At 64.5% G+C, this 90,281-nt stretch carries 84 protein-coding genes, 1 pseudogene and 2 riboswitches (1 of these 87 cut by a window edge); of the genes and pseudogenes, 40 read left to right on the top strand and 45 right to left on the bottom strand.

Annotated elements, in window-relative coordinates:
- Together CDO35_RS13145 and znuA are read right to left on the bottom strand one after the other, a co-directional pair.
- Nucleotides 1-1,107 (bottom strand): MFS transporter (locus CDO35_RS13145; RefSeq protein WP_099525162.1); only part of this gene is annotated, 1,107 nt, incomplete at its 3' end.
- Between the two features lie 217 nt (nucleotides 1,108-1,324).
- On the bottom strand, nucleotides 1,325-2,269 hold the full coding sequence (gene znuA, locus CDO35_RS13140; RefSeq protein WP_099525161.1) for a zinc ABC transporter substrate-binding protein ZnuA: 945 nt from the start codon (nucleotides 2,267-2,269) through the stop codon (nucleotides 1,325-1,327).
- A 210-nt stretch (nucleotides 2,270-2,479) separates the two neighbouring features.
- Between znuA and zur the strand changes: the two genes are divergently transcribed.
- From zur to CDO35_RS13100, 7 genes are all read left to right on the top strand, one after another.
- A complete protein-coding gene (gene zur / locus CDO35_RS13130) occupies nucleotides 2,480-2,965 on the top strand; it encodes a zinc uptake transcriptional repressor Zur (RefSeq protein WP_099525160.1) in 486 nt (161 codons plus the stop codon).
- Nucleotides 2,962-3,750 carry a zinc ABC transporter ATP-binding protein ZnuC gene (znuC, locus tag CDO35_RS13125; protein WP_099525159.1) on the top strand — a complete coding sequence of 263 codons (789 nt, stop codon included), beginning with the start codon at nucleotides 2,962-2,964 and terminating at the stop codon, nucleotides 3,748-3,750. Before zur ends, znuC begins: the two co-directional genes overlap by 4 nt.
- Complete coding sequence (gene znuB / locus CDO35_RS13120) at nucleotides 3,750-4,538, top strand: zinc ABC transporter permease subunit ZnuB (RefSeq protein ID WP_099525158.1); 789 nt, start codon at nucleotides 3,750-3,752, stop codon at nucleotides 4,536-4,538. The genes znuC and znuB overlap by 1 nt, the downstream gene beginning before the upstream one ends.
- Before the next feature lie 89 nt (nucleotides 4,539-4,627).
- Nucleotides 4,628-5,473 carry a PA5502 family lipoprotein gene (locus CDO35_RS13115; protein ID WP_099525157.1) on the top strand — a complete coding sequence of 282 codons (846 nt, stop codon included), beginning with the start codon at nucleotides 4,628-4,630 and terminating at the stop codon, nucleotides 5,471-5,473.
- 186 nt (nucleotides 5,474-5,659) lie between these two features.
- Nucleotides 5,660-6,667 carry a methionine ABC transporter ATP-binding protein gene (locus tag CDO35_RS13110; RefSeq protein WP_099525172.1) on the top strand — a complete coding sequence of 336 codons (1,008 nt, stop codon included), beginning with the start codon at nucleotides 5,660-5,662 and terminating at the stop codon, nucleotides 6,665-6,667.
- Nucleotides 6,667-7,335, top strand: coding sequence for a methionine ABC transporter permease (locus CDO35_RS13105; RefSeq protein WP_099525156.1), 669 nt, complete (start codon nucleotides 6,667-6,669; stop codon nucleotides 7,333-7,335). Before CDO35_RS13110 ends, CDO35_RS13105 begins: the two co-directional genes overlap by 1 nt.
- A 64-nt stretch (nucleotides 7,336-7,399) precedes the next feature.
- Nucleotides 7,400-8,170, top strand: coding sequence for a MetQ/NlpA family ABC transporter substrate-binding protein (locus CDO35_RS13100; RefSeq protein ID WP_099525155.1), 771 nt, complete (start codon nucleotides 7,400-7,402; stop codon nucleotides 8,168-8,170).
- An 86-nt stretch (nucleotides 8,171-8,256) separates the two neighbouring features.
- Here the strand turns inward: CDO35_RS13100 and CDO35_RS13095 are convergent, their stop codons facing one another.
- Together CDO35_RS13095 and CDO35_RS13090 are read right to left on the bottom strand one after the other, a co-directional pair.
- Nucleotides 8,257-8,685, bottom strand: coding sequence for a GFA family protein (locus CDO35_RS13095; RefSeq protein WP_099525154.1), 429 nt, complete (start codon nucleotides 8,683-8,685; stop codon nucleotides 8,257-8,259).
- Nucleotides 8,686-8,688: 3 nt separating this feature from the next.
- Complete coding sequence (locus CDO35_RS13090) at nucleotides 8,689-9,579, bottom strand: LysR family transcriptional regulator (RefSeq protein WP_092378850.1); 891 nt, start codon at nucleotides 9,577-9,579, stop codon at nucleotides 8,689-8,691.
- A 112-nt stretch (nucleotides 9,580-9,691) separates the two neighbouring features.
- Between CDO35_RS13090 and CDO35_RS13085 the strand changes: the two genes are divergently transcribed.
- On the top strand, nucleotides 9,692-10,117 hold the full coding sequence (locus tag CDO35_RS13085; protein ID WP_099525153.1) for a VOC family protein: 426 nt from the start codon (nucleotides 9,692-9,694) through the stop codon (nucleotides 10,115-10,117).
- Nucleotides 10,118-10,150: 33 nt separating this feature from the next.
- On the opposite strand, the gene CDO35_RS13080 is transcribed toward CDO35_RS13085, so the two are convergent.
- A complete protein-coding gene (locus tag CDO35_RS13080) occupies nucleotides 10,151-13,033 on the bottom strand; it encodes an EAL domain-containing protein (protein ID WP_099525152.1) in 2,883 nt (960 codons plus the stop codon).
- Between the two features lie 291 nt (nucleotides 13,034-13,324).
- Between CDO35_RS13080 and uvrD the strand changes: the two genes are divergently transcribed.
- From uvrD to CDO35_RS13055, 5 genes are all read left to right on the top strand, one after another.
- Nucleotides 13,325-15,508 carry a DNA helicase II gene (gene uvrD / locus CDO35_RS13075; protein WP_099525151.1) on the top strand — a complete coding sequence of 728 codons (2,184 nt, stop codon included), beginning with the start codon at nucleotides 13,325-13,327 and terminating at the stop codon, nucleotides 15,506-15,508.
- A gap of 23 nt (nucleotides 15,509-15,531) precedes the next feature.
- On the top strand, nucleotides 15,532-16,626 hold the full coding sequence (locus CDO35_RS13070; RefSeq protein ID WP_099525150.1) for a TRAP transporter substrate-binding protein: 1,095 nt from the start codon (nucleotides 15,532-15,534) through the stop codon (nucleotides 16,624-16,626).
- Nucleotides 16,627-16,675: 49 nt separating this feature from the next.
- Nucleotides 16,676-17,758 (top strand): TRAP transporter substrate-binding protein, encoded by a 1,083-nt coding sequence (locus CDO35_RS13065; protein WP_099525149.1) that lies wholly within the window; start codon nucleotides 16,676-16,678, stop codon nucleotides 17,756-17,758.
- 102 nt (nucleotides 17,759-17,860) lie between these two features.
- On the top strand, nucleotides 17,861-18,442 hold the full coding sequence (locus CDO35_RS13060) for a TetR/AcrR family transcriptional regulator (protein WP_099525148.1): 582 nt from the start codon (nucleotides 17,861-17,863) through the stop codon (nucleotides 18,440-18,442).
- 156 nt (nucleotides 18,443-18,598) lie between these two features.
- Complete coding sequence (locus tag CDO35_RS13055; RefSeq protein WP_074855775.1) at nucleotides 18,599-19,453, top strand: Tim44 domain-containing protein; 855 nt, start codon at nucleotides 18,599-18,601, stop codon at nucleotides 19,451-19,453.
- 121 nt (nucleotides 19,454-19,574) lie between these two features.
- Here CDO35_RS13055 and CDO35_RS13050 read toward each other — a convergent pair.
- From CDO35_RS13050 to CDO35_RS13035, 4 genes and pseudogenes are all read right to left on the bottom strand, one after another.
- Nucleotides 19,575-20,042: pseudogene (locus tag CDO35_RS13050) on the bottom strand (GNAT family N-acetyltransferase).
- A gap of 17 nt (nucleotides 20,043-20,059) precedes the next feature.
- Complete coding sequence (locus CDO35_RS13045; RefSeq protein WP_099525147.1) at nucleotides 20,060-21,376, bottom strand: hypothetical protein; 1,317 nt, start codon at nucleotides 21,374-21,376, stop codon at nucleotides 20,060-20,062.
- Nucleotides 21,370-21,819: a hypothetical protein gene (locus CDO35_RS13040; protein WP_099525146.1), complete on the bottom strand. Its 450-nt coding sequence runs from the start codon at nucleotides 21,817-21,819 to the stop codon at nucleotides 21,370-21,372. The genes CDO35_RS13045 and CDO35_RS13040 overlap by 7 nt, the downstream gene beginning before the upstream one ends.
- 1 nt (nucleotide 21,820) lies before the next feature.
- A complete protein-coding gene (locus CDO35_RS13035; RefSeq protein WP_243699079.1) occupies nucleotides 21,821-23,572 on the bottom strand; it encodes a hypothetical protein in 1,752 nt (583 codons plus the stop codon).
- Nucleotides 23,573-23,684: 112 nt separating this feature from the next.
- Between CDO35_RS13035 and CDO35_RS13030 the strand changes: the two genes are divergently transcribed.
- Nucleotides 23,685-24,092: an SMI1/KNR4 family protein gene (locus tag CDO35_RS13030; RefSeq protein ID WP_037005543.1), complete on the top strand. Its 408-nt coding sequence runs from the start codon at nucleotides 23,685-23,687 to the stop codon at nucleotides 24,090-24,092.
- A 153-nt stretch (nucleotides 24,093-24,245) separates the two neighbouring features.
- On the opposite strand, the gene CDO35_RS13025 is transcribed toward CDO35_RS13030, so the two are convergent.
- Complete coding sequence (locus CDO35_RS13025; RefSeq protein ID WP_099525144.1) at nucleotides 24,246-24,899, bottom strand: GntR family transcriptional regulator; 654 nt, start codon at nucleotides 24,897-24,899, stop codon at nucleotides 24,246-24,248.
- Nucleotides 24,900-25,146: 247 nt separating this feature from the next.
- Between CDO35_RS13025 and CDO35_RS13020 the strand changes: the two genes are divergently transcribed.
- Both CDO35_RS13020 and CDO35_RS13015 read left to right on the top strand, forming a co-directional pair.
- Nucleotides 25,147-26,541, top strand: coding sequence for an aspartate aminotransferase family protein (locus tag CDO35_RS13020; RefSeq protein WP_099525143.1), 1,395 nt, complete (start codon nucleotides 25,147-25,149; stop codon nucleotides 26,539-26,541).
- Between the two features lie 91 nt (nucleotides 26,542-26,632).
- The gene (locus CDO35_RS13015) at nucleotides 26,633-28,000 is read left to right on the top strand and encodes a glutamine synthetase family protein (protein WP_099525142.1); all 1,368 of its coding nucleotides are present in this window, start codon (nucleotides 26,633-26,635) and stop codon (nucleotides 27,998-28,000) included.
- Between the two features lie 47 nt (nucleotides 28,001-28,047).
- Here the strand turns inward: CDO35_RS13015 and CDO35_RS13010 are convergent, their stop codons facing one another.
- Nucleotides 28,048-29,310, bottom strand: coding sequence for a hypothetical protein (locus tag CDO35_RS13010; RefSeq protein ID WP_099525141.1), 1,263 nt, complete (start codon nucleotides 29,308-29,310; stop codon nucleotides 28,048-28,050).
- A complete protein-coding gene (locus CDO35_RS13005; RefSeq protein ID WP_099525140.1) occupies nucleotides 29,307-30,014 on the bottom strand; it encodes a tetratricopeptide repeat protein in 708 nt (235 codons plus the stop codon). The genes CDO35_RS13010 and CDO35_RS13005 overlap by 4 nt, the downstream gene beginning before the upstream one ends.
- An 88-nt stretch (nucleotides 30,015-30,102) precedes the next feature.
- On the opposite strand from CDO35_RS13005, the gene CDO35_RS13000 reads away from it, so the two are divergent.
- The gene (locus CDO35_RS13000; RefSeq protein WP_092378887.1) at nucleotides 30,103-30,597 is read left to right on the top strand and encodes an acyl-CoA thioesterase; all 495 of its coding nucleotides are present in this window, start codon (nucleotides 30,103-30,105) and stop codon (nucleotides 30,595-30,597) included.
- Between the two features lie 36 nt (nucleotides 30,598-30,633).
- Here CDO35_RS13000 and CDO35_RS12995 read toward each other — a convergent pair whose 3' ends face one another.
- The gene (locus CDO35_RS12995; protein WP_099525139.1) at nucleotides 30,634-31,167 is read right to left on the bottom strand and encodes a TFIIB-type zinc ribbon-containing protein; all 534 of its coding nucleotides are present in this window, start codon (nucleotides 31,165-31,167) and stop codon (nucleotides 30,634-30,636) included.
- A 122-nt stretch (nucleotides 31,168-31,289) separates the two neighbouring features.
- Between CDO35_RS12995 and CDO35_RS12990 the strand changes: the two genes are divergently transcribed.
- Nucleotides 31,290-31,685, top strand: coding sequence for a DUF3301 domain-containing protein (locus CDO35_RS12990; protein ID WP_099525138.1), 396 nt, complete (start codon nucleotides 31,290-31,292; stop codon nucleotides 31,683-31,685).
- A 12-nt stretch (nucleotides 31,686-31,697) separates the two neighbouring features.
- On the opposite strand, the gene CDO35_RS12985 is transcribed toward CDO35_RS12990, so the two are convergent.
- Nucleotides 31,698-32,576 (bottom strand): alpha/beta fold hydrolase, encoded by an 879-nt coding sequence (locus CDO35_RS12985; protein ID WP_099525137.1) that lies wholly within the window; start codon nucleotides 32,574-32,576, stop codon nucleotides 31,698-31,700.
- A gap of 37 nt (nucleotides 32,577-32,613) precedes the next feature.
- Nucleotides 32,614-33,591 (bottom strand): CobW family GTP-binding protein, encoded by a 978-nt coding sequence (locus CDO35_RS12980; protein WP_099525136.1) that lies wholly within the window; start codon nucleotides 33,589-33,591, stop codon nucleotides 32,614-32,616.
- 95 nt (nucleotides 33,592-33,686) lie between these two features.
- Here CDO35_RS12980 and CDO35_RS12975 point away from each other — a divergent pair, with 95 nt between their 5' ends.
- Nucleotides 33,687-34,037 (top strand): NADH:ubiquinone oxidoreductase, encoded by a 351-nt coding sequence (locus CDO35_RS12975; protein WP_099525135.1) that lies wholly within the window; start codon nucleotides 33,687-33,689, stop codon nucleotides 34,035-34,037.
- Nucleotides 34,038-34,392: 355 nt separating this feature from the next.
- Here the strand turns inward: CDO35_RS12975 and CDO35_RS12970 are convergent, their stop codons facing one another.
- From CDO35_RS12970 to dksA, 3 genes are read right to left on the bottom strand one after another with little or no spacing between them, the layout of a single operon-like run.
- The gene (locus CDO35_RS12970; protein ID WP_099525134.1) at nucleotides 34,393-35,037 is read right to left on the bottom strand and encodes a DUF1826 domain-containing protein; all 645 of its coding nucleotides are present in this window, start codon (nucleotides 35,035-35,037) and stop codon (nucleotides 34,393-34,395) included.
- On the bottom strand, nucleotides 35,037-36,242 hold the full coding sequence (zigA, locus tag CDO35_RS12965; protein WP_099525133.1) for a zinc metallochaperone GTPase ZigA: 1,206 nt from the start codon (nucleotides 36,240-36,242) through the stop codon (nucleotides 35,037-35,039). Before zigA ends, CDO35_RS12970 begins: the two co-directional genes overlap by 1 nt.
- A 15-nt stretch (nucleotides 36,243-36,257) precedes the next feature.
- Complete coding sequence (gene dksA, locus CDO35_RS12960) at nucleotides 36,258-36,680, bottom strand: RNA polymerase-binding protein DksA (protein WP_099525132.1); 423 nt, start codon at nucleotides 36,678-36,680, stop codon at nucleotides 36,258-36,260.
- Between the two features lie 71 nt (nucleotides 36,681-36,751).
- On the opposite strand from dksA, the gene folE2 reads away from it, so the two are divergent.
- The 5 genes from folE2 to CDO35_RS12935 are packed head-to-tail and all read left to right on the top strand — an operon-like array spanning nucleotide 36,752 to nucleotide 40,186.
- Nucleotides 36,752-37,642, top strand: a complete 891-nt coding sequence (gene folE2, locus CDO35_RS12955) for a GTP cyclohydrolase FolE2 (RefSeq protein ID WP_099525131.1) — start codon at nucleotides 36,752-36,754, stop codon at nucleotides 37,640-37,642.
- A 3-nt stretch (nucleotides 37,643-37,645) separates the two neighbouring features.
- Nucleotides 37,646-38,065 (top strand): phosphoribosyl-AMP cyclohydrolase, encoded by a 420-nt coding sequence (gene hisI / locus CDO35_RS12950; protein WP_099525130.1) that lies wholly within the window; start codon nucleotides 37,646-37,648, stop codon nucleotides 38,063-38,065.
- Nucleotides 38,062-38,295, top strand: coding sequence for a membrane protein insertion efficiency factor YidD (gene yidD, locus CDO35_RS12945; protein ID WP_099525129.1), 234 nt, complete (start codon nucleotides 38,062-38,064; stop codon nucleotides 38,293-38,295). The genes hisI and yidD overlap by 4 nt, the downstream gene beginning before the upstream one ends.
- A complete protein-coding gene (locus CDO35_RS12940; protein ID WP_074938559.1) occupies nucleotides 38,292-38,852 on the top strand; it encodes a gamma carbonic anhydrase family protein in 561 nt (186 codons plus the stop codon). The genes yidD and CDO35_RS12940 overlap by 4 nt, the downstream gene beginning before the upstream one ends.
- A complete protein-coding gene (locus CDO35_RS12935; RefSeq protein ID WP_099525128.1) occupies nucleotides 38,849-40,186 on the top strand; it encodes a dihydroorotase in 1,338 nt (445 codons plus the stop codon). The genes CDO35_RS12940 and CDO35_RS12935 overlap by 4 nt, the downstream gene beginning before the upstream one ends.
- A gap of 7 nt (nucleotides 40,187-40,193) precedes the next feature.
- Here CDO35_RS12935 and CDO35_RS12930 read toward each other — a convergent pair whose 3' ends face one another.
- Together CDO35_RS12930 and CDO35_RS12925 are read right to left on the bottom strand one after the other, a co-directional pair.
- Complete coding sequence (locus CDO35_RS12930; protein WP_099525127.1) at nucleotides 40,194-42,122, bottom strand: DUF2207 domain-containing protein; 1,929 nt, start codon at nucleotides 42,120-42,122, stop codon at nucleotides 40,194-40,196.
- Between the two features lie 2 nt (nucleotides 42,123-42,124).
- Nucleotides 42,125-42,691, bottom strand: a complete 567-nt coding sequence (locus tag CDO35_RS12925; RefSeq protein WP_099525126.1) for a LemA family protein — start codon at nucleotides 42,689-42,691, stop codon at nucleotides 42,125-42,127.
- 91 nt (nucleotides 42,692-42,782) lie between these two features.
- Between CDO35_RS12925 and CDO35_RS12920 the strand changes: the two genes are divergently transcribed.
- Nucleotides 42,783-44,702, top strand: coding sequence for a DUF294 nucleotidyltransferase-like domain-containing protein (locus CDO35_RS12920; RefSeq protein WP_099525125.1), 1,920 nt, complete (start codon nucleotides 42,783-42,785; stop codon nucleotides 44,700-44,702).
- Nucleotides 44,699-45,406: a 3'-5' exonuclease gene (locus CDO35_RS12915; protein WP_099525124.1), complete on the top strand. Its 708-nt coding sequence runs from the start codon at nucleotides 44,699-44,701 to the stop codon at nucleotides 45,404-45,406. Before CDO35_RS12920 ends, CDO35_RS12915 begins: the two co-directional genes overlap by 4 nt.
- A 112-nt stretch (nucleotides 45,407-45,518) precedes the next feature.
- Here the strand turns inward: CDO35_RS12915 and CDO35_RS12910 are convergent, their stop codons facing one another.
- Nucleotides 45,519-46,763 (bottom strand): hypothetical protein, encoded by a 1,245-nt coding sequence (locus CDO35_RS12910; RefSeq protein WP_143507334.1) that lies wholly within the window; start codon nucleotides 46,761-46,763, stop codon nucleotides 45,519-45,521.
- Between the two features lie 293 nt (nucleotides 46,764-47,056).
- Between CDO35_RS12910 and CDO35_RS12905 the strand changes: the two genes are divergently transcribed.
- A complete protein-coding gene (locus CDO35_RS12905) occupies nucleotides 47,057-47,218 on the top strand; it encodes a DUF2986 domain-containing protein (RefSeq protein ID WP_099525122.1) in 162 nt (53 codons plus the stop codon).
- A gap of 78 nt (nucleotides 47,219-47,296) precedes the next feature.
- Here CDO35_RS12905 and CDO35_RS12900 read toward each other — a convergent pair whose 3' ends face one another.
- Nucleotides 47,297-48,199, bottom strand: coding sequence for a LysR family transcriptional regulator (locus tag CDO35_RS12900; protein WP_099525121.1), 903 nt, complete (start codon nucleotides 48,197-48,199; stop codon nucleotides 47,297-47,299).
- Between the two features lie 183 nt (nucleotides 48,200-48,382).
- Between CDO35_RS12900 and CDO35_RS12895 the strand changes: the two genes are divergently transcribed.
- The gene (locus tag CDO35_RS12895; protein ID WP_099525120.1) at nucleotides 48,383-49,771 is read left to right on the top strand and encodes an L-serine ammonia-lyase; all 1,389 of its coding nucleotides are present in this window, start codon (nucleotides 48,383-48,385) and stop codon (nucleotides 49,769-49,771) included.
- Nucleotides 49,772-49,879: 108 nt separating this feature from the next.
- Here CDO35_RS12895 and CDO35_RS12890 read toward each other — a convergent pair whose 3' ends face one another.
- Complete coding sequence (locus tag CDO35_RS12890; protein WP_099525119.1) at nucleotides 49,880-51,547, bottom strand: BCCT family transporter; 1,668 nt, start codon at nucleotides 51,545-51,547, stop codon at nucleotides 49,880-49,882.
- Nucleotides 51,548-51,829: 282 nt separating this feature from the next.
- Between CDO35_RS12890 and cls the strand changes: the two genes are divergently transcribed.
- Both cls and CDO35_RS12880 read left to right on the top strand, forming a co-directional pair.
- Nucleotides 51,830-53,275: a cardiolipin synthase gene (gene cls / locus CDO35_RS12885; RefSeq protein ID WP_099525118.1), complete on the top strand. Its 1,446-nt coding sequence runs from the start codon at nucleotides 51,830-51,832 to the stop codon at nucleotides 53,273-53,275.
- 50 nt (nucleotides 53,276-53,325) lie between these two features.
- A complete protein-coding gene (locus tag CDO35_RS12880; RefSeq protein WP_243699077.1) occupies nucleotides 53,326-54,060 on the top strand; it encodes a substrate-binding periplasmic protein in 735 nt (244 codons plus the stop codon).
- Here the strand turns inward: CDO35_RS12880 and CDO35_RS12875 are convergent.
- The 17 genes from CDO35_RS12875 to CDO35_RS12795 form a co-directional block, all read right to left on the bottom strand.
- Complete coding sequence (locus tag CDO35_RS12875) at nucleotides 54,043-55,254, bottom strand: PepSY-associated TM helix domain-containing protein (protein ID WP_099525116.1); 1,212 nt, start codon at nucleotides 55,252-55,254, stop codon at nucleotides 54,043-54,045. The genes CDO35_RS12880 and CDO35_RS12875 overlap by 18 nt on opposite strands.
- A gap of 50 nt (nucleotides 55,255-55,304) precedes the next feature.
- Nucleotides 55,305-57,440 (bottom strand): TonB-dependent siderophore receptor, encoded by a 2,136-nt coding sequence (locus tag CDO35_RS12870; protein WP_099525115.1) that lies wholly within the window; start codon nucleotides 57,438-57,440, stop codon nucleotides 55,305-55,307.
- A 162-nt stretch (nucleotides 57,441-57,602) separates the two neighbouring features.
- Nucleotides 57,603-58,121: a DUF3617 domain-containing protein gene (locus tag CDO35_RS12865; protein WP_013717921.1), complete on the bottom strand. Its 519-nt coding sequence runs from the start codon at nucleotides 58,119-58,121 to the stop codon at nucleotides 57,603-57,605.
- A 249-nt stretch (nucleotides 58,122-58,370) separates the two neighbouring features.
- Nucleotides 58,371-58,778 carry a DUF1850 domain-containing protein gene (locus CDO35_RS12860; RefSeq protein WP_017363488.1) on the bottom strand — a complete coding sequence of 136 codons (408 nt, stop codon included), beginning with the start codon at nucleotides 58,776-58,778 and terminating at the stop codon, nucleotides 58,371-58,373.
- Nucleotides 58,775-60,802, bottom strand: a complete 2,028-nt coding sequence (locus tag CDO35_RS12855; RefSeq protein WP_099525114.1) for a TRAP transporter permease — start codon at nucleotides 60,800-60,802, stop codon at nucleotides 58,775-58,777. The genes CDO35_RS12860 and CDO35_RS12855 overlap by 4 nt, the downstream gene beginning before the upstream one ends.
- A gap of 133 nt (nucleotides 60,803-60,935) precedes the next feature.
- Nucleotides 60,936-61,889 carry a TAXI family TRAP transporter solute-binding subunit gene (locus tag CDO35_RS12850; RefSeq protein WP_099525113.1) on the bottom strand — a complete coding sequence of 318 codons (954 nt, stop codon included), beginning with the start codon at nucleotides 61,887-61,889 and terminating at the stop codon, nucleotides 60,936-60,938.
- Between the two features lie 535 nt (nucleotides 61,890-62,424).
- Nucleotides 62,425-63,765 carry a sigma-54-dependent transcriptional regulator gene (locus CDO35_RS12845; protein WP_099525112.1) on the bottom strand — a complete coding sequence of 447 codons (1,341 nt, stop codon included), beginning with the start codon at nucleotides 63,763-63,765 and terminating at the stop codon, nucleotides 62,425-62,427.
- Nucleotides 63,766-63,912: 147 nt separating this feature from the next.
- Entirely contained in the window at nucleotides 63,913-65,670 is a 1,758-nt protein-coding gene (locus tag CDO35_RS12840; RefSeq protein ID WP_099525111.1) for a sensor histidine kinase, read from the bottom strand.
- 40 nt (nucleotides 65,671-65,710) lie between these two features.
- Nucleotides 65,711-66,895, bottom strand: coding sequence for a C17 cyclopropane fatty acid synthase CfaB (cfaB, locus tag CDO35_RS12835; protein WP_099525110.1), 1,185 nt, complete (start codon nucleotides 66,893-66,895; stop codon nucleotides 65,711-65,713).
- A gap of 147 nt (nucleotides 66,896-67,042) precedes the next feature.
- Nucleotides 67,043-67,837, bottom strand: coding sequence for an HvfC/BufC N-terminal domain-containing protein (locus CDO35_RS12830; protein WP_099525109.1), 795 nt, complete (start codon nucleotides 67,835-67,837; stop codon nucleotides 67,043-67,045).
- Nucleotides 67,828-68,673 (bottom strand): MNIO family bufferin maturase, encoded by an 846-nt coding sequence (gene bufB, locus CDO35_RS12825; RefSeq protein WP_099525108.1) that lies wholly within the window; start codon nucleotides 68,671-68,673, stop codon nucleotides 67,828-67,830. The genes CDO35_RS12830 and bufB overlap by 10 nt, the downstream gene beginning before the upstream one ends.
- A 56-nt stretch (nucleotides 68,674-68,729) precedes the next feature.
- Nucleotides 68,730-68,987: a BufA2 family periplasmic bufferin-type metallophore gene (bufA2, locus tag CDO35_RS12820; RefSeq protein WP_099525107.1), complete on the bottom strand. Its 258-nt coding sequence runs from the start codon at nucleotides 68,985-68,987 to the stop codon at nucleotides 68,730-68,732.
- Nucleotides 68,988-69,101: 114 nt separating this feature from the next.
- On the bottom strand, nucleotides 69,102-70,109 hold the full coding sequence (locus CDO35_RS12815; RefSeq protein ID WP_099525106.1) for a FecCD family ABC transporter permease: 1,008 nt from the start codon (nucleotides 70,107-70,109) through the stop codon (nucleotides 69,102-69,104).
- The gene (locus CDO35_RS12810; protein ID WP_099525105.1) at nucleotides 70,106-71,134 is read right to left on the bottom strand and encodes an ABC transporter substrate-binding protein; all 1,029 of its coding nucleotides are present in this window, start codon (nucleotides 71,132-71,134) and stop codon (nucleotides 70,106-70,108) included. The genes CDO35_RS12815 and CDO35_RS12810 overlap by 4 nt, the downstream gene beginning before the upstream one ends.
- Nucleotides 71,134-71,901 carry an ABC transporter ATP-binding protein gene (locus CDO35_RS12805; RefSeq protein ID WP_099525104.1) on the bottom strand — a complete coding sequence of 256 codons (768 nt, stop codon included), beginning with the start codon at nucleotides 71,899-71,901 and terminating at the stop codon, nucleotides 71,134-71,136. The genes CDO35_RS12810 and CDO35_RS12805 overlap by 1 nt, the downstream gene beginning before the upstream one ends.
- Nucleotides 71,901-73,973: a TonB-dependent receptor gene (locus tag CDO35_RS12800; RefSeq protein ID WP_425048540.1), complete on the bottom strand. Its 2,073-nt coding sequence runs from the start codon at nucleotides 73,971-73,973 to the stop codon at nucleotides 71,901-71,903. The genes CDO35_RS12805 and CDO35_RS12800 overlap by 1 nt, the downstream gene beginning before the upstream one ends.
- 370 nt (nucleotides 73,974-74,343) lie before the next feature.
- A riboswitch (cobalamin riboswitch) is annotated at nucleotides 74,344-74,537 on the bottom strand.
- Between the two features lie 116 nt (nucleotides 74,538-74,653).
- Nucleotides 74,654-75,346, bottom strand: coding sequence for a (2Fe-2S) ferredoxin domain-containing protein (locus tag CDO35_RS12795; RefSeq protein WP_099525102.1), 693 nt, complete (start codon nucleotides 75,344-75,346; stop codon nucleotides 74,654-74,656).
- Between the two features lie 395 nt (nucleotides 75,347-75,741).
- Here CDO35_RS12795 and CDO35_RS12790 point away from each other — a divergent pair, with 395 nt between their 5' ends.
- The 3 genes from CDO35_RS12790 (at nucleotide 75,742) to CDO35_RS12780 (ending at nucleotide 78,716) form a co-directional block, all read left to right on the top strand.
- Nucleotides 75,742-77,073, top strand: coding sequence for a C4-dicarboxylate transporter DctA (locus CDO35_RS12790; RefSeq protein WP_099525101.1), 1,332 nt, complete (start codon nucleotides 75,742-75,744; stop codon nucleotides 77,071-77,073).
- A 116-nt stretch (nucleotides 77,074-77,189) separates the two neighbouring features.
- Complete coding sequence (locus CDO35_RS12785) at nucleotides 77,190-77,879, top strand: FadR/GntR family transcriptional regulator (RefSeq protein WP_099525100.1); 690 nt, start codon at nucleotides 77,190-77,192, stop codon at nucleotides 77,877-77,879.
- Nucleotides 77,880-77,981: 102 nt separating this feature from the next.
- Nucleotides 77,982-78,716, top strand: a complete 735-nt coding sequence (locus tag CDO35_RS12780; protein ID WP_099525099.1) for a GntR family transcriptional regulator — start codon at nucleotides 77,982-77,984, stop codon at nucleotides 78,714-78,716.
- 103 nt (nucleotides 78,717-78,819) lie between these two features.
- Here CDO35_RS12780 and CDO35_RS12775 read toward each other — a convergent pair whose 3' ends face one another.
- Together CDO35_RS12775 and cbiE are read right to left on the bottom strand one after the other, a co-directional pair.
- Nucleotides 78,820-79,545 carry a cobalt-precorrin-6A reductase gene (locus tag CDO35_RS12775; RefSeq protein WP_099525098.1) on the bottom strand — a complete coding sequence of 242 codons (726 nt, stop codon included), beginning with the start codon at nucleotides 79,543-79,545 and terminating at the stop codon, nucleotides 78,820-78,822.
- Complete coding sequence (cbiE, locus tag CDO35_RS12770; protein ID WP_099525097.1) at nucleotides 79,542-80,744, bottom strand: precorrin-6y C5,15-methyltransferase (decarboxylating) subunit CbiE; 1,203 nt, start codon at nucleotides 80,742-80,744, stop codon at nucleotides 79,542-79,544. Before cbiE ends, CDO35_RS12775 begins: the two co-directional genes overlap by 4 nt.
- 56 nt (nucleotides 80,745-80,800) lie before the next feature.
- A riboswitch (cobalamin riboswitch) is annotated at nucleotides 80,801-81,007 on the top strand.
- A 93-nt stretch (nucleotides 81,008-81,100) separates the two neighbouring features.
- Here cbiE and cobG point away from each other — a divergent pair.
- The 6 genes from cobG (at nucleotide 81,101) to CDO35_RS12740 (ending at nucleotide 87,274) form a co-directional block, all read left to right on the top strand.
- Nucleotides 81,101-82,414, top strand: a complete 1,314-nt coding sequence (gene cobG, locus CDO35_RS12765) for a precorrin-3B synthase (protein WP_099525096.1) — start codon at nucleotides 81,101-81,103, stop codon at nucleotides 82,412-82,414.
- A complete protein-coding gene (locus CDO35_RS12760; RefSeq protein ID WP_099525095.1) occupies nucleotides 82,407-83,033 on the top strand; it encodes a precorrin-8X methylmutase in 627 nt (208 codons plus the stop codon). The genes cobG and CDO35_RS12760 overlap by 8 nt, the downstream gene beginning before the upstream one ends.
- Nucleotides 83,033-83,773, top strand: coding sequence for a precorrin-2 C(20)-methyltransferase (locus CDO35_RS12755; protein WP_099525094.1), 741 nt, complete (start codon nucleotides 83,033-83,035; stop codon nucleotides 83,771-83,773). The genes CDO35_RS12760 and CDO35_RS12755 overlap by 1 nt, the downstream gene beginning before the upstream one ends.
- A gap of 134 nt (nucleotides 83,774-83,907) precedes the next feature.
- Entirely contained in the window at nucleotides 83,908-85,563 is a 1,656-nt protein-coding gene (cobJ, locus tag CDO35_RS12750; protein WP_099525093.1) for a precorrin-3B C(17)-methyltransferase, read from the top strand.
- A 194-nt stretch (nucleotides 85,564-85,757) separates the two neighbouring features.
- Nucleotides 85,758-86,600 carry an AraC family transcriptional regulator gene (locus tag CDO35_RS12745; RefSeq protein WP_099525092.1) on the top strand — a complete coding sequence of 281 codons (843 nt, stop codon included), beginning with the start codon at nucleotides 85,758-85,760 and terminating at the stop codon, nucleotides 86,598-86,600.
- A 74-nt stretch (nucleotides 86,601-86,674) separates the two neighbouring features.
- Nucleotides 86,675-87,274, top strand: a complete 600-nt coding sequence (locus CDO35_RS12740; RefSeq protein ID WP_243699076.1) for a LysE family translocator — start codon at nucleotides 86,675-86,677, stop codon at nucleotides 87,272-87,274.
- An 81-nt stretch (nucleotides 87,275-87,355) separates the two neighbouring features.
- Here CDO35_RS12740 and CDO35_RS12735 read toward each other — a convergent pair whose 3' ends face one another.
- On the bottom strand, nucleotides 87,356-88,336 hold the full coding sequence (locus CDO35_RS12735) for a GlxA family transcriptional regulator (RefSeq protein ID WP_099525090.1): 981 nt from the start codon (nucleotides 88,334-88,336) through the stop codon (nucleotides 87,356-87,358).
- A 94-nt stretch (nucleotides 88,337-88,430) separates the two neighbouring features.
- Here CDO35_RS12735 and CDO35_RS12730 point away from each other — a divergent pair, with 94 nt between their 5' ends.
- On the top strand, nucleotides 88,431-89,042 hold the full coding sequence (locus CDO35_RS12730; protein ID WP_099525089.1) for a LysE family translocator: 612 nt from the start codon (nucleotides 88,431-88,433) through the stop codon (nucleotides 89,040-89,042).
- Nucleotides 89,043-89,054: 12 nt separating this feature from the next.
- On the opposite strand, the gene CDO35_RS12725 is transcribed toward CDO35_RS12730, so the two are convergent.
- Both CDO35_RS12725 and CDO35_RS12720 read right to left on the bottom strand, forming a co-directional pair.
- Nucleotides 89,055-89,624: a flavin reductase family protein gene (locus tag CDO35_RS12725; RefSeq protein ID WP_099525088.1), complete on the bottom strand. Its 570-nt coding sequence runs from the start codon at nucleotides 89,622-89,624 to the stop codon at nucleotides 89,055-89,057.
- A gap of 83 nt (nucleotides 89,625-89,707) precedes the next feature.
- A protein-coding gene (locus tag CDO35_RS12720; RefSeq protein WP_099525087.1) for an SDR family oxidoreductase crosses the window boundary here: on the bottom strand, nucleotides 89,708-90,281 show its 3' portion. Its footprint extends 170 nt past the window's final position; 574 of the gene's 744 nt are visible here — the last part of the coding sequence; its start codon lies off the right edge, out of view — the gene reads right to left on this strand; it ends in the stop codon at nucleotides 89,708-89,710.

Genomic DNA, 90,281 nt, shown 5'->3' with positions numbered 1-90,281 from the left:
CAGCAGCAACTGTGCCGAGGCCTGCAAGGTGAAGTCGGCGCCTTCGTGTTCGGGGCGACACATACGCATCATCGCGGCGAACAGGGCGACGGTGGACATGCCGTCGGCCACCTGCTCGAACAGGGTCACGGCATAGACCAACCCGGTATTGGCGCCCTGCCCCACCAGCAAGGCCAGGGCAGCGATGCCGATGGCTTGCAGGGCGCCGAACAGAATCAAGGCACGCAGCACGCCGATGCGCGCGTAGAGCAAGCCACCCAGCAAGGCGCCGCCGATCCCGGCCAGGCTGCTGATCAGGGTCAGTTGGCCTAGCGCTGCGGTGCTCCAACCTTGATCCACCAGCATCGGTTTGATCATCGGCGAGCCGAGCGAGTCGCTCAGTTTGAAGGTCAGTACCACCGCCAGCCACAGCAGCATGCCGGGTTGCGCCAACAGGCCACGGTAGTGGTCGAACAGCAGACGTGGGCCGAGAGCGTTCTCAGCAAGAGCAGGCTGGAACGGCAACACGCGACGCTCGGGAAACAGCCAGATCGGTACGGTCATCAGCAGGATCAGCCCGGCCACCACCCCCACAGCCAGATTCCAGCCCAACGGGTCGATCACCAGCAACAGGCCGCTGCCGCTGACGATCATGCCAACCTTGTAGCCGCCCACCTGCAGGCTGTTCCCCAAGCCGCGCCAGCGCTCGGGTAGCAAGCGCACGGTGAGCCCGTCGGTGGCGATATCCTGGGTCGAGGCCAGCAGGTTGATCAGTAGCAGCAAGCCGAGCAACAACCACAGGCCGGAGCCGAACAATGTCTGCGGGGCGAGTAGCGCCAATGCCGCGACACAGGCGATGACGCCGCTTTGCAGCGGCAGGATCCAGCCACGGTGATGGCCCAGTCGGGGCGAGGCCAGACGGTCGATCCAGGGTGCCCAGAACACCTTGAGCAGCCAGGGCAGCGCCAGCAGTTTGAGCAAGCCAATCAGCGCCAGGTCGACGCCATGCTGGCGCAGCAGCACCGGTAGCGAGTGGGCGATCAGCCCGGATGGCAAACCCTGAGCACAGTAGAGCGAGGCCAGCAGCACCAGCGTGGCGTTGGACGGGCGAAGTGCAGTGGGCGACATGACGGGCGCTCGCGGCAAAAGCGCAAGCCTAGTGGTTTGCGCATGCGGGCGGCAACGAGGCGGTGGTTACAGTTCGTAGCTCGACGGGGCGCGGCTGCAGCCCTTCCCACGGGGCAGGACGTTCGATTAGTTGTAGCCCGGATGCAATCAGGGGCCGTTGCTATCGCTCCCGGATTGCATCCGGGCTACGTGAAAAACCTTCACGAAGCCAAAGATCTTACAAGCTATTCAGGCACTCGCTCAGGCCGCCAGCCAGATTCTCCAGCAGTTGCTCGTAACCGCTGGCGTCGACCGGCAAGGCGCCGCCCAAGGCATCCAGTTCCGCCAGTTTCACCGGCAAGCCTGCGGTAAGGGTTTCAGCCAGACGCGGACGTAGCGGCGGTTCGCTGAACACGCAGCTCGGCCCCGTCTGCTGCAGGCGCTCGCGCATGGCAGCGACATGCCGCGCACCGGGCTGTACTTCGGTCAGCACGCTGAATACACCGTCGTGCTTGAGGCCGTAGGCAGCCTCGAAATAGTCGAAGGCCTCGTGGAAAACGAAGTACGGCTTGCCTTGCAAGGCGGCCAGTTGCGGGCGAATACGGCCATCGAGCGCATCCAGACGTGCTTCGAAAGCTTTCAGGTTGGCGGCGTAACGCGCTGCGTTGGCCACGTCGAGCTTGGTCAGGTCTGCCGCCATGCGGGCGGCGATGACCTTGGCGTTGCCCGCAGCCAGCCACAGATGCGCATCCAGACTGCCCGGACGATGATCGTGGTCATGGCCAAGCTGATCGCTGGCATGTTCGTGGCCATGATCATGTTCGTCTTGGTCATGATCGTGTTCGTCGTGGCTATCGCCGAAGTGGCGCAGGGTCATACCGGGCAGGTCCTGCACGGCCACCTGGGGCTTGTCACGGCTACCCAGCACGCGCGGCAGGAAGGCCTCCATGTCCGGTCCGATCCAGTACAGCAGGTCAGCATCACGCACTCGCCGTACGTCGGACGGGCGCAACGCATAGTGGTGCGGCGAAGCACCGGGCGGCAGCAACACCTCGGGTTCGCCAACGCCGTCCTGCACCGCTGCGGCGATCAGTTGCAGCGGTTTGATACTGGTCAGCACACGCACTTCGGCTTGGGCGCTGGCGACGAAAAACAGGGTAAAGAGACAGAAAAGGCGCAACACGGGGCATACTCGGATTGGATTGAAGGGCGCCTCTGAAAACGTAGGCGAGGCAGTCAGCGCAAGGCAAAAACAGGCGAAAAAGCGCAGTTTACGAGCTGTAAATGAGCATTTTGAGTCTGTTTTTAACGCTGCGATGGCAACGCAGGTAGTTTTTAGAGGCGCCCTGAACAGGTAACATAATAACGTCTCTTCTCAGCGCCGTCCTTGCCCATGACCGACACGCCCCTGGCTTCACGCCCTCATGACCATTCTCGCTGCGTCAGCCATGCCCTGGCCGAGGCCGAAACCATCTGCGCGCGCCAGGGCCTGCGCCTGACTGCCCTGCGCAAGCGCGTGCTGGAGCTGGTGTGGGCCAGCCACAAGCCGCTCGGCGCCTATGACATCCTCGGCGTATTGAGCGATGAAGACGGTCGCCGCGCGGCGCCGCCCACAGTGTACCGCGCACTGGATTTCCTGTTGGAAAACGGCCTGGTGCACCGCATCGCATCACTTAACGCCTTCGTCGGTTGCAGCCACCCTGAGCACGCGCATCAGGGCCAGTTCCTGATTTGCCGTAGCTGCCACGCGGCTACCGAGCTGGAGCAACCGGCCATCAGCCAGGCCATCGTCGACGGGGCGGCCGGCGTTGGCTTCGTCGTCGAAAGCCAGACCGTGGAAGTGGTCGGCCTCTGCGCAGGCTGCAAGGGCGCGGCATGAGCGATGCGCTGATCCGCCTCGACGGCGTCGCTGTCAGCTTCAACGGCCAGCCGGTTCTGGACGATGTGCAGCTCAGCGTACAGCCCGGCGAGATCGTCACCCTGATCGGCCCCAACGGCGCCGGCAAGACCACCCTGGTACGCGTGGTGCTCGGCCTGCTCCAACCCGACAGCGGCAACGTGCGCCGAGCGCCGCGCCTGCGCATCGGCTACATGCCGCAAAAACTCCACGTCGACGCGACCCTGCCGCTCTCGGTGCTGCGTTTCCTGCGCCTGGTGCCTGGGGTGGATCGCAAGCGCGCCCTGGCAGCACTGGCCGAGGTCGGTGCCGAGCAGGTGATCGACAGCCCGCTGCAGAGCATTTCCGGTGGCGAGATGCAGCGCGTACTGCTGGCCCGCGCCCTGCTGCGCGAGCCGCAACTGCTGGTGCTCGACGAGCCGGTACAAGGCGTCGACGTCGCCGGCCAGGCAGAGCTGTATCGGCTGATCTCGCGGCTGCGCGAACGCCATGGCTGCGGCGTACTGATGGTCTCGCACGACCTGCACCTGGTGATGAGCGCCACTGATCAGGTGGTCTGCCTCAACCGCCATGTGTGCTGTTCCGGTCACCCTGAGCAGGTCAGCGGTGACCCAGCCTTCATCGAACTGTTCGGCCAGGACGCCAAGAGCCTGGCCGTCTACCACCACCATCATGACCACGCTCACGACCTGCATGGCGGCGTGGTTCAGCCCGGCCTGACCATCCACGGCCCGGCTCACGTTCACGGCCCTGGTTGCAAACACTGATGCCCGATTTCCTTCTCAACGCCCTGCTCGCCGGCCTTACCCTGGCCCTGGTGGCCGGACCGCTCGGCTCCTTCGTGGTGTGGCGGCGCATGGCCTACTTCGGCGACACCCTGTCCCATGCGGCCCTGCTCGGCGTGGCGCTGGGCCTGATGCTTGACGTCAGTCCGACCCTGACGGTGACCGTAGGCTGCGTGCTGCTCGCCGTGCTGCTGGTGACCCTGCAGCAGCGCCAGCCGCTGGCCTCCGACACCCTGCTGGGTATCCTCGCCCACAGCACCCTGTCACTGGGCCTGGTGGCGCTGAGTTTCATGCATGACGTGCGCATCGACCTTATGAGCTACCTGTTCGGTGACCTGCTCGCCGTCAGCACCACCGATCTGGCCTGGATCATCGGCGGCAGCGCCCTGGTGCTGGCGCTGCTGGCGTGGTTGTGGCGACCGCTGCTGGCGATCACCGTGCACGAAGAACTGGCACGGGTCGAAGGCCTGCCGGTAGCAGCGATTCGCCTGGCGCTGATGCTGCTGATCGCTGTGGTGATCGCCGTGGCGATGAAGATCGTCGGCGTGCTGCTGATCACTTCCCTGCTGATCATCCCCGCCGCCGCCGCCCAGCGCCACGCACGCACGCCGGAACAGATGGCCGTGGGCGCCAGCCTGCTCGGCCTGATGGCGGTGTGCTGCGGTCTGGCGCTGTCCTGGTATCAGGACACACCGGCCGGGCCATCCATCGTGGTCAGCGCTGCTGCGTTATTCCTGGCCAGCTTTGCGCTGCCCAAGCGCAACAGCTGATGGCGCGCTCTGCGTAGCCGATCAAGATGAAATCAGCGGTACGAACCTGTATGATTGCGCGTTTTTTGCACAATTCGAGACGCGTAGTTATGAAGTCGTTCGCTTTTCGTGGTCTTCCGCTTTTTCTGGTTCTACTTCTGGCCGGTTGCCAGAGCAGCCAGCAGCACAGCCTCCCGCCGGTCGATGATCTGGTCATCGCCTTCCGCCAGCTCGACCTGAGCCTGGCCGAAGAGCGTCTCGACGATGCGCGTAGCCAGCTCAACACCCTGCAGCAGCGCGCCAGCCGCGACACGCGCCTGGAGCAGTACCAGCGCCAGTTGGCCGAGGCCTATATGGAACAGGGCCGCGAAGCACTGCAGCAGGGCGATCTGGATCGCGCCGCGCAGGCCTTGGGCCAGGCCCGCAGCCTGATGCCACAGGCGCCGGCTCTGAGTCACGACCTCAACCAGGCCATCGACAGCGCACGTACGGCCCGCCAGACGGCCGCCGAGCAGCAGGCGCGCGATGCCGCCGCCAAGCTCGATGCCGAGCGTCAGCAACAACTGCGTCAGCAGCGCCTGGCCAGTGAACGCCAGGCCGCGACCAAGGCAGCAACCACTCCGGCAGCTGCGAGCCAGCCGGCACCCGTGGCCGAGCGTACGCCCAAGGCACGCCTGATCGATCCGAGCGCCGCCACCAGCGTCGTGGCGTTGCCTATGCTGGACAGCCAGGACAACGAAAACCTGCGCCGACTGCTCGACGGCGTAGCCGCCGATGTCGTGACCTTTCGCTGCGCAGTGCGCATCGAAGTGCGCGAGGCCAAGGATTACCCCTGGGTCGCGGCGCTGCTCTCGGCGCGGATCAAGAAGCTTGACCCGAGCTTCCGTCCGCAGTTGAGCCAGAAGATCGCGCCACAACAGGTACCGCGCCTGCTGTTGAGCCCACAACGCAACTGAGGAAGGGCGCGCGCACTACCGCTGATCGGTAATGCAATTTTGTAATAACCATAGGCCTACAAAGATTTTCTCGGCCTAAACACTGCCGGGTAAACTAGCGCACTTTTGCGCCCTACCCGGCGCTCGATGCGCCGGCTCGACAACCCTCTGGAGCCGGCGACTGAACACACCCAAAAGGTCGTTCGCGTGATCCAGTTTCAATCCGTCCACAAGGCCTACCGCGTCGCAGGCCGCGAGATTCCGGCACTGCAGCCCACCACGCTGCAGGTCGGCAGCGGCCAGGTGTTCGGCATCATCGGCCATTCCGGCGCCGGCAAGAGCACCCTGCTGCGCCTGATCAACCGCCTGGAGGAACCCTCCGGCGGGCGCATCGAGATCGACGGCGTCGATGTCACCGCCCTCGATGCCAATGGCCTGCGTCGCTTCCGCCAGCAGGTCGGGATGATCTTCCAGCACTTCAATCTGCTGTCGTCGAAGACCGTCGCCGACAACATCGCCATGCCGCTGCGTCTGGCCGGCGAGCTGAGCCGCGCCGAGATCGATACCCGCGTCGCCGAATTGCTGGCGCGCGTCGGCCTGCAGGATCACGCCAACAAATACCCCGCGCAGCTCTCCGGTGGGCAGAAGCAGCGCGTCGGCATTGCCCGTGCGCTGAGCACGCGACCGAAGATCCTGCTGTGCGATGAGGCCACCAGCGCCCTCGACCCGCAGACCACCACCGCCGTGCTGCACCTGCTGGCCGAGATCAACCGCGAACTGGGCCTGACCATCGTGCTGATCACCCACGAGATGGACGTGATCCGCCGCGTCTGCGACCGCGTGGCGGTGATGGACGCTGGTGTCATCGTCGAGGAAGGCCCGGTGGCCGAGGTGTTCCTGCACCCGCAGCACCCGACCACCAAGCGTTTCGTGCAGGAGTCCGAGCATGTCGACGAAGCCGAACAGCGCGATGACTTCGCTCATGTCGAAGGCCGCATCCTGCGCCTGACCTTCCAGGGCGACGCCACCTACGCCCCGCTGCTGGGCACCGTGGCACGTGAGACCGGGGTGGACTACAGCATCCTCGCCGGGCGTATCGACCGCATCAAGGACACCCCCTACGGCCAGCTCACCCTGGCCCTGACCGGTGGCGACATCGACGCCGCGCTGGCGCGCTTCGAAGCCGCCGACGTGCATCTGGAGGTACTGCGCTGATGCTCGAACAACTGCTGCCCAACGTGTTCTGGCCGGAAATCTGGCAGGCCAGTCTCGACACCCTGAATATGCTGCTCGGCTCGATGCTGTTCACCGTGCTACTCGGCCTGCCGCTTGGCGTGCTGCTGTTTCTCAGCGGCCCGCGCCAGCTGTTCGAGCAGAAGGCCCTGTATGGCGCGCTGTCGCTGGTGGTGAACATCCTGCGCTCGGTGCCCTTCGTCATCCTGCTGATCCTGATGATTCCCTTCACCGAGCTGCTGGTCGGCACCTCGCTGGGCGTGGCCGGAGCCATCCCGCCATTGGTAGTAGGCGCCACGCCGTTCTTCGCGCGCCTGGTGGAAACCGCCCTGCGCGAAGTCGAGCGCGGCATCATCGAGGCGACCCAGGCGATGGGCGCCACTACCTGGCAGATCATCACCCGCGCGCTGCTGCCCGAGGCGTTGCCCGGCCTGCTCGCGGCCACCGCCGTCACCGCGATTACCCTGGTGTCCTACACCGCCATGAGCGGCCTGATCGGCGGCGGCGGCCTCGGCGACCTGGCCGTGCGCTACGGCTACCAGCGCTACCAACCGGACGTGATGGCGGTGACCGTGATCCTGCTGCTGATTCTGGTGCAGGTGCTGCAGATGGTCGGGGATCGCCTGGTCGTACATTTTTCTCGTAAGTGATTATGAAAAGCGGCGACTCGCTACCCGCGGGACCCGCACCAACCTTCCCAAAAGGAACCTTGAAATGAAGAAGCTGCTGACTGCCATCGCCGCCTGCGCGGCCTTCTCGGCCCAGGCCGAAACCCTCAACGTCGCCGCCACCCCGGTGCCGCACGCGGAGATCCTCGAGTTCGTCAAACCAGCCCTGGCCAAAGAAGGCGTGGAGCTGAAGGTGCGTGTGTTCACCGACTACGTGCAGCCCAACCTGCAGGTACAGCAGAAGAATCTCGACGCCAACTTCTTCCAGCACCAGCCGTACCTGGACGAATTCAATGCCAGCCGCAAGATCGACCTGGTCAACGTTGCCGGCGTACACGTCGAGCCCTTCGGCGCCTACTCCAGCAAGATCAAGGACCTGAACGAGCTGCCGCAAGGCGCCACCGTGGCCATCCCCAACGATGCCACCAACGGCGGCCGTGCCCTGCTGCTGCTGCAGAAGGCCGGAGTGATCAAACTCAAGCCAGAAGCCGGCATCCTCGCCACGCCGAAGGACATCGTCGAAAACCCGAAAGCGATCAAGGTGCGTGAACTGGAAGCAGCCACCCTGCCGCGCGTACTGAGCCAGGTCGACCTCGCCCTGATCAACACCAACTACGCCCTGGAAGCCAAGCTGAACCCGACCCAGGACGCCCTGGCCATCGAAGGCAGCGACTCGCCATACGTGAACATTCTGGTGACCCGCGCTGACAACAAGGACAGCGACGCCGTGCAGAAGCTGGTCAAGGCCCTGCACAGCGCCGAAGTGAAGCAGTTCATCGAAGAGAAGTACAAAGGTGCCGTCGTCCCGGCGTTCTGATCGCCGCTGACACCCTGAGCAGTACCCGATGCCGCGCCTCTGCAAAGCCGCGCGGCATTTTCATGTCTGCGCGATGAGCGGCGTGCTCACGACGGGATAAAGCGCAGCACGCCGGCTTGCCGCGGCCCGGCGCCGCTAGGGTCGTCACTGGGATGGGCGATGCCGTCGCTGACCGGCACCTCAGCGAAGTCGAACGGGCTGATGCCCTCCAGGCAGGCGACATTGACGCCGTACTGATGGGGATTGGAACGGCGTTGGTGGTGGGTGTAGATGCCACAGCGTGAACAGAAGAAGTGCGCGGCGCTCTGGGTGTTGAAACGATAGGTGGTAAGCAAGTCTTCACCCTGCAGAAGACGAAAGCCGGCCAGCTCGGCCGAGACCGCCACCGCCCCGCGCATGCGGCAGTAGGAGCAGTTGCAGCGCCGTGCGCTGTGCAGGCCATCGCTCAAGGTCACGTGAAAGCGCACACCGCCGCAATGGCAGGCGCCGTTGATTTCGCCGATATCCTTGTTCATCCGTCAGACCTCCGCTCGACAGGAAACCTCATCATAGGTTGGATCAGCCAGGCACTGCAGCAACCAGTCCAGCGCCGGCTGGCGCTGGGCGCGGCGCAGGGTCGCGACCAACTCGCGGTGGAAGGTGAGCTCACCCAGCTCCAGTACGCGTAGCGCCTGGGGTCGGTTACACCACAAGCCGGCACGGGGTATCAGCGATACACCCAGCCCACACTCGACCATACGCACGATGGCCTCCAGCTCGTCCAGCTCCAGCGCCTCGCGGGGCGTCAGCCGTTGTTCGCGGAGGAAACGCTCGACCTGGCGACCACCGAAGGAACGGCGGTCATAACGCACGAAGGGCTGCTCGCGCAGCAGTTGCAGCGGATCGTCCCCCGGCAGGCCAGGCGGTACGATCAGCACGAAGGGTTCGCGAGCCAGGGGGACCTGCATCAGTTCCTTGGGCAACTCGAAGGGCGGACGGATCAGTACCGCCAGATCCAGTTCACCGGCGTCCACCTGCCCCAGCAGATCGAGCGAGACACCCGGCACCAGCTTCAGCTCGACCCGTGCGGCCTGAGTACGAAAGCGCACCAGGGCCTCAGGCAACAGCCCTGTCTGGACACTGGCGATGGCACCAATTTTGAGTTCGCCCTGCCATTCGGCCAGCGCCGTCGGCACCGCCATCTGCGCGTAAAGACCCAGTATCTGTTCTGCCAACGGTAAGGCGTGGCGTCCACCGGCACTGAGCACCGCGCTGCGGCCGCTGCGATCGAACAGGCGTACGCCAAGGTTCTGCTCCAGCACGCGCATCTGCGCGCTGACGGCAGACTGGGTCAGCCCTACGCGCTGCCCCGCAGCAGCGAAGGTGCCATGCCGGGCTACGGTGACGAAGGTTTTCAGCTCACGCAGCATGGACGCCTCGATTGATCAAAATTATTTGAGCTTGCGAGTAAGGATATTCGCTTTCAATCGATTTGGCTGTTGCTAGGCTAGCCCGACAGACAATAACCAGAGGTATTCCGTGATGTCCCTTGCGCCCTTCCACTTGGCAATTCCCGTTCATGACCTGGCAGCAGCCCGGCATTTCTACGGCGAGGTGTTCGGCTGCGCCGAGGGTCGCAGTAGCGATCACTGGGTCGATTTCGATTTCTTCGGCCACCAGTTGGTGATCCATGAAGCGCCAAAGATGGCCTATCAGGAAGAGGCCGTAAGCAACCCGGTGGATGGCCACGACGTGCCGGTACCGCACTTTGGCGTGGTGCTTGGCTGGGCTAACTGGGAGGCGCTGGCCGAGCGCCTGCGCAGCCGCGAGACGAAGTTCGTCATCGAGCCCTATGTACGCTTCAAGGGCCAGGTCGGCGAGCAGGCCACCATGTTCCTCCTCGATCCCTGCGGCAACGCGCTGGAGTTCAAGGCGTTCAAGGACATCGGCCAGCTGTTCGCCAAGTGAACGCAGGCTACCTGGGTAGCGAGCAAATGCCGTTCAATCCAGTGGATTATCGATCTGCGCACGCAGCAGCTCGGCGAAGGCGCTTGCCTCCACCGGGCGGCTGATCAGAAAGCCCTGGATCTCATCGCAGTTCTGGCTCTTGAGAAAGTCCATCTGCGCCTGGGTTTCCACGCCCTCGGCCACCACTTTCAGCTCCAGGCTGTGGGCCATGGCGATGATCGCGCGGGTGATCGCCGCGTCCTCGCCACCGGGCGAAAGATCGCGGATGAAGGTCTGGTCGATCTTCACGTAATGCACCGGGAAGCGCTTGAGGTAGCTGAGCGAGGAATAGCCGGTGCCAAAGTCGTCTATGGCCAGTTTGACCCCCAGCTCCCGTAACTGGCGGAAGGTGACGATGACGCTGTCGACGTTGTCCAGCAGCTGGCTTTCTGTCAGTTCCAGCTCCAGGTACTGCGGCGCCAGGCCGGTTTCTTCGAGCACCTGGCGCACCAGGCTGGTGAGGTTGCCCTGACGCAACTGATACACCGAGATGTTCACCGATACTCGTATCTGCGCCAGCCCTTGCTGCTGCCACTGGCACGCCTGGCGGCAGGCCTGACGCAGCACGAACTCGCCAATCGGCGCGATCAGCCCGGTCTCTTCGGCCAAACCGATGAACTCGCCAGGCGCCACCATGCCCTGCTGCGGATGGCGCCAGCGCACCAGCGCTTCGGCCGCGTTGAGCTGGTCGTCGGCGAGGTTCAGCTTGGGTTGGTAGAACACCTCCAGCTGTCCTTCGTCGATGGCCTTGCGCAGCTGGTTCTCCAGCTGCAGGCGCTCCAGGGTGCAGGCCTGCAGGTTGTCAGTGAAGAACTGGAAGGTGTTGCCGCCCAGGTGCTTGGCATGTTGTACAGCCATGTTGGCCTGGCTGATCAGCGCACTGATCTCGCGCGCGTAGTCCGGCAGCAGGCTGATGCCCAGCGAAGCGCTGACCACCAGTTCGTGGCCACCCACAGTCATCGGCACACGCAGCTTGGCCAGCAGTCGGCTGGCCACCCGCGCCAAGCTGGAGAGGCTGCCATAGGCATCGAGAATGATGGCGAACTCATCACTCGACAGCCGTGCAATGCAGTCAGCTTCCGGTACGGCCTGGGTCAGGCGACGGCTCATCTGCCGCAGCAACTGATCCGCCACTTCATGGCCGAGGCTGTCGTTGAGCAGCTTGAAGCGGTCCAGGTCGATATGCACCAGGGCGATGCTGCGACCGCTCTGCCGCGCACGCTGGCTGGCCTCGTGCAGGCGCTCCTTGAACAGGCTGCGGTTGGCCAGGCCGGTCAGATCATCGTAGTGCGACAGGTAGCGCAGGCGCTCCTCGGCCTCGCGTCGTGCGGTCAGGTCGGCGAAGAAACCGACGATATGGCTGGGCCGACCACTGGTATCGCGCACCAGATTGAGCTGCAACCACTGCGGGTAGAGTTCGCCGCTCTTGCGCGTCTCGATCAGTTCGCCCTGCCAGGTGCCGCTACTGTCCAGCTCCTGACGGATCATCTGGTACTGCCTGCGCATCTCACGGCTGCCGATCAGGCTGGTCACCGTGCGCCCGACCACTTCCTCACTGCTGTAGCCGGTCACCGAGCTGAAGGCGCGGTTGACCGCCAGCACTCGGTAATCGGGGTCAAGAATGAAGATGCCTTCACTGGCTGCCTCGAACACGGTGGCAGCCAGACGTTGCTGCTGCTCCTGCTGACGCCGTGCGCTGACGTCGCGTCGCGTACCGAGCATGCGTCGCACACGGCCGGCAGCGTCGCGCTCGACCGCGCGGCCTCGATCTTCGACCCAGACCCAGTGACCATCGACATGACGCACGCGGTACTCGATCTGATAATCCTCGCTGCGCCCCTTGAGGTGCTGGACCAGCGCCCGGCGCAGCCGCGGCAGATCATCGGGGTGCAGACGCGGCGTCAGATCACGCAGCATCACCTGCACCTGGCCGGGCTCCAGGCCAAACAGCTCGCGCAGGTGCGAGTGGTGCACCTGATCGCTGTCCAGATCCCAGTCCCACAGACCCAGCTCGCTGGCCTCCAGTGCCAGGGCCAGACGCGCCTGGCTCTTGCCCAGGGCGTGGGTCGCCTCGTCCAGTTCCAGCGTGCGCTCGGCCACGCGCATTTCCAGCGCGCCATGGGCGCCGCGCAATTCGCGTTCAGCGCGGCGGCGTTGTTCAACCTCGCGCGCCAGTTCTTCGTTAAGCCCTTCGGCACACTGCTTGGCACGCTCCAGGTTGCTGATCAGCGCCAGGTTGTGAAAGCGCTGCAGCAAGCTGCGTTGCACCAGACGATTGACCTGCCAAGCCACCACCAGCAGGGCAAGAAACAGGATCACGCTGAGCAACCCCCAGCCACGTTGCAGGCCGCTGCCTGAGAGCAGCAGGTAGCCGGCCGACGGCAGCAGGCAGGGCAAGGCGAAAGTGAGGAAGGCAGGCAGGCTGACGGCATAGGCCACGCTGGCCGAGAGGATCGCTGCGGCGATCAGGCCGTAGACTAGCGCCTGCTGGTAGAACACATCGGTAGGCACCAGCACGATCACGGCGAAGGCGAGGGTCAGCCCGGAAGCACCGGCGCCGAAGAGGAAAATGCGTCGCCAATAGGGCTCGGCCTGACGACTGGGCAGCGCCTCGTTGAAGGCATTCACCTGGGTCAGGCGCAACAGCGCCAGCAGCACCACCCAACCCAGCCAGGCAGCGAGCATCGGTGCGCTCTGCTGACTCCACAGCAATAAGCTGCAGGCCAGGCCGACCAGCAGCATGAGCAACGTGGGCAAGCGCGAACCCTGGAACAACAGACGGGTACGCTCAACGGCAATATCCGTGGCGAACTGACGCTCAGCCTGATGCGAGTCCAGCGTCACCTCTTGAACTGCGGCGCTAGTCGTGGCGGTCATAGGCGATTTTCTTGTAATGGTTGCCTAAGGGTACTGGGCGCTTTCTGTGGCGCTCCCAACCCTGACGTCGCGGGAGAATACCCGAGACAGACGCTGTGCCCAACAACGATGTGGCCCCTTTCACAGCTTGACGCCCAACTTTTAGCGGGCGCTGACGCCCCATGATGGCCTTTGGCCTTCTATCCATGCACATCTGCGCCCTGACCCACCAGTCGTCGGTTGCGTCCGGCTCGTTTCACCGCGCCTGGCTGACGGTTTGCCCTACCCTGTCCGGCCCCCTAGAATGCCGCGATGCAAAATGACCTCGACCACAGACTCACGACCCTCAATCCCGCCCAGCACCATGCGGTCACCACGCCGCCTGGCCATCAGCTGGTGCTGGCCGGTGCCGGCTCGGGCAAGACCCGCGTGCTGGTGCATCGCATCGCCTTCCTGATCCAGCGCCTGGATGTCTCGGCACACAGCATCCTGTCGGTGACCTTTACCAACAAGGCCGCCGCCGAGATGCGTCACCGCATCGAAGATGTGCTGGGCCATGCCCCTGCTGGCATGTGGGTCGGCACCTTCCATGGTCTGGCCCACCGCCTGCTGCGTGCACACTGGAAAGAGGCGGGCCTGGCCGAGAACTTCCAGATTCTCGACTCCGACGATCAGCAGCGCCTGATCAAGCGGGTGATCCGTGAACTGGGCCTGGACGAACAACGCTGGCCGGCCAAGCAGGCGCAGTGGTTCATCAACGGGCAAAAGGACGAGGGCATCCGCCCGCAAGGTATCCAGGCCAGCGGCGACCTGTTCCTGGCCACCATGCGCAGCATCTATGAAGCCTACGAGGCGGCCTGCGCGCGTACCGGCGTTATCGACTTCGCCGAACTGTTACTGCGCGCCCTCGACCTCTGGCGCGACAACGCTGGCCTGCTGGAGCATTACCAGCGTCGCTTCCGCCATATCCTGGTCGACGAGTTCCAGGACACCAACGCCGTGCAGTACGCCTGGCTGCGTTTTCTCGCCAAGGGCGGCGAAAGCCTGATGGTGGTGGGCGATGACGATCAGTCGATCTATGGCTGGCGTGGCGCGAAAATCGAGAATATCCAGCAGTTCGACAGCGATTTCGCCGATGCCGAGATCATTCGCCTGGAGCAGAACTACCGCTCCACCGCCAATATCCTCAATGCCGCCAACGCGCTGATCGCCAACAACCAGGGCCGCCTCGGCAAGGAGTTGCGCACCGACGTTGGCGATGGCGAGCCGCTGGCCCTGTATGCAGCCTTCAACGAGCACGACGAAGCGCGCTACGTGGTCGAGACCATCGAGGACGCCCTGCGCAAGGACGGCCTCAAGCGCAGCGAGATCGCCATTCTCTATCGCTCCAACGCCCAGTCGCGCGTGCTGGAAGAGGCGCTGCTGCGCGAGAAGATCCCCTACCGCATCTACGGTGGTCAGCGCTTCTTCGAGCGTGCCGAAATCAAGAACGCCATGGCCTATCTGCGCCTGCTCGACGGGCGAGGTAACGATGCGGCGCTGGAGCGCATCATCAACGTGCCGGCTCGCGGCATCGGCGAGAAGACCATCGAAACCATCCGCGAGTACGCCCGCGCCCATGACGTGCACATGTGGGAGGCGATCCGCCTGATGCTGGCGGTCAAGGCCCTGCCGGGCCGCGCCTCCGGAGCGTTGGCCAGCTTCATCGAGTTGATCGACGGCCTGGCCGAGAAGGTGCTGGCCATGCCCCTGCACCAGATGACTCAGGTGGTCGTCGAACGCAGCGGCCTGCTCGCCTATCACGAAGCGGAAAAGGGCGAGAAGGGCCAGGCTCGGGTAGAAAACCTGGAGGAACTGGTCAGCGCCGCACGCGCCTTCGAGAACGATGAAGACGACGAGCTGACGCCGCTGCAGGCCTTCCTCACCCACGCCTCGCTGGAGGCCGGGGACACCCAGGCCGCCGAAAACGAAGACAGCATTCAACTGATGACCCTGCACAGCGCCAAGGGCCTGGAATTCCCCCTGGTGTTCCTGGTGGGCATGGAAGAGGGTCTGTTCCCGCACAAGATGAGCCTGGAAGAACCGGGCCGATTGGAAGAAGAACGCCGCCTGGCCTATGTCGGCATTACCCGTGCCATGCAGAAGCTGGTGATCAGCTACGCCGAAACACGGCGTCTCTACGGTAGCGAGACCTATAACAAGGTGTCGCGCTTCGTCCGCGAAATCCCCGCACCGCTGATTCAGGAAGTGCGCCTGAGCAACAGCGTCAGCCGCCCGGTGAGCACCAGCTCGATGGGTGGCGGCAGTCTGTTCGCCGGCAGCGCCGTACCGCAAACGCCCTTCAGTCTGGGCCAACGCGTACACCACAGCCTGTTCGGCGAGGGCACCATCCTCAATTTCGAGGGTGCTGGCGCCCAGGCGCGGGTCCAAGTGAATTTCGAAAACGAAGGCAGTAAGTGGCTGATGCTGGCGTACGCCAAGCTCGAAGCCTGTTAGTACACCGTACCTGGAGATAATCGATGAATCGCCGCAATCTGTTCGGCACCGCTCTGGCGCTGATCGCCGCAATCGGCCTGGTTGGCTGCAAAGAAGACAAGGCTGCCAGCGAGCAAGCCGCTGCCAAGCCGGCAGAAATCATCCACTGGAAGATGGTCACGTCCTGGCCGAAGAACTTCCCTGGCCTGGGCACCGCAGCCGAGCGTCTGGCCGAGCGCATCAACGCCATGAGCGCCGGGCGCCTGACCGTCAAGGTCTACGCCGCTGGTGAGCTGGTGCCCGCGCTGGAGGTGTTCGACGCCGTTTCCCGCGGCACCGCCGAGATGGGCCATGGCACCCCGTACTACTGGAAAGGCAAGGTCCCGGCCGCGCAGTTCTTCAGCAGCGTGCCGTTCGGTCTCTCCACCCTGGAGATGAACGCCTGGCTCAGCCACGGCGGTGGCCAGGCGCTGTGGGACGAAACCTACGCACCCTACGGTGTGAAGCCGCTGTCTGCGGGCAACACCACCATGCAGATGGGCGGCTGGTTCAACAAGGAAATCAACAGCCTGAATGACATCAAGGGCCTGAAGATCCGTATGCCGGGCCTCGGCGGCGAAGTCTGGAGCAAGCTCGGCGCGATCACCGTCAACCTGCCTGGCGGTGAGATTTTCACCTCCCTGCAGACCGGTGCCATCGATGCCACCGACTGGGTCGGCCCTTACAACGACCTGGCCTTCGGCCTGCACAAGGCGGCCAAGTACTACTACTTCCCGGGCTGGCAGGAGCCGCAGGCCGTGGTCGAATCCATGGTCAACCAGAAGGCCTTCGACGCGCTGCCGGCAGACCTCCAGGCCATCGTCGTCGAAGCCGCGCGTGCCGCGACCCTGGACATGATGGACGACTACGTGTTCAACAACGCCAAGGCACTGCAGAGCCTGAAGAGCGAAGGCGTGCAGTTCAAGCGCCTGCCGGACGAGGTGCTGCAAGCCATGCGCGAGCAATCCGACGTGGTGCTCGAGTCCCTGGCTGCCGAGAACGATCTCAACGGCCGCATCTGGGCCTCGCAGAAGGCCTTCCTCGAAGAGGCCAGCGCCATGCAGGCACTGACCGAGAAAGAGCTGTACAACTGGCGTTGAGCCAACTGAACGGGGCTGAAAAGCCCCGTTTTTCTTAGGGATTGCGCCCATGCACCTTCGTTCGCTGCTTCTACTGCCCCTGCTCGCCTTCAGCCTGATCGGCTGCAAGGAAGACTCCACGCCGGCCAACCAGGCCGCCGCCCCCGCTCAGACCTTCCACTGGAAGATGGTCACCACCTGGCCGAAGAACGCGCCCGGCACCGGCACCGCTGCCGAACGCCTGGCCGAACGCGTCAACGCCATGAGTGCCGGGCGCCTGACCATCAAGGTCTACGCCGCTGGCGAGCTGGTGCCGGCGCTGGAAGTGTTCGACGCTGTCTCCCGCGGCACGGCCGAGCTCGGCCACGGCACACCCTACTACTGGAAGGGCAAGGTGCCGGCGGCACAGTTCTTCGGTGCGGTGCCTTTCGGGCTGTCCACCCTGGAAATGAACGCCTGGTTGAACAAGGGCGGTGGTCAGGCGCTGTGGGACGAAGCCTATTCACCGTTCGGCCTCAAGCCGCTGACGGCGGGCAACAGCACCATGCAGATGGGCGGCTGGTTCAACAAGGAAATCAACAGCCTGGCTGATATCAGGGGCCTGAAAATTCGTATGCCAGGCCTAGGCGGCGAAGTCTGGAGCCGCCTGGGTGCGACCACCGTGGTGATGCCGGGCGGCGAAATCTTCACCTCGCTGCAAAGCGGCGCCATCGACGCCACCGACTGGGTCAGCCCTTACAACGACCTGGCCTTCGGCCTGCACAAAGCCGCCAAGTACTATTACTACCCGGGCTGGCAAGAACCGCAGTCTGTGCTCGAGCTGCTGATCAACCAGAAAGCCTTCGACGCCCTGCCCGCCGATCTGCAGGCCATCGTCACCGAAGCGGCGCGTGCGGCGACCCAGGACATGATGGACGACTACGTCTACCACAACGCCCTGGCGCTGGATGAACTGAAGAAGAGCGGCACGCTGCTCAAGCGCTTCCCCGACGAGGTACTGCAGGCCATGCAGCGCGAGACCGAACAGGTGCTCGGCGACCTGGCGGCGCAGAGCGAACTCAATGGTCGTATCTGGGCCTCGATGCAGACCTTCCAGGCACTGGCCACCTCGATGCATGCGCTGTCGGAAAAAGAGCTGTACGACTGGCGCTGAGCCTGGCGATTGGCGACGGCGGTGCGCGTGGCGCACCAGCCGTCAACGGCTCCGTTTGTCGTTCCAGGCGCCACCTCAAGCCCTGGCGGCCATACTTCAGGGATGAAGAAAAAGCCGACCGACCCTGCCCACATTCTTGATAACGCTCTGCAACTGGCCGATGTCTGCGGCTGGGAGCGCCTGCACCTGTTCGACGTCGCCGCCGCACTCGACATCGGCCTGGACGATATCGCCCGCCATTACCGCGACAAGGACGACCTGGTGGAAGCCTGGTTCGACCGCGCCGACCTGGCCATGCTCGGTCACGCTAAAAATCCCGGCCTGCAGGGTCTGAACGCCGAACAGCGCCTGGAAAGTTGCCTGCTGGCCTGGCTCGACAGCCTCGCCGCACATCGGGCCGTCACCGGGCAGATGCTGCTGTACAAGCTCGAGCCCGGTCATATCCACCTGCAGGTGCTCGGCCTGATGCGCGTCAGCCGCACCGTGCAGTGGTGGCGCGAAGCAGCCGGACGGCAAAGCCTGCACCTGCGCCGTATCGCCGAAGAAACCCTGCTCACCAGCGCCTACCTGCGTAGCTTCGTGCATTGGCTGCGTCATCCCGAAGAGGACGCAGCCACCTTCCGCGCCTTTCTGCGTGGTCAACTACGCTGCGGCCCGCTACCCCTGCTGCTACAACGCCAGTAGGGTGCGCCATGCGCACCAGGGGCCGCTTCGGTACCAAACCGAGCACGCACGGCGCCATCTAATGCAGGCAAAAGCCAGAAACATTCTGTCACTGGTCATGCCCCCCCATGACGGGCAAGATGCCGACCAAGCTTTTCCACAAGAGAGAAAACCGTGATGCAGCGTTTCCTCAGTATCGCCATGGTTCTGTGCCTGGCACTGACCTTCAGTTTCGAAGCCCACGCAAAGCGCTTTGGCGGTGGCAAATCCTTCGGCTCCGCGCCCAGCCACCAGACCCGTCAGGCCACGCCGCCGGCGCAATCGGCTGCCCAGGCACCCGGTCGTCAACAGCCTGCCGCTGCCGCCAGCGGTGCTTCGCGCTGGCTCGGCCCGCTGGCCGGTCTGGCCGCGGGTGGCCTGCTGGCCTCGATGTTCATGGGTGACGGTTTCGAAGGCCTGCAGATCATGGACATGCTGATCTTCGGCCTGATCGCCTTCCTGCTGTTCCGCTTCCTCGCTGCCCGTCGCGCTCGCCAACAGCCGCAAATGGCCGCTGCCGGTGCGCCGTACCAGCGTGAAATGCCGAACGCCGACAACGCCCCGGCCGCTGGCAGCAATATCTTCGGTGGTCGTCTGGCCTCGGCCGCTCCGGTGATCAACGCACCGGCCTGGTTCAACGAGCAGAGCTTCATCGCCGCCGGTCGCGAGCACTTCATGAACCTGCAGCAGCACTGGGACGCCGACGAGATGGACAAGATCGCCGAGTTCGTCACTCCGCAACTGCTGGACTTTCTCAAGCGCGAGCGCGCCGAGCTGGGTGACGGCTTCCAGTCCACCTACGTCGATAACCTCGACGTGCAACTCGATGGTGTCGACGACAACGCCGAGAAGACCATCGCCACCCTGACCTTCAGCGGTGTGTCGAAGACCTCGCGCTTCGACCAGGGCGAGCCGTTCAGCGAAAGCTGGCGCCTGGAGCGCGCCCAGGGCGACAACCAGCCCTGGCTGATCGCTGGCATTCGCCAGAACTGATCGCGACGACGCAGAAAAACCCGGGCTTGCCCGGGTTTTTTATTGCGGCATTTGCCGGTTATCGCGGCTGAAGCCGCTCCTACGACGAGGGAGGCGCTTTAGCGGCGACGTCCCGTCCCCATCACGACAGATCCTTAGCAGCCCGACGCATGCCGATATGCGGGATGTCGTCCTCCAGATACACCTCGGTCACCGCCTCGAAGCCATAACGCCCGTAGTAGCCCTGCAGGTGCGCCTGCGCCGATAGATAAACCGGCACCCCCGACCAACGCTGACTTCACTCGACCAGCGCCCGCTCCATCAGCCGGTGGCCCAGCCCGCTGCCGCGCGCCCGCTCGGCGATCACCACCCGACCGATCACCACCTCGCCGTCCATGCGCTGCGGATCGAGCAAGCGCAGATAGCCCACCAGCCCAGATTCATCACGCGCCAGCAGGTGGCAGGTGTCACCGACCAGGTCCTGGCCATCGGTTTCCAGATAGGGGCAGTTCTGCTCGACCACGAACACCTGGGTGCGCAGGGCGAGGATGGCGTACAACTCATGAACGTCGAGTTCACTATGGTGCTTGCTGATCCAGCTGATGGTCATCTTGCTCTCCATAAAACCTAGTGCGCATGTTCACCGTCTGGTCGCGTCCGGCCGCGCAGGCAACGCCAGAGCATGACGCCTAGTATCAGTACCAGCCAGAGCAACGGAACCAGGAAGATCGCCAAGGTGCTGGCAGCATGACGACCGACCGCCGTATGGTAGACCAGCCGCACCCCGCCTTCCTGCCGCTCGGCCGCGATCAGCACGGCATTCTGCAACTTGCTCAGCGTACCGATTTCCGGCACCGAAACCGGGAGCTGGCGCAAGCTCCGCACAAGGCCGTTCCAGGCCGCGGCACTGTTTTCGATAGGCCAATAGGAAGTCGACTGGCCCGAATAACTGGGCGCCAGGTCAGTCAAGGTCAGGCTATGCGCCTGCGCCTCGGCATAGACCGCGACGATAGCGGCCACGCGCGCCTCCAGCTGAACGCGCACATCCCCGGCGAGCACGCCGATCGCCTCATCGCTTGCCGTATAGCGAACGGTTTTATAAGCCCTCAACAACTGCTCGGGTTGGGCATCGAGCGCATCCCGAAAGTCGGCCCAGCGCTCATATCCCAGCAACTGCATGATGGCCTGCTTGCCGGCCTGGCAATCACCATCAGCAGGGCACAGCAGGTCGAATTCGGTCATTGCCGTGGGGAACACCTCCTGCCCCAAGAAGGTGGAGAATTTGCCAGGCGACTCCTCCTTCCAGAGTGCAGCCAGCCCATACAACGGTGACAGATCGACGAGGGCGGCATGCTCGGGTGCGAGCATTGCCGGCCCCCAGTAGTAGCTCCGACAATCAACGCGGTAGGACAGTGAGGCGTGCGACGGCTCAGGGTTGTTCAGCAAGCCACAGGAGAGCGTCTGGTCCGCTAGTTTGAAAATCAGCCTCGTCCCCGCTGGCGGCAGGTACTGGCCAAGGTCTTCGTCGCTATGCAGCACCAGATCCGGGTAGCCCATCAGCGCACCCTGCAGCCGATAGAAGGTCGCCGGCCAGAGCTGCTGGCTGTCGACCGCCAGCAGCAGGAGTAAACCGCTCGTCAGGACGAGTACGGCGCCCAGCGGCCGCCGGGGTTGCCGACGAGTCAGCAGAGCGACGCTACCCAGGTAGATCAACGGCAACCCCAGCAGCAGCCCAGGCAACGCCAGAGAACTTTCCGACGCCCATATGAACAGCAGATAGTGGCTGCTGGCGAGCACCGCCAAGACCGCGCACAACAACCCGAACGCCAGCGCAGTCGCCCCCCAGCCTCGGATGGTGCCCGGCACCAGCACCGCCGCGCTCAGCACCACCAGTGCCAGGCTTACCCAGCGGACCCAATCGGGCGACGCCATCATCTCTAACATGGCCACTCCCACCCTTCGCAATTGAACACCCGCCGGCCATGTATATGAATCTGCTTCCAGGCCAGCCGGCCATCCTTTTCCAGCCCGTAGGAAACGCCATACGCGGCGCCCGCAGCGTCGCGCCGCCAGACGCCAACCAGGTTGCCGGCAGTTGTCAGGGCCAGCCAGGTTCCCATCCTTTCACCGTCGCGATACCAGCCATGCACGACAAAGCCGCCGTTCGTTTCCTCGACCCAGTAGCCGCTACGTTGGCCGTTGGCTTGCGCACCGCAGCCGACCAGCTTGCCGTCGACGATCTCCTTGTGAATCTCATTAGCGCTGCGCGCACAGCCGTCGCCATCCAGCGCAGGTGGCGCAAGCTCGTTCAGCAAGCGCTGAGGCACGCGCTCGAAGGCGGCTGCGGAAGTAGCCAGCAGCATCAGGACCAGGGTAAGCACACGCATATCAGTTGCCCTCCAGCTGCATGAAGCGATACGTCCAGCGCACCGTGCGCGGCGTGGCACCGAGGGTGGTCAACTGCTCAATGCGCCTGACCTCACCGTGAAACTTGAACAGGCCACCGGGGAACAGGAAATTCTCGACGCTCGGCTCATCAAGGTCGGCAGAACGGGCAACCGGCATCAGCGCTTGACCATTGGCATCGAGAAAGCGCAAACGACCGAAAAATTCGCGCGCCGGCTGCTCGGGCTGCACCAACGCACTCGGCAAAGCGCCAGCGGCAACCAGCCAGGGCGTTTCGCTGGTCTTATAGGGCAGCGCCTGCCAGGCCAGGCCGGTCGGGCAGGACAGCTCGCTCTCGACCTCAACATCATGCAAGAAGCGCAGCTCACCATCACTGCCCTGTAGCTCCCAGCGCACCTTATCGAGCTGCTCTGCTGGCAACGCCGAATAACGCCGGTAGTCGCCAGCAGGCAATCTCTGCACGGCTCGCCAGCTCAACAGCGGCTGCTGCGGACTGACCACGCGTAACTGACAGACGGCGCTCAGGGAGATGGGCAGAAATACCTCGTGATATTCGCGACCCTGCGCCTGCATCGGCAGTTGCGTGGGCATGTCGAGGCCGGTATGCGCCAGCGGCAAGTGCCAGGTCGAGGGTAGCGAAGGAACGCTACGCTGCTGGTCGTCCGTGGAGAAGCGCACGTCCGTCAGATGCTCCTCCTTGCCTCTCCACAGCCTGATCGGCAGGCGCGCCGGCGGCGTGTCCCCGAAGCGCAACTGGTACATGTCGGCAACGAGAAAATCCTTGCCCCGCATCTGACGATCCCAGGCGCTGTCATAGCCCGGCGAATGGGCGTAGCGCACGCTATGCCAGGCCTGATGCGCCGGGTAGTCATCCGGCTTGAAATGCAGGGTTTGATCGCCCCGGTTGACAACCTCGACCCACCACTCGCCTGGCAAGGCGCCCGGTCGGGCGGTGATACGGCTATCGCCGACGCGAATGACGCTCTGCTCGTCGGAAAGTGCCAGCCAAAGCAGCTCCTCTTGCGCAACCGGGACATTGCGCAGCACATCAGCCAGCACCCAGGCTGGCTCCCGGTAGGCGCAAGCCGGGCTGTATGCCGGCGTCCAGAACAGCTCGAAGCGGTGCGCCGGCATGGCGCGCGTCGGGTATTCGGAGAGCTCCTGCGACAGCGCCAGGTCGGCATCGATGCCGACCGACACTGGCCGCTGCGGTGCATCCAGACGCAACTTGGGGGCACATAGCTGTGTGCCGTCCGCGGCGAACAGTCGGAGATTGTCGATAGACAGGATGCTTTCCGGCATCAACGCGTTGCTGCCGCGCGCGGCCAACAACAGCTCGAACCAGTCGCGTCGGGCGGAGTTGCTATAGAAACTACCGAAGCCTGCATCAAGATTGAGCGTGCCGGCCAATGCAGCAGGCTGAAGCGGTTTGCCCGCACCCAGATCGGGCAGTTGGAAGGGCTCGTACACGACCGCATGAGTGCTGTCGAACAGGCCGTGGCCCTCACGGGACGCCACGATCAGCAGCGCGACCAGCCAGCTGAGGGTGATCAGGCTGACGACGACGAAACGCCGGGTGCGCAGCTCCTTTTGCAGACGCGCAACGATGTGGTCGCGGAGCGGCGCGGTTGGGGTTGGGGTTGGGGTTGGGGTTGAAGATGCATCCTGCATGTGGCGACGCTTCCAGGCTTTTCGCGGGGCGTCGATGTTGCCGATATAGACCAGTCGGCTCAAGCTGAAATTGCCCGCGCGGTCAACTGAAGCGATTATTTGTGGATCGCTTCAGCAATATCCCGAATCCCGCTGCTAGGGTATAAAGCTGCCCCTTCATCAGGAGAGCCCTATCGTGGAAGAAGTCATCGAACAGTTGCGCGAACTCAACGAGCCGGTACCGGTACCGCTGGAGCTGCCGGAAGAAGAGACCCTGGTGGAGATTCAGGAGCAGATCCTCATCCACTTGCCCTTCGAGCTGCGCGAATACCTGCTCAAGGTCAGTGATGTGGTTTACGGCCGCCTGGAGCCGGTGACCGCCAGTGATCCGCAATCGCACACCTACCTGCCGGAAGTCGCCTCGGTGGCCTGGGATCTCGGCCTGCCGCGCGATCTGGTGCCACTGTGCCAGGACGGCCGCGACTACTACGCGGTGGACGTGGAAGGCCAGGTCTGGCTGTGGGATGGCGACGAAGGCGAGCTGACCGACGAAAGCTGGGACTCGGTCTGGCACTGGTGCCGTGACGTCTGGCTGGAAAGCTGATCAAGCCTTCGCCCTAGGGTGCGCCCTACGGACTATCGGCTTCTCGAACGCCGTCGCCGCTGAAGCGCCTCCCACGATGTGTAGCCGCGACTCAGCCCCGTGGGAGGGGCTTCAACCGCGAGCCTCATCAAGCGAGTTACGCGAGCAGCGCCCTCACACCTCGCCCTGCTCCAACGCCAGCAGGTTGAGCAGAAAACGCGCGAAGTAAAGCAGATCCTGTTCCATGGCCTGACGCGCGCCCTTGGCGTCGCCGGCTTCGATAGCGGCAAAGGCGTCTTCATGAAAGTCATTGAGCCGCAGCGACAGGTCGGCGCCGGTGAACAGGCGGTTGAAGAAGGGGCCGATCTGCAGCCATAGCGACTCGATCGAACGCAGCAAAACGGGGTTGCCACACGCGCCGTACAGGTGCAGGTGAAACTGGCTGTTGGCGTTGAGGTAGTCCTGCACCTGGCGCTGCTCGATGGCGGCGTCCATGCGCTGCACGCAGTCACGCAGCAAGGCCAGGTCGCGGCTGTCCAGGCGCGGCGTGGCCAGCTCCACTGCCAGGCCTTCCAGCGCCAGGCGCACCTGAAAGATGTTTTCGTAGCGCTCGCGGGTCATCGACGGGACGCGCACCGAGCGCTGCTGCTCGCCCTCCAGCGCGCCCTCGGCCACCAGCCGCTGCAGGGCCGCACGAACCGGCATCGGGCTGGTACCCCATTCGGTGGCCAAGTCGCGGATCTTCAATCGCTCCCCAGGTTGGAAACGTCCGACCAGCAGGCCTGAGCGGATGTTTTGATACAGCTGTTCCTGCAGATTGTCAGCCATGCTCCACCTCTATCGGTGGCGCCGGCAGTTGGGCAAGGGTCAGGCTACAGTCACGCATGGGAGGCTCCGATTGAAGATGCGGCGAGTCTACGCCAGGAATTGATTTTGTGTGAAAAACGGCTGAGCTTGTATTTTTTCGTGATCACAAATACCAATTTAAAGCCTATTTAACCGGATAATATCTAACCATTTACTATTTTGTGATCACAAAATATCATGCCGACAGCATTCAATCGAGGTATGCCCCATGACCACCGCCAGTGGCATCAGACAAGTCGCCGTTGACCGTTTCGTCGCAACCGAGCGCGAGCGGTTCCTGTCCCGCAATCCGAAGTCCGTGGCCCTGGCCGAGCGCGCCCGCCACTCGCTGTACGGCGGCGTGCCGATGCACTGGATGGCCGACTGGTCGACGCCGGTACCGCTGTTCGTCGAGCGAGCCAAGGGCGCACGTTTCTTCGATGTGGACGGTCACGAGTACATCGACTTCTGCCTGGGTGACACCGGCACCATGTTCGGCCACTCGCCCGATCCGGTGGCCCGCGCCCTCGCCGAACAAGCGAATAACGGCCTGACTACCATGTTGCCGGGCGAGGACGCCGTGGTCTGCGGAGAGCTGCTGGCCCAGCGTTTCGGCCTGCCCTACTGGCAGGTGACCGCCACCGCCACCGACTCCAACCGCTACGTGCTGCGCTGGGCGCGCGCCATCACCGGGCGCAAAACCCTGCTGGTGTTCGACGGCTGCTACCACGGCACTGTCGACGACGTGATGGTGCGCGAGCGCGACGGCAAGACCGTGCACCGCTCCGGTCTGGTCGGCCAGGCCTATGACCTGACCGAGCACAGCCGCGCCATTCCCTTCAACGATGTCGCAGCGCTGGAGGCGGCGTTGGCTCAGGGTGACGTCTGCGCCCTGCTCTGCGAACCGGCGATGACCAACATCGGCATGGTCCTGCCCGATCCAGGCTTCATGCAGAAATGCCGCGAGTTGACGCGTAAGTACGGCAGCTTGCTGATCATCGACGAAACCCACACCATCTCCACCGATATCGGTGGCTGCACACGCCTGTGGGGCCTGGACCCGGACTTCTTCGTGGTCGGCAAGCCGATCGCCGGGGGCGTGCCTTGCGGCATCTTCGGTTGCAGCGCAGAGATGGCAGGCGCCATGACCCAGGCGCGTCAGCGCGCCAGCGAGGCAAGCCACGGTCACGGCCACAGCGGCATGGGCACCACCCTGTCGGCCAACGCCCTGGCCATGCACTGCATGCGCGCAAACCTGGAACAGGTGATGACTCAGACGGCCTACGACCACATGCTGCCGCTGGCGGCGCGTCTGGCAGAGGGCTTCCGTCAGCTGATCGACAAGCACGGCCTCAAGTGGTCGGTGACCGAGCTGGGCGCGCGTTGCGAATTCCAGTTCTGCGCCACGCCGCCACGCACCGGCGCCGAGGCCGAAGCGGCGTTCCATGACGAGCTGCAAATGGCCCTGCACCTGTACCTGATCAACCGCGGCATCCTGATCACGCCATTCCACAACATGACCCTGTGCTGCCCGAGCACCACAGCGCAGGATGTGGACAAGCTGATCACCATGCTCGATCAAGCCCTCACCGAGCTGCTGGCCATACCCGGCGCCCGCGAGTGATCCCTGTGGGAGGCGCTTCAGCGGCGACAATCGCGGCTGAAGCCCCTCCCACAAGATGAGCTGCGCCCCACAACCTTCTACGAGAATCACCATGCAATTCGCCAACCCGCAGGAAGCCCGCGACTTTCTCGCCGCCCACCCCGAGGTCCGCAGCATCGAGCTGATGCTGATCGACGCCAACGGCATCCCGCGCGGCAAGCTGCTGCATCGCGACGAGCTGCTGGCCATCTACGAAAACGGCCGACCGCTGCCCAGCTCGATCCTGTCGCTGACCATCCAGGGCGAGGACGTCGAGGAAAGCGGCCTGGTCTGGGAAGTGGCCGACGCCGACTGCTGGACCTACCCGCTGCCTGGCAGCCTGACCCTGCAACCCTGGCGCGCGGTGCCTACCGGCCAGCTACAGGTGAGCATGCACCCGACCCAGGGTCTGCCGGCCACGCCGGGCGACCCGCGCCATGTGCTGGTGCGCGCCATCGAGGCGCTCAAGGCCGACGGCTATCACCCGGTGATGGCGGTGGAGCTGGAGTTCTACCTGCTGGACAAGCAGCGCGACGCCAATGGTCGCCCGCAGCCCGCCGTGCAGATGAATGGCGTACGCCCGCAGGCGCCGCAGGTCTACGGCGTGTATGAGCTGGAGCAGATGCAGCCCTTCCTCGACGACCTCTACGCCGCCTGCGAAGTCCAGGGTTTGCCCGTGCGCACGGCGATCTCCGAATACGCCCCCGGCCAGCTAGAGCTGACCCTGGAGCACCGTTTCGATGCACTGCAGGCGGTAGACGAAGGCGTACGCTACAAGCGCCTGGTCAAGGGCGTGGCCAACAAACACGGCTTGCAGGCCTGCTTCATGGCCAAGCCGTTCGGCGACCTGGCTGGCAGCGGCCTACATATGCACGTGTCGCTGGCCGATGCCGAGGGCAACAACCTGATGGCCAGCGAAGATCCCCACGGCACTCCACTGTTGCGCCACGCCATCGGCGGCATGATGGCCACGCTCAACGATGCCCTGGCGATCTTCTGCCCCAACGCCAACTCCTTCCGTCGCTTCCAGGCCAACAGCTACGCGCCGCTGGCCAAGAGCTGGGGGGTGAACAACCGCACCGTGTCATTCCGCGTTCCCGGCGGGCCGGCCAATAGTCGCCATGTCGAGCACCGCATCTGCGGCGCCGACGCCAACCCGTACCTGGCTGCGGCGGCGATCCTCGCCGGCATTCACAAGGGCATCCGCGAGCAGATCGACCCCGGGGTGGCCATCGTCGGCAACGGCTACGAACAGGCCCGCGAAACCCTACCCACCGACTGGCTCACTGCACTGCGCAATCTTGAGGATTCAAGCTGGGCACGCGAAGCGCTCGGCGAGGATTTCCTCAAGGTGTTCCTGGCGATCAAATGGGCCGAGTACCGACAGTTCATGGGAGAGGTGGGCGAGCAGGACTGGCGCTGGTACCTGACTCACGCCTGATCGTCGCGGACGATAAGTTGGCGGCGAGCCCTGCCGCATATCCTTATCTACAGCGGCATGCAGCGCCCATTGAATCCCGCCTCGTGCGGGCCGTCGAAACACAGCTGGCCGCGTCCATCGGGCTCGGCCAGCTGTGTCGGATGGTATGGGTTGCGGGCATCCGGCATGTTGGCCAGCTGCTCGTCATCGAAAGGCCCCGGAGGCAGGCTCACCGCCACGGCCAACAAGCGGCGCTTGGCCTCCAGGTCATGCAAGCGCCCGGCATACAGGCGCATGTTCGGGCCGGCGATAGCCAGCAGGATGTTGCCAGCCCGGTTGCGTATGCCGCCAACCGAGGCCGGTCCGGGAGCCGGCTCCTGCAGCGCGGCGGCGAACGCATGCGGCTCCAGCTGCGACAATTCCACGGCTCGCACATATGGCGTCAGGCTGGCATTGATGGTCATCTGCGGTCGGAAAAACAGCAGCAGCCCAAGGGATTCCCGGCCGGAGACGCTATCCGGCAGCTGCGCATACATCTGCGCGATACCGTAGAACTCGCGCTGCATGGGCTTGAGCAGCGAGCGCTCGGCCGCGCTGAAGGGCTCCGGAACCGACGGGCGCGGGATCAACCCACGGCGATAGAGACGAACCTGCCACTCCAGGTTGTCGCTGATCAGCCGCCCCAGCAGCATCTTCAGCACCAGGTTGTCCGCGCGCACCAGTTGCTGGCGCAGTAGCCTGAGCTCCTCGCGCAACCCTCCTTGCGCCACATCGCCCTGGCCATCGCGGGCCATTTGCAACATGAGCAGATCATGCACCCGCTGGCCCGCGTAGACATAAGTCAGGCGCGGTAGCGGCTCGGCGAGGCTCACCGAAGTCAGCGTGCGGTAGTCATCCATGTTGAGAAAATCCCAGTAGCGCCGCTGCAGAGCGAACCAATCCGGGGCGATACGGCTCCCCAGGTCGGCCTGTTCCAGCAGGCTGTCGAAGCAGCCGGGCGCCTCGATTCGGCAGAACAGTCGCCCTTCTGGAAACGGCAGGCTGGCAACGCTCGGCCCCGAATAATCGCTATCGGTCACACCGCGCCCGGCGTGCCAGCGCTCGTAGTGTTGCAGACGGGCCTCACCCAGTGCCGCGGGCTGCTCATCGAAAGGGGCATCGATTCCGTTGAGGAAAAGGTACGCGCGGCTTTCGCCCGTTGCCGCCTGCACCTGCTGCTGCCAGTCCTGCACCTGGGCGCCAGGCGGCTCGTCACGCAGCCAGGCGTAGCCGCCCACGAGGAGCAGCGCCGACAAGCACATGATCAGGACAGCAACCTGCCCAGGCCTCATGGGCTGACCTTGATGTAACGACCACCGACGCTGATGCCCATGCCGCCGTAATCCTGGCAGCCCTCGGCGAATACCTCCTGCACGCGCAGCTCGATGCCTTCACGCAGCAGTTGCACTGCGCAATCGTTGCCCAGGCCGGCGTCCTGCAGGCGCATCTGCACCTCGTCGCCGACCAACTTGCCATCCAGCTCGCCAATCGCAGCCGGGCCGTACTCCTCGACCCGAGCACCGGCGCGCACGGGCGAGAAACTGGCGAGATAACCGCCATTGCTGTCCTCGCTGATCAGCAGTTCGCTCCATACTGCCTGGCCGCCGTAACGCAGGTAGCGTCCGGTCGGGCTGGCAGCGAGGGTCTGGTAATCCAGCGCATCGGCTACCTTGGTCAGGTGCAGGCGAGTCGAGGAGCCGCTGAGGTTGTTGTCCAGCGCCACGCCTAACCAGGCGCGCGCCATGCCGGTCTGGCCGGAGCGCAGGTTAGTTAGGATGAGATTGTTCAGTGCCAACTCCAACTGTGCCGTATCGCCATCCTCGACGCGTCGTAACTGACGTTCGAACGCTTCGATGGCTTGCTTGAAGCGGCCGTCCTGATAGGCCGCGCTGCCGACCTGGTTGCACTGCACCGCTGTGGCGCATTCTTCGGTCGCCTGCACGGCACCGGCGAGCCCTAGCAGGGCCAGGAGCAGAAATTTCGAGCGAATCAGCATGGATGGCATCCTTGCAATAGTGAGTGTGTATCTTGCATAGCACCAGCAGGCCTTACTCTCATAAGCCCCACACGTACTCGGAGCGACGATGGAAGCCGGAACCGCGCAACTGACGATGACCGTACTGATGACACCGGATATGGCCAATTTCTCCGGAAATGTCCACGGCGGTACGCTGCTCAAGTACCTCGACGAAGTCGCCTACGCCTGTGCCAGCCGCTACGCCGGCTGCTACGTGGTGACCCTATCGGTGGATCAGGTGATGTTCCGTGAACCGGTGCACGTCGGTGAACTGGTCACTTTCCTCGCCTCGGTCAACCACACAGGCCGCACGTCGATGGAAATCGGCATCAAGGTCATCACCGAGAACATCCGCGAGCGCTCGGTGCGCCACACCAACAGCTGCTTCTTCACCATGGTCGCGGTCGATGCCAATGGCCGCCCGGCGCCGATTCCCGAACTGCAACCGGACACCGCCGACGGCCTGCGCCGCCAGCGCCAGGCCAAACAGCGCCGGCAGATTCGCGAGGAGTTGCAACAGCGCTATCAGGCGTTGAGCGAAGAGAAGAACGCCGAAGCGTAGGACAGGTGCAACCCGCCGCCGATGGCGCCTCGCGCCTCAGTCGTGACCGATATAGAACAACAGCTCGCGGCGCTGCGGGTGATCCTTGAGCCAGCTACGAATTTCGTCGGCGCGGGCGATGGCCTCTTCGCCGGCGATGCGGCTAAAGCGCTCGCGCCGGGCCTGTTCGCTGGCCTCCTGCCGTACCTGGCGCTGCCAGGCGTCGGTGAAAATCGCCGGCATGCGCTGGCTCAGCTCCAGGGCCTTGAGCAGTTGCCATTCGCCGCTGTCCAGCCAGGCTTCATCGCACGTGCCGCACAGGTCGAGACGATTGGCACGAGTGCCGCTGATCTGAAACTTGCTCATCAGCTTGGCGCACTTGGGGCAACTCAGGGCATGGCTGGTTTCACCCACTTCGGCCTCGGCGGCCAGTTCGCTTGGTGTCTCTTGTGCTGGTTGACGCTCGGCCCAGTCGCGGTAGTGCAGCAGGCTGACCAGCGTGCCTTGGCACTGTGCGCAGCCATGGCCGAGCAGGCCATCTTCGAGTTTTGCCGGTTGCAGGCGAGTCGTACGGCAGGCGGGGCAATGCATGGTGACGTCCTTTTCATCTGAAGAGAGCGAACGCTAATGCAGAGCCGACGCATGGGCAAGCCACTGTGCTGAGAAGCACCTGGCAGATAAGCTAAGCTCTGTCTCCCGAAGCTGGAGTCGCCATGATCAACCTGTTCGATGTGTTCCTGCTGATGCTGTTCGCCGCTGCCTGCGCCTGGCTATGGCGCGGCCACGGTATTCGCGAGCGTGCGCTGGCCTTCGCCAAGCAGCACTGCGCCAAGCTCGACGTGGAGCTGCTCGATGGCGCCGTGGCATTGCGTCGTCTGGCCATCCAGCGTGATGCCAAAGGCCATCGTCGCCTGGCGCGACTCTATGACTTCGAGTTCACCGTCACCGGCGAGCAACGACTGCGCGGACATATCAGCATGTTCGGCCCACACCTCGGCCGCATAGAACTGCAGCCCCACCCGATATTGGAACCGCAGCCCGAACCGGTTGCAGTGCAACAACCAGGCAACGTCATTCGCCTGGAAGACTGGCGGCGCAAGGCGCAATAGCGCCTGCCCGATTCAGCCGCGCTGCAGCAGGAAAGCAGCCACGCGCTCGGCGCTGTCCGCCGGCTGCTCCTGCATGAAACAGTGCCCACCTGGCACCACCTGACTGCGCACATGGGCGTTGCCCGCGCACCAGCGCGCCACGGACTTGGCAACGAAGGGATAGGTGTGCACACCGTGAATCACCTCGGTCGGCGTCGTCACCTTGGCCAGCGATGGCCACAAGCGCCGCGGGAAGGAGCCGAAGATATCTGCCTCACGGCTTGGCCGGCACTTGAGCTCGACGCCGCCCTCGACATCCTTCAGCGCATGCTCGATGTAGGCGTCGAACGCTGCCTCGTCCCAACCACGGAACATGCCACGGCCATGTAGCGCGGCGTGCGCACTGGCGCGGTCAGTCCATTGCCGGCGGCGCTTGTGCGCCTTCTTCGCCATGCCGGTGCGCTGCGCCAGGCCGACCACGTCGGACAATGCCATCACCCCGATCATCGCCGGGCTGAACAGCACCGGGTCGAGCAACACCGCACGCTGGAACAGCTCGGGATGGCGCGCCAGAATCAGGCTGGTAAGCACGCCGCCGAAGCTGTGCCCGAGGGCGAAGCGCGGCACATCGCCGAACGGCCCGCTCAACGCCTCGAACGCCTCCACCGCCAGCTCGGCGCTGCGGTTCCAGCCATGGAAGCGCCCGCCATGATCACTGTCGCCATGGCCCTGTACATCGCACAGCCAGAGGTCGAAGTCCTCGGCCAACGCGGCCAGCATCGGCGTATAGACGCGCCCGCAATAGCCATTGCCGTGCAGGAAATGCAGCAACGGCTTGCCCGACGGCGGCGTGTGCCAGCCGCGCAGGGTGAAGCCGGCAGAGGTGTCGTGAGACCAGGGCAGCAGTTGCATGAAGGTTATCCACAGCGACGAGAGCGCGGCGAGTTTATCAGCCCACAGCTGGGATTCGGCACGCAGCGAACGAGGCGCTTAGCGTTTCGGCGTCCTGCGCCTGATCGAAGATCAACTCCAGCCGTGAGTCCTTGCGCCATTCGCTGGGGGGCCAGGCCTGTAGCGCCTGCCCCTGCAAGGCATTCAGCGACTGCCAGCCTTCATCGCTGTGCAGCACGGCCTTGGCCCTGCGCCAACCAAGGTTCTGCAGCCAGCGACTGACCTGCTCAAGGTCGAAGCACTGGCTCGGGTGCCAGCGCCAGCCAATGCTCCAGCCTTCGGGCTGGTCCTGCACCAGGCAGATCGGCTCGGCGGCATTGCGCCAGATCTGCGCCAGGCCGGGTGCAGCTGTGGGTAACTCGGCACTCGCCTTGACGGGCGAAGCCTGCGCCGCCAGGCCCGGCAGCAAGGCCAGGTCTAGCCGGCCCTGCGCGGTCCAGTACATCGGCACGGGCGGCAGGCTCGCGGCGATTCGCGCCCGGCTCGCCTCGTCCAGAGACTCGCTCTTGTTCAACAACAGCAGACCCGCCTCACCCAGCGCCTGACGCTGTACGTCCGGCAGCGGCTGACCGCTAGCCAGTGCGGCAGCATCCAGCACCATCAGTGCCGGTTGCACGGCCAGCACGCCTAGCCAGGGCGGCTGACGCAACTGCGCCAGCAACTGCGCCGGATGCCCCAAGCCGGATGGCTCGATCAGCAGGCGATCAGGCCTGGCCTTGCGCAGCAGGCGGCCAAGACCCACCTGAAACGGCGCACCGTTGACGCAGCACAGGCAGCCGCCGGCCACTTCGGCCATGGCGATACCGTCGTCGCCTTGCTCGAGCAAGGCGGCGTCCAGACCGATCTGGCCGAATTCGTTGATCAGCACCGCCCAGCGCTCGCCCGCTGGTTTTTGCGCCAGCAGATGACGGATCAGCGTGGTCTTGCCGGCGCCGAGCGGGCCGGCGATGAGGTGGGTGGGGATTTGACTGAGCATGAATTTATGTTCGGTGGTTCGCCAGACAAGTGCCAGCACAGACTGCAAAGAAGCAGCATGTTAGATTCGCCGGCAGTTTTTCGGGAGTCGAAACGATGCGTGCATGGCTGTTGCTGTTTTCCCTGCTGCCGGGCCTGGCCCTGGCCGAAGCCTGCGTGGTGCATAGCCAGGCCGAACGCCTGGACGTGAAGGTCTGCCAGGAAAATCGCAACATCCCAGCCACACTGTTTCGCGACGGTTTCTGCCAGCCACAGTTGCAAGGCCAGACGGTCGAGGTGGAGTTCGTCGAGCAGTGCCCCAAGGGTGCCCACGGCGTCTGCCAGAACGCGCGGGCCGGTAGCGGTATGTACCTGCAGGATATCCACTACTACGGCGTGGCCAGCGACGCGTTGTACCTGGAGCCAGCCTGCACCACGCAATATCAGGGCACATGGATCAAGCCCTGACATCAAAGCGTCATCCAACAAGCGCCTAATGACTGCGGGTACCTCACGTAACCCTCATGTCGAGTCACGCGTCGACATGATCTCTTGGTGCTTAAGGCCGGGGCAGTCGCTCCGGCCTATTTTTTGGTGATGCCCCATTGCAGTGGATGGCGTCTCGTAGGAGCCGCGCCCCGCGGCGAATGGTGTTCACACCGCAATTCTTCCTGAACAACCACGGCCGCTTCGCCCCGAGGCGGGGCTCCTACTGTTGCCTGCGGGCACTGCTAAGGCTGGCGAATAACCCGGATGCAATCCGGGACGCTGGCGTACTGCAGCCTACGTAACGCCCCTGTAGGAGCCTGCTTGCGGGCGATACTCAGGCTAGCCAATCCAGGGTCAACAACAGACGTCGCTCACCCACCGGCGGCTGCGGCGAGCGGTGGATCAAGCCGCGCCCCTCATTGCCATGCCATTTCTCGCCCTTGGCCAGCGCCACATGGCCGCTGTCGAGGCGCTGGATCAACGCCTCGTCCTGCGGCTCGGCACCCGGCTGACCGAGCTTGCTGCGCGGCATCACGCCCTCCTCCAGCCAATCGCTGCCGACACCGGCATAGCTGGTGATCAGCCGCACCGGCACATGGTCGACGTGAAAGCGCGGGCACATGGCCTTATCCAGCGCGCGCAGGCGCAGGCCGATGCGCTGCGCGTCGAGCAGGCAGGCATAGGCGCGCACCAGCCACGCCACGTCGGCGAGAAAGGCCGCCTGGCCCGGCAGATCGGCGTACTGCGCCACCAGGCCATCGACATTTGGCTCGCTGTCCGCACGCGGCAGCTCCAGGGTCATGGACTGTGCCAGCGGCTCACCTTGCGCCAACAACGCGTCGGCGAAGTCGGCGATCTGCGCCGGCAGGCGACGCTGCCAGACGGCCAGATTGACGCCGTCGTGCAGCACCTCGCCCAGCACCTGGATATCCTCGCCCAGCACCTGCCGGGAAAGGTTCGGCAACTGCAGGGCGAACATCAGGCGGCCTCCTGCTGCCAGGCACCGAAGGGGTCAGCGAGCAGGCGCCAGGCATCCGGGCCGCCGGCCATTTCCGCGTCGGTCAGTAGGCAGTCGTCCAGCTCACGTACCAACTGCGGGAAGTCGATGTTCTGGCCGATGAACACCAGCTCCTGGCGGCAGTCGCCAACCTCGGCACTCCAGTGCTGCATGATCGTCTGCAGGCCTTCTTCGTCCTGCGGCCAGTGCTGCTTGGGCACGAAGCGCCACCAGCGCCCGGCCAGGCCGTGGCGCATCAGCCCACCGGCCTGCGACCAACTGCCGGCCTCCTGGTATTTGCTGGCCAGCCAGAAAAAGCCCTTGGAGCGCAGCAGACGACCGTTGCGCCATTCCTGCGAGAGGAAGTCGAAGAAGCGCTGCGGATGGAACGGCCGGCGCGCGCGGTAAGCGCTGGAGGCGATGCCGTATTCCTCGGTTTCCGGCACGTGCTCGCCGCGCAGCTCCTTGAGCCAGCCCGGTGCCTGCGAGGCGCGGTCGAAGTCGAAGCGGCCAGTGTCGAGGATCTTGTCCAGGGCGATCTGGCCCATGCTCATGGCCTGGATGTCGGCGTGGGTGTTGAGCCCACGGAGGATGGCCATCAGCTCCTCGCGCTCGGCCTGGCTGATCAGGTCGATCTTGCTGATGAGGATGACGTCAGCGAACTCCACCTGCTCGATCAGCAGGTCGGTGATCGAACGCTCGTCCTCCTCGCCGAGGGTTTCGCCACGGCTGGCCAGGCTGTCTGCCTCATGGAAATCGCGCAGGAAGTTCACTCCGTCGACCACCGTGACCATGGTGTCCAGTCGCGCCAGGTCGGACAGGCTGCGGCCCTGCTCGTCGCGAAAAGTGAAGGTTTCGGCCACCGGCAGCGGTTCGCTGATGCCGGTGGATTCGATCAGCAGATAGTCGAAGCGGCCTTCGCTGGCCAGACGGCTGACCTCGTCGAGCAGGTCTTCACGCAGGGTGCAGCAGATGCAGCCGTTGCTCATCTCCACCAGCTTCTCTTCGGCGCGGTTGAGGCTGACGTCTTGCTGGACGGTGGCACCGTCGATGTTGATTTCGCTCATGTCGTTGACGATTACCGCGACCTTGCGGCCTTCGCGGTTCTTCAGCACATGGTTGAGCAGGGTGCTCTTGCCGGCGCCAAGAAAGCCGGACAGCACGGTAACGGGTAGACGCTGATTCATGGGGGTGTTCCTCGTTCAGTCACGGTCACGCTGATGTTTTTCGCGCTGCTCCTGACGCTCCTTGGCTTCGATGCTCAGGGTCGCGGTGGGGCGCAGCAGCAGGCGCTTGAGGCCGATGGGTTCGCCGGTCTCGGCGCACCAGCCGTATTCGCCACGCGCCAGGCGTTCGAGCGCCTGGTCGATCTTGTCCAGCAGCTTCTTTTCCCGCTCCAGCAGGCGCAGCTGCCACTGGCGCTGCTCCTCGGCGGCGCCGATATCGGCGACATCGCTGCTGATCTCGGGTTGGCGCAGCTCGGTGAATTCCTCCTCGATGCGCGCCTGCAACTCGGCTCGCTGGGTTAGCAGCAGCTCGCGAAAGAACTGCTGCTGGGCGTCGTTCATGTAGTCGTCGGCTGGCTGAGCCAGCAGTTCGGCTTCGGTAGTCGCGGTCAAGGTCATGGCAAATCGGCTGGCTTGTTTTAATTGTTATAACATAACATTTATTTCTGATCGCCACCCACGGATTTACGATGAACGAACAGCCTCTGCCGGATATTGCCGCCCAAGCCACCCACCATGACCTGCCGCTGGACTGGGTCGGCATGGCCGGCATCGCCCTGCCCATTCGTTTGGCGGACGCCGCCGTGACCGCCAGCGTCGATATCGGCGTGAGCCTCGAAGATGCCGGCGCGCGCGGCATCCACATGTCGCGCCTGTACCTGGCGGCGCAGCGTCTAGTGCATCAGCCATTGAACGTGCCGGCAGTGCTGCAGGTGCTGGACGACTGCCTGAGCAGCCACCAGGAGCTGTCCGACAGCGCCACCCTGACGCTGCGCGGCGAGGTGCCACTCAAGCGTCCGGCGCTGGTCAGCCCGTTGAGTGGTTGGAAGGGCTACCCCTTCGAACTGCGCGCCCGGCAGGACGGCCGTGGCGTGAACATCGAATTGCAGGTCGAGGTCAGCTACTCGTCCACCTGCCCTTGCTCGGCAGCGCTGGCACGGCAGTTGATCCAGCAACGCTTCGCCTGGGACTTTCCCGATCAGCAGGTGGATTACTCCAGCGTGCTCGACTGGCTCGGTTCGACTCAGGGTATCGTCGCCACCCCGCACAGCCAGCGCAGCACGGCGACCCTGCAATTGCGCCTGGCACCGGGCTGCGTCGAACTGCCCGTACTGGAGTTGATCGACAGCGCCGAACAGGCCCTCGGCACGCCGGTACAGACCGCGGTGAAGCGCGCTGACGAACAGGCCTTCGCCCTCGCCAACGGGCAGAACCTGATGTTCTGCGAAGACGCCGCACGCCGCCTGCACCGCGCCCTGTGCCAATTGCCGCAAGCCAGCGGCTTCCACCTCAAGGTCGTACACGCGGAAAGCCTGCACGCCCACGACGCAGTGGCACAAAGCCGCTGGAACTGGAGCTGAGCCATGACTGCCGACGCCTTCTGGTTGCAGCTGGAATCCGCCGACGCCGGCCACACCGTGGCGCTGAGTGAGGCCCTGGAGGCCATCGCCTGGAACGACGCCGGGCTGATCCCGGTGATCGCCCAGCGCCACGACAGCGGCGAGGTGCTGATGCTGGCCTGGATGAATCGCAGCGCGCTGCAGGAAACCCTGGCCAGCGGCCAGGTCTGCTACTGGTCGCGCTCGCGCCAACAACTGTGGCGCAAGGGCGAAACCAGCGGCCATCGCCAGCGCTTGCTCAGCGCGCACCTCGATTGTGACGGCGACGCCCTGCTGATCAAGGTCGAGCAACTCGGCCCGGCCTGCCATACCGGCCGACCCAACTGTTTCTACAACGATCTCGACGGCGAACAGCTGCGCGTGGCCGTGAGCGGCCCAGCATGAAGCGTCTGGCCATCGCCCTGGTGCGTTTCTACCAGTATCTGATCAGCCCGCTACTCGGGCCGCGCTGCCGCTTTCACCCCAGTTGCTCGCACTACGCCGTCGAAGCCCTGGAAAAGCACGGCCTGCTACGCGGCCTGTGGCTGAGCCTGCGCCGGCTGCTGCGCTGTCACCCCTGGCATCCGGGCGGCTACGACCCGGTGCCCGAACCCTCGCCCAAGGAGCGACCATGATCCGCAAGAATCCGTCCGGCCACCTGCCGGTCATCGCCGAATCCGCCTATGTCGACAAGACCGCCATCATCTGCGGCAAGGTGATCATCCATGACAACGTCTTCGTCGGCCCCTACGCGGTGATCCGCGCCGACGAGGTGGACGCCAGCGGCGACATGCAGCCCATCGTCATCGGCGCCAACTCCAACATCCAGGACGGCGTGGTGATCCACTCCAAGTCCGGCGCAGCGGTGACCATCGGCGAGCACACATCCATCGCCCATCGCTCGATCATCCACGGCCCATGCAGCGTCGGTAATCGCGTGTTCATCGGTTTCAACAGCGTGCTGTTCAACTGCGCCGTCGGCGATGGCTGCGTGGTGCGGCACAACGCCGTGGTCGACGGTTGCGACCTGCCGGCAGGCTTCCACGTCACCTCCACCCAACGCATCGGACCGAAGACTGACCTGGCCAGCCTGCCGCGCGTCAGCGTCTCGGCCAGCGAGTTCTCCGAGGACGTGGCCCGCACCAACATCGACCTGGTGCGGGGCTACAAAGCCCTGCAGAACGAGTTCTGACCGTGCTGATCCGTAACGCCCGCCTGGTCAACGAGGGCCGCGTGTTCGAGGCCGACCTACGCATCCGCCATGGACGCATCGACGCCATCGCCAGCAGCCTCGCCCACCAGCCCGGCGAGGACCTGCTCGACGCCGCCGGGCAGTACCTGCTGCCGGGCATGATCGATGACCAGGTGCACTTTCGCGACCCCGGCGCGCCGCACAAGGGTAGCTTTGCCACGGAATCGCGGGCGGCGGTGGCCGGCGGTATCACCAGCGTCATGGACATGCCCAACACCAACCCGCCAACCCTGACGCTGGAAGCCCTGGCGGCCAAGGAACAACGCGCCGCCAGCTGCTCGAAGGTCAACTACGGCTTCCACTTCGGCGTCAGCTACGACAACCTCGACACCGTCGCCGCGCTCGACCCTAACCGCGTAGCGGCGGTGAAGGTGTTCATGGGTGCCAGCACCGGCAACATGCTGGTCGACGACCTGCCGGCGCTGGAACGGCTGTTCCGCGACTGCCCGACCATTTTGCTCACCCACTGCGAATACACCCCGCGCATCCGCGAACGCGAGGCGCAGTGGCAGGCGCAATATGGCGATGAGATTCCCGCAGAACAGCACCCGCTGATTCGCGACGCCGAGGCCTGCTACCAGTCCTCCAGCCTGGCCGTGAGCCTGGCGCGTCGCTACGGCACACGCCTGCATGTGCTGCACCTGACCACAGCCCGCGAGCTGAGCCTGTTCCAGTCTGGCCCGCTGGCCGGCAAGCAGATCACCGCGGAGGTCTGTGCCCATCATCTGTACTTCGATGAGCGCGACTACGCAGCGCTCGGCCACCTGATCAAATGCAACCCGGCGATCAAGTCCCAGGCCGACCGTGACGCCCTGCGCCAGGCGCTATTGTGTGGCCGGCTGGACATCATCGGCACCGATCATGCGCCGCATACCTGGGAGGAAAAGCAGCGCCCCTATATGCAGGCGCCATCCGGCCTGCCGCTGGTACAGCACGCCCTGCCGTCACTGCTGGAGCTGGTAGCCGACAGCCTGCTGCCACTGCCCCTGCTGGTGGAAAAGACCAGCCACGCCGTAGCCGAACGTTTCGCCATCGAGCAGCGCGGCTACCTGCGCGAAGGCTACTGGGCCGACCTGACCCTGGTCGAACGCCTGACCGAGCCACGCCCGGTGGCGGCCGACCCGATCCTCGCCCACTGCGGCTGGACGCCGTTCCAGGGCCGCAGCTTCCGTCATGCTGTGCGCAGCACCTTCGTCTCCGGGCAACTGGCCTGGCACGCCGGCCAGGTGCAAGACGATTGCCAGGGCTTGCCGCTGCGATATCGGCGCGATTGAGGCTGTACTACCACCCCCCGCCGCCGCCTCCTCCGCCGCCACCGCCGGAAGAGCCGCCACCTGAAGATCCACCACCACCGCCGCCCGAAGAGCTGCTCGACTGCGGGGGCGTCGACGCCAACGCCGTAACGCTGCTGAGGCCGGCCGCCAGGGCACTGCTCATCGCCTGCGGGGAACTGTAGCTACTGCGACTGTGATACCAGGTCGGTTGATAATCGCGCTGCTCGGGGTCGATCAGGCCGCTGGCCAGTGCCGCGCTGAAGCGCGCGCTCCACTTGTCCTCGACGCCCAGGGCCATTGCGAAGGGCAGATGGCGTTCGTACAGGGCGATGCTCATCGCCGGCGCATCACCCGCCAGCGCCAGAACGTCGCTCTCGGCCAGTTGCAGATAGTCGCGGTAGCCTTCCAGCGCATCGAGCAGGCGCCGCCCTTCCAGGGTCGGGGCCGGCATCAGGTAATAGAAAACCACCACCAACGCGGCATACAGCACGATCAGCAGCAGAACCGGCAGGGAAGCTGCCTCGGCAATCATCAACAGCCCCACCGGCACCGGCCAGGCGAACATCAGTGCGGCGAAGAACAAGGGAAGTTTCTTGCCCAAGCTCGGCTGCCGCCGCGCCAGGTTGAACATGATCAGCGTCGGCACGCCAAAGCCCAGGCCAAACACCAACCCTGCCATACCGGTGGCGAAATCATCGCCATGGCTGCCCATCACCAGCATCACCGCACTCCCGAGCAGGGCCCACAGCAAGCCCAAGGCCCAGGTGCCACGGTTGTTGCTGAACCAGGCCTTGCCCTGCTGCTTCAGCTGGTTTTCCAACGTGCTCAGCGTGTCAGCGAGGCGAGGCTCGTATTTCTTGCCGATAGCGATCGAACCATCCTCCTTGTCGGCCTTGAATAGACGGTCGCTCAACTCACGATCCTGCCCATTCAGATCGCCTCGCACACCAGCGCGCGACAGGATAAAACCGCTGCGCGGCCTGTCTTCGATACGCAGATGCTTACGGATTGCCATGTCGGTCAGCCACACGCTGAATGCCCGCGCCGCTGAGAAGCCTCCGCGCAGACCGCGATGCCAGAGGTAACCGGCCTGCACCGCACTCATGCCCGCCGGCCCTTCGAACAAAGGGATGATCACGCCCTTGCGCGGGTCGCGGCCGACGCGATGCCAGGCGTTCAGATAGAACAGCAGTAGGCCGATCAGCAGCAGCGTGCCAACGCCCACACCAAGGTTGTCCAGGAGCGCACGTTTGACGTTATCCAAGCCGCTTGGCCGCGGCACCAGCCCAGCCTGCCAATCCACGGCTATCGTCAGGCCGTGGTGGGCGGGAAGCTCCGCAGTGGTGGCCAGGCGCAGGTGATCATCGCCGCGTTCGACAATCTGGAAGCCCTGGCCCTGATCACCTTGGGCGCCGGTGTAAGCGGCCAGTTGGCCAATCTGTGCGCCTTCAGGCAGGCGAACCTCGACCGAAGCCTGGCGAATGGGAAATATCCAGCCGTTGCCCGTGACGTTCCAGTACAGCTCGTCACTGTCGGCGTGATGCAACAACGCCCGCTCGACTCGATAGCGCAATTCGTAGCGATAACGCCCCGGATCGAGCAGGACGCCAGCCGAGCCGAGGTAATAGCGCACCCAGGCGCCATTGCGCTCGGTGCGCACAGGTTCCTTACGGCCGTCGCGGGTCACGTTCAGCAGGGTGATCGGGCTACTCTGCTCCAACCCCATCGGCAGCGCATAACTGACCGGCAGATCGCGGTAGATGCCACGACGAATATCCTGGCCCTCGGCGCGTACGGTAATCCGTTCGGTGACCAGCAGATTGCCGTCGGCCTCGACCTGCAGGGTGACGGCAAAATCTTCGATGGCCTCCTGTGCCAACACCAGGCCGGGCAGCAGAAAACAGCTAAGCAACAGGCCACGCAACCACCCTTGCATGCTCAGAACTCCATCTTCGGCGACTGGCCTTCACGCGGGTCATCCAGGGTGAAATATTCGGCCTGGGTAAAAGCGAACAGCCGTGCCACCAGATTGCTCGGCACCGACTCGACCAGTACGTTCAGCTCACGCACCGCGCCGTTGTAGTAACGCCGAGCCATCTGGATATGGTTCTCGACCTCGCTGATGTTGCCCTGCAGCTCACGAAACTGGCTGTCAGCCCTGAGCTCCGGATAATCCTCGACCAGCACAAACAGCTGGCGTAGCTGATGACTGAGCAGCGTCTCTACCGGCGCACGTTGGGCCAGCGGCGAATCCGCCAGTTGCACCGCTCGCATGCGCTCCTGCACCAACGCCTGCAGCGTGCTCTGCTCGTAGCCCATGTATTGGCGCACACATTCCACCAGCGCCGGAATCAGGCTGGAGCGGCGCTTGAGCTGCACATCGATGCCGCTGGCGGCTTCCGCCACGCGGTGGCGGTTGAACACCAGGCGGTTGTAGTGGAAAACCACGGCACCGCCGAGCACCAGCAGCGCGCCCACCAGCCACCAAAATCCTGAAACCTGCATAGCCTCTCCTTGTTTGGCCCATGGCCGCCCGCTTTGCACTGACATCGTGGCAGCCCGTATCCTGTAGTGCCAGCCAGTCAGCGAGGCCCGCATGCAGATCGAGTTGATCGAGATCCGCGACCACCTGAATCGCTTCGCCCCGTTCGACACTCTGCCGGAGCAGACTCTCGACGAGATCGCCCGCCAGGTGCAAGTGGGTTACTTCAAGGCCGGCAGCGAAATCCTCGCCGTCGCTGCGCCGATCCACGAGTTGCACTACGTGCGCAGCGGCGCGGTGGAAATCCACCGGCGTGGCGGCGAGCTGCACAACCGCCTGACCGAGGGCGACATCTTCGGCCAGGCCGGCCTGCTGCGCGGCAACAAGGTGCGTCTGGGCGCCACGGCACTGGAAGATTGCCTGATCTACTTCATCCCCGGCCCCCTGTTTCAACAGCTCTGCGATCAGTTCGACAGTTTCGCCGACTTCGTCGAGGCCGAAGGCCAGTCGCGCCTCAAGTCCGCCCTGGAAGACAGCCATGGCAAGGCCAGCGAGCTGATGAAGATCAAGGTGCGCAAGCTGATCTCGCGCGGTGCGGTCAGCGTGCCGCTGGATACACCGATCCAGCAGGTGGCGCAGGTGATGACCGAACACAGCGTGTCCTCGGTGATCGTCGTCGATCCCGGCACGCGCTGGCCTGACCCGAACCAGGTAGATGTCGCCGAGCAGCAGAACCAGGTGATGGCCGGCATCCTCACCGACCGCGACCTGCGCACCCGAGTGGTCGCCGCCGGCCTGGCCAGCGACACCCCGGTCAGCCAGATCATGACGCCTAACCCCATCACCCTGCAGGCCGACGACTCGGTGTTCGAGGCCATGCTGTGCATGCTGCGCAACAACATCCACCACCTGCCGGTGCTGCATCGCCGCCGCCCGGTGGGCGTGGTGGCGCTGGCCGACATCATCCGCTACGAGTCACGCAGCAGCCTGTACTTGGTCAACGGCATCTTCAACAAGACCTCGGTGGAGGGGCTCAAGAGCCTGCTGCCGGATCTGCGCGCCACCTTCGTACGGATGGTCGCCGACGATGCCAGCGCACATATGGTCGGCAGCGCCATGAGCGGCATCGGCCGCGCCTTCAGCCAGCGCCTGCTGGAGTTGGCCGAACAGAAGCTCGGTCCGCCGCCAGTGCCTTACTGCTTCATGGTCGCAGGCTCCATGGCCCGCGATGAGCAACTGCTGCTCACCGACCAGGACAACGCCCTGGTGCTCGACGATAGCTTCGATGCGGACGAACACGACGCCTACTTCGCCGAACTGGCGCAGTTCGTCACCGACGGCCTGGCCGCCTGCGGCTACAGCTACTGCAAGGGCGGCATCATGGCCACCAACCCCAAGTGGCGGCAGCCGCTGAAGGTATGGCGGCACTACTTCAGCGAGTGGATCGAACGGCCCAATCCGGAAACCCTGCTCAACGCCAGCATCTTCTTCGACCTCGACGGCCTCTATGGCGAAACCGAGCTGGTGGAAAACCTCAAGGATCTGCTGGCGCAGAAGGCCAGCACCAGCCCAGCCTTCCTTGCCGCTCTGGCGCGCAATGCACTCAACCGCACGCCGCCGCTAGGCTTCTTCCGCACCTTCGTGATGGAAACCGACGGCCGCCACCGCAACATCATCAACCTCAAGGGCCGCGGCACCGCGCCACTCACCGACCTGATCCGCGTGCACGCCCTGGCCTGTGGCTCCAAGGCGCAGAACTCGCTGGATCGTCTCGACGCCATCGCCGCCACCAAGCTGCTGCCCAAGGAGGCCCTGGAGCACCTGCGTTACGCCTTCGAGTTCCTCAGCCTGGTACGCGTGCGCCACCAGGCCCGTGAAGTCGAGGCCGGCAACGCGCCGAGCAACTACATCGAGCCGGAACAGTTCAGCGCCAGCGAACGCCAGCACCTCAAGGAAGCCTTCCAGGTGATCAGCAACGCGCAGAAATTCCTGCGCTTTCGCTACCCCGCACAGCCAGCGAGCCGCCCGCGATGAACGAGCGCGCGGCCCAGGACTGGCCGCAACTGTTTGCCAGCCTCGCCGACAGCAGCCGCGACCCGCGCCTGCGTGCCTTCTACGGCGCCGGCTGCGTCGCCGCCGATACGCCATTGGCGGAAGTGCCGCTGGTAGCACTGGACGTGGAAACCACCGGCCTCGACCCGCGTGAACATGCCATCGTCAGCCTTGGCCTGGTGCCACTGAGCCTGCAACGCATCCGCTGCGCAGAAGCCCGCTATTGGGTGGTCAAACCAACCAGCGAGTTGAGTGCCGAGTCGGTCACCTTCCACCACATTACCCACAGCGACATCCGCCACGCCCCGCGCCTGGCCAGTGTGCTCGAGGAGCTGCTGGAAGCTCTGGCCGGCAAGGTGGTGGTGGTGCACTACCGAAATATCGAACGCAGCTTCCTCGACCAGGCCGTGCGCCAACACCTGGGCGAAGGGCTGATCTTCCCCACCATCGACACCATGGAACTGGAAGCCCGCCTGCACCCCAAGCGCACCGTAAGCTGGTGGGACCGCCTGCGCGGCCGCCAGCCCACCTCCATCCGCCTGGCCGACAGTCGCCTGCGCTACGGTCTGCCGCTGTACTCGGCACACCATGCGCTGACCGACGCGCTGGCCTGTGGCGAGCTGCTACAGGCGCAGGTAGCGAGGCACTATCCGGCGCATACGCCAGTGGGGGCGGTCTGGGGCTAGACCCGACCCGAGCCCCCCACACTTTGTAGGAGCGGATTTATCCGCGAAGCTTTTGGCTTCTTGATCGTTCCCTGGCCCTACATCCACTTCATTTTATACAGGCTCCAACCCTTCAGACACGAGACGGAGCATCGCAAACGGGGGACCCACACGGAGTGGGGGCTCCATCGAACCCGCGGTTATTCAACTCACGTTTGATATATGCCTCACTGAGGCGATGTGTCAGCTCGATAAGGTTATTGATGCGGACATCTTGCTCTTTATCTGACCACGGCATCACCATGTCACCGTGCATGGATGAGTTACGCAGTTTGATCCACGCCTCGACCTGCTCCGACGTAATGCCATTAGTACCTATCATCGACTTCAGCAGGCTGTTAGTACCCTTTACCTTAAAGCGATCTAAATACTGCAGAACCTGGCTGCGAAGATTTTTGGCGCCCGTCCACTCTGCGATGACTTTCTTGAGGCTATTAACTGCTGAGTCGTCTTGATCCGACTTACGCTCTAACTCTGAGAACATCGTCTTCATGATGCCCTCTACCGTACTAGCCAAGGTCATGCACAAAACCCAATTAGAACCTTGAGTTGCTTGAATTATTTCCCAGTAATAGCGCGTGAGGGGATGTGCCTCAAAATTATGATGTCCACTGGAATCTCTAGCTGTTGACACGATGATAAGGATGTCTCGGTATAGGTTCCAAAATCGCTCGGCGTTCACACGTGGATCTTCGCGCAGCATGCTGCCAGCCAGCGAAGTGGCCGAACGCACCGATATTGGCCGAAGGCTAATGAATGCCCTGCCATCACCAAAGTTTCGTGCTTTAAGTCTCGGGTAAACGATTTCCCCCAGCAGCAAGCTAAGCGGCTCGCTGAGCCAGTTTTCCAGATATGGATGCGGGAAATCAGTAGTCGCCTCCGCGACAGCCCAGAGATGTTCATGCTCTGCCGATTGGAAGAACTCGATGGTCGCATCCAAAACTCCGATGGTCTGCGTACCTCTACTACGCGACCAGAGCACCTCTTCGTCTCCTCGCTGTACGGTCTTAACCATGTTCATGGGGATGGGAAGGCGCAACGGTCTGTCATACACCAACTCCACACCTGGCTTCTCTGCCACACCAAAGCCGGTAGTGTCAGTCTGTAGACTGTGAATCGGGCCGGAGAGGCGCCAGATACCTTTCGTTTCTGCACCGGTATGCAGCTTCGTCCAGCCACCCGACCATTCGGTACCCTCATAGTCAACCGCCGTCAACCTGAATTGGCGCAGTCCGTCATAGGGATTTTTCTGTGCATCCACAATCTTGCGAAACGCATCGGAGCCATCGCGAGGCGTACCGTGCATAGCGAAGTGCATGTGTGTGCTTGTATCGATAGCGATTTGCCCTGGCCCGGTAAATACCGGAGGCTCATGGTCGTACCCTAGTATCTCCATATGTGGGCACTCGATAGTGGTTGGCCCGCTCAGCAGGCGATCAACCCAATGGGATAGAGTTCTTATGGACATCGGCAAGCCTCTAGCAATTAGCCCGGACATACACCGCATAAATGGTGGATGAACAAAATACATCCATCTTACGTGGCGACACATTTGATCGTTCACACCCAACGCGTGGCTACCATCAATTTAGGACAGCGCAGACACACACCATGAATCGCCGCAAGAAGATCAAACAACTGCTCGAAGCTCACGCCAAGAAGGCCAATGCCAAGCTCGCGCCCAGAAGCAACAAACCCAAGTACATCAGCAAGGCTGACAGGGCGAAGTTGGAGGCTGAAGCGGCTCAAGAGGCTCTCGGGCCCGTGGAGTAAAAGTCGGATAGGCGGATGATGTGGGCCCCATCGAAAAGCCAAGAGCATCGCGGCTAAAGCCCCTATCACACGAACGGGCTAACCCAGCACCTTGTCCGCCGTATAAACCGCCTCATCAAGAAACACGTTCACCGCCGGGTGATCGCGCTCGCCCTTGCGGTAGGCGAGGAAGACGCCGCGCTGGATAGCCGGCAGCAGCGGCACGGCGGTGACGCCGGGTAGCGTTCGTACCAGGCGCAGGCCGGAGACGATGGAGATGGAGTTGCCCGAGGCGACCATGGCCGCGACCATCTCGAAGCCGGCGCAGTGGGCATTGATGCGCGGCGCGTAGCCCGAGCGGCGGCACAGGTTGGTGATGAATTCGCCAAACGAGCTGCCGGTGGAGTCCAGCGCCCAGGCTTCGTCGCGCAGCTCGGCGATGGTCAGGCTGTCGCGCCGGGCCAGGGCATGGTCGATGGGCAGCAGAACGTGCAGCTGGTCCTGAGTCAGGGGAATCAGCGCGTAGTTCTCGCGGTTTTCGTCGGGCTGCACGGCGAGGTCGTCGATCACCGCCACGTCGATCTGCCAGGCGCCGAGGGCGCTGAGGCTTTCCTGCGGTTCCAGTTCCAATACCACCACGTTCAGCCGCGGGTAGGCGCTGCGCAACGCGCGCACGGTTTCCGCGATTACCGCCACGGCAATCGAGGGGAAAGCCGCCACACGCAATTCACCGGCGATTTCGCCGCGTAGCAGCGCCAGCTCCGAGCGCGCTTCGTCGAGCACCATGAGGATGCGCTCGGCATGCGCCACCAGGCGCTCGCCGGCCGGGGTCAGCACCACACCGCGCCCGCGCCGTTCGATCAGCGCCATGTCCGCTTCGCGTTCGAGCTGGGACACCTGCTGCGAAACCGCCGAGGGCGTCAGGTGCAGCGACTCGGCAGCAGCGGCCATGGTGCGGCAGCGGGCCAGTTCACGCAGGGTGCGCAGGCGGGTGATGTCCATGACGCGATCTCAATAGTTAAGGGTCGCTAACGAATAGGTTAAAAATAAATCAGTATACATAATGATATGACCAGCCTTAGATAGAGATATCCACACGCGCTGAACCGGGCGCGTGGTTCACCCACATACAGGCATCGCTGAAAACCGGGTTTTCAGCCGTGCCCACAGAAGAAGAATCTCGCCATGGCTATCAGCGTTTTCGACCTGTTCAAAGTCGGTATCGGCCCCTCCAGTTCCCACACCGTCGGCCCGATGCGGGCGGCCGCGCTGTTCACCCATGCGCTGGAAAACCACGATCACATGCCGCAGGTGACCCGTGTCGCCGCCGAGCTGTACGGCTCGCTGGGCGCCACCGGCAAGGGCCACGGCAGTGACAAGGCGGTGCTGCTCGGCCTCAGCGGCCATGAGCCGGATACCGTCGACGTGGACCAGGTTCCGGGCTACATCGAGGCCATCCGCCGCGACAAGCGCATCGTTCTGGCCGGCAAGCACTCTGTCGCCTTCGACGAGAAGGCCGACCTGAAGATGTTCCGCAAGGCGCTGCCGCTGCATGCCAACGGCCTGCGCTTCGCCGCCTTCGATGCCGCCGGCATTCAGGTGCACGAAGCCACCTATTACTCGGTGGGTGGCGGCTTCGTGGTCAGCGAGGCGATCCTCGCCGACGGCTCCAAGCACAAGGTCATCGCCCCGGATGCCACCAGCCTGCCGCTGCCGTTCAGCAGTGGTGCCGACCTGCTGCGCCTGGCGCGCGAGAACGGCATCGGCATTGCCGAGGTGATGCGCCGCAACGAACGCCACTGGCGCAGCGACGAAGAGACCGATGCCGGCCTGCTGGAAATCTGGAAGGTGATGCAGGCCTGCGTCGACCGTGGCTGCCGCACCGAAGGCATCCTGCCGGGCGGCTTCAAGGTACGTCGCCGCGCCGCGATCCTGGCGCGCAAGCTGGGCGGCTTCCAGCGCAGCTACCTGGAAGACCCGCTGCGCATGCTCGACTGGGTCAACCTCTGGGCCCTGGCGGTGAACGAGGAAAACGCCGCCGGTGGCCGCGTGGTCACCGCGCCCACCAACGGCGCCGCCGGCATCATCCCGGCCGTGCTGCACTACTACGCCAACGCCATTTCCGGCGCCAGCGACCGCGGCATCATCGATTTCCTGCTCACCGCTGGCGCCATCGGCATCCTCTACAAGGAAAACGCCTCGATCAGCGGCGCCGAAGTCGGTTGCCAGGGTGAAGTCGGCGTGGCCTGTTCGATGGCGGCCGGTGCGTTGTGTGCTGTTCTGGGCGGCACCCCGGAGCAGGTCGAGAACGCGGCGGAAATCGGCATGGAACATCACCTGGGCCTGACCTGCGACCCGGTCGGCGGCCTGGTGCAGATCCCCTGCATCGAGCGCAACGCCATCGCCTCGGTGAAGGCCATCAACGCCGCGCGCATGGCGCTGTACGGCGACGGCTCGCACTACGTGAGCCTCGACAAGGTAATCAAGACCATGCGCGAGACCGGCGCGGACATGCTGACCAAGTACAAGGAAACCGCCCGTGGCGGCCTGGCGGTAAATATCATCGAGTGCTGATGCACGACCGCCAGATACGAAAACGCCGCGGACCCTGACAGGTTCGCGGCGTTTTCATTTATGGCCGGAACGACCCGCTCCCGTCCATGGGAGAGGGTCGTTCGTCGCTTAACGCGGCTCGCTCATCAGGCCTTTGACGATGGAAATACAGCCCACCAGCAGCACGATGGTGAACGGCAGACCGGTCGATACGGCCATGGCCTGCAGCGCCACCAGACCGCCGCCGAGCAGCAGGGCGATGGCGATCACGCCTTCGATGCTGGCCCAGAACACACGCTGCGGTACCGGTGCGTTGACCTTGCCGCCGGCGGTGATGGTGTCGATCACCAGGGAGCCCGAGTCCGACGAAGTGATGAAGAACACCACCACCAGCACGATGCCGATGAACGAGGTGATACCGGTCAGCGGCATTTCACCGAGCATGCTGAACAGCTTCAGCTCCAGGCCAGCTTCCTGCGCACCGGTGAAACCATCGACCAGCAGCTGGTTGATAGCAGTACCACCGAAGGCGGTCATCCACAGCACCGACACCAGCGACGGCACCAGCAGCACGGCGACGAGGAACTCACGCACGCTGCGACCACGGCTGACGCGGGCGATGAACATGCCGACGAACGGCGACCAGCTGATCCACCAGGCCCAGTAGAAGGCAGTCCAGCCCTGGCTGAAGTTGGCATCTTCACGACCAATCGGGTTGGACAGCGCCGGCAGGTACTGCAGGTAAGCGCCGAGGTTCTTGAAGAAGTCGGTGAAGATCACCAGGGTCGGCCCGGCGATGATGATGAACAACAACAGGGCCATGGCCAGGCCCATGTTGATTTCCGACAGGCGCTTAACGCCCTTGTCGAGACCGGCGACTACCGAAGCCAGGGCGATCAGGGTGATAGCGATGATCAGCAGCACCTTGGTGGTGTCCGTCGCCGGGATACCGAACAGGTACTCCACACCCGCAGCCGCCTGCTCCGCGCCCAGGCCCAGCGAGGTGACCAGACCGAACAGGGTGGCGAACACCGCGAGGATGTCGACGATATGCCCAGGCCAGCCCCAGACGCGCTCACCGAGAATCGGGTAGAAGATCGAACGGATCGACAGCGGCAGGCCCTTGTTGAACGAGAACAGCGCCAGTGCCAGGGCGACGATGGCGTAGATCGCCCAGGGGTGCAGGCCCCAGTGGAAGATGGTCGCAGCCATGCCCAGACGCACGGCTTCTTCTGCGTTGCCGGCAGCGCCGCCAAGCGGTGCCCAGTCGGTACGCACGCCATCCTCACCGACGGTGATACCACCCATCGCCGCGCTGTAGTGCGACATGGGCTCGGACACGCCGTAGAACATCAGGCCGATACCCATACCGGCGGCGAACAGCATGGAGAACCAGCCCATGTAGGTGTAGTCGGGGGTCGCGTCCTTGCCACCGATGCGCACCTTGCCCAATGGCGACAGGATCAGCCCGATACAGAGGACGACGAAGATGTTGGCGGCGCCGATGAAGAACCAGGCCATGTGGTGGGTGAGCCAGTCGCGCAGGCCGCTGAACAGCGGCTCGATCTGGTTCTGCAGAGCCAGGGCGAGGATCACGAAGATCACCGCGACCAGCGCGGAGATGGTGAAGACCTTGCCGTGGATGTCGAGGGCGAAAACGAACTGCCCTTTGATGTTGTCCTGACCGATGACGTAATCGGTGTCGATCAGATTGGCCTCACCGGACGGTGCCGGGATGCCCTCGTGGGTTTCCGCTGCGGATGGCGGGGTCGTGTCATGCGAAGGGACGTTTCCCATACGTGGCGTGCTCCTTGATGCGTTTGACTCGCTAGACGAGCGTGAACAGGACGGATGCCCTCCTCCAATTAAAGACGACCCACAGGCGGGTCGAACCGGAAAGGGTAACACATGAATTCCGCTCACTCAGACTCACAGACACATGAGAGTCCCGAATAATTCCCTGAAAGGTGGCAATTTGCCCGGCACTGCCACACCAGGACCCAGCGTGGCAGGATGTACGCAGAACGCCCTGCAACCGCCGCAGTCAGTTGCACACAGCCTGTGAAAGGAAGAGCCTGCATGCCTGCCGATTTCGGCATTCCCCACCTGTTTGCCTACCTGATCGCCACCATTCATGCCCTTGGCGTGCTCGCCGCGATCCACGCCGTGCTCACCGTGCGCACCGCCCAGGGTGCGCTGGCCTGGGGGCTGTCGCTATTCTTCATGCCCTACCTGACGCTGCTGCCGTACCTGGTGTTCGGCCGCAGCCGCTTCGATGCCTACGTCAAGGCGCGGCGTCAGGCCGACAAGGAAATGCACCACGCCATGGCCGAGCAGGACTGGCGCCCCTGGGTCGAGGAAGCCAAGGCCGCGCACCTGTCGCCCGCCTACGACCGCCTGCGTGCACTGCCGCGTCTGTCGCATCTGCCTGGCCTGACCGGCAACCGCGTCGACTTGCTGATCGATGGCGAGGCCACCTTCGCGGCGATCTTCAACGCCCTGGCCGGCGCCCAGCAGGTGATCCTGCTGCAGTTCTTCATCATTCGCGACGACCGCCTCGGCCGCCGCCTGCAAGACGTACTGCTGGAGCGCGCCGCCGCTGGCGTACAGGTGCATGTGCTGTATGACGGTGTCGGCAGCCATTCGCTGTCCGCCGCCTTCATCGACCGCCTGCGCCGCGGTGGCGTACAGATACACGCCTTCCCCACGCGCTCCGGGCTGCTCAATCGCTTTCAGCTGAATTTTCGCAACCACCGCAAGATCGTCGTGGTCGACGGTGAGATCGGCTTTCTCGGCGGACTCAACGTCGGCATCGAATACCTCGGCCAGAAGCCGCCGCTGGCGCCCTGGCGCGACACCCATGTCGAGGTGCGCGGCCCGGTGGTGGCCAGCCTGCAGGAAGCTTTCGCCGAAGACTGGTACTGGGCCTGCAAACGCTTGCCACCGCTGCTGATGCCGAGCAAGCAGGACGAACCCGGCCTGCTCTGCCAGGTGGTCGCCAGCGGCCCGGCCGACCCGCAAGAGACCTGCTCACTGCTGTTCGTCGAGGCGATTCATGCAGCGCGCGAGCGGATCTGGCTGAGCAGCCCCTACTTCGTGCCCGACGAGGCGCTGTTCGCCGCACTGCGCCTGGCAGTGATGCGCGGCGTCGACGTGCGCCTGCTGCTACCGGCACGCCCGGACCATCGCATCGTCTACGCCGCCTCCAGCCTGTACGCCTTCGAAGCCTTGCGCGCAGGCGTGCGCATCTTTCGCTACCAGCCGGGCTTTCTGCACCAGAAGGCTTTGCTGATCGATCACGATGTCAGCATGCTGGGCAGCGCCAACCTGGATAATCGCTCCTTCCGCCTGAATTTCGAGGTCAGCCTGCTGACCTTCGACGAGGGCTTCAACGCTCAGGTCGCCGCCATGCTGGAAGACGACTTCAGCCGCTCGCGCGAGCTGGTCAACGCCGACCGGCGCAACCTGCACCGCCTGCAACAACTGGGCATGCGCGTAGCAAGGCTGATCTCGCCGATTCTCTGAGGCACAGCTATGGTTAGGGTGCCAGCCGCTGTTAGCTGTCAGCGAGACCCATGCCTACCATGACCAAGTGCTTTGCCCTGCTGCTCTGCCTGCTCGCCCTGCCCGTCGCCGCGCAGGAGGACATTCGCGTCGGCGTCGAACTGCAGCCCTATCAGCCGTATTCCGACGTGGAGAACGGTGAGTACCGCGGCTACGCCCGCGACCTGCTGGACGCCTTCGCCGCCGAGTATGGCTATCGCTTCGTCTACACACCGCTGCCGGTCAGACGGCTGCTCGGCGATTTCCTGTCCGGCCGGGTCGACCTCAAGTTCCCCGATCACCCGCAATGGAATGCCGACCAGAAAGCCGGCCACGACATCCACTACAGCCACCCGGCAGCGCCTTATGTCGACGGCATGCTGGTCAAGCCGCGGTACCTCGGTCAGGGCCAGCAACGTATCGAACTGCTCGGCACACAAAACGGCTTTACGCCCTGGCCCTACCTGGCGGACATTCGCGCCGGCAGGATCCGCCTGATCCAGGCCAACCAGATCGACTCGTTGCTGCGCATGGCCGCCAGTGACCGCGTTGACGCGGTCTACCTCAACCCCAAGGTAGTCGCTCACCAACTCCGGCAAATGCGCATGGCGCCCGACAGCCTGGTGTTCGACCCGGAGCTGCCGCATGTGGAGGATCACTACTACCTGTCGAGCATCAACCACCCCGAGCTGATCGAGGCGTTCAATCGCTTCCTCACGGAGCGAGCCGATCATGTCGCAGCGCTGCGTTTACGCCACGGCCTGTGAGCCGCCGCGCAAGCGCTGTTCGGCGAGCACGCGCGAACGACGCTTCCTGGCCCAGATCACCACGCCGGTCACGGACAAGGCCGCAACAGCCAGGCCCAGCAACGACACCAGAATCCGCCCCGGCAAACCGATGATGCGCCCGGAGTGCAGCGGGAATTGCGCCTGCAGGAAGATATCCCCGGCACTGCCGGTGCCCGGCACATGCGCACCGGCCAGTTCGCCACTGCGGCTGTCGACGTAGATCCAGGGATTGCCCAGCCCGGCATCGCCATGGTCATCGCCCAACTCGTAGAAGCCGACGCCGTAGACACCGAACTCCGCCGAGTGGAACAGCCCGGCGGCAGGCGCCTGCCACCCCAGCCGCCGCGCTTCTGCGTCGGCAATGGCGATGGCCTGGCGGCGGTCGATCTGCGGCACGATCTGCTCGTCCAGGGTCACCGGTGTGCGACTGGCGAAAGGGCTTGGCGTCAGCGGCGAGAAAAGCTCCACCAGCGGACGCACCACCTGGCGTTCGAGGTTCATCGATACCGAGGTGACAGCGAGGATCAGCAGCAGCAGCCAGATCCACACGCCGCCGGAGCGGTGCAGGTCGAAGTTGAGCTTGTAGCCGCCCTGACGCCAGCGGAAGGCGAACGACTTGCGCCAGCTACGCAGGTTGGGGAACGACAGCCACAGCGCGACCAGACAATCGAGACACCAGACGATGGCGACGATGCCGAAGAACAGCACGCCCAGCTCGATACCGAAGCCATCCGGGATGTGCAGGCTGTAGTGCAGTTTGTAGAGAAACGGCAGCAAGTTCTCCCGGCTCAGGGAGATCGCCCCCCACTCACGTTGCCCCTGGATATCGCCGTTCACCGGGTCGATGCCCATCTGATTGAAGCCCAGATCAAAGGCCTTGCCGGTGGCCGGATCGATACGCGGGTCGACGAAGATCCCCAGTGCATGGCCAGGCTCCAGCGCCAGCGGCATGAAGCTCACCTGCAGACGTGGGTCGCTCGCCTCCAAGGCATCGACCAGCTGCAGCGGGTCCTGCGCTGGCCCTGCGCTTTGCGCGTCGAAAAGGTGCGGGTTGAGCCATTCGTCCAGTTCGTGATCCCAGGAAATGACAGCGCCGGTCAAGCCGGCGGTGAACAGAAACAGGGCGATGAACAGGCCACACCAGCGGTGCAGCAGTACCAGAATCGGGCGCATCGAAATCTCTCATCGACGACAGGGCCGCCCGTTGGGGGCGGCACTGGCTGTCAGTATTTCCAGGTCAGGGTGGCACTGACGTTACGTGGGGCACCGTAGTAGGCCTGGGTCCAGTACAGGCTGTTCAGGTACTTCTCGTCGGTGAGGTTGTTGAGGTTGGCCGACACGCTCCAGTTCGGGTCGATGTCGTAGCTGGCCATCAGGTCGACCACGGCGTAGGCCTTTTGCTTGGCGTCGGCAGTGCCAATCGAAGTGAAACCGTCATCGGCCGTCAGTGGCACGGCGATCTTGATATCGTCCTGCCAACGCACGGCAGCGCCGACCTTGAGCTTCTCCATACCTGGGATGCGGTAAGTAGCAGCCGTCTTGATCATGTGCTTGGGCGAGTAGGTCACCGCATGCGAGCCATCGGCATTGGTGATGTCGACAAAGGTGTAACCGGCGCTGAGTTGCAGACCTTCCAGCGGTTCGCCAGAGAACTCCAGCTCGTAGCCTTCGCTGGTCAGGCCTTCGATGGCGCGGTAGTAAGCCACCGAACCATTCATGCCGGCCTGCTCGGCGAAGTTGTCCTGCTCGGTACGGAACACAGCCAGGGATACGTTGACCTTGTCGTCGAACAGCTCACCCTTGATACCGGCTTCGTAGTTCACGCCCTCCAGGGGAGCCAGACGCGAGCCACTCACATCGTTCTTGGTCTGCGGGGTGAAGATCTCGGTGTAGCTGGCGTAGACCGAGTACTGGGCGGTGATGTCGTAAACGATGCCCGCGTAGGGTACGACCTTGCCGCTGTTCTTCGACGATTTGGCCAGGCCGTAGTTGGTGCCGTCGCTCTTCACGTCGACCACGCGAGCGCCAGTGATCAGGCTCAAATCATCGGTCAGGCTCCAACGTGCTGCACCGTAGACACTCTTCATGCGGTCGGTGAAGTCACTGCCGTTGCTGCCGTTGTCGTTGAGGGGCTTCGGATAATTGCCGGTCCACTGCTCCAGCGGCGGCAGCATGGTGCCGGTACTGGAGTCGTACCAGGACAGATCCTCAAGTTCGGAGCGCGACCAGCTGCCACCCAAGGCCGCTTCGTGCTGACGACCGCCCAGATTGAAAGGGCCACTGGCCTGCAGATCGACGATCAGCTGCTTGTTCTTTTCGTTGTATTCGGACGGATAGGAATACAGGCCTGCACCCGTCTGGCGGTTCGGCGTGCCGTAGACATAGAACATCGAGCCATCGCTCTTCTTCTCGACACGGGTGACCACTGTCTTGGCCTGCCAGCCATTGTCGAAGGTGTGCGCCAGCTCGGCAAAGGTGCGATTTTCCTGGTTGTCCCAGTAGGCCCAATCGGTCGCGGTGCTGGTAGAGCGCGAATAGTCGGTCTTGCCACCGTCCTGATAGACCAGCGGCAACGCCCCCCACATCGGCGAGTTGGCGTCGCTGGTCTGCAGGGTGTGGCCGAGGGTGAAGAGAGTACGGTCATCCAGATCGAACTCCAGCACACCATGGAACACGTTCTTCTCACGCGAGTAGCGGTCGAGGTAGGAGTTCTTGTTTTCGTTGGCATACACCACGCGGCCGCGGATGTTGCCGGCATCGGTCAGCGCACCGGATACGTCGGTGTCGATACGCCGCTTATCCCAGGAGCCGGCCGTCAGATCGACGCGCGCCTGCGGTGCCAGCGTGGGTCGCTTGCGCACGAAATTGACCGTCGCCGAGGGGTTGCCGGTACCGGACATCAGGCCGTTGGCGCCGCGAATCACCTCCACTCGTTCGTACATGGCGGTGTCCAGGTCACCTTCGACGTTGCCGTAGACGAAGGGCACGGAGATGCCGTCGTATTGGAAGTTGGTGATGTCGAAGCCGCGAGCGGTGTAGTAGGTGCGGTCGGTTTCGACTTCCTGCACCTGCACGCCCGGCACGGCCTTGAGCGCATCGTTGACGCTGGTGAGCTTGAAGTCGCGCAGCTGGGCGCTGCTCAGGGTGGAAATCGACTGCGGCGTCTGCCGCGGGGTCAGGTCGAGCTTGGTCGCAGCACTGCTGGGCGTGGACTTGTAGCTGTCGACCTCGGCCGCTGCACTGTCGCCGACCACGGTCTGGGCATCGAGCTCGAACTGCTCCTGCTCACTGGCCACGGCATGGTTGAAACTGCAGGCGGCCGCAATCGCCACGGCCAGGTGGGTTCTTCTGCTGAACAAGGGACGTACTCCTGATGCGCTGTCGATAGCCGCTGACAGTCCCTTTGCAGCTGGTTGCCTCACTGGCACGCATCTGCGGAAAGCAAATGCAAATAATTAGCGACAAAATTCTCGCAGCAGAAGAGCGCCCTAGTCAATGCGAATTATTTACATAAACACCTGTTATCCGTTCCTTTTGAGTGCAGCACAATCCGCCCCCACCCACCGGGCTTGGCTCTCCATACTGCTCGGCTGGCCTTTGTATGTGCCTTTGACCTGGGTGGTAAATTCCTTGTCGCTGACGAAGCGGGTCTCCCCTTCGCCCTGCGCATCCGGGCAAGTGAAGCGAAATTTCCACAGGTTGCCGCTGCGCTCGGTGATCTGCTGGTTACAACCAGAGTTGGGATCCTGCAGGGGAATGTCCTGTGATTTGATCTGCTCTTCGGTCAGGCAGATTTGCACCCCTCCAGCACCGAGTTTCACACCGCGCTCGGCCATCATGCCTTCCATCATCTGGCGCTGCTCCGGCGGCAGGTTCTGCAGCTGCGCGAGGATCTGATCCATGCCCGGCATAGCCTGACCGCCGACTTGCATGTTGTGCGCGCTGACCTCCCAGACGCCGGGCTGCAGCTCTACCGCGCTAGCCACCACGGGCGACAGGCAGAGAGCAAGAGGTAGAGCGGTACGATAAAGAATGCGCATGACAGGTCTCCTGAGCGGATAGTAGGCCAAGCCGAGGGCGCCTCGGGGCACCAGGGCATCGGGCCGCCGCTCCTGTAGGAGTCGCGCCCCGCGGCGATTTGGACAGTTGATAAGCGTATAAGATTCGCAGCGCGCATAGCCCCGCTGGCCGCAGATGAACAAAACCCCCACAGGCTTGCGCCGCATGGGGGTTTCCTTCTTTTGACCCGGCACTTGTGGCGCCGGGAGCCTGGGTCCGCTCTGGCGAACCTAGCCCGCGTCAGCCGCGGGGGAGCTCAGCTCACAACTCCAGAGTTCCAACGCCGGCTGGCTCGCTTTTGGCGGGCCGAGCCAGTCGCTCATCGGGCGACAACGCTGGTCGATACACAGTTGGTAATCCCCGGCTTCGGGCGTACGCCCAACTCGCAGGGGTTGCAAAGGCGGTAGCTGACGCTGGTAGTGCCAGCTGCCATTGCGCAGTTCGGCACCGTCGGGAATTTCCATTCCGGCGCCGGAACCCTTGACCCGCGCCTCACCAAGAACCAGGCCCTCGGCGGTGACACGGTAATCCTCTTCCCAGCGGATCTTCTCGATGGTGTGCGTCCAGGCCAGGGTGAAGGCGGGTGTGGGCAACTCTGCCCACACCGCACCGGCCAACCCCAGACACAGGCCGATCACGCCGTCGCTGCCTCGGCACGACGGGCGCGCCAGAAGTGCTGAGCGATGAAGATGGCACTGAGGGCAAAGCCGATTTCGTCACTGATCGGGGTGGCGAGAATCAGGCTGGCGCCGGCTGCCAGACCCAGCAGACGCTCCCACCAGGTCAGCTTGGCCTGCAGGTAGCCGGTGAACACGGCGCCCCAGATACCGATGGCCAGCATCGCTTTGAGACCGACGTAGACCGTCGCCAGCAAGCTATCGCCCTGCAGCATCAGCGCTGGCGAGTAGACCGCCATGAACGGCACGACGAAGCCAGCGATGGCGATGCGCACCGCCCAGAAGCTGATTTTCAGACCACGCTCCTTGGCGATCGGCGCTGCGGCGAAGCAGGCCAGCGCTACCGGCGGCGTGAGGTCGGCCATGATGCCGAAGTAGAAGACGAACATGTGCGAGACGATCAGCGGAACACCCAGCTCCAACAGGGCCGGCGCAGCGATCGAGCTGGTGATGATGTAGTTGGGGATGGTCGGAATGCCCATACCCAGCACCAGGCAGGTGAGCATGGTCAGCACCAGCGACAGGAACAGGTTGTCCTGGCCGATGGCGAGGATGTAGCCGGCGAAGGTGGAGGCCACCCCGGTCAGCGACACCACACCGATAATCACGCCAACCAGGGCGCAGGCGATACCGACCGGTACGGCATGACGCGCACCTTCGACCAGCGCGTGCAGGCACAGGGTCAGGGTTTCACGGCCGCCTTTGACGAACCAGCAGACTGCCACCAGCGCCGCGATGACGCCGAACACCACGCCGATACCCAGCTGGAAGAAGCCGGCGCAGAGCACGCCAAGGGCGATCCAGAAGGCGAAGCGCATGGCCTTCGACGAGACCCGCAGGATGATCGCCGAGCCGAGGATGACCATGGCGGTCAGCGCCAGGCCGACGGTACCGGAGAACAGCGGAGTACGGCCGGAGAACAGCAGGTAGATGAGGATGAACAGCGGGATCAGCAGGAACCAGCGTTCACGCACGGCCTTCCACGGGTTCGGGCATTCATCCTTGGGCAGGCCGCGCAGATTGGCGCGCTTGGCCTCCAGGTGGACCATCCAGAACACCGAGCCGAAGTACAGCAGCGCCGGGATCAGCGCGGCCTTGGCCACTTCGAAGAAGGGTACGTTGATGGTCTCGGCCATGATGAAGGCCACGGCGCCCATGATCGGCGGCATGATCTGGCTGCCCATCGACGAGGTGGCCTCGACACCACCGGCGAAGGCCGGGCGGTAACCGAAGCGCTTCATCAGCGGGATGGTGAACTGGCCGGTGGTGACCACGTTGGCCACGCCGGAACCGGTGATGGTGCCCATCAGTGCCGAGGACACGACCGATACCTTGGCCGGGCCGCCGACCTTGTGGCCGAACAGGCCCATGGCGAAGTCGGTGAACAACTTGATCATCCCGGCCTGCTCGAGGAAGGCGCCAAACAGGATGAACAGGAAGATGTAGGTGGCCGACACGTAGGTCGGGGTGCCATACAGACCTTCGGTGCCGAACGACAGCTGGTTGACGATCTGGTCGAGGCCATAGCCACGGTGCATCAGGTCGCCCGGCAGGTACTGGCCGAGCATGCCGTAGGCAAGGAACAGCGCGCAGATGATCGGCAGGGCGATACCCATGACGCGGCGCGCAGCTTCGAACACCAGCACGATCAGGGTCAGGCCGATGATCATGTCGCTGGTGGTCAGGTCACCGGAACGCTGAATCAGGTCCGCCTCGAAGTACCACTGGTAGATCGCTGTGGCCATGCCAGCCAGGCCCAGCAGCCAGGCCAACGGTTGCCACGGACGGCCCTTGCCGAGTGCCGGGAAGCTGATGAACACCAGCAGCAGCAGAAAGCCGACGTGCACCGCACGCAGCACCTGGGTCGACACCGGGTGAAAGGCTGCGGTGACGATCTGGAAGATGGAAAACAGCAGGGCGACGGCAAAAAGCGCCTTCGGCCAGTCGGACGGGCTGGCAGCCAGGCCGTTGTCTTGTTCACTCATGGAGTGCAAACCTCATGACTACTTCGATACGGAGACAGAGTCGCCAACAAAACCTACCGCCTACAGGCGCCGGTTTTATTCGCGATTCTGTGAAGACCGGACCGAGGCGCAGGCGCCACGGTCCGGGCCGTCATTACAGCGCGCCGGCTTCCTTGTAGAAGCGCTCGGCACCTGGGTGCAGCGGGATCGGCAGGTTCTTGGTAGCGGTTTCCAGTTTGATGTCCTTGGCCGCAGAGTGAGCGGTGCCCAGACGGCCGAGGTTGTCGAACATCAGCTTGGTCATCTGGTAGGCGACTTCGTCGGAAACGCCTTCATGGCTGACCAGGATGTTGGTGATGGCAACGGTGGGCACGTCAGCGTCCTGACCGTCGTAGGTGCCGGCCGGAATGGTGGCAGCCTCGTAAGCGGCGTTGTCGATCTTCGCGGTCACGTCGGCCGGGATGGCGACGAAGCTGATCTTCATGGTCGAAGCCAGGTCACGAATGGCGGCCATACCCAGACCGGAGGACTGCAGGGTGGCGTCCAGCTGACGGTTCTTGATCAGCTCGACCGACTCGGCGTACGGCAGGAACTCGACCTTGCCCATGTCCTTGTAGGTCAGGCCAGCGGCTTCGAAGATGGCGCGGGCATTGAGCTCGGTACCGGACTTCGGTGCGCCGACGGAAATGCGCTTGCCCTTGAGGTCTTCCAGGGTCTTGATGCCGGATTCAGCATTGGCAACGATCTGGATGTAGTTCGGGTAGGTACCGGCGATGGCGCGGATCTTCTTCAGCGGCGCCTTGAAGCCAGCGTCTTCGACGCCGTTCCAGGCATCGGCGACCGAGTCACCGAGGGCGAAAGCCAGCTCACCGCGACCGGCTTCGAGCAGGTTGAGGTTTTCCACCGACGCCTTGGTCGCCTGGACCGAGGTTTTGGAGCCTTCGATGCCGTTGCTGTACAGCTGCGAAAGAGCCACACCAATCGGGTAGTACACACCGCTGGTACCGCCGGTGAGCACGTTGATGAAGGTCGGGGCAGCGAGCACTGCGGTGCTGGCAGTGATGGCCGCGGCAGCGGCGAACAGGCTGATTTTCTTGGTCAGTCGCATGGAAGTATCTCCGTCGTTGTTATTGGCTGTATGCAGAGTTTCACTCTAGACGACGTCGCACAGACGACGTCGACGTTGCGCGATCAGCAGCGCAGGGTGCAGCGTCGGACAAGAGCCGCGGCGGGCGCGGTAGGAAGGCGGCCCATGCACGGCAGCGAGTGCGGCATGGCGCGAGGGGCATGGCAGTTCATGGGCTGACCTCTTGTCGTTTTTATGGTCGCCGCGTCGGCAAGATGCTGCACGGCTGCAACTGTCATAGCAGATGCCGTGCCAGGGCCTGAAAAGCCCGATTTAGAGAGGTTTAATATAAGGACCGATGGGTCACTGAGCGGTAAACCGCTTACCCTCACGAGGGCATAGGCAGAATTCCGCCTACCAAGGGAGCGAGATACAGTCGGGCGATGAGGTGAGCGCTACTTGCCGGATTGCATCCTGGTGAGGGCTGGCCGCCAAACCGTAGGGTGCGCCATGCGCACCGGTTGGCTCGAGATCATGACACCTGGTGCGCATGGCGCACCCTACATGCCCGCGTGCCCTACTCTTCTCCACCCGGCAGGTATTCACCACGCGCCAGGCCGTGTCGCTGCATTTTCTCGTTGAGGGTGCGCCGCGGCAGCTGCAGCATTTCCATCACTGCGGCGATATTGCCCTGGCATTGCAGCAGGGCGTTATGCAGGCACTGCGCCTCGAAAGCCTCCATCTGCTGCGCCAGGGCCTGGCCGGCAAAGCGCTCGGCCGGCGGTGGGCTGGAAAGCCCTAGCGCATGGCGCTCGGCGGCGTTGATCAGCTCACGCACGTTGCCCGGCCAGTCATGCCCGAGCAGCCGCGCCAGTTCGCTCGGCGCCAGCGGCGGCGCTTCGCGACCATGACGCAGCGCCGCCTCGTGGGCGAAATGCTCGAACAGCAGCGGAATGTCCTCGCGACGCTCGCGCAGCGGCGGAATATGCAGGGTGGCGACGTTCAGGCGGTACACCAGGTCCTCGCGGAAGCGCCCGGCCTTGACCTCGTCGAGCAAGTCCGGCTTGGCCGCGCTGATCACCCGCAGGTCGACCTGAATGCTCTTGTTCGAACCGAGGCGTTCCAGGGTCTTTTCCTGCAGCACGCGCAGCAACTTGACCTGCTGTGCCAGCGGCAGACTCTCCACTTCGTCGAGGAACAGCGTGCCGCCGTCGGCATGCTCGATGCGGCCGATGCGCTTGGCCTGGGCGCCGGTGAAGGCCCCGCTCTCGTGACCGAACAGCTCGCTCTCGAATATGGTCTCCGGAATCGCCGCACAGTTGAGCGCGGCGAAGGCCTTGCTGGCCCGTGAGCTGAAGTCGTGCAGGCTACGCGCTACACGCTCCTTGCCGCTGCCGGTTTCACCACGAATCAGCACGTTGACCGAGGTGCCGGCTAGTTCGAGGATTTGCCGACGCAGGTTTTCCATCGGCCGCGAAATTCCGATCAGCTGGCTTTCGATACGGCCCTTGTCGGCCACCTGCTGGCGTAGCTGGCGGTTCTCACAGACCAACCGACGCTTGTCCAAAGCACGGCGCACGCTGTCGAGCAGGCGCTCTGGGGTGAAGGGTTTCTCGATGAAGTCATAAGCGCCCTGGCGCAGCGCCTGCACCGCCATGGGCACGTCGCCGTGGCCAGTAACGAGAATCACCGGCAGGTCGCTGTCGATTTGCAACAGCTTGTCGAGCAGTTGCAGCCCGTCACTACCGGGCATGCGCACATCGCTGACGACAATGCCGGGGAAGTCGCGGTCGACCAGGGCCAGGGCCTCGGTCGCACTGGCGCAGGCGCGTACCTCGAAACCGGACAGTTCCAGCCACTGCTGCACCGCCTCGCGAATCGCCGCTTCATCGTCGACCACTATGACCTGAGCGCTCATGGCACCTCCTCTTGAGAACGGCGGGCAGTGTAGCCCGACGAATGCGATCCGGGGCAACGACCGGTTCGCACGGCGCACACTGGGATCGGGCGCGCAACTCGCAGGGTGTACCGCGCACCCCGGCCGCAACAGCGCCGTGAATAATCTCTACGGCGCAGCCGGCAGCCTCATGCTGAACACCGCGCCCAGCTCGCCGTTGTGCGCCTCCAGCGTGCCGCCGAGATCGCGCACGATACCGTAGGACACCGCCAGCCCAAGCCCGAGCCCCTGCCCCACCGGCTTGGTGGTGAAGAAGGGTTCGAACACCCGCCCGAGGGTCTCCTCGGCGATACCACCGCCGCTGTCCTCGACGCTGAGCAGGCAGCCAGCGTCCTCACGGGCGATATGTACCAGAAGAATCCGCGACTCGCTGTCGGCCATGGCATCGAGGGCGTTATGCAGCAGGTTGAGAATCACCTGCTCGATGCGAATCGCATCACCGAGCACTTCGGCGTCATCGTCGATCTGCGTGCGTAACTCCACCTGCTCACTGCGCATGCGCGGCGCCAGCAGTTGCAGCGCCTGCTCCAGCACATCACCGAGGCACAGGCGCTCGCTGAGGCCAGCCGGTGTCTTGCGGGCGAAGGTCTTCAGGTGGCCGGTCAGCGCGGCCATGCGCTGCAGCAGGCCGTCGATGCGCTGCAGGCCGTCGCGCACCGCTTCCGGCCGACCACTGTCGAGCAGCAGGCGCAGGCTGCCGAGCTGCATCTGCAGAGCAGTCAGCGGCTGGTTGATCTCGTGCGCCAGGGCCGCCGACATCTGCCCTAACGCGGCCATCTTGGCGGCATGCACCAGGCCGTCCTGAGCCTCGCGCAGCTCGGCGGTGCGCAGTGCCACCTCACGCTCCAGGCGCTCGCGAATGCCGGCCTGCAAACGCTGGTTCTTGCGCCGCTGGGCGAGGAACAGCAACAGGAACGCGAACGTCATCCACACGCCGGCAGCGGCCAGGCGATAGCTGCGCACGCTATCGGCCAGGCCGACCGGCTCGCTGAGCAGGTGCAGCGTCCAGCCTTCTTCAGGCATGTACAGGCGCTGCCAGAGGTAATCGCGATTGCCGTCGGGGCCATCGACCCGCGCCCAGTCCGCATCCTTGTCGATTTGCCGATGTACCTCATGGGCGAGCGGCTGCAACGCCTGTTCGGCGTAGCGACGCACCTCAACGAGCTCGGCACGCGCCTGTTCGTCGAGTGGTTGCAGGGCGCGAAAGCGCCAGATCGGCTTGTTGCTGAGGATCACCACCTGATAGCTGTCGGCGACCATCAGCACGCCCGGCTGGCCGACCCATTCGCGCTGCAGGTCTTCCAGCTCCAGCTTGACCACCAGCACGCCGAGCAGCTCGCCCTGGTCATCGCGCACCACATGAGAAAGGAAGTAGCCGGGAATACCGGTGGTCACGCCCACCGCGAAGTAGCGCGCACCGCCATCACGCACGGCATTCTGGAAGTACGGGCGGAAGGCATAGTTGTTGCCGACGAAGCTGCTCCAGTCACGCCAGTTGCTGGCCACCAGGGTTTCGCCCTGGGCATCGAGCAGGTACAGAACGGTCGAGCCAGCGGCGGCGTTGAGGCGCTCCAGGCGCTGGTTCAGGGCCAGACGCAACTGGCGATCATGTGGCGCGCGCAACAGGCTGCGGATGTCGCTGTCCAGCGCCAGCACCTCGGGCACCGAGCTGAAGCGCTCGACCAGGGTGCGAATGGATTGGGCATAAAGCTGCAACTGCCCGCGCGCCTCGACGCTGCGCTCGTCCCAGGCCCGCTGCTCGGCATAACGACCGCCCAGCCACAGGCTCACCAGCAAGCCGGCGGCAATCACCAGAACGGTGAGCAGAACGCGGTAGCGATAGCGGGGGCGCTGCGGCAAGGGCATGGGCGGCTCGCGGAATAAAGACGAGCCGCATGTTACCCCATCACGAATAAAGGTCGGCGCGTGTCCACGGCAGATCGTGGCTGCCGTCGTCGCGTGGCTTCACCGCCAGGATCTGGTGCAGGTTCATCCAGCCATGCTGGAAACCGTAGGCACAACCGGCCAGGTACAGGCGCCAGATGCGCAGGGATTTTTCCGGTACCCACTGCGCGGCGCTCTGCAGTTGCCGCTCCAGGCCCTGGCTCCACAGCTGCAGCGTGCGCGCGTAGTGCAGGCGCAGGCTCTCCACGTCGACGATCTCCAGCCCCGCCTCGCTGAGTGCCTTGCTGATGGTCACCAGGTGCGGCAGCTCGCCCTGCGGGAACACGTAGCGATCGATGAACTCACCCGCACCACGGCCGACCGGACGACCATCGGTAAAACGCGACGTGATGCCATGGTTCATCACCAAACCACCGGGCCGGACCGCACCGAACAGGCGCTGGGCGTACAGCGGCAGGTTGGCGTGGCCAACGTGCTCGAACATGCCGACGCTGACCACCTTGTCGAAACGGCCGTCCTGCGGCAGGTCGCGGTAGTCGAGCAACTCCAGGGTCACCCGCTCGCCCAGCCCCTCCTCGGCCACACGCTGACGCGCCAGATCCAACTGCGCCTGGCTGAGGGTGATGCCATGGACCTCGGCTGCGAACTCGCGCGCGGCGAAACGCGCCAGCCCACCCCAGCCACAACCGACATCGAGCAACCTGTCACCCGGCTGCAGGCGCAGCTTGCGGCACAGGTGACGCAGCTTGGCCTGCTGGGCCTGGTCGAGGTCTTCCTGGCCGGTTTCGAAGTAGGCGCAGGAATAGACCATGTCGCGGTCCAGCCACACGCGGTAGAAGTCGTTGGACAGGTCGTAGTGGTAGCTGATGGCTTCGGCATCGCTGTGCTTGTCGTGGCGGGTGGCGAGTTCCACCGGGGCGGATTCGTCACCGAGCAGCGCCGAACTCAGCGCATCACCGACCTCGATGACGTCTGCGATGGAGCCCTCCAGATCTACCCGGCCTTCGACGTAGGCGGCGCCCAGAACATCCAGGCTGGGATGCGCCAGTTGCGTGACTAGGCTGGGGTCCTTCACCACCAGCGTCACCCGGGGTTTCGGCCCCAGGTCGAGCTGCTTGCCGTCCCAGAGTTTCAGGCGCAGCGGTAGCTGGAGATCACGAAGTGCAGTGGACAGTTGCGCAAGCATGATTGTCCCTCCCGGCCAGGCTTGTTTTGCAGGGGCCTGATGCAGATGACCTGGCCCCTCTCACCGGGTTCGATTGCGGCGACTAACGGCGTGCGTGGCACGGACACACCTGAATCCGCGGCCAGATTGCACAGCCGATGGCAGCCGTCAGGGCTGGGCGCTGTCGACCCGCTGCAGCAGGCCGTCAGCTAGCCATTGGCGCAACCAGCCTACCGCCTGAGCTGGCGCTTGTTCACCGAGATGCGCCAGCTCGCCGCACAGTTCGGCGAAGTTCCAGCCGTGCACGGTCATGCCCTGCAATGCCGCCGCTTCATCGGCCGCCAGACTGCGATAGCGGGTAATCAGCTGATCGCGCCAAATCACGCAGGTCTCCATCTCCTCCAGCGGCTGACTGCCGGGGAAATCGCCCTGCTCCTTGCATGCGCGCCAGAGCGCCAGGCTGTTATGCCGACAAACCAGCCACTGCACGCTCGGCAACAGGCGAACCTGCAAGATAGGCCAGTCTTCGGCCGGCAGTTCGGCCATTTGCGTCAGGCTCAGGGGCAAGCCATCGGGCGCATCGAAGGCCAGGGTAAAAGCCCATTCCAGCCGCGCCAGCTCGCTGAGCGGCGCAGCCTGGGCCGGTACCAGATAGCCGTCGATAAAGTCAGCCAGCTGCGCACCGAGCCAGCGCAAGCTGAAATGCTGCGAGGGGTGCGCATCGAGATAGGCCAGCGCCAGTGCATCGAATTCCTCATCACCGAGCCAGCCGTGCACCGCCGGATAATCACCCCGTAACGCTTCCAGCAGACGCGCGCGGTAGGCGTTGTGGTAAATCGCCAGGCCCTGTTCGGCACTCAGCGCCGCGCTACCCAGCAGACTGGCGCGCAGCGCCGGGTTGGGCTGGACATCGGGGCTCAGCAGGTAGGCCTGCACCTGCGCCTGCCATTCACTCAGACGCATTGCGGGGTACCTTGCAGCGCCTGGGCGGCGAAGCGGCGCGCGGTGTTCAGCTCGTCGAGCAGCACATCCAGGTCGGGAAAATGATCGTCACGCTCCAGCAGCGTGGACACCGGCCCGAGGTGCTGCAGGGTGCGTTGATAAAGCTGCCAGACCGGATCACTGACCGGCTGATCATGGGTGTCTATCAGGTAGCTGCCGTAATCGCTGTGGCCGGCCAGGTGCAGCTGACGGATGCGCTGCTTGGGCAGGCTACTGATGAAGGTCCAGGCATCGAAGCCGTGGTTGCGCGCGCTGACGTAGACATTGTTGACGTCCAGCAACAGCTCGCAGCCGCTCAGTTCGCTGAGCGCGGCGAGAAACTGCCATTCGCTGAACTGATCATCGGCGCAGCGCAAATAGCTGGAGACGTTTTCCAGCACCAGCGGCCGTTCGATCACGTCCTGCACCTGGCGCACCCGTGCGGCCACATGCTGCAGGCTCTCCTCGGTGTAGGGCAGCGGCAGCAGGTCGTGCAACTGGTGGGCATTGCCCTGGCTCCAGCACAGGTGATCAGAGATCCATGCTGGCTGCACGCGCGTGGCTAGGTGCTTGAGCTGGCGCAGATAGTCACGATCCAACTCGTGCGGGCCGCCAATCGACAGCGACACGCCATGCATCACCAGCGGGTATCGCTCGCCGATGGCATCGAGAAAGTAGAGGGCCTTGCCGCCCGCTACCAGGTAATTTTCCGAGACGATCTCGAACCAGTCGATGGCCGGCTGCTGCTCGAGAATGGCTTGGTAGTAGGTGCTGCGCAGGCCCAGGCCGAAACCCAGATTGCCGCGTTGAGCATTCATCGCTGGCTCCTTGCAGGGTGATGCGGGGCAACCGCACGGCGGCCGCCCCGGCTCACTTACTCGCCGACAGTACCTTTGGCGGCATTGCACTCAGCGAGGGTCATCGATTTGAAGCCGTGACCTTTGCAGGCACCCTGGCCTTTGCAGCTGTTTTCGGCGGTTTTGCAATCATTCTGGCCTTTGCAGGACGTGACGCCGTAACAATGTACTTTGGCTTCCTCGGCCACTGCTACGGTGCTGGAGAAAGCAGCGAACATGCTGGCAGCAGCGAAGGCGATGGCAGCACCAGTAGCAGCGGTGGATTTCATGGTCATGTGCGTATCCTCGAGTGATCTGGGTTAGCCGGGCTAAGGTGTTTTGCGTGCCGGCATTGAACTAGAGCAACGAGGCGAACCAGCGTTACAGCAGGATTGAAAAATTTCAGCGCCTCAGCGCCGACGCAGTAGAGCGACGAAGAACACCCCGCCGATGGCGGCAGTGACGATGCCGATGGGGAGGTCCTGCGGCGCCAGCCAGGTGCGCGCGGCGACATCGACCCAGACCAGGAACAACGCCCCCAGCAGCGCCGCCACCGGCAGCACACGGCGGTGCTCGGCGCCGACCAGAAAGCGCGCCACGTGCGGCAGCATCAGGCCGACGAAACCGATGGCGCCAGACAGTGACACCAGCACGCCGGTGAGTAACGACGCCACCACGAACACCAGCAGGCGCACGCGACGCGGTTCCAGGCCCAGGCTTACGGCGCTCTGCTCGCCAGCCATCAGCGCGTTCAGCGCGCGACCCAAGCCGAGCAGTACGGCCAACGCCAACGCCAGGCACAGTGCCGGCAGCCAGAGCAGCTCCCAGCACGCCAGACCGAGCCCACCGAGCATCCAGAACAGTACCGAGCTGGCCGCATGCGGATTGCCCAGGTACAGCAGCAGGTTGCTCGCCGCCATCATCACGAACGACACCGCCACCCCGGCCAGCAGCAGGCGGTCACTCTCCAGCCGACCGCTACGGCTGGCGATGGCCAACACCAGCAGCATGCTCGCCAGCGCACCGGCGAAGGCTGCCAGCGGCAGGCTGAGCAGACCGGCGAACTCGCCCAGGTAGAGCACCACTACTACGGCGCCGAAGGCCGCGCCGGAACTGACGCCGAGCAGGTGCGGGTCGGCCAGCGGGTTGCGTGTCACCGCCTGCAACGCTGTCCCCACCAACGCCAGCCCGGCGCCCACCAGCGCACCAAGCAACACCCGCGGCGCACGCAATTGCCAGACGATGCTGTCCTGGCCAAGGCTCACCGCTGCCTCGGGCACGATGCCGAACAGGTGCTGGCCGAGGATCGCCAGCACCCGCTCCAGCGGCACCTGCGCCGCGCCGAAACCCAGCGAGATGGCGCAGGACAGCGCCAGCAGTACGCCCAAACCGAGCAGCAACAGACGAAATCGACTCACTGGGTGAAGACCTCGGGATGCAGCGCGACCGCCAGCGTCTCGATGGCGGCGGCGTTTTCCAGACTCGGCGTGACGGCCAGGTAGGACAGCACCACGAAACGTTGTTCGCGGATCGCCGTCACGCCTTGCAAGGCAGGATGCTGCAGGAGGAAATCACGCTTCTGCGCCGCCGTGCGCTCGCCGTAATCGACGATCAGGATCAGCTCCGGGTCCTGCTCGACCACCGACTCCCAGCCCACCTTCATCCAGTTGGCCGCCACCCCGTCCATCACGTTGCGCCCGCCGGCCGCCTCGATCAGCGGTTGCGGCATGCCCAGGCGTCCGGCGCTGAAGGGCACGTCCTCACCACTGTCGTAGACGAACACCCGCGGCCGTGTGGGCTGCTGGCCCAGGCGCGCGTCGACAGCCGCCACGCGCGCCTGCATGGCGTGCACCAGCGCATCGGCACGCGCCTCGACGGCAAAGATGCGGCCGAGGTTGCGCAGGTCGTTGTAGACATCGTCGAGGCTGGCGACGCGGCCGGGCGTGACGTGCGCGCAGGATTCGCTGAGTTCGTACACCGGAATGCCGAAGCGCTCCAGGCTGGCCGGGGTGACCTCGCCGCCGATACGCATGCCGTAGTTCCAGCCGGCGAAGAAGAAGTCAGCGCCAGCATCGAGCAGATTCTCCAGCGAAGGGTAACGCGCCGCCAGCTCGGGCAGATCATCAAGATCGGCTTGCAGTTCTGGCGTCGGCGTCTTCCAGCCGCTGACGCCGCTATAGCCGACCATGCGCTCTTTCAGGCCCAGGGCCAGGAGCATGGCGGTCAGGGTGATGTCGTGGCTGACCGCCCGCTGTGGCGGCTGCTCGATGGTTACCTGACGGTCGCAGCTGGTGACGGTGACGGCCCAAGTAGGGCTGGCCAACGCCAGCAAAAACGCGCCAACGAGTGTAGGAGCGAGCTCTGCTCGCGAAGCTTTTGTCGATCCCCAGGGTTCGCGAGCAGAGCTCGCTCCTACCGATGCAACCGTGCGTAAACGCTTCATCAAACGATCCAGGTAATGCGCGGATAACCCGCCAGTGGATGGGTATCGACCAACGCCTGCACGCCGAATACCTGCTGCAGCAACTCGGCGCTCAGCACCTCGGCGGGTGTACCGGCGGCCACCAGACGGCCTTGGTCGAGCACGCACAGACGGTCGCAGAAGGCCGCTGCCAGGTTGAGGTCGTGGAAGCTGGCCAGGGTCGCCAGGCCCAGCGCCTTGATCTGCCGCAGCAGTTCCAGTTGGTAACGCGGGTCAAGGTGGTTGGTCGGCTCGTCGAGGATCAACAGTTGCGGCTGCTGCACCAAGGCGCGGGCCAGCAATGCGCGTTGTTTCTCGCCACCGGACAGTCGCGCGAACGGCTGTTGCGCCAGGCCGCCGAGGCCAACGCGCGCCAGCGCCTCGTCGACCAGACGGCGATCCTCGGCATCGTCGCCATCGAACAGGCCCTTGTGCGGCGTGCGGCCCATGGCCGCCACCTCCTCCACACGCAGGCCGAAGTCCTGGGGAAACTCCTGCAGCACCACCGCCATCCGCTGCGCACTCCAGCGCGGCGAGCACTGCCACAACGCCTCGCCGTCCAGTTCGACGCTACCCGCACTGGGCCGCTGGAAACGGTAGGCGCAGCGCAGCAGGCTGGTCTTGCCGCTGCCATTGGGGCCGATCAGCCCCAGCAGCTCGCCGTCGCCGACCTCCAGGTCGATGCCGTCGAGCAGCGGGCGCTGGCCGTCGGGCGACCAGGCCAGCTCGCGGATGCGCAGGCGCGGCATCAGAAGCTGTAGTCCGCAGTGACGAACAACGAACGCGGCGCGCCCAGGTACCACTGCTCGCCAGCACTGCTGGCGGTAGTGGCGTACTGGCGGTCGAACAGGTTGTTCAGCTCCAGACCCAGGCGCAAGTCGGGCAGTGCCTGCCAGGCGATAGTGGCGTCGACCAGGGTGTAGCCGGGCACCTCGATCTGGTTGGCCGCATCGGCGTAGCGGGCGTCGACGTAACGCGCGCCCATGCCGACATCCACCCCGCTGCCGAGCGCCTTGTTCAGCCACAGGTTGGCGGTGCGCCGTGGCACGTTGCTCGGCCGATTGCCGCTGCGGTCGCCAGCGCCGTCGACGAAGTCGTCGTACTCGGCGCGCACGAATGCAGCGTTGGCCGACACCTGCCAGCCGTGGCCCAGAGCCAGCTGCAGGGTGGCTTCCAAACCATCGGAAGACTGCTGGCCGATCTGTACGGTGGGAGAGGTCGGGGTTTCGCGGCTGAGCAGCTTCTTCTTGACGATGTGATAGGCGGCCAGCGTCCATTCGCCATGGCCGTTCCAGAACATCTGCTTGAGGCCGATTTCGCTCTGCTTGGCTTCGCTCAGGTCGAACTGCTGCTGGCTCGGGCTGAGGGTCAGCAGGTTGTTCACTCCTTCGGTACTGGTGGCGTACTGGCCGTACAGCGAGAGGTCGGGCGTCAGGGCGAAAACCAGGCCGGCGCGCCAGTTGCCACCACTGAGGCTGCGGTCGACGCTGCTGTCGCTCAGCAGATCGTCACGCTGGATATGCACCTGATCACGCCGCACTCCAGTGACCAGCGACAGGCGCTCGGTCAGCTGGGTGCGGTTCTCGGCGAACAGCGAGAACTGCCGCGCCAGGTTGCGCTCGCGTGGGCCATAACCGCGTGGATCATAGCTCTGGTACTGACCGCCACCGGAGCCGGCAAGCGGGACAGTGTCGCTGAAGCTGCTGTCGAAATCGTGCTGGCGCGCGAAGTGAATACGGTTGTAATCCACGCCCACCACGGTGCGGCTGTCGAAGCCGAACAGGCTGTGATCCAGGGTGAAACTCTGGCGGTCACCGACCTGTTCCTGGGTGTGCTTGATCTCGTAGAAGCTGCTGCGGTTGATCAGGTCGCCCGGTTGCCAACGGTAGGTCTCGGCGTTGCGCCAGTAGCGCTGAGTCTTGATGTAGTAGAGCTGGTTGCTGGCACTCAGCGCATCGCTGATGCGCCAGTCGGTGGTCAGCCGTGTGATCTGGTCGTTGTAGCGAATATCGGCATTGGCGACGTTGTAGTTGCGATCGCGGATGCTCTCGCGGTACTTGCCATCGACCAGAGGGGTGCCGAAGTAGCGCTCGGGGCTCTGGTCGCCCTGGTCGTGAGACAGACTGAAGCTCAGGTCGTCACTGGCATCCCAGCGCAACGCAGCGCTCAGAGCCAGACTCTCGGAGTCACCGCGGTCGACCCAGCCATTACTGGCCTGTTGGTTGATATTCAGGCGGTAGCTCAAGCCATCGCTCAGCGAGCCGCCGCTGTCCAACGCGGCCTGGCGGCGGTCATCGCTGCCATAGCCGAGGCGCAGGTGGTTACGGATGTCACCCGCGAAGGGCTTCTTCGGCACCACATTGATCACCGCGCCGGTTGCACCTTCGCCATAGAGCACCGACGCCGGGCCGCGCAGCACGTCGATGCGCTCCACCGACCAGGTATCCACCGGGAAGGTCACGGTGCCCGCACCGATGTACTGACGCGTGCCGTCGTACAGCTGCATGGTCGAGGCGTGGCCGCTAAAGCCCCGCGCCGACAGCGCCGTGCCACCGTTGCCCGGCGTGCCGATGGTGCTGATGCCCGGTGTGCGGGTCACTGCATCCTGCACGCTGCGGTTGTTGCGCTCACGTACTTCGGCGCCGCTCAGGCTGCTGGTGCTGGCCGGGGTTTGCAGGGGCGAGAGGTCGAGACGCGAGCCAGCCGTGGTCGGCGTGTGCAGGCTGGTCTCGCCCTCCTGCGCGGCTTGCGCATGGACGGTGACAGCGGGGAGATCGACAGGGGATTCGTCGGCCAGGGCGGCACCGCCAACCAAGACCATCAATGGCAGAGAACAGAAGCGCAAGAGGTGTTGCACGTGAACAATTCCGGGGCGTTGAAGAGGCTCGTCGAGTCGCTTCGAGGCGTTGGAATCGGGGCTTGCAGCGGCCAGTGACGACCGCTGATGACCCTGGCCTGAAGCGATAATGCTAGTGTTATAACATAACATTATCTTGTTTCGCAGGTAACCGAAAACGAGCTCAGGCCCTTCTTTCAGGCATGACGAAAAGAGGTTCTTGTAGCGGAAATGGCGCGCCATATTGCTTCCATCGCAAAGAGAAAAGGCACGGCAATCCGATGGAAAATGCGCAACAGCAGACAGGGGCACGGGGCGCCCTACTGGAGTCAACGCCCGCCCACCGCGGGTTGCCAGACACAAACGACTCCAGGCCGGTCTCCGGGCTTGCGAGGGTCATGAACGCACCGCCTTCCCATGCGCTTGGCGCACAGTGGCGTTTCGATGCGGTCGCTCGCTTACCGTTGCGGGGGCAGCGTCGGACTTGAACCGACTTCCCGTTTCACCTCACGCGCGGCGGCGTGAGACACCTGAAGCGGGGCGGATATGACCACTCGCCTCCGCTCAAGTCAAGGCGCGGGACAGGTGTGGGAGGCGCTTTAGCGGCGATTGCTCTTCTGCAGGAGCGGCTGGCCGGCATTGCGCTTCAGCCGCGAAAGGGGGCGTTAAGCCTGCTCGTCGATGCGCAACTCCGGCAACGCCCTACCCGCCACCAGGCGCTCGTCGACCAGACGAATCACCGCCGCCTCGTCCTTGATGCCGTACCACTCGCCCTGTGGATAAAGGCTCGCGGTAGGCCCCAGGTCACAGGGAAACTGGCACTGGCTGCGGGTGATATGCACGCCGCCCACGCACTCCAGCTTGCCGGCGGCCTTGAGCCGCTGGCGCAGGGTTTTCCACAGGCCCAGCGCGCCCTTGCGCGTGCAGCGCGGGCCGTTGCACAGCAGCAGGCGTTGCGCATGCGGCGGAATCTGCGACCAGGCGTGGTGCTCCGGAACGGGCGGTACGTCGCTGCAGGGGAGATGCGCTTCGTGATGCGCCAACAGCGCGCCCAGTCCATCGAGCCAGCTGTCCTCCAGCGCCGTGCAGACCACGAACACTGCGGCTCCGTCGCCCCGTTCGGCGATGCGCTCGCGCAGCCAGTCGCGGTGCGCGGCATCGGCGCGCGGCTCCAGATCGACCACCAGCAGCGGACGTGGCGCCTCATCGATGGCCAGCCAGAAACCATCCTGCTCCGTGTCGTGCAGGTGCGCTTCACCGAGCAGCATTTCGATGCGCTGCCGCAGACGCTCGGCCGAGGCTCCACGACCCAGGCCGAGGCCGATGAACAGAACGCGGGCGTAGGGAGTTTGGCTCATGACAGTCTCCAGAACGGTCCGGCAGTCTAGCCGCTTCGGCACGATGTCCGTACCCCGAACGCATCCCGCGCGTCGACTCAGCTATCCGGTCTGACCGGTCGATACAGCATTTGCGCTGGATAACCACACATCGCCATGCGCCAAGCGCAGCACCCAGCGCAGATAAAAACTGCCTGACCGACGGTATTCAATCTGCATCAATGCTCTCTAGATCGGGCATCTCGTCATGTCGAACCACTGCCTGCCCAGCATGATCCGCGAGATGGGGGCTTGTCGGTTGGGAAAATTGCGCTTAGCCTGAACTGGTCAGACCGGTAAGACCATAAAAACAATCTGGCGTTCGCTTCTGGGCCTCCGTGAGGGCATGGATGACGCGCCGAACGGAGACCTCGACAATGCTCAAACTGCTCCCCCGCTCGCTCTTCCTGCAAGTCGTGATAGGCCTGGTGCTCGGCGTGTTGTGCGGCCTCAGCCTGCCCGAACTTTCCACCCAGCTGAAACCCCTTGGCGATGGCTTCATCAAGCTGATCAAGATGCTGATCGCGCTGATCGTCTTCTGCGTGGTGGTCAGCGGCATTTCCGGTGCCGGTGACCTGAAGAAAGTCGGCCGCATCGGCCTGAAATCGGTGATCTATTTCGAGGTACTGACCACCTTCGCCCTGATCCTCGGCCTGGTGGTGGCCTATGGTTTGGGCCTGGGCTCGGGCGCCAACCTCCACCTCAACGAGTTGTCGGCCAGCGACGCCGCGCTCTATGCAAGCCGCACCCAGGAGCTGCATGGCCCGGCGACCTTCATCATGGACTTGATCCCCACCTCGGTGCTGGGCGCATTCGCCGACAACAACATTCTCCAGGTGCTGCTGTTCGCCGTGCTGTTCGGCAGCGCGCTGAACCTGGTCGGCGAACAGGCCAGCGGCGTGGCCAAGCTGATCAACGAGTTCAGCCACGTTATCTTCCGCATCATGGGCATGATCGTGCGCCTGGCGCCGATCGGCGTATTCGGCGCCGTGGCCTTCACCACCAGCAAGTACGGCCTCGATTCGCTCAGCCACCTCGGCGCATTGGTAGCGGTGTTCTACGTAACCTGTTCCCTGTTCGTACTGATCGTCCTCGGCGGCGTCCTGCGCCTGTGCGGCGTGCCTCTGCTGCCCTTCCTGCGCTACTTCCGTGAGGAGCTGACCATTGTCATGGGCACGGCTTCGTCCGACGCCGTGCTGCCGCAGATCATGCGCAAACTTGAGCACATGGGCGTGCGCAGCTCCACCGTTGGCCTGGTGATTCCTACCGGCTACTCGTTCAACCTCGATGGCTTTTCCATCTACCTGACCCTGGCGGTAGTGTTCATCGCCCATGCCACCGGCACCGACCTGGCGATGAGCGACCTGATCACCATCCTGCTGGTCTCGCTGATCACCTCCAAGGGTGCCCACGGCATTCCCGGTTCGGCGCTGGTCATCCTCGCTGCGACCCTCACCGCGGTACCGGCCATCCCTGCGGCAGGCCTGGTGCTGGTGCTGGCGGTCGACTGGTTCATGGGCATAGGCAGGGCGCTGACCAACCTGATCGGCAACTGCACCGCCACCGTGGCCATCGCCCGCTGGGACAACGACATCGACCTGCAGCGCGCCCATGCGGTGCTCGACGGCAAGCTGAGTGCCCCTGGCCCAAGCCAGGGGTCCAGCCCGATGCGTGTGGCGGTAGGGCAGGAAAGCGAGGCGCGCGGCTGATGACAACCCGGGGCAGGTCTGCTCTCATCGCCAGGCCACAACGAGTGGCCAGCGGTGAGCGTGGCTTTGCCCGGGCGCGTGCCTGCACTCATCGTTTCGCGGTTTAGGGAGGCTCCATGTTTTCGTCATCCAAGCTGGTCGACGCGGTTGTCCGCAAGTTGCTCGCCCCCATAGAGCAGGGCCTGTGGCCAGTCGGTCAGATGCTGCCGGGCCAGCGCGAATTGGCCGAGCAGATGGAGGTCAGCCGCCCCAGCCTGCGCGAAGCAATCACCATCCTGGAAACCCTGGGCGTGGTGCGCTCACTGCCCGGCAAGGGCGTCATGGTGCTGGAGCGCCAGGGCACCGCGCTGCCCGAGGTACAGGCGCCGCCCAGCGCGACGATGGCCGACGTGCTGCAACTGCGCTATGCACTGGAGCCGTTCATCGTCGGTCTGGTCGCGCAGTCGCTCGATGGCTCCGAACTGAGCCAGCTGCGCCTGTTGCTGCTGGACATGCGTGAGGCGGTCGAGGACGGCGACATGCGTGCCCTCGCCAGCGCCTATACCAGCTTCCACCGCAAACTGGTGGCGCTCAGCTCTAACCCCATGTTCCTCAGCATTGCCAGGCAGATCGGCAGCGCGCTGGAGCAGAGCGACCAGTTGATCCGGCGCAACCCGGACTACGCCGAGGACATCCTCCAGGAACACGAGGCGATCCTGCGCGCCATTCGCCGCCAGGACAGCGAGCAGGCCAGCCAGGCGATGCGCCAGCACATCCTCAACGAAGGCACCCGCCTGAACATCAACCTCCGCGTGCCGCTGGCATAAAGCGCCGCCAACCGGCAAACCAATCCGACAATTTTTACCCAGGCGCTACGTGGGTACAGGCGCTCGCCTGCACGCAGCCCGAACCAGTCGACAGGTGTGATCATGAGTGCAAACGCAGCTGTTCAGCAGCCCATCCAGACCGCTCGCCAGGACGGCAGCGGCGCCAGACTCACCAGCAACTTCGTCTACCAGAGCATCTACGCGGCGATTCTGGAAAAACGGCTGCTGCCCACTGCCAAGCTGGACAAAGGTACTCTTGGGCGGATCTTCGGGGTCAGTGAATGGACCATACAGCGCGCTCTGACCAAGCTTGCCGAAGAAGGTGCGGTAACCATCGAGCCCAGGCAGGTCGCCCGGGTCAGCAGGCCCAGCGAACGCCAGGCCAGGCAGGTGCTGGAGGCGCGTCTGCTAGTTGAGGCGGAAGTCATCCGCCAACTCGGCCAGCACCTGGCAGACAGCCCATTGCACGCGCTGCACGCCCTGGTGGAAAACCAGCAGCGCTGCCTGGCAACAGGCGATGGCGCCGGCTTGATCGAGCAGGCCTGCCAGTTTCACCTGAAGCTGGCGGAGCTTGCCGGCAACAACCTGCTGCTGGAATTCCTTCGCAGCCTGCTGTCGCGTTCAGCGCTGAACATCGCGTTGAGCAGAGGTGCTGTCTATTCGGCGCGAACCTGCGAGGAACACCTGGCGCTGATAACGGCACTGGAAGCTGGTGACATCTCGTGCGCGACCCAATTGCTGGTCGGTCACCTCAATGGTGTATTCGACAGGATGTGCTTCGCACCCACACCGACGGCTGACCTGCATGCAGCATTCAAGGTCAGACGCACAGCCTGATCACCAGCGCGGCTCCCCCGTAGGGTGTGCCGCGCGCACCAGCTTGCCGCGTACCCCCTGAGGCGTATCCACCAACCGGTAAACTTCGCCGCGAAACCCCATATCAGAGGCGCTGCTGCAGCGCCTCCCACACAGCGTCCAGATCGGCGAACTCGCGCGCTACCACCGGCAGCGCCGGCCGACGTAATAGCAACACCGGCAATCCAAGCTCACGGGCGACTTGCAACTTCGGCTCGGTGGAGGCGCTGCCGCTGTTCTTGCTCACCAGCACGTCGCAGCGCAGGCGGGCGAACAGTGCACGCTCCTCATCCAACAAGAACGGCCCGCGCGCACCGATAATCTCGGCGCGCGGCGGCGCCGGCTCGGCCTGCAGGCAGCGCACCGTCCAGTGCTGGTGCTCAGGAATTTCATGCAGGTGCGTCAGTGGTTCGCGCCCGGAGGTGAAGAACGGCCGCTCGAACAGCGCCAGCGCGCGGGTCAGCTCATCCCAACCGTCCACTTCGCGCCAGTCGTCATCCGCGCCGGGCTGCCAGCCAGGGCGACGCAATGCCCAACACGGCACGTCTGCGATTTCTGCGGCGCGGGCCGCGTTGTGGCTGATCTGCGCCGCATAAGGGTGGGTCAGGTCCAGCAGCAGTTCGATGCCTTCGTCGGCGATAAAGGCTGCCAGGCCCTCGGCACCGCCGAAGCCGCCGACGCGCACGCGGCAGGCCAGGTCGTCCGGCACCCGACCAAGACCGGCCAGGCTGTACACCGTCTCCGGACCCAGCCGACGCGCCAGACGCAGCGCTTCGGTAGTGCCGCCAAGCAGCAGGAGTCGCGCGCTCACGGCTTGCGCACCATCAGCAGGGTAATCGGCAGCGCCGCACGCCAGGTGTCGAAGCCGCCCAGCGGCTGTGCCTGGGCCACGGTCAGACGCAGCAGTTCACCGCCATGCTGTTCACGGAAGGCGACCAACGCCGCCTCACTCTGAATGGTCACGGCATTGGCCAGCAGACGCCCGCCCGGCTTGAGCGCGCCCCAGCAAGTTTCCAGCACACCGGGCACGGTGACGCCGCCGCCGATAAAGATCGCATCTGGTGCGGATAGCCCGGCCAGGGCTTCGGGGGCATGCCCGGCGACCAGTTGCAGAGCGGGTACACCGAGGGCATCGCGATTGTGGCGGATATGTTCCTGGCGCCCCTCGTTGGCTTCGATGGCGATGGCGCGGCAGGCCGAGTGCGCGCGCATCCACTCGATGCCGATGGAGCCGCAGCCGGCGCCAACGTCCCATAGCAGCTCGCCGGGCAGCGGCGCCAGGCGCGCCAGGGTGACCGCGCGCACGTCGCGCTTGGTCAGTTGGCCGTCGTGACGGTAAGCGTCGTCCGGCAGGCCGCAGGTCGGTGGCAGCAGTTGTGCCCCGGCGTCGGCCAGACATTCCACAGCCAGCAGGTTGAGATCGGCGCCACGCGGCAGGTTCCAGCTCGCGGCCTGACCATCGATACGGCGCTCATCCGTCCCGCCAAGATGCTCCAGCAAGGTCAGCCGACTGGCGCCGAAACCACGCGTACGCAGGGCCTCGGCGACCTGCGCCGGCGTGTCACCATCGGCGCTCAATACCAGCAGGCGCGTACCGGGATAGAGACTGGCATTGAGCGTGGCCAGCGGCCGGCCGACCAACGACACCACCTCGACCTCCTGCAGCGGCCACCCCAGGCGCGCCGCTGCCAGTGACACCGAAGACGGTGCCGGCAATACCTGCAACTCATCGGCCTGCATCTGGCGTGCCAGGCTAGCGCCGACGCCATAGAACATCGGGTCGCCAGTGGCCAGCACACACACCGCGTCGCCGCGCTTCGCCAGCAGCGGTTGCAGGTCGAAGGGGCTCGGCCAGGTTTCCCGCTCGCCCGTGATGCACGGCGGCAACAGCGCCAGCTGGCGCGGCGCACCGACGATGCGCGTGGCCGCCAGCAGGGCGCGGCGCGCGGCCTTGCCCAGGCCGGGGTAGCCGTCTTCGCCGATGCCGACCAGGGTCAACCAGGGTTTCATCCAATGTCCTCGCACAGGCCCGACGGACCGCCTGTCCGCGCTCCGGGCAAAGCGGGCATAATAGCGCCTTCGTCGGTGCCCTTGAGTCGATACGACTCAACAGCGGGCCTAAGAGGGAATCCGGAGCGATCATTGATCGTGACCGAGCTGCCCCCGCAACTGTAAACAGCGAGTCTGTCGCCACTGTGCCACTGGGAAACCGGGAAGGCCGCGCCAGACGAAGACCTGTCAGCCAGGAGACCTGCCGACGAACGCTGGTCGCGAGTGCCAACATCGGGCGGGGTGTACCGATGCCATGGAGTCCCCTATGGGATTTCGCTGGTTCGGTCGCCGCGTCGTTATCCACAGGTGACCGCTTGCCCACATCCGTCCGCCCTTCCGCCTGCCCCGGCCTGCTGCGCATCGTGCCTGCGCTGGACGGTGGCATCTGCCGCATCAAGCTGCCCGGCGGCGTACTGCTCAGCACCCAGGCGCGGGCGATTGCCGAGGCAGCGCGGCAGCATGCCAGTGGCGTGCTGGAGCTGACCAACCGCAGCAACCTGCAGATTCGTGGTGTACTACCTGGCCAGGAAGCGCCACTGATCGACGCCCTACTCAGCGCCAATCTCGGGCCGCGCGTGGCCGCCGCCGACGACGTGCGCAACCTGCTGCTCAGCCCCGCCGCCGGCCTCGACCCGCAGGCACGGATGGACATGCGCCCGCTAGCCAGCCAACTGCTCGACCTGTTGCAGGACACCCCAGCGCTGCATGCCCTGTCACCCAAATTCGCCCTGCAACTGGATGGCGGCGAAGCCCTGGCCATGCGCGAACACCCGCACGATCTGTGGCTGGCCGCCGACAACGAACAGCACCTGCTGCTGGGCCTGGCCGGCTGCCCCTTTGATACGCCTCTGGCGCGCATCGAAGCGACCCAGGCAGTCGAGCTGGTGCGCCAGCTCCTGCTGCTGTTCCTCGAACTGGCGAGTCCCGAGCAATCGCGCATGCGCCAGTTGCTGCAACAGATCCCAGCCGACGAACTGCTGCGACGTCTGCAAACGCGTCTGGATTTTTCCTTGCAACCGGTGCCGGTCAATTGGCAGCCGACCGTCCCGCTCGACCACGTCCCGGCAGGTATTTATCCACAGGCGCAGAGCAGCCTGTGTATGGTCGCTGCTGGCGCCCAGCTAGGCCGGCTACATGCCGAACAACTGATGATGCTGGCCCAGCTGAGCGAGCACCACGGCGATGGAAAATTACGCCTGACGCCCTGGCAGGGCGTGCTGCTGGGCAATGTGCCGGAAGCCGCCAGCGTTGAGCTGTTGGCTGCGCTAGGTAAGCTCGGCCTGCTGACGCATATCGACGAACCGTTGCTCGGTCTGGTCGCCTGCACCGGCTCGGCGGCCTGCGCGCGCGGCCTGGCCGATAGCAAACACCACGCCCTGCACCTGGCAGAGTTGCTGCGCGAAAGCGGTGCCCGCCCGCAGGTGCATCTCAGCGCCTGCCCGCGCAGTTGCGCCAGCGCCCGCGTGCAGCCCTATACCCTGCTGGCCAGCACGCCCGACCACTACCAGCTCTATCAACGCACGCCCGAGGCGCCCGGCTTTGGCCGCCTACTGGTGCCAGCCATGACCATCGACGAAGCCGGCGCCTGGTTCGCCCGCCAACACCCCGCAGGAACCCCCGATGCTTGATTACATCCGCGACGGACAGGAAATCTACCGCCGCTCCTTCGCCACCATCCGCGCCGAGGCCAACCTCGAAGGCATCCCCGCCGACCTGGAAAAACTCGCCGTGCGGGTGATCCACGCCTGCGGCATGGTCGACGTGGTGGAAGACCTGCGCTTCTCCCCCGGTGCCGGTGCCGCCGGTCGCGCCGCCCTGCTGGCCGGTGCGCCGATCCTCTGCGATGCACGCATGGTCGCCGAAGGCATCACCCGCCCGCGCCTGCCGGCAGGCAACAAGGTGATCTGCACCCTGCACGATGCCGGCGTGCCGGAGCTGGCCCGCGAAGTCGGCAACACCCGCTCGGCCGTAGCCCTGGAGCACTGGCGCGAGCATCTGGAAGGCAGCGTGGTGGTGATCGGCAATGCGCCCACCGCGCTGTTCTACCTGCTGGAAATGCTCGACGCCGGTGCGCCGAAACCGGCGTTGATCATCGGCATGCCGGTGGGCTTTATCGGCGCGGCAGAATCGAAAGATGCGCTGGCCGCGGACAGCCGCGACGTGCCCTACGTGATCGTCCGTGGCCGTCGTGGCGGCAGCGCCATGGCGGTAGCGGCGGTCAACGCCCTCGCCTCGGAGGTGGAGTGATGGCTGGCCGTCTGCTTGGTCTGGGCGTCGGCCCCGGCGACCCCGAGCTGCTGACCCTCAAGGCCCTGCGCCTGTTGAAAAGCGCACCCGTGGTGGCCTACTTCGTGGCCAAGGCCAAGCACAATGCCGGCCATGGCGGTAATGCCTTCGGTATCATCGAGGAACATCTGGACGCCGCCCAGCAGCGCCAGCCGCTGGTCTACCCGGTGACCACCGAAAAGCTCGCCCCGCCGCTGAGCTATGAGGATGTGATCGCCGATTTTTACGACACCTGCGCGCAGCAGATCGCCCAATTGCTGGACGCCGGCCAGGACGTGGCGGTGATCTGCGAAGGCGACCCGTTCTTCTACGGCTCCTACATGTACCTGCACGACCGCCTGGCCGACCGCTACGAGGTGGAAGTGGTGCCCGGCGTGTGCTCGATGCTCGGCTGCGCCTCGGTGCTCGGCACGCCACTGGTCTATCGCAACCAGAGCTTGAGCGTGCTCTCCGGCGTGCTGCCGGAAGACGAGCTGGAGCAGCGTCTGCGCGACGCCGAAGCCGCCGTGGTGATGAAGCTCGGGCGCAACTTCGACAAGGTGCGCCGCGTGCTGCGCAAGCTCGGTCTGGACGACCGCGCCCATTACGTCGAACGCGCGACCATGGCCAGCCAGAAGATCGTCGCGCTGGACGAGGTGGAGCCGATGGATTCGCCGTACTTTTCCATGATTCTGGTGCCCGGCCAGAAATGGCGGGGCTAATCCCGTAGGGCGGGTGCAACCCGCCGGCAGCGAACTGGCGGGTTGCACCCGCCCTACCCGTTTCGAGACCGTAGCCCGGATGCAATCCGGGAAACCCATTCCCCGGATTGCATCCGGGCTACAGGATTTACCGCATGAACATCGTCATCCTCGGCGCCAGCGCGCTGGCCACTGCACAACGTCTCAAGACGCTTTATCCACAGGCCGTGATCCATGGTCTGCGCGGCCGTGCCGAGGGCGCCGAGCGCCACTACGACGAGTTCGGCGAGCACCTGCGCACCCTGTATCGCGCCGGTCAACCGCTGGTGGTGCTGTGCGCCGCTGGCATCGTCATCCGCAGCCTTGCCGCGCTGCTGGCGGAGAAAGGCGCCGAGCCGCCGGTGCTGGCCCTGGCCGAGGATGGCAGCGCCGTGGTGCCGCTGCTCGGCGGCCTGGCTGGGGTCAATCGCCTGGCTCGCGAGATCGCCGCGCACCTGGGTGTGACGCCGGCCATCACCACCAGCGGCGAGCTGCGCTTCGGCACCTGCCTGCTGGAGCCGCCTGCCGGCTACGCGTTGGCCGATCTGCAGCAAGGCAAGCGCTTCGTCAGCGACCTGCTCGGCGGCGAAAAGGTGCGCATTGAAGGCCAGGCGCCCTGGCTGGACGCCGCGCAGTTGCCTGTGGATAACGCTGCCAATCGTGTGATCCACATCACCGCGCAGGCACGCCCGGCGCAGCCGGACGAACTGCTGATCCACCCACGCTGCGCGGCCGCGCTGATCGAACGCCCCGATGCCGACCTGTCGGCGCGGCTGCAACAGGCGCTGAGCGATGCCGACCTGGCACCAGAAACACTGGCGGTGCTACTCGCGGACAAAAGCTGCATGGCCAACGCCGACTTGCACGCAGCAGCGCAGGCACTGAACCTGCCACTGCGCTTTATCCACAACACCACCGAGCTGCCGCCGGAGCACCATGCCGGCGATGACCTGCGCCTGCTGCTGAGCGAACAACCTCTGGATATCGAGCGCCTCGGCCAGCGCCGTGGCCGCCTAAGCGTGGTCGGCCTCGGCCCCGGCGCCGCCGAACACATGACCCCCGCCGTGCGCCGCGCCCTCGACGAGGCCGAAGACCTGCTCGGCTACGACACCTACGTGAAGATGGCCGGCCCGCTGCGCGCCGATCAATGCCTGCATCCCAGCGACAACCGCGAGGAGTTGCAGCGCGCCGCCCACGCCTTCGAACTGGCCGCCAGCGGCCGCCGGGTCGTGATGATCTCCTCCGGCGATCCCGGCGTATTCGCCATGGCCGCCGCCGTGATGGAGGCCCTGGAAAACCCGCAAAGCGAGGCCTGGCATGGCGTCGAGCTGGAAGTACTGCCAGGAGTTTCCGCCGCCCTGGCCACCGCCGCCAAGGCTGGCGCGCCGCTGGGCCACGACTTCTGCCTGATCTCCCTATCGGACAACCTCAAGCCCTGGGCGGTGATCGAGAAACGCCTGCAGCACGCCGCCATCGCCGACCTGGCCATGGCCTTCTACAACCCGATTTCCAAATCCCGCCCCTGGCAGCTTGGCCGCGCGCTCGACTTGCTGCGCCAGCACCGCGCGCCGGAAACCCTGGTGGTGCTCGGCCGCGATATCGGCCGCCCCGCCGAGGCGCTGCGCAGCCTGACCCTCGGCGAGCTGACGCCGGAGATGGTCGACATGCGCACCCTGGTGATCATCGGCTCCAGCCAGACTCGTCGCTTCCCGCGCGCCGACGGCGGTGAGTGGGTCTACACGCCGCGCTGGTATCCAGCGCAGGCCGACTAAACCATCGCCCTCAAGCAGGATTGCCAAGCGTTTGTAGGAGCGGATTTATCCGCGAATTTCGCGGCTGAAGCCGCTCCTACAGATCAAGGTGCTTGGTTTTATCCACAGCCCCTACCATCTGCACAAACGTTCTAGGCACGCCTGGCAAACGGGTTAAGCTCAAGCGTTCAACTTTCCACCGCGGGCAACAGGCGATGAACGCGCAGTCATGGGTCGACCTCAAGCAGGATGCCGATACCGGCATCGAGGTGATCCGTGCGCATTTCGAGGGCCACGCCTACGACCCGCACTGGCACGACAGCTACCTGATCGGCTTCACCGAACAGGGCGTACAGCAGTTCCACTGCCGCCGTGCGCTGTTCAGTAGCGTACCTGGCCAGACCTTCTTCCTCGAACCCGGCGATATCCATGACGGCCATGCGCCGACACCTGGCGGCTTCACCTATTCCACGCTCTACCTTGAGCCAGCCTGGCTGGAAAAGGCATTGCCGGCGCTGTTCGAGCAGGCACCCTCCGACTGCGTGCCCGGCGTGCCGCGCACGCAGCCGGACGATCCCGGCCTGCTGCCCTGTATCGCCAATGCCCTGCAGGCGTTGAGCGACAATGAGCCACGCATGGTCCGCGACGCGGCACTGGATGCGCTGCTGGAGCGGATCTCGCGCAGCCTGCACTGGCGCCAGCGCCTGCCGGGCAACCCACAGATCGCCAGCGTGGCCCTGCGCGCCCGCGACTACCTGCACGCGCACTTTCACGAGAACATCGGCCTCGACGAACTGGCGCGGGCCTGCGGCGTCGACCGTTTTCGCCTCAGCCGCGCCTTCAAGGCGGCCTTCGGCATCGCCCCGCACGGTTACCTGATACAACTGCGGCTGGTGCGCGCGCGGCGTTTGCTGGCCCTCGGCACCTCACCGGCGGATGTCGCCAGCGACCTGGGTTTCGCCGACCAGAGCCACCTGGGCCGCTGGTTCCGCCGCGCCAACGGCGTTACCCCAGGTGCCTACCGCAACCTCTGCACAAAGCTTCAAGACCACGGCTAGAACGAGCCGGACAATCGCGCCATACCCAATATGGAGCGATGCCCAATGCCTTTCCCCGCCCGGCGAGCCCAGCCATGAACCAGTGGCTGCCCTTCATCCTCTTCGCCTCAGTAGCGTCGATCACCCCCGGTCCGACCAACCTGCTGATCCTCGGCAGCGCTGCCCGCTTCGGCCTGTCCATCGCCCTGGCCATCGCGGTAGGGGCGAGCCTGAGCGCCAGCCTGATGCTGCTGGTGGTCGGCCTGGGCCTAGGGGAACTGCTGGCCCGCGCCCCGCTGTTGCAGACGGCGATGACCTGGGCCAGCGCCGCCTGGATCAGCTGGATGGCCTGCAAGCTGATGCGCGCCGAAGCCGCTGGCCTGGACGAGCGCCGCGTCGACCAACGCCAGGGTTTCATCCAAGGCGCCGGCCTGCAACTGATCAATCCCAAGACTTGGCTGATGACCGTCTCGGTCACGGCGATCTTCCTCGACGGCCAGGCCTCATTCGGTGCGGTAGCGAGCTACGCGACGCTGTTCCTGCTGGTGTCCACGCCCTGCCTGTTGGCCTGGGGAGTACTGGGCGCCGGTGGTGCGCGCCTGTTACGGCAACCGACCAGGCTGCTGTTGTTCAACCGCTGCATGGCCGTTCTACTGCTCGCTTCGGTGTGGCTGCCGCTAATGACAAACCTGTAGGAGTGCCGCCCCGGCGCGAAGCGATTGCAGCGATGCCGCCATACCGAGGCTATCCACCACATTCGCCGCGAGGCGCGGCTCCTACAACGCGCCGCCCTGACGGCGGAAGGTGCCGGGCGCCAAGCCAAAGCGCTGGCGGAATAGCTTGCCCAGGTGGCTGGCATCGCTGACACCGATCTCGTCGGCAAGCTGCGCCAGGCTGTGGCTGGAGTTGAGCAGACGCCAGCGCACATGTTGCAGGCGTAGCTCATTCCAGTATTCGCGCGCACTCATGCCCTGGCTGGCCTGAAACAGGCGATCGAGCTGACGGCGGCTGATGCCGACACTGGCCGCCAGCTGCTCGATGCCATCGGCGCTGGCCAGGCCGTGGCGCATCAGGGCGATGGCGCGGTCTACATGGCGCTCGCCGCTCGATGTCGTGTGCAACGAGCGCAGCGCGTGCTGGCCGCTGCGCGTTTCGTCCACCAGCATATCGGCCAAGCCCTTGAGCGCCCGTGCCCGGCCGCTGCCCTGAGCCAGCAGCTCCACCGCCAGATCGATGGCTGCGGTGCCGCCGGCGCAGGAAATCCGCGCACCATCGAGGCAATACAAACGCTCGCGAGCCAGGCGCAGCTGCGGAAAGCTGGCGCGAAATTCCGCTTCATGGCGCCAGTGCACCGCCACCCGATGACCATCGAGCAGGCCGCAGGCGGCGAGCAGGAAGCTGGCATTGTCGATCGCCACCAGCTTCACCCCGGCACGTGCGGCGCGCCGCAGTAACGCCTGATAGTCCGGCGCCAGCGCAGCAGTAGCCTGCGCATTACGCCCGCCGAACAGCACCAGATAGTCGAAGTCAGCCAGATCGAGTTGCTCGGGTGTGGCCTCGATACGCAGCGCAGCACCGCTGCTGGACGACACATGCCCAGGCTGCAGGCCGAGGATCGTCCAGGCGCAGTAGCGCTGGCGGCTGTAGTCCTCGTCGTCAGCGCTGAAGCGCAACTTGTCGAGAAAGCCACCGAAGGGCAGCAGGGCGAACTCCGGCAGCGGCAGCAGGAGAAAACGCAGGTCGGGGCTTGCGGTCATACACAGTCCAGAATCAACCGTTAGATGACCAAAATCTACCTCATTCTCAACCCAGCCGCTGACTAGACTGGCCGCGTATTCACAGGAGACCCGTATGGCCCTCGAACTCTGGCTCGTCTACTTCGTCGCCACCCTCGGCCTGGCGCTGACGCCCGGCCCCAACAGCCTGCTGGCGCTGACCCACGGCGGGCTGTATGGCGCGCGCATGGCGCTGGCCACCATCCTCGGCGGCGTGGTCGGCTTCAGTGCCTTGATCGCCCTGGCCATGTTCGGCCTCAGCGCGCTGCTCAAGACCGCTCCCACCGCGCTGCTGGCGCTGAAGTGGATCGGCGGCGCCTACCTGATCTGGCTGGGTGTGCAGCTGTGGCGCTCACCGCCGATGAACCTGACCCTGGCCGACAGCGGCACCCGCCCCAGCGCCAGCCGTTTGTTTCGCCAGGGCCTGCTGTCGGCGCTGTCCAATCCCAAGGTGATCCTGTTCTACGGCGCCTTCCTGCCGCAGTTCCTCGACCCACAGCGCGGCCTGGCCGTGCAGTTCGTGGTGATGGCGGCGACCTTCGCCGTGGTCGAGTTCCTCGTCGAGCTGCTGCTGGCGCTGCTGGCCTTCCGCGTACGGCCCTGGCTCCAGCGCGGCGGCCGCACCTTTAACCGCAGTTGCGGCGTGCTCTTCGTGCTGATCGGCGTGGCGCTGCCGCTGGCGCGCTAAGCACGCCGGGCATCAGGCCTTGAGTGCCTCACCAATCGCGTAGTAATTCCCGCCCGCCACGTGATGCAGGCTGCGCAGGCTCGGGTCGGCCGTCTCGAAATGCCAGCGACCGTCGCGAAACACGCGCTCGTCCGCCCAGGCCGCAATCACCTCGCCAATGAACAGGTCATAGGCCTGCTGGTTGTGCGGCTCATCGAGCAGCCGGCAGACCAGCCAAGCTGAGCAGCCCGCCACCAGCGGCACATCGTGGCCTGCCATCTCGAACAACTCGACCCCGGCATGCGCCAGCTTCGCCGGATCATCGGCCAGGCTGGCGTTGCCCACCGCCTGAGTCAGTTGCAGTTGCGCCACGGTCGGCACCTGGATGGCGAACAGGCCGCTGCCCTCGATCAGCGCGCGGGTACGAGTGGCCTTGTCGATCACCACGGTGAGCTTCGGCGGATCGAAATCCAGGGCGCAGCACCAGGCTGCCGCCATGACGTTATCCACAGCCTGATGACGTGCCGACACCAGCACGGTCGGCCCGTGGTTGAGCAGACGGTAGGCCTTGGCCAGGTCGACGGAATGGATGGACGCGCTCATGCAGGCTCCTGAAAACGAAAAAGGCGCTTGCATGCTGGCCCGTGAAGGCCCGCATCGCAAGCGCCTGTCTTAGCAACAGGGGATTAGAACTCCTGCGTGGTCGGACGCAGGACGATCTCGTTGATGTCGACGTCGGCCGGCTGCTCGATGGCGTAGGCGATGGCGCGTGCCACCGATTCCGCCGGAATCGCCTGCTTGTAGAAGTCGACGACGAAGTCGCGGCTCTGCTGGTGCGAGCTGCCGAACTTCAGCTCCGAATCCACTGCACCCGGTTCGATGGTGGTGGTGCGGATGCTGCCACCGACCTCATGGCGCAGGCCTTCGGAAATGGCGCGTACGGCGAACTTGGTGCCGCTGTAGACGGTGCCGCCCGGGCTGAACACCTTGATCCCGGCCACCGAGGCGATGTTGATGAAGTGCCCGGCATTCTGTTGCTGGAATACCGGCAGCGCAGCGGCGATGCCGTACAGCACGCCTTTGATGTTGATGTCGATCATGCGTTCCCACTCCTCGACGCGTACGTCGCTCAGTGGTGCGATGGCCATCAGCCCGGCGTTGTTGACCAGCACATCGACACGGCCGAAGGTGTCCAGTGCACCCTGGATCAGGGCTTTCACCTCATCGGCGCGGGTCACGTCAGTCTGGTAGGCCACGGCC

Origin of the sequence: Pseudomonas sediminis (genome assembly GCF_002741105.1) — a bacterium.
GTDB lineage: Bacteria > Pseudomonadota > Gammaproteobacteria > Pseudomonadales > Pseudomonadaceae > Aquipseudomonas > Aquipseudomonas sediminis.
This window is presented reverse-complemented; position numbering and strand designations above follow the sequence as displayed.

Coding starts and splice junctions, on each gene's coding strand:
- zur (WP_099525160.1), top strand. CDS start 2,480: ATGACCGACACGCCCCTGGCTTCACGCCCTCATGACCATTCTCGCTGC.
- znuC (WP_099525159.1), top strand. CDS start 2,962: ATGAGCGATGCGCTGATCCGCCTCGACGGCGTCGCTGTCAGCTTCAAC.
- znuB (WP_099525158.1), top strand. CDS start 3,750: ATGCCCGATTTCCTTCTCAACGCCCTGCTCGCCGGCCTTACCCTGGCC.
- CDO35_RS13115 (WP_099525157.1), top strand. CDS start 4,628: ATGAAGTCGTTCGCTTTTCGTGGTCTTCCGCTTTTTCTGGTTCTACTT.
- CDO35_RS13105 (WP_099525156.1), top strand. CDS start 6,667: ATGCTCGAACAACTGCTGCCCAACGTGTTCTGGCCGGAAATCTGGCAG.
- CDO35_RS13100 (WP_099525155.1), top strand. CDS start 7,400: ATGAAGAAGCTGCTGACTGCCATCGCCGCCTGCGCGGCCTTCTCGGCC.
- CDO35_RS13095 (WP_099525154.1), bottom strand. CDS start 8,685: ATGAACAAGGATATCGGCGAAATCAACGGCGCCTGCCATTGCGGCGGT.
- CDO35_RS13090 (WP_092378850.1), bottom strand. CDS start 9,579: ATGCTGCGTGAGCTGAAAACCTTCGTCACCGTAGCCCGGCATGGCACC.
- CDO35_RS13085 (WP_099525153.1), top strand. CDS start 9,692: ATGTCCCTTGCGCCCTTCCACTTGGCAATTCCCGTTCATGACCTGGCA.
- CDO35_RS13080 (WP_099525152.1), bottom strand. CDS start 13,033: ATGACCGCCACGACTAGCGCCGCAGTTCAAGAGGTGACGCTGGACTCG.
- uvrD (WP_099525151.1), top strand. CDS start 13,325: ATGCAAAATGACCTCGACCACAGACTCACGACCCTCAATCCCGCCCAG.
- CDO35_RS13070 (WP_099525150.1), top strand. CDS start 15,532: ATGAATCGCCGCAATCTGTTCGGCACCGCTCTGGCGCTGATCGCCGCA.
- CDO35_RS13065 (WP_099525149.1), top strand. CDS start 16,676: ATGCACCTTCGTTCGCTGCTTCTACTGCCCCTGCTCGCCTTCAGCCTG.
- CDO35_RS13060 (WP_099525148.1), top strand. CDS start 17,861: ATGAAGAAAAAGCCGACCGACCCTGCCCACATTCTTGATAACGCTCTG.
- CDO35_RS13055 (WP_074855775.1), top strand. CDS start 18,599: ATGCAGCGTTTCCTCAGTATCGCCATGGTTCTGTGCCTGGCACTGACC.
- CDO35_RS13045 (WP_099525147.1), bottom strand. CDS start 21,376: ATGTTAGAGATGATGGCGTCGCCCGATTGGGTCCGCTGGGTAAGCCTG.
- CDO35_RS13040 (WP_099525146.1), bottom strand. CDS start 21,819: ATGCGTGTGCTTACCCTGGTCCTGATGCTGCTGGCTACTTCCGCAGCC.
- CDO35_RS13025 (WP_099525144.1), bottom strand. CDS start 24,899: ATGGCTGACAATCTGCAGGAACAGCTGTATCAAAACATCCGCTCAGGC.
- CDO35_RS13020 (WP_099525143.1), top strand. CDS start 25,147: ATGACCACCGCCAGTGGCATCAGACAAGTCGCCGTTGACCGTTTCGTC.
- CDO35_RS13015 (WP_099525142.1), top strand. CDS start 26,633: ATGCAATTCGCCAACCCGCAGGAAGCCCGCGACTTTCTCGCCGCCCAC.
- CDO35_RS13010 (WP_099525141.1), bottom strand. CDS start 29,310: ATGAGGCCTGGGCAGGTTGCTGTCCTGATCATGTGCTTGTCGGCGCTG.
- CDO35_RS13005 (WP_099525140.1), bottom strand. CDS start 30,014: ATGCTGATTCGCTCGAAATTTCTGCTCCTGGCCCTGCTAGGGCTCGCC.
- CDO35_RS13000 (WP_092378887.1), top strand. CDS start 30,103: ATGGAAGCCGGAACCGCGCAACTGACGATGACCGTACTGATGACACCG.
- CDO35_RS12995 (WP_099525139.1), bottom strand. CDS start 31,167: ATGCATTGCCCCGCCTGCCGTACGACTCGCCTGCAACCGGCAAAACTC.
- CDO35_RS12990 (WP_099525138.1), top strand. CDS start 31,290: ATGATCAACCTGTTCGATGTGTTCCTGCTGATGCTGTTCGCCGCTGCC.
- CDO35_RS12985 (WP_099525137.1), bottom strand. CDS start 32,576: ATGCAACTGCTGCCCTGGTCTCACGACACCTCTGCCGGCTTCACCCTG.
- CDO35_RS12980 (WP_099525136.1), bottom strand. CDS start 33,591: ATGCTCAGTCAAATCCCCACCCACCTCATCGCCGGCCCGCTCGGCGCC.
- CDO35_RS12975 (WP_099525135.1), top strand. CDS start 33,687: ATGCGTGCATGGCTGTTGCTGTTTTCCCTGCTGCCGGGCCTGGCCCTG.
- CDO35_RS12970 (WP_099525134.1), bottom strand. CDS start 35,037: ATGTTCGCCCTGCAGTTGCCGAACCTTTCCCGGCAGGTGCTGGGCGAG.
- zigA (WP_099525133.1), bottom strand. CDS start 36,242: ATGAATCAGCGTCTACCCGTTACCGTGCTGTCCGGCTTTCTTGGCGCC.
- dksA (WP_099525132.1), bottom strand. CDS start 36,680: ATGACCTTGACCGCGACTACCGAAGCCGAACTGCTGGCTCAGCCAGCC.
- folE2 (WP_099525131.1), top strand. CDS start 36,752: ATGAACGAACAGCCTCTGCCGGATATTGCCGCCCAAGCCACCCACCAT.
- hisI (WP_099525130.1), top strand. CDS start 37,646: ATGACTGCCGACGCCTTCTGGTTGCAGCTGGAATCCGCCGACGCCGGC.
- yidD (WP_099525129.1), top strand. CDS start 38,062: ATGAAGCGTCTGGCCATCGCCCTGGTGCGTTTCTACCAGTATCTGATC.
- CDO35_RS12940 (WP_074938559.1), top strand. CDS start 38,292: ATGATCCGCAAGAATCCGTCCGGCCACCTGCCGGTCATCGCCGAATCC.
- CDO35_RS12930 (WP_099525127.1), bottom strand. CDS start 42,122: ATGCAAGGGTGGTTGCGTGGCCTGTTGCTTAGCTGTTTTCTGCTGCCC.
- CDO35_RS12925 (WP_099525126.1), bottom strand. CDS start 42,691: ATGCAGGTTTCAGGATTTTGGTGGCTGGTGGGCGCGCTGCTGGTGCTC.
- CDO35_RS12920 (WP_099525125.1), top strand. CDS start 42,783: ATGCAGATCGAGTTGATCGAGATCCGCGACCACCTGAATCGCTTCGCC.
- CDO35_RS12915 (WP_099525124.1), top strand. CDS start 44,699: ATGAACGAGCGCGCGGCCCAGGACTGGCCGCAACTGTTTGCCAGCCTC.
- CDO35_RS12910 (WP_143507334.1), bottom strand. CDS start 46,763: ATGCACTTCGCTATGCACGGTACGCCTCGCGATGGCTCCGATGCGTTT.
- CDO35_RS12905 (WP_099525122.1), top strand. CDS start 47,057: ATGAATCGCCGCAAGAAGATCAAACAACTGCTCGAAGCTCACGCCAAG.
- CDO35_RS12900 (WP_099525121.1), bottom strand. CDS start 48,199: ATGGACATCACCCGCCTGCGCACCCTGCGTGAACTGGCCCGCTGCCGC.
- CDO35_RS12895 (WP_099525120.1), top strand. CDS start 48,383: ATGGCTATCAGCGTTTTCGACCTGTTCAAAGTCGGTATCGGCCCCTCC.
- CDO35_RS12890 (WP_099525119.1), bottom strand. CDS start 51,547: ATGGGAAACGTCCCTTCGCATGACACGACCCCGCCATCCGCAGCGGAA.
- cls (WP_099525118.1), top strand. CDS start 51,830: ATGCCTGCCGATTTCGGCATTCCCCACCTGTTTGCCTACCTGATCGCC.
- CDO35_RS12880 (WP_243699077.1), top strand. CDS start 53,326: ATGCCTACCATGACCAAGTGCTTTGCCCTGCTGCTCTGCCTGCTCGCC.
- CDO35_RS12875 (WP_099525116.1), bottom strand. CDS start 55,254: ATGCGCCCGATTCTGGTACTGCTGCACCGCTGGTGTGGCCTGTTCATC.
- CDO35_RS12865 (WP_013717921.1), bottom strand. CDS start 58,121: ATGCGCATTCTTTATCGTACCGCTCTACCTCTTGCTCTCTGCCTGTCG.
- CDO35_RS12855 (WP_099525114.1), bottom strand. CDS start 60,802: ATGAGTGAACAAGACAACGGCCTGGCTGCCAGCCCGTCCGACTGGCCG.
- CDO35_RS12850 (WP_099525113.1), bottom strand. CDS start 61,889: ATGCGACTGACCAAGAAAATCAGCCTGTTCGCCGCTGCCGCGGCCATC.
- CDO35_RS12845 (WP_099525112.1), bottom strand. CDS start 63,765: ATGAGCGCTCAGGTCATAGTGGTCGACGATGAAGCGGCGATTCGCGAG.
- CDO35_RS12840 (WP_099525111.1), bottom strand. CDS start 65,670: ATGCCCTTGCCGCAGCGCCCCCGCTATCGCTACCGCGTTCTGCTCACC.
- cfaB (WP_099525110.1), bottom strand. CDS start 66,895: ATGCTTGCGCAACTGTCCACTGCACTTCGTGATCTCCAGCTACCGCTG.
- CDO35_RS12830 (WP_099525109.1), bottom strand. CDS start 67,837: ATGCGTCTGAGTGAATGGCAGGCGCAGGTGCAGGCCTACCTGCTGAGC.
- bufB (WP_099525108.1), bottom strand. CDS start 68,673: ATGAATGCTCAACGCGGCAATCTGGGTTTCGGCCTGGGCCTGCGCAGC.
- bufA2 (WP_099525107.1), bottom strand. CDS start 68,987: ATGACCATGAAATCCACCGCTGCTACTGGTGCTGCCATCGCCTTCGCT.
- CDO35_RS12810 (WP_099525105.1), bottom strand. CDS start 71,134: ATGAAGCGTTTACGCACGGTTGCATCGGTAGGAGCGAGCTCTGCTCGC.
- CDO35_RS12805 (WP_099525104.1), bottom strand. CDS start 71,901: ATGCCGCGCCTGCGCATCCGCGAGCTGGCCTGGTCGCCCGACGGCCAG.
- CDO35_RS12800 (WP_425048540.1), bottom strand. CDS start 73,973: ATGGTCTTGGTTGGCGGTGCCGCCCTGGCCGACGAATCCCCTGTCGAT.
- CDO35_RS12795 (WP_099525102.1), bottom strand. CDS start 75,346: ATGAGCCAAACTCCCTACGCCCGCGTTCTGTTCATCGGCCTCGGCCTG.
- CDO35_RS12790 (WP_099525101.1), top strand. CDS start 75,742: ATGCTCAAACTGCTCCCCCGCTCGCTCTTCCTGCAAGTCGTGATAGGC.
- CDO35_RS12785 (WP_099525100.1), top strand. CDS start 77,190: ATGTTTTCGTCATCCAAGCTGGTCGACGCGGTTGTCCGCAAGTTGCTC.
- CDO35_RS12780 (WP_099525099.1), top strand. CDS start 77,982: ATGAGTGCAAACGCAGCTGTTCAGCAGCCCATCCAGACCGCTCGCCAG.
- cbiE (WP_099525097.1), bottom strand. CDS start 80,744: ATGAAACCCTGGTTGACCCTGGTCGGCATCGGCGAAGACGGCTACCCC.
- CDO35_RS12760 (WP_099525095.1), top strand. CDS start 82,407: ATGCTTGATTACATCCGCGACGGACAGGAAATCTACCGCCGCTCCTTC.
- CDO35_RS12755 (WP_099525094.1), top strand. CDS start 83,033: ATGGCTGGCCGTCTGCTTGGTCTGGGCGTCGGCCCCGGCGACCCCGAG.
- cobJ (WP_099525093.1), top strand. CDS start 83,908: ATGAACATCGTCATCCTCGGCGCCAGCGCGCTGGCCACTGCACAACGT.
- CDO35_RS12745 (WP_099525092.1), top strand. CDS start 85,758: ATGAACGCGCAGTCATGGGTCGACCTCAAGCAGGATGCCGATACCGGC.
- CDO35_RS12740 (WP_243699076.1), top strand. CDS start 86,675: ATGAACCAGTGGCTGCCCTTCATCCTCTTCGCCTCAGTAGCGTCGATC.
- CDO35_RS12735 (WP_099525090.1), bottom strand. CDS start 88,336: ATGACCGCAAGCCCCGACCTGCGTTTTCTCCTGCTGCCGCTGCCGGAG.
- CDO35_RS12730 (WP_099525089.1), top strand. CDS start 88,431: ATGGCCCTCGAACTCTGGCTCGTCTACTTCGTCGCCACCCTCGGCCTG.
- CDO35_RS12725 (WP_099525088.1), bottom strand. CDS start 89,624: ATGAGCGCGTCCATCCATTCCGTCGACCTGGCCAAGGCCTACCGTCTG.